Source organism: Pseudoalteromonas sp. Angola-30, assembly GCF_028599215.1.
Classification (GTDB): domain Bacteria; phylum Pseudomonadota; class Gammaproteobacteria; order Enterobacterales; family Alteromonadaceae; genus Pseudoalteromonas; species Pseudoalteromonas atlantica.
The window spans coordinates 1-115343 of the sequence record NZ_JAQREI010000004.1; the positions used below are offsets into that span (position 1 = coordinate 1).

Consider the following 115343-nt stretch of genomic DNA (forward strand, 5'->3'; position numbering starts at 1 on the left):
GACTCTCTACCGCTGTGGGCACCATGACATTGCCAGGCTCCAAATACAAGAAAGCCCGACTAGCAATAATCGGGCTTTTTTACGTCCGCAGAAAAGTGAAAAATACATTCCAGATATTATTCGCACAGTCTCCACCACCTCCGTAGCGTGGGTTGAGTATCACGAAACCCGCGGATAAGGCTCACCTCACCAATAACAATCCATTTTACATATAGCTAAGTAGCAGTTTGTTTCTGTATTTAAGCTTTAAGATGAACAATATTTATTCAACATGGCTAGATTACAAATATAATTTTGCTTTGTTACTGGCTTTGATTTAGGATCAAAATAGTTTAAAACCAAGAACTAATAGCCAGTGTATAGATTATTAATTAGTGCCATATCATTTATATTTTGTTTCTCTGTGTCGGCAGTTGAAGTAACTGATCTGTATCAAGATATATTAAAAGTCGATGATAAAAGTCGAGACACGCGTTTAGCCGCTAGCCGCAAAGCATTACTCAATGTATTAGTAAAGGTAAGCGGGGATGAATCTGCTGATCAAAATAAGCTTGCTCAACAACGCACCAAAAACATTTCAGATTACATGCTCAAGTTTGAATACGACGAAAAAGCAAATGGACAGCTTAATCTAGTTGTTAAATTTGAAGCGCGTAAAATAAATGAATTAATTAAAGAATTAAATTTACCTCTTTGGGGCGTCCAGCGCCCATTAGTTGCTATTTGGTTAGGTATTGAAGATAACTGGCGTAGAGAGCTTGTTACACAAGAAAGCTATCCTCAGTTAGAGCAGCTTATATATGACAAAGCGGGTCGACGTGGTTTACCCGTTGTAGTGCCACTATTAGATTTACAAGACAGACGTTTGGTTGGCATTCCTGAAGTATGGGGTAATTTTTCAGAGCCTGTTGAAGAGGCGTCGCGCCGTTATAGTGCAGAGCGAAGCATTACAGCAAGAATGTATCAAGAACCCGACAGTGAAACCTGGATTTTAGACTGGCGTTTTACTAATGACGATTTATTTGATTCAAACCGCCTTGAAGGTGATAAACAACAAATAGTAGGCCAGATGATAGACAGCTTAGCGTTGGGATTAGCCAATGAATACGCTATCGACCCTAACGCGTATTATGAACAGGCTGCGGCTACGCTCACCTTAAAAGGCACTCAAAGCTTTGTCGATATTGAACTTGCAAAGCGTCGTCTACAAAGTTTGAGTGTAGTGACGCAAGCAACAATAATGCGCAAAACCCCAGAATTTGTTGAGTTTAAGCTTAACCACACCGGCAGTGTGGGCGATCTTAAAAAAGGCCTTGGCCTTGATAGTGCCTTTAGAGATTATGTTGACCCTCGCGCATTTTACCATGTTGTAGACAAAAACAGTCTTGAGTATCAGTGGGTCGGTGAGTAATGCTAAGTGCTGAGCCTATGCAAATGGCACTGCCAGTCACCTTACCTGATGATGAAACATTTGCTTCTTATTTTGGTGGGGAAGACTCTTTAGAGGTAAACCACCTTAAAGCGGGCTTTTCAAAGCTTGCCAACAAATTTCAGTACACTTATTTGTGCGGCTTAGGCGATTCTGGCAAATCTCACTTATTGTACGCAACCTGCATACAAGCCCAAGAGCGTGGCTTGTCAAACATGCTGTTGTCTATGCGTGAAGTTATCGACTTTGGCCCTATGGTTTTAGATGGTTTAGAAGCACTTGATGTATTATGTATTGATGATGTGCACTTAGTCGCTGGCAATGACGCATGGGAAAAAGCTCTTTTTAACTTTTTCAATCGCTTTAACGAGCCCGGAAAAATGTTAGTGGTTACGGCCGATTTGCTCCCTGACATGCTTAATATCACCTTGCCCGACTTAGAGTCTCGGCTAAAGTGGGGAACCACCTTTCAAATTCGATCAATGAGTGATGATGATAAAGCACAAGCACTGGTTAAGCGAGCGCATATGCGTGGGCTTGAACTAAGCGATGAATGCGCGCGCTTTTTATTAACTCGCTTGAGTCGTGATATGCGTGCTTTATTAGACGTATTAGACAAATTAGATCACGCATCAATGGCCGCACAACGAAAATTAACAATTCCCTTCATAAAATCAACGTTAAAGCTGTAGTAGGTCTAGAATCTAGACCCTGCTTTCAGTTATCATTAGTCAACAAAATTGTAATCACCTTCTGTGAAAGATCAGGTATCGAATGAACTTAGAAAATATTTTAGCGCAAGCACTTGAGGCAGTTGCCAGTGCCAGTGAAATCGCGCAACTAGAAGAGATCAGGGTTAATTACCTTGGTAAAAAAGGCGAAATCACAAGCTTACTTAAAACACTGGGTAAAATTGCTCCTGAAGAACGCAAAGAAGCAGGCCAAGTAATTAACCAAGCTAAGCAAGATGTACAAGCTGCCATTAACGAAAAGCGTGAGCTTTTAGCAAGTAAAGCGCTTGAAGAAAAGCTAGCAGCTGAAACAATTGATGTAACTTTACCAGGGCGCGTAATGCCTACAGGTGGCCTTCATCCGGTAACACGCACAATCGAGCGTATAGAAAGCTTTTTTGGCGAGCTAGGTTTTGAAGTTAAATCAGGCCCAGAAGTAGAAGATGATTTTCATAACTTTGATGCGCTAAATATTCCTGAGCATCACCCAGCGCGTGCTGATCACGATACCTTTTATTTTAATCCTAAGTTAGTACTGCGTACCCAAACAAGTGGTGTGCAAATTCGTACTATGGAAACAGAGCAACCGCCACTGCGAATTATTTCGCCAGGTCGAGTATATCGTAACGACTACGACCAAACGCATACTCCGATGTTTCATCAGGTAGAAGGTTTAATGGTTGATACTGATGTAAGCTTCACAGAGCTTAAGGGTATTTTACACGACTTCTTACGTAACTTTTTTGAAGAAGACATGGAAATTCGTTTCCGTCCTTCATTCTTCCCATTTACAGAGCCTTCAGCTGAAGTAGATGTTATGGGTAAAGACGGTAAATGGCTTGAAGTATTAGGTTGTGGCATGGTTCACCCTAACGTACTTAAGTCAGTAGGTATTGACCCAGAAAAATACACCGGTTTTGCTTTTGGTATGGGCGTAGAGCGCTTAACCATGCTGCGCTATGGCGTAAATGACTTACGTGCATTTTTTGAAAATGACTTAAAATTCCTAAACCAGTTCCGTTAAGAGTGAAAATATAAAATGAAATTTAGTGAAAAGTGGTTAAGAGAGTGGGTAAATCCTGCTATTGATACGCAAGCTCTTTCGGAACAGCTTTCTATGGCTGGCCTTGAGGTTGATGCAGTTGAGAGCGCGGCAGCGGATTTTAACGGCGTAGTGGTTGGTGAAGTTGTGGAATGCGCACAGCACCCAGATGCAGATAAACTTCGCGTGACTAAAATCAATGTAGGTGGCGATGAGCTACTTGATATTGTGTGTGGCGCGCCAAACTGTCGCCAAGGCATTAAAGTAGCTGTTGCAACAGTGGGCGCTGTTTTACCGGGCGACTTTAAAATTAAAAAAGCCAAATTACGCGGTCAGCCATCACACGGTATGCTGTGTGCCTTTGTTGAGCTAGGTATTAGCGAAGAAGGCGACGGCATCATGGAATTGCCAAGCGATGCGCCAATTGGTACAGACCTGCGCGAATACTTAGGCCTTGATGACAACATAATTGATGTTGACTTAACGCCAAACCGTGGTGATTGCTTGGGTATAAAAGGCCTTGCACGCGAAGTAGGTGTATTAAACAGCGTTGATGTAAACGAGCTACAAATTCCAGCTGTTAGCGGCACTATTGACGATGAAGTATCTATTGAACTTCTCAATTCTGACGCGTGTCCGCGTTACTTAGGGCGTGTAATCAAAGGCATTAGCCTTGATGCAGAAACACCGCTTTGGATGGTTGAAAAGCTTCGCCGTAGTGGTATTCGCTCAATTGACCCTGTTGTTGATGTTACTAACTATGTATTACTAGAACTTGGCCACCCAATGCATGCATTTGATTTAAATGCAATTGAAGGCGGCATTAAGGTTCGCAGTGCCAATGCAGGCGAAGAGTTAGTATTGCTTGATGGTAATACTGCAAAACTGAACGAATCAACACTTGTGATAGCCGATCATAATAAAGCCCTTGCGATTGCCGGTATTTTTGGCGGCGAGCAATCAGGTGTAACAGAAAAAACGTCTGATATTTTATTAGAAAGCGCGTTTTTTAACCCAGTCGCAATTGCAGGTCAAGCTCGTAGTTACGGCTTACATACCGATGCATCACACCGCTATGAGCGTGGCGTAGATTTTACCCTGCAACACGATGCAATGGAGCGTGCAACCGCTTTATTACTTGATATTGTTGGCGGTGAAGCAGGCCCTGTTGTAGAAGCTGTAGCTGCTGATAAACTGCCAAAAGTGACAGAAGTACGCCTACGTCGTGCGCGTTTAGACCGTGTAATTGGTCATCATATTGACGATGCGAAAGTGACTGATATTCTGACTCGTTTAGGCTTAGACGTTAAGTTTGAAAACGACAGCTGGAGCGCTGATATTCCAAGTTACCGCTTCGATATTCGTATTGAAGAAGACTTAATTGAAGAAGTTGCTCGTGTTTATGGTTACAACAGTATTCCAAATGTTGCGCCAACCGCAAAATTAAAAATGACAAAACATGACGAGTCAACAATTGCGCTAAGTAAGTTTCGCAATACGTTAGTGACACGTGGCTACCAAGAAGCAATTACGTACAGCTTTGTAGACCCTAAAGCACAAGCTATTATACACCCACAAAGTAATCCGCTTATACTGCCGCACCCAATTTCAATTGAAATGTCGGCTATGCGTGTAAGCTTAATGCCAGGGCTTTTAGCATCGGTTGCGTATAATCAAAACCGTCAACAACCACGTATTCGTTTATTTGAGCATGGTCTTAAATTTATCAGCGACGACAGTGCAGAAAATGGACTGCAGCAAGTCCCTGTCATTGGCGGTGTGATCACTGGCCTTGCACACGGCGAGCATTGGGTTGAGCAAAAACGCAACGTTGATTTTTACGACCTAAAAGGTGATGTTGAAGCCTTATTAGCAATCACCAACGATACAAGCCGTTTTGAAATTAAAGCAGAGCAGTCAGACGGTTTACACCCAGGCCAATCAGCAGTTATTTATGTTGAAGGTAAAAAGGTAGGATTTTTTGGTGCTCTTCATCCTCAAGTGCAAAAATCGTTAGATATCAATAACGCAACTTTTGTATTTGAAATAGAAATGTCTGCAATAGAAAAAAGAAATTTACCGCAAGCTGTAGGGGTTTCAAAATTCCCTTCAAATCGCCGCGACATCGCGATTTTAGTGGCTGACAGCGTTAATTCAGGTGATATTTTAAGCACAATAGAAAAAGTTGGCGGAAATCAATTGGTTGACCTAAACTTATTCGATGTGTATAAGGGCAAAGGTATTGAGCCAAATTATAAGAGTTTGGCGATTGCTCTAACACTGCAGGCGGTTGATAGAACACTCGAAGAGAAAGATATCAATCTGGTAGTTGATAACGTGGTGGCCACATTGGCCGAAAAGTTTAATGCATCGTTGAGGGACTAGATATGGCGCTTACTAAAGCCGACATAGCTGAACACCTATTTGAAAAGCTCGGGATCAATAAAAAAGATGCCAAAGATTTAGTTGAAGCGTTTTTTGAAGAAATCCGCTCAGCGCTTGAAAAAGGCGAGCAGGTTAAGCTCTCTGGATTTGGTAACTTTGATCTTCGTGATAAAAAAGAAAGACCAGGCCGTAACCCGAAAACAGGAGAAGACATTCCTATTTCGGCGCGCCGCGTGGTGACCTTTAGACCAGGTCAAAAGCTTAAAACCCGTGTAGAAGTGGGCACAAGCAAAGCAAAATAAAAAAGGGCAGCGTAAGCTGCCTTTTTTATTTAAAAAACCATCTGGCATCATGTTTTAAAACACATTTATTGCCAGGGGGTTTTGCTTACCTAAAATTCTCGCGGCGATACAAACTCACCGTTTTGTATTTGTTCATACGTTTGTTGAGCAAGGGCATCGAGCGCATCTAAATTTTTACCATCGCTCATCAGTTGGTGCTCAATGGGTAGTAAATCTATATTCTCAATGCCAGCGCTTTGCGCCACTTTCGAAAAAATGTAAGCGTGCTTATATTTATCATGTTTATAAAATAAGCTGATTAACGAGGTATACACTTCAGGGTTTGGCTGTTGGCCTTGTTTATTTAGCTCAAGCGTTTTATATAGCAAATCAATTGTTTTTTCGTCATCAAACTTAATGTAATAAGAGGCTAGATAAAACTGCATTTCTGCACTATTGGTTACGCTTTCATCATTTTCCATTGCAAGTAAACGAGTCAGCGCACTTTGCTCATTGTTACGTGACCAATGATAGTAAAGCAAACCTGGGTGGTTAGTGTTTTTTGTGTCTTGATAAAGTCGGGTCATCTCTTTAATGCTAGTAAGCTGACCTTCAATACGCGATGTTGTTTTAGACTTTAGTTTAATATGTTCTATTTTTGCGGCTAAAGTAATACATTGATTATACGACTCAAATCCCTTAAGCAATTGGTATTTGTTTTCATCTGTGGGTTTTTTATATTCTATATAGCGTTTTAAAATAACCTCTGAGCGCTCATTTTTACAATGGCTATCTTTATTTAAATCACTACAAAAGCCAGGTGTTTCTTTACATACCTGAGCGAGAGTCAGTGGTTCTTCGCATCCTGTTAACGCTAGCATTGTTAGTATTGCGCTTGCTCTTAAAACCATCCCTTAACCTCAAATGAATATATACATTACTATTCTAGCGCAATCATTTGTGCGCTAACAGTAGAGAATAACTTTAGATTAACTTAGAATAGCTCTGCCTGAAGTGCATTACTCTCAAAATCTAATGCATTTTTAAAGGCTATCCGTTCAAAATGATTAAATTAGGTAAATAAAATGACCTCATCTCACGAATTAGAATATACAAATAGTTGGCAAGAACGCCAAGATTACGCTGAAAGCATGCAACCTATCATTGGTAAGCTTTATCGTAACCGTGGTATAGAAATCGCTGTATATGGCCGTCCTCTCGTTAATGCCAGTACTATCGATATTATCAAATCACACAAAACTGTAGCGCAATTTGAAGGCACTAAATTACGTTTACGCGAAAGCTTTCCGTTTTTAGAAGCCATTAGTAAAATGGAGCTAAACTCAGCACGTATTGATATTGGTAAACTTGCTTATAGCTATTTGTACAGCGATGCTGCTAATGGCCGCACAGTTGATGAATTTGTTAAAGACGAATTAGCCGAAATTGCAGACTCACCAGCCAAAGAGCCGCGGGATGTTGTATTGTATGGCTTTGGTCGTATAGGGCGTTTGTTAGCACGTTTACTAATCGAAAAATCAGGCCCTTATGCCGACTTACGTTTACGCGCAATTGTGGTACGTGGCGGTAAAGAAGGCGACCTTGAGAAACGTGCAAGCTTACTGCGTCGTGATTCAATTCATGGTCCATTTAATGGCTCAATCACAATTGATACGCAGCGTAATGCAATTAAAGCGAATGGCAGCTACATCCAAGTGATTTATGCTAACTCGCCAAGTGAAGTTGATTACACCGCTTACGGTATCGAAAATGCGCTCGTAGTTGATAACACTGGTATTTGGAAAGACGAAGCAGGCCTTGGTCAGCATTTAGAGTCTAAAGGGGCTGCAAAAGTACTATTAACAGCACCGGCTAAAGGCAACATTAAAAACATTGTTTATGGTGTAAATAACCAAGACATTAAGCCTGAAGATAAAATCGTGTGTGCAGCAAGCTGTACCACCAATGCGATTACGCCAACGCTTAAAGCATTAAACGATAAGTTTGGTATTAATAACGGCCACGTAGAAACCGTACACTCTTACACAAACGATCAAAACCTTATTGATAACTACCACAAAGCAGAGCGTCGTGGACGTGCTGCTGCACTTAATATGGTAATTACCGAAACAGGCGCAGCTAAAGCGGTATCTAAAGCGCTTCCTGAGCTTGAAGGTAAGCTAACAGGTAATGCGATTCGTGTGCCTACACCTAATGTGTCGCTTGCTATATTAAACTTAAACCTTAATAGCAGCACGTCTGTTGAAGAGCTAAATGCGTTTTTACGCGAAACAGCACTGCATTCAGAGCTGCGCGACCAAATTGACTACACCGCATCAACCGAAATCGTATCTACCGATTTAGTCGGTAGCCGCTATGCAGGTGTTGTAGACTCGCAAGCAACAATTGTTGAAGGTAACCGCGTTGTTTTATACGTATGGTACGACAATGAATTTGGCTACAGCTGCCAAGTAGTTCGTTGTATGCGTGATATGGCTGAAGTTGCTTTCCCAAGCTTACCTCGCTAATTTAAACGCAATTATACTAAGCCAGCTTTTTTGCTGGCTTTTTTAGTCGCGTTATATTTTTAAAGTGTACCCTGTGTGGTAGGCTTTAATTATTGAAATGCTTATTTGATTTCATTCAATAATGCATTTTACTATTTAACCTGCATTCTGCTTGAGATAACTTAATTATCCACAGTACAGGTTTTTAAATAGTGTCAGTTCTGCACTTTTAGGCCGCTCTTTTTTGTAATTTAGTGACCAAAAATAGAGTCAATTTAATCCAAAATATCAACGTGCCTAACAAAGCAGATAAACTTATTCTACCTTAAGGTTTTTTCATGAAAATCAGCAGCAATTTTGATAGTGGTAACATAAAGGTTATCGAAGCCAACGATCCGTTAAATATTCAATTAGAGATAAACAACGATCACCAGTCTGAATTTTACCAGTGGTTTCACTTTCGTCTAGAAACAACGCCTTATCAACTGCATAAGTTAAACATTAATAACTTAGAAAACTCAGCCTACCCAGATGGATGGGAAGGCTACCAAGCTGTTGCCTCATACGACCGTCAAACATGGTTCCGTGTGCCTTCAAATTACGAAAATGGCACGCTTACCTTTGAACTAGAGCCTGAATGCCCCAGTGTATATTTTGCTTACTTTGCGCCATATAGCTACGACCGTCATTTAGATTTATTAGCCTGGGCGCAAAGCGAAGAGCTTTGCCAATTACAAACATTAGGTGAAACACTTGATGGCCGTGATATGAGCGTGCTTAAAATTGGTCAGCCTAGTGAAGATAAAAAAACAATCTGGATCACAGCGCGCCAACACCCAGGCGAAACTATGGCAGAATGGTTTGTAGAAGGGCTATTACACAAACTACTAGATGATGAAGACCCGCATGCCGCTGCTCTTTTATCAAAAGCTGTATTTTATGTAGTACCAAACATGAACCCAGATGGCAGCGTACGTGGTCACCTTCGTACTAACGCAAAAGGCGTTAACTTAAATCGTGAATGGCAAACGCCTAGCATGGAAAATAGCCCAGAAGTGTATTTAGTCCTGAATAAAATGCGCGAAACTGGCCTCGATATGCATTTAGATATACACGGTGATGAAGCTATTCCTTATAACTTTGTGGCAGGCAGTGAAGGTATTCCAAGCTACGATGACCGCTTAAAAGACTTAGAAGATAGCTTTAAAGCAGCGCTACTTACTATAACGCCAGAGTTTCAAGATGAGCACGGTTACGATAAAGACGAGCCGGGCAAAGCTAATTTAACAGTTGGCTCATCTGCAACGGCAGAAGAATTTAAAGCACTTACTTACACAATTGAGATGCCTTTTAAAGACAATAACGACTTACCAGACCCAGATTACGGCTGGTCAGACCGCCGCTCGTATCAATTTGGTCAAGATACTTTAGCGGCAATCGTAAATGTCGTTGATAAATTAAGATAAATTAGTATAAGGTAAGGGCAACATTAAAATGTTGCCCTTTTTTATTACAAAATTAACAAATAATAAAAGTGCGCAATAGCTTAGTTATCGTATTACCTAGCTCTGAGTAAGTAATAAACAATCAACAGTCTCAAATAAAATAATAAGAGGTATTTAGCGTGGATGCATTCGGACAACTTTTAGATAGCCTAGATGGCATGTTAGGGGGCGCAGTTTGGTTTCCCTATGTGCTGCTAGGAGTCGGTCTATTTTTTACTATTTATTTAAAGTTCCCACAAATTCGTTATTTCAAACATGCGTGTAAAGTAGTTACAGGCAAATTTGATAAAAAAGGCACTGAGGGTGACACAACTCATTTTCAAGCACTGGCTACTGCGCTCTCTGGTACGGTAGGTACAGGTAACATTGGTGGTGTAGCCTTGGCTATTTCTATTGGTGGCCCCGCGGCATTATTTTGGATGTGGATGACGGCATTTTTTGGTATGACCACCAAATTTGTAGAAGTTACGCTTTCACATAAATACCGCGAAAAAACCCAAGATGGCACCATGGCCGGTGGCCCTATGTATTACATGGATAAACGCCTAAACATGAAGTGGCTTGCTATTTTATTTGCCGTTGCCACTGTAATTAGCTCTTTTGGTACGGGCAGTTTGCCACAAATAAATAACATAGCGCAGGGTATGGAAGCCACATTTGGTTTTGCACCTATGGCAACCGGCGCGGTGTTATCTATTTTACTTGCGTTGGTTATTTTAGGTGGTATTCGTCGTATTGCTGCTATTACATCACGCGTTGTGCCCATTATGGCCGTGATTTATATCATAGGTGCGTTAGGTGTTATTTTTTATAACATTGAAAACATCGGCCCTTCGTTTGCGTCAATATTTGTTGATGCATTTACAGGCTCTGCTGCAGCCGGTGGCTTTTTAGGTGCCTCTTTTGCGTATGCATTTAACAGAGGTGTTAACCGTGGCTTGTTCTCAAATGAGGCCGGTCAAGGTTCTGCACCCATTGCCCACGCATCGGCAAAAGCTGATGAACCCGTGTCTGAAGGAATGGTTTCAATTTTAGAGCCGTTTATCGATACCATTATTATTTGTACATTAACAGGCTTAGTTATTTTATCGTCGGGTGTGTGGAATGAAAAATTCGAAACACATTTTGAACGATCGTCAATGAGCATTATTAAAGGTGACTACTCAGAAACCAACGAAGCGCAGCGCCAAGAGCTATACAATTACCTAAACGGTAATGATAGCAAGGTAGAGCTATTCAACGGCAACATTGATGTAGTTAATGGCGAGCCAACAAGTAATGGCTTTACCGTATTACATTCACGCTCAATTGGTGAAGACATACGTTTTGGTATTACCGACAAACATAAGTACACAGGGATTGTTGAAGTTAAAAACGGTATGCCAACCGACGACAGCATTAGTTTAATTGGTAAATCGTTAGTGCACTCAGCAGAGCTGACAACCAAAGCGTTTACCCGAGGCTTTTTTGGTGATAGCGGCCAATACATAGTATCGATAGGCTTATTGCTATTCGCGTTTTCTACTGCCATTGCGTGGTCGTACTACGGCGACCGTGCCATGATTTACTTACTTGGTAATCGCTCAGTTATGCCGTATCGCGTATTTTATGTTGCTGCGTTCTTTTGGGCTTCGTTTGCCGATACCACTTTAGTATGGAAATTAGCAGCCGTTGCAATTGTCGTTATGACCTTGCCTAACTTATTTGGCATTATGTTATTGCGCAAAGAAATGAAACAATCCGTAGATGACTACTGGGTTAAATTCAAAAAAGACAACGAGCAATAAAACAAGTACAATAAAAGGCGCCGCAAGGCGCTTTTTTTATGCGTAGTATGGAGAGTAGTATGGCGATTATTCATTGCCCCAAATGTGCAAAATCAATTTCAGATAAACATCAGCAGTGTCCGCATTGCAATAGTAACATTGGCGCGCTTAACTCTGAGCAGGTACAACAGCTTCAGCGCGAACAGCGAATTAAAAAACAGCAAATGTTTATGAACCATTCTTTCTTGGCGCTCATACTATTTTTAGGTGGCTTTTTTTGCTTATACTTTTTACAACCCGCAAAAGAAACCCTGCAATGGTACGCGTATACAGTAGCGATTGGTGTTGGCTGTATTTGGTACTTAGTAAACCGCGTTATTTTAGTGACTCTAAAAAAGAAAAGATGACATGAATATTGACAACCTTGTACAAAATATAACCCCAGAATTATTTGAGCGTTTACAGTACGGTGCTTCAACCGGTAAATGGCCCGATGGCACGCCGCTCTCTGATGAGCAAAAGCAACAAACGGTGCAACTTGTTATGCTTTACCAAGCTAAAATAGCGCAATCGAACGAGCAATTTACCATTGGCGCTAATGGCGAAATGATCCAAAAGACAAAAGCACAACTACAAAAAGAATTTAAATCAGAAAACGAAATAGCTAGGTTTAGTGAACATGATCTTTAAACACCTTTTTACACCTAAGTGGAAACACCCAAAGCAGCAAGTTCGTCTAGACGCAATCGAAAAACTTGATGTAGAGCGCGACGCATCAATTTTAAGCACATTAGCGCTGGAAGATAACTCAGCCGAAATACGCCGCAAAGCATTACAAAAAGTAAATAACTTACCACTGTGGTGGAAAGCCTATAAACAAGATCACGCGCTAAAAGATGTAGCCGAAATACAAATTTCAAACGCAGTGTTAAACAACGAAAGCGCACTGAGCACGCAAATTAAAAGTGAGTATATAGACCGTTTTGCACCGGTTAAAACACTAGAAAAACTCGCCTTTGCAGAGAAAGAACTGCAAGTACGCGTTAAACTTTTAAAGCGCTTAGCTAATCCTAAATTAATTGAAAAAGCGTTTAAAGAGGGCAGCGAAGAGCTTCAAAGCCAACTTGTAGAGCTCGTTATAACGCATCAACTTATTAAGCCATTAGTAAAGCACGCTAAAGGCGATGCTAAGCAGCAGCTTGAGCAACACATTGAAAACGAACGCTTAGCGATTGAAATGCCCGCTCAGGTAGAGAGCGCAACACGCGTTATTTTAGCAAAGCTAAATGCCCTGCGAGATAAAAACGATTACGCCATAGTAAACCCACAAGCCGGCGAATTAATGGCGCAGTGGCAAGCACTTGAACTTAAATGGTTAAGCGAAGAGCACGTTAAAGAGCTAGATAAAAAATACATCAGCATTACTGATAAGCTCGATGCGCATATTGCTACGTTAAAAGCTCAGCACGAGCAACAACAGCAGCGTTTAGCCGAGCAACAACGCCAATTATTAGCTCTGGCAACACTTGAGGCATTGAGCGAAGAAATAGAAAACGCGTTGCAATTAGGCTTAGAAACCCCAGAGCAAATTCAGCAAGATTGGTTAGAGGCTAAAGTAGCGCAAGCTAAGCAAACGTTAACCGATGCCCAACACGGCGATAACGCACAAACTAAGCAAGTTATTACAAAGCTTGAAAAACTATTCAATCAGGTGGCTAAACTACCAGAGCTTAGTAGCGCAATTGCACAGTATAAAATTGCTTTTGAACAGCTTAAAGCAATTGAACCTGCGCAGCAGCTAGCTGATTACGATGATGTTTTAACTCGTTTTAATAACGCATTTAAACAAACTCGTAGCCATTTAAATGTGGTTGATGGGGCATTGCAGCAAAACTTTAAATCGCAATTAAATACGCATAAAAAGCAGTTTTTAGCGCAAATGAGTGAGCTGACAAAACCGCTTGAAAAAAATCAAAGCACAGCCAAACGTAAAGCACGCGATGTAAAACGCCTTATTGAGCAAGGCCGCTTTAATGTTGCTTTTGGTGTATTTAAAGGCTTTGAAGAGTTGTTTGATAAGTTAACACCGCAATTTCAGCAGCCACTCGTAAACTTAAAAGCCGATTTAGAAGCACAACTTGCAGAAGCAAAAGATTGGCAAAAGTACGCAGCCGCGCCAAAACGCGAAGCCTTACTTGAAGAAGTGGCAGGGTTAGTCGACCAGCCGTGTGACGACCCACAACAGCGTGCTGAGCAAGTTAAAGCGTTTCGTAAGCGTTGGAACGAGCTTGGCCGTTTAGATACAGAGCAAGAAAAACAACAAGGTGAGCAGTTTGATAGCAACATAGAGCTGTTGTTTGCACCGTGTCGTAGTTACTTTGCCGAGCAAGAAGTGGCGCGCGAAGCTGCAAAAGCCCAGCGTGAAGTACTGATAAACGATATGCAAGCACTAAGCGAGCAAGACACCGCTATTGAAAGCTTTGATTGGAAGCAGTTTGAAAGCCAATACAACCGTTTAAATAAAGCGTGGCGTAGCGTGGGTAAAGTTGACCCTAAAACATACCGCGTATTAAACGAAAGCTTTAAAACACAGCAGCAGAGCGTACTTGCTATATTAAATGCATACCATAAAGGTAACGCAGCACAAAAAAATGCCTTAGTGGAGCGCGCCTCAGCGCTTTCGCAAAGTGAAGATTTAGCTGCAGCATGCCAAGAGTTAAAGCAATTACAACAGCAATGGCAAAGTATAGGTTTTGCAGGTTTAAAAGCCGAAAATGCGCTGTGGCAAAAGTTTCGCCAGTATAACGATGAAACCTTTAGCAAACGTAGCAGTGAGTTTGAGCAGCAAAAGCTGGCTCAAAACGAAACAGATAAACAAGCTGCAATAGAACTGGCTGAGCTAGAAAGTGCCCTTGAGCAAGTTAATCAAAAAGCCCAATTGCACGACCTAGAAACCAAAGTAAAAGGCTACGCACAATATAAATCGCTTGCGTCAAAAGTGGCGGCATTATTAAGTGCTATTGACGAAAAGCTAGCTTTACTAACAAGCCAAGCGCAGCATGCGCAATTTGAAGCGCTGATCACTGCACTTGAAAACAACGATGTAGTGCCAAGCCAATTTCAAGCTCCGTTAGCGACGTCGCTTAGTAGTGAACAGCTTATTACAAGAATGGAAATTCTTGCCAATGTAAGCTCGCAAAATGCAGCGCTTAGAATGGCAGAGCAAGTAGCCATGCTTGATGATAAACACCGTGGTGAGCATGCTGACTTAAACTATTATTTAAAGCAGCTATTAGCGCTCAGTAAGGGTTCAGTTGAGCCTGACACACTAGCTAAAATTAAAGCTATTTTTACAGCATAATATGTAATTAACTTGTATGAACTACAGGTATTGCATAATAAAAGCCGCTGTTTAAGCGGCTTTTTTATAATTACAACGAGGATAAAGGTTAGCATGAGAATTTTATTACTGTTTTTAACCACACTATTTTTAAGCGCATGTAATTCTACACAAGGCGTGTCTGTTTACTCATTTACCAGCTCAGAAGTAGAAAGTGTGCTAGGTAAACAGTTGCCTAAGTTAAGCGAAAAGGTGAGCTTAATGGGGCTGCCAGTGCAGTTTGATGTAAACGATTTAAGTGTAAATATTGGTCCAGATAACCGTGATGTAGTAGTACTTGGTGCAGACTCAAGTGCAGAAATAAATGCATTTGCATTAAAATACCCAGTACGCTTAAAGCTGCAAATTGAAGGCAGCCCGTTTTACGACAGTGAAAAAAAAGCCGTATTTTTACGCAATGTTAAACTACTAGATTCGAGTGTGGATGCTGGTGGCTTTAAAGGTAATTTAGCGGCGCTTGATAATGAAGCGATGGAAGTAATTAATGCTTTTTTAGCCCTCAACCCTGTTTATACGTTAAATATGGATGACCCTAAAATGATGCTGCTAAGCAAATTACCCCTTGATATGAAAGTGGTTGAAGGGGCAATTAAATTAGTACCGCGCCTTTAATGTACAGCAGACCGCTTGAGATAGTTTTATTACCCAAACGTTTGGTTAATTAGATCGAGCCCAGTAAAATGTACGTATTAATTAGCCTGTTTCTCAGGCTAATTAGGTTTTTACAATGGCAGCTTCGCGCAGCATACCTACCTCAAGACTCTCTCGATTTGCAAAGCTTGGCTCCTTAGCCGGTGGTGTTGCAACCAACATGCTTATAGATGGCACTAAAAGTGCGCTCTCGGGTAATGGTTGGAATAATAAAGCTTTACTCTTACAACCTAAAAACATAGAAAAACTAGCTGTTCAGCTTGCACACCTTCGTGGTGCTGCCATGAAACTAGGGCAATTACTGTCTATGGATGCTGGCGAGCTATTAAGTCCTGAACTTACTCAATTACTCGCATTGCTTCGCGCAGATGCAAACCCAATGCCGCAGAATCAATTAGTTAAGGTACTTAAAAGTGAATGGGGTGAAGACTGGCTTAATCGTTTTTCGCATATTGAACTTAGGCCATTTGCAGCGGCGTCTATTGGCCAAGTGCACTTAGCTTATCAAGAAAATGGTGAAAAGCTGGCGGTAAAAATTCAATACCCAGGTATAGCGCAAAGTGTACATAGCGATGTAGACAATGTTATTGCACTATTAAACATTGCGCGGTTAATCCCTAAAGAGCTTGATATACAGCCACTCATAAATGAGGCTAAAGCGCAGCTACTTGCCGAGGCTGATTATGAACGCGAAGCACACTACCTTAAAAGATACCGTGAGTTGCTAAGCCAGCACGTTAATTTTAAAGTGCCTAAAGTATATGGCGTTCACAACACTAAACGCATTTTGGCAATGGAGTATGTGCAAGCAACGCCTATAGAAGCGCTTAGTAATTTACCTCAAGGTGAGCAAAATAACATTGCAGCTAGGCTCATAGATTTATTTTTTAAAGAAATGTTTGAGTTTAAGCTAATTCAAACCGATCCTAACTTTGCTAATTTTCATTATCAGACCCAGAGTAAGCAAATTGTGTTATTTGACTTTGGGGCAACCCGAGAGATCTCGAGTAAATTGAGCAAGGCTTACCTGTCACTATTTATTGCAGGCACTGAAAACAATAGGGCGGGCGTGTTAAGCGCAGCACGAGAAATAGGTTATTTTAAAGATACCCTACTAGATTCTTACAAAAGCCATGTTATTGATTTGTTTTTAATGGCGTGTGAGCCGCTAAGAACCACTGGCGAGTTTGATTTTAAAAACAGCCCCTTAGCAACGAATATTAAAAATGCAGGGCTAGAGCTAAGCGTACAGTCGCAGCAATGGCATACACCGCCCGTTGATGCGTTGTTTATTCATCGTAAGCTAGCTGGGCTTTATTTAATTGCGGCAAAGTTAAATGCAAAAATAGATATTAACGCTTTATTTAAGCCTTATATTAAAGGCCACTTTATTTAACTGTTTAGCGCGTGACTTTATGGCATAATGATCGTGATATTTCGCGAGGATGATGCAATGATAAAACAATTTTTAAATGACCCCAAACTTTTACTTAATGCAGTAGGAGAGGGCATTTACGGCTTTGATTTATCGGGCAATGCGGTGTTTGTTAATCCAGCCGCTGAACGTATGACCGGCTGGAAAGCCCAAGAATTGTTGGGCAAAAAAATACACCAGTATCATCATCACAGCCACGCCGACGGCTCTCCTTATCCAGCCGATGAATGCCAAATATATTGCACCATGTTTGATGGCAAACGCCGCGAGGTTAAAAACGAAGTATTCTGGCGTAAAGACGGCACCTCGTTTGCAGTAGAATACACATCAACCCCCGTTTACAGGCAAGGTGAGCTTATTGGTGCGGTCGCGGTATTTCGCGATATATCGGCGCAGCAGCAAACCCAAAACGAGCTTAAGCAAGCGCTTGAGCAGGTTAAGCATTTAAGTGAGCAGCTGCAAGATGAAAATAACTACCTAATTGCAGAGCTTAACGAAGACTGGCAAGACTCAGGTTTAGTTGGCCAAAGCCATGTTTTTCAAGCTATGTTGGCGCAAATTAAACTTGTTAGCGAAACCGACAGCACAGTATTAATTTTAGGTGAAAATGGAACCGGCAAAGAGCTGGTGGCGCGTAACTTACACCGGTTAAGTAAACGCAGTAATCAAGCTTTTATAAAAGTGAACTGCGCAGCGTTTACGCCAAGCTTGTTAGAGTCTGAATTATTTGGCCACGAGCGCGGTGCGTTTACCGGTGCAAACGAGCGACGTAAAGGTCGCTTTGAGCTGGCCGACAAAGGCACACTGTTTTTAGACGAAGTTGCTGAGCTGCCATTAGAAGCGCAAAGTAAATTGCTACGGGTATTACAAGAGCAAGAGTTTGAACGGGTTGGCGGCAGCACTACGCTTAAGGTAAATATTAGAGTATTGGCAGCAACCAATCGCGATTTATGGCAAATGGTGCAAAAAGGCACCTTTCGAATTGATTTATATTACCGCCTTAATGTTTTTCCTATTAAAGTGCCAGCGCTTAAAGAGCGCAAAGAAGACATTCCTTATTTATGCACCAATTTAATTACTCAACTAAATAAACGCTTAGCAAAGCAAATAAAAGGGGTGAGTAAAAAAGCAATTAGCCAACTACAAGCTTATGATTGGCCTGGTAATATTCGCGAGTTACAAAACGTACTAGAGCGCGAAGCTATTTTAACTAAACATACTGTCCTTAAACTGAGTCAGCCATTGCATGGCGATGCAAGCACAGCTGTAAATACATCACTTACGCTTGCAGAGGCGCAAAAACAGCACATTATTGCGGTGCTTGAATTATCACAGTGGCAAATATCTGGCGATAAAGGCGCTGCTTGCAAATTAGGCTTGCCCGAGAGTACTTTGCGCTCAAAAATGCGTAAACTAGGAATAAGCAAAAATACGTGATATATCGCGCTATTCGTTAAATATCGCGAATCATCTTTCTTGTTAATTTATAAATGTATTTAATATCAATTGGTTAGTTAAACTTTCAGCTTGGTCTGAAAGTTGCAAAAGTAGCATTAATACCGTCACTATTAAGTAGCTACTATGAAGTTTGATATTAAAGAAGAAGATATGATCATCAAGCCCTATAACACACCAGGGCCTATTTATATTCGTGAGCAAAAAGGCTTTTACCAACAAATACGCCGTAACCTTGGTTGGTTACTTATGCTTATGTTTATTGCCATTCCTTGGATTCAATACAAAGGTGAGCAAGCCGTACTACTTGATGTAGCCACGCAAAAGTTTACTATTTTTGGTTTAACCTTACTGCCGCAAGACTTTATGATTTTAGCGCTGCTATTTATGGTAGGCGCGTTTGCTTTGTTTTTTGTCACGAATTGGCTTGGCCGTGTGTGGTGTGGTTATACCTGCCCCCAAACAATCTGGATGTTAATGTTTAGTTGGGTTGAGCAACGTATAGAAGGTACTCGTAATCAGCGTATAAAGTTAGATAAATCGCCATGGAGTACATTAAAGTGGCGTAAAAAAATAACAAAACACGCTGCGTGGCTTATTATATCGCTGCTTACTGCAACGTCGTTTATGGCGTATTTTATTCCCGCTAAAAGTTTATACCTTGAAATGTTTACCCTACAGTGGTCGGGCATTACCAGCTTTTGGGTGTTTTTATTTGCATTTTGTACTTATGGAAATGCCGGCTTTTTACGCGAAAAAATGTGTAACGTGGCGTGTCCGTATTCTCGCTTTCAATCGGTGATGTTTGATAAAGATACATTGGTAGTGAGCTACGATGCAAAGCGCGGTGAAAACCGAGGCCCTCGCAAACGCAAAGCTGATCCTAAAGCCCTTAATTTAGGCGACTGCGTTGATTGTAATTTATGTGTAGAGGTATGCCCCGCGGGCATAGATATTCGTAACGGTTTGCAATACGAGTGTATAAATTGTGGCTTATGTATTGATGCCTGTGACGACACTATGGATAAATTTGGCTATCAAAAAGGGTTAATTAAATACGCCAGCGAAAAACAGCTAGAAGGTAAAAAAACCAATCCATTTAGGCTTAAATTAGTGGGGTATGGTGTATTAACAGGGGTATTACTTATTTCTATGATTGCGTGGGTATTGCAACGTACGCCAATAGAGGCATCGGTACTGCGTGACAGAAACGCATTATACCGTGTAAATTATGAAGGCTTGGTAGAAAACCCATACACACTCACTATTATCAATAAAACCCAGCAGCCATTGCACTACGGCGTAGCCATTGAAGGCCTACCTGTGGCCACACTTAGTGCGCCAAGCTCTATTTTGGTATTGCCTGGAGTGATGAAAAAAATTCCGGTTACAGTCACCGCCGATGGCTACGACATAGCAACAAAAGTGACCCCAGTTAGCTTTGTGATTACCGCCGTAGAAAACCCTGACATAGCGATTACTAAAACAAGTCAGTTTTATAAAAACTAGCAATGGCTTGGGCTAAAGTTAGCTCACGCCATTATTTAATTGCGATGAAATAAAACGTTTTGCAGCATCTAGGTTATCAAATAAACATTGGTTAAAATCTACATCGCGTTTAGCGTTTTGCATTATTCGCTGCATTTGGCTTATAGCAATAGGGGAGGTGAGGACAAATGCACTTATCAAGCAGTTAGTATGCTGCATATGTGTGCTTATGGCGACCATTTCTTGCTCTGCATCGGGCGTAGCTGCAAGTACACACGATGAGTCGCTTATGTAACCCCATTGCTTACCTTCAAATTCAGCCACTTTATCAAAAAGGGCAGTTTTAAAGTTGGCCAATAGCTCTAGGTCTAAATTTCCGCTAAATTGGGCAATAATTATATTGCCCTCAACGGATAAAGTTACCTCGGCATGCTTATTTTTATACTTCATCGTAGGTTCCTAATTTAAATTAGTTTATAACTTATACCAATTTGCTTAATTAAGTTAGCTATTTTGAGGCTAGAAAAACGTGTTGATAGCTTGTCAAAAAATTCGCTATTTAGTTGTTCTAGGTAATTGCTCCTGCATTGCTCTACCTTCTGCATCCATACAGTCGTAAATGAGCATTTTGTAACGAAGGTAGCGACACGTTTAGCCCCGCAAAATGATTAAGTATTATTGCACATGGGTATTAAAAGCCACTAAAGTGACTTTAAATAATCTAACGCGCCGGTAATAACAGCAACTTGCGCTTGAGTACACTGCTCATCTGAGGCACTTGGGCTATCTGGGTATACTTCGGTTGTAGTTACATAAGGGGCATTAGTAAAGCCCATGCATAAGCCCAATTCGCGAGCGGCGTAATTTATAACGCCAAATTGCTCCTGTGGTACACCAATTAATTGATTGTTTTCGTCACTGGGGGCAATGTGCGTCACCTTCTCAACACTATTTAAAATGGCTTTTTGAAAATCAGGTGCTGGTTTTTTGCTATCAGCCACTAAATAAAAACCATCTGGTATGTTCCAGTTGGTGTTAATTTTACCATCGCGCGCCGCCAAAGCGGGTCTAAATTCACTGTTGTCTGTGTCTGTGGTTTCGTGCAGATCAATATGCGCAACTAACTCAGTGTTAAGCGAGGCTACATATTTCATTATAGCTGCAGATTCTTGGGCAGGGCTGTTATCGTAAAAAGAGCGATTTGGATCAATAGCTTCTGGGTTCCAGCGGTTTATGGTTTCAAAACCCCACGGGCTAATACAAGGCGCAATAATAAAGTTAAAACGCGTTGTATAAGGTGCAACAGCGGTTTGAGCAAATGCCAGCGCACCCATAACGCCACTTGCTTCGTAGCCGTGCACACCCCCAGTAATTAATACGGTAGGGCGATCACTTTGCCAATTTTTACTTTTAAATAAATAAAGTGCAAAGCTAAGTGGCGAATAATTTAGCTCGCCGTACTGCTCTACATCTAAAAACTCATTAGGCTGGGTAATTTTACTGACTACGAGCTGGTTATAATCGCGCTTTTTTTGTTGAAGTTGTAACCATGCAGCTTTATCACTGTCGTTCCATGGTTTATTAGGGGTACCAATTGGGTATAAAGTGTCGCTCATTGTGTGCCTTTAACTTGTCGCTTTATAAAGGCGTTAGCTTATCGCTGCAATTAACAGCCTGCAACTAGAAATGCTCAGTTACACCAGCCGTGTTTTCGTACAAGGTGGCGTTTTCACGTTTATGTTTTTCAAATAAATACTCACGTAATGCCTCTTTACCACTTTTGATACTGATAATTTTTGCGGCATAGCCTAAATTAGTTTTACGGACTAAATCTATAAGTAGAGTGACTTTTTTCTTATTGGGTAGCTTAAACGTAATATGTTGCGCGTGGGTAAGGCTATAGCGATGATCGCGCGGCTTTAATAGCACGCCACTGCTAGAGAGCGAAAGGACATAAAAGCGCTCGCTTTGTAAATGCAGGTCTGAATAACGCCAGCTTCTGTCTACACCTTCGGTATCTATTACCTCAGGCGCACTCAGTACGGGGTTTAAGTAGCCGTCATCGTTGAGCTTAAACTCAAGCGGAAACCACAACTGATAATGGCCCACCTCAGCTAACATGGTTAATTTAGCGTGAGACAACAAACCTTTTAGTGTATCTGGCAAAGCCGTTTTTAAGCTAAGCTGCGAGTTATCGTTTGTATTGTCCTTGTTACTGCCTACAACAGACGAAATAAAACTTAACTCTTCCTTAGTTAAATCCATATTATTTCTCGCTTAATAAAAGCTTCACATTAAACTAATAGTGCAATTTGTTCAATATTCAAACGTAAAGTTTAAGCAAATTTAAACACTTGTTTAGAGTAAATACTTAAGACGAGTTGATTGTTTTAGGAGGAGTTTACCGCAGTTTAAACACCCAATGTACACAGCCTTTGGGCTATTTATGAGGCCTGCTTGTACATGCTTTGGTTAACCAGGCTGCCACTTTTAAGGCGCGGCGCGCCTTGGCGTTTAAACTGTGATAAAATTTATTTTTAATTTTAGTTTATTCAAGGTTTTATGGCGCAGTTTATTGCCACTCCAAGCTGGTTAGGACGTTTTTTTACGCGTATTAGCACCGTTACTATTAAGCAAAGTTCACTCGTTATACATTTTAAAAATAATACTTCACGCGCCTATTTAATTAGCGACTTTACTAATTTTACACAATTTAAAAAAGGCCTGTTTAGCGGGAAAATAACCCTCAATCATAGTACAAAAACGGTAATTAGCTTTTTAAATAAACAGCAGGCTCAAACGCTTAGTGAGCAGCTAAACAGCGTTTTTGCCAATCACCTAGAAGAAAAAGTGAATACAGCAAAAACGCTTGTAAAACGTTATGCAACAAACGAGTATCTTCGCGACTCAAACGTGCCGTTATTAAAATCGGCGGTGTTTTCACTGGCACAGCAGTACGGCGCAATACCTGCACTATGGCAGCAGCATTTATCGGCCATTAATATTAAGTTTTTAACTATTTTAAGTAGCTCACCAACAGTAGCGCATGCCACAGAGCAGCTACGTAAAAGTTATGAGCAAAAAACACTAACGGCAAGAGCCGACTTTTATAATGTGGTTGAATCAAACCCGCTCACACATGAGCAACGCCTTGCTGTTATACGCAATAACGACAAAAATTTAGTGCTAGCGGCCGCTGGCACTGGCAAAACCTCAGTAATGGTTGCAAAGGCACTGGATTTAATTGCTCATGGTGGTGTAAAACCCGAGCAAATATTGATACTTGCTTATAATAAAAATGCAGCAAACGAATTAAATCAACGCTTTAATTTAAGGGCGCAGCAAGCAAACTTAAACGTTTCGGCGCCTACTATTTTAACCTTTCATGCGCTGGGGCTTAAGTTACTGCAAAGCGCTAATAAAACACGTAGCTTATCGCCTTTTGCAAACGATGCTATGGCGCTTAATCAATGGTTTACACAGTGGCTTAGTAATACCCTAAAAACAGACTCACGTTTTTGTAAAACTTTTGTTGATACCCTGTACGAACCTACTGATAGCCTCAATACCGAAACTAGAATCGCAACTAAAACCGCAATAAAAGCACAAACCTATCACACCCTATCGGGGCTAAAAGTAAGCAGTTATCAGCTCTTATTAATTGCCAACTGGCTTTATATGTATGGTATTGAACACACTTACCAAAATGATGACACCGCCGATTTTTACTTGCCACAGCACCAGGTTTACTTGGCGCATTTTGTGATAGATAGGCAAGGTAATTCAGTGCAGCACGCGGCTAACTTGCACAATAGCGAGCATATTAAATATGTTCGCGCGCACCATAAAAAACAGGGCCATGCGTTGGTGCAAACATTTCATTATAACTGGCAAGAAGGTCAGCTTGAGCAGCGTTTAAAAGCACAACTACAAAAACATAAAGTGAACATTAACCCCGTAGATAACCACGCAGTGTACGAGCGTTTATCTGCAACAGGGCTGTTAAAGCAAAATATAAATAAGTACTTAAACTGCCTAAGCGCAATACGGGGTGAGCAACTATCTAACGCTCAAATAGCAGCGCGAATAGCTAAAAGTGGCATTATGAATCATAAAAGTTATGCAACATTATTGGTGGCAATGCAGCGTGCATACTACGAAAAATTAAAAGAGCAAGATGCTATTGATTTTGACGACATGATTGCAAGCGCAGCTCAGGCGGTTAAATTGGGGGAGGTAAGTGTACCTTGGCGCCATATTTTAGTTGATGAATTTCAAGACATTTCATGCGCACGCATGGCGTTTTTAAATACTTTAATAAAGAGTGGTCCGCAACCTTGTTTTACTGCGGTTGGCGATGATTGGCAGGCTATTTATCGGTTTTCGGGCGGTAATTTGGCGCTCACCACGCAGTTTAACGATTTAATAGGCAGTCATTCACTCACGTTATTGCAAAAAACGTTTAGATATAACAACAGTATTAGTGAGGTAGCGGGGCGCTTTGTAATGCAAAACCCTGAACAATATAAAAAGCACATAACCACACATACGCAAGTAAGCACCCCTCAAGTTGTGTTACTTGACGATTTACACCAAGGTAAAAAGTCAGTAGCACTAAAAGTGCAGCAAACTATAGCCACAATTAATAAAAATAATAACACAGCCAGTATTTCTGTATTGAGCCGATATCGGTTTATGCTTAATGAAGTAGAGCAGCACTTAGCAGGTAACAACTTTGCTAACTCACTGCATTTTTGGACGCTGCATGGCTCTAAAGGACTCGAAGCCGATTACTGTATTATTATAGGTTTTGAGCAGGGCAAGTTAGGTTTTCCAAGCAATAACCCTGGTAATTTACTTGTTGAGGCATTATTGCCCGCACAAGATACCTTTAATCATTCAGAGGAGCGACGTTTATTGTACGTAGGGATCACGCGCGCTAAGCATAAAAGCTATTTAATTGCTCCGCCATCTGCGTGTTCTGAATTTATTAGCGAGCTAATAAACGATAATTACCCTATTGATATAGCCTCTAATTTGTTTGTAAAACAGAGTAAGGATAATAAGTAAGGTTAATGATTAAATGTAAGAGTATTGGCTGCGTAAAACGCACATCGCGCTTTTTTAACTAGCAGTCAAAATTGCTTTATACACTAATGCCATGTGTCGCAATCATCGAGACCCACATTTACTATTTAGCCTGCCATTACATGCTGTTAAACTTAACGCCTATTTAGATCATTTTTGAGAGCGTTATGCGTACCCGTGCTTTTTTTACTAAGCGAGTGAGCTTTATATTCGTTTTATTTACTTTATTTTCATTTAAAGGGGCTGCCCAGCAGCAAGAGCAAACCCTTATTTTAGCCGGTAGTACAATTAATAGCTGCAGTGCTAATACGGCGCAAAATTGCAATACGCAAAATAACTCAAAGTCACAAAGTGTGTTTAAAGTAACCAATGCTAACCTTGAGCAAATAAAATTAAATTGGCCTACTAACAATTCAAATAACCAAGCAAACGTTTTAAATACTTTACGTGCCCTTAGTAGCAAAAATGCAAACGCAGTCTCTAAAAGTGAGCTGCTTTGGCAATGGCGCGATATAAACAACGAGCAACTCAATAGCCTAACAAAGCAAGAGTTTAACTTTGTGTTTGATATGCTCGAACAACCTCATGCAAACACCACCCCAAAAGCTGAGCCACAAAGCAGCGGCATATTGCAATTTATAGCGGGGAGCTTAAAGGTTGCTAACCCAACACCCACCTTATTAATTATTAGCGCAGCCCAGCGCGACCCATACGCACAGGTAGAGGCGCTTAAAACGCTTTTACCAAAAGGTGTAACCAGCCAATGGTTACCGCTTACACCTGCACTTGCTAAAGCAATTACTAACAATACCTGTAGTGATTTACCGGCGCTGCGTCACTCACAAATGAACCTGTATAATCGCAGCAATGTATACCCCGAGCTCATAAAGGCTGAGCAAGCACTTTGTAATAATGGGGTTGAGGCGTTAGTTAATTTAATAAACACCAGCACCGGTGTTTTATTTAGCGACGGCACGGCTAAAAATGCTTTAAAAGCACTGTATGATGAAAATAATACTGCCTACCCTTGGACTAACGCGCTTAAAACTCGCCCAGTTATTGTAGGGCTAGGTGCAGGAAGCAAAATACAAAGCGAAAACGTCTATCTTTCACAGCACCAAAGCGAAGCGGTATTAAAAGCAAAGCTTACCCCACAGGCTACTTCACTTAACGGGTTAAACACGTTTACCTATGGCCCACTGAGCACCCGCTTTAGTGAGCAAAATCAAACGCTAAACCTAGCCAGTACATTAAATACCGTTAAGCAAAAAAACGGTGATATTAAGCACGGTTTTGGTATTGATGAAAACACAGCCCTTGTTGTTATTAAATCCAACAAAGGAAATTTAATGACCGTAATAGGGCAAAGTGGCGTTGCGCATTTAAGTACGCAGCAAAAAGCAAACAGCTATAACTACTCGTACTGGCCTGCTCGCAGTGTAATAGATATTACTAATGCCGGGTTTGAACTTAGCGAGCGCACCATTAGCCAAGCATTAGCGCCTGTTAAAATACCGCCTTTACCTGTACAGCGATTTGCCAATATTTTAAGCGATTCAAAACTACGCTCGCTTACGCAAGCTATGTGCCTAAGCCAAGAGCAAAGTGCGGTAGGGCAACAAGATGACCTTTTAATAAATTTAACTGCCACAAAAAATACGGATTATTACCGCATCAATACCCAGCCGTATGGTTGCGCATTAAGTAATTTGTCACTGAATGTAGAGCGCTTTTAACCTTAAGCGCTAGTACTAAATATACTTAATAACCCGATACAAAGGTTTATGTTTATTTTAATGGGCTATAAAATAGCGCCCAAGTAATTTATACCTATTCGCTTAATTTAGTGGTTACGTTTTGCGAATAGGCATTAACCAAGCAGATTTTACAAAGAGCAATTTATGAATAACGAGCACGACATAATCGACAACCTAGCAGAGCTAGAGAACTTTTTAGTAATGGTAGAAAACGGCGGCTTAGGCTTAAAAGGTGTATCGGGTGTAGGTATGGCTACAAGCAATAAAGACGGCAGCCATTTTGTTGCAGTATTTGACGACACACAACAGTTATTACTGGCGCGTGGCATAACAGCCGAGGTATTTGAAAACGGTAAAGACATGGTGCGTAATGGTGTAGGGCGTACACACTAATAAAAACTAAAAAGCGCCGTATGGCGCTTTTAACTGCTTAAAACTAACTCTAAAATATTTAAAGCCTGTCGACTTGTTTTGAACTAATACTGGTCACAATATTATTTTCAAAACGGATCAATACAATGTACATCCCACCAATTGAACCTTTTAGTTTATATGTAAACTCTTCTGTTTTAACTAATTTGTCGCCATTACCAGTATCAACAGCTTCATTAAGCACATCTTTATAAAGTGGTGCGCCCACTACAGCTACAATGTCAGATTTAGTTTTACCCACACTTAATAGATTTCCGTTTTTAAGTCGAAAACTACCTTGGGCAAACGCAAAGCTTGAAATAAAAAGAGATAAAAGCAGAGGAAACACAATACGTTTTTTCATAAGTCATCCTTAAACACATAGTATTTAATGCTAGGTATACAAGGTAATACAGAAAAATGACAGTGAAAAAGAAATAAAGAGGAGGTTAAATGGTCGGTATGGCAGGATTTGAACCTGCGACCCCTGACACCCCATGACAGTGCGCTACCAAGCTGCGCTACATACCGACGTTGTTTGCAATAGTACGTATATTTTATTAAAAATCAATAAGTGATTGTTTGTTTGCGTGTTTATTGTGCAAATGAGCTAAAAAACTTTAAGCTAAGGGCGTATCGCCCTTAGCAAGCATCCGGCGGCAGCGCATGTTAAGCCACCAAACAACACGACCTAATCTTTATTTAGCCATTGATTGATCGAGTCATACATTTCATCGCGTATCAGCGGTTGTGCTTCTTTATTTGGATGTAATTGATCTCTTTGCATTAAGTTTGGCTTATCTGCCACATTAAGCATAAAAAAGTTAAGTAAATGAGCATTTGTTTTTTCACTTACTTGTGTAAAACTGTCAGTGAACATTTTACTGTAACGCGGCCCGTAATTAGGGGGAATATAAATTTCCATTAACGCGACCATGGCATTTTCAGCTTGGCTTTTTTCGATTAAATCCGTTAAGTTGGCCTGCATTTTTGTTACCGGAAAACCACGTAAACCATCATTAGCACCAAGCTCAATAAGTACATGGCTTGGTTGGTATTGCGCTAGTAAGGCATCTAGCCTGCGTAAAGCTCCATCGGTAGTTTCGCCACTAATACTGGCATTAATTAGCTCTATATTACGCTGCTCTGCATCGTATTTATCTTGTAACAATTTAACCCAGCCTTGCTCTTGTTTAAGCCCATAGGCTGCACTTAAACTGTCTCCAAGTATTAAAATCGTGTTGTCGGCCGCCGCACTAAGTGGTTTGATAACTAAAAATAAAACGAATACAAAACGTAGGATTGAATGAGTCATATGTCAGCGCTTTCTCAATTAAATATTATTCAAGTAAATGGTTTGTCTAAAGTAGTTTCTACCTTCGAAGGTGAGTTGCCCATCCTCAGCGACATCAGCTTTAATGTCAAGCATGGCGAGTCAGTTGCTATTGTTGGCACCTCTGGCTCAGGAAAATCCACGTTATTAAGTTTATTAGCGGGGCTAGATACCGCCAGCAGTGGTGAAATTACCCTTGATGGCGAGCCGCTACATAAATTAGATGAAGAGCAACGCGCGGCATTGCGTGCTGAAAAAGTAGGTTTTGTATTTCAATCTTTTATGTTGGTACAAAGCTTAACCGCACTTGAAAACGTGATGCTGCCGGCAGAGCTTGCTGGCGAAAGCGATGCCAAACAGCAAGCTCTAGCCCTATTAGAAAAAGTGGGACTGAGCCATCGTATTGATCATTACCCATCGCAACTCTCTGGTGGTGAGCAGCAACGTGTAGCCATTGCCCGTGCCTTTATAGGCACACCTAAAATTTTATTTGCCGATGAGCCTTCTGCAAATTTAGACAGTAAAAACGGCAAAATGGTGGAGTCACTATTATTTGATTTAAACCAGCAGCACGGCACAACGCTAATTTTAGTAACTCACGATGAAGCACTCGCGCAAAAGTGCCAGCATATTGTACAAATTGAAGCGGGCTGCTTAGTTAAAAACTCAAAAGAGGACGTAGCGAATGTGGGCTAAGTTAGCACTTAAATTATTTGCACGTGAATTTCGCCGCGGCGAACTTACGGTAATTAGTGCCGCCATTGCGCTGGCGGTGTTAACGGTGCTTACACTGTCTATGGTCACTGAGCGAATAGCACAAAGCATAGCGCAAAAAAGTAGCGCGTTTATTGCCGCAGATAGAGTACTGGCAAGCGCCCATGAGCTAGATACGGCGTTTATTAGCAAAGCCAAACAAGAAAACTTACAAACTGCGCAAATGATCTACTTTGATACCATGTTATTTGCCAACGACGAGATGCAATTTACCTCAGTAAAAGCGGCGTCTAACGAATACCCGTTAAAAGGCGAGTTAAAAGTAAAATCATCGTTGCTTGGTGAAACACAAGTAGCGCAGAGCGGTCCGAAGCCTGGCAATGTGTGGCTAAGTGAATCGGTTTTTTACAGCTTAAATATTGATATTGGCAGCCAAGTAGAGCTAGGAGCAGAAGTATTTAATGTGGAAAAAGTGGTGGTTGAAGAGCCAGATGCGCCGTTTAATGTATTTTCGAGCAGCCGCAGAGTGCTTATAAATATTGCTGATGTTGCAAAAACTGAGGTTATTCAACCTGGCAGCCGAGTAAACTACCGCCAACTCTACGCAGGCGATGAATCAGATATAACGCGGTTTTATGAATGGTTAAAGCCGCAAATGGCGGAAAACCAACGTTGGTATGGCGTAAAAGATAGGCAATCGCCCATATCAAATAGCTTAAACCGTGCAGAAAGCTTTTTATTACTGGCCGGTTTGCTGGGTATTATTTTGGCTACGGTTGCTATTGCTGTGTCGGCAAAGCGTTATTGTGAGCGCCAATACGACCCCGTAGCAATGATGAAAACGCTTGGCGGAAGCCGTGCATTAATCCGTAAAATATATTTTATGCACTTACTCATGGTGTGTGCTTTAGCGGTTATTGTGGGATTAGCCATAGGTTACGGTTTGCAAGAAATAGCCACTGGTTATTTAGCAAAAAGCATGGATATGAGCTTACCTGCCGCCGGGTTTAAACCTTGGCTGGTGGCCATTAGCACAGGCGTTATATGTGCAGTTATGTTCTCTATTAAGCCACTGCTTGATTTATTTGATATTCCACCGCTTAGAGTATTGCGCCGTAATTTAGGCGACAGACTAGCCGTAAGCCGTGTGCACTTAGGTTTAAGCGCGCTTACGGTGTTTTTATTAATGTGGTTATTTAGTAATAACATTAAAATAACGCTTATTTTATTTGTCTCTACGCTTGCTTTGATTGCGGTTTTATTTGTTATTTCAAAATTAATATTTGGCGGTGGCCGTAAATTAGGCTTAAAACCAGGCAACAGTTGGTCGTTAGCTATTGCTTCTATACAAAAGCGTGCCAACGTAAATGCGGTGCAGCTTATTAGCTTTTCGTTGGCGATTAAATTGCTATTGTTTTTGATTGTGCTTAAAAACGACATGATCTCAGATTGGCAGTCTCAATTACCCGCCGATGCACCTAATGCATTTTTAGTTAATATTACGCAAAACGAACTAGAGCCTGTAAATAATTACCTAGCAGAGAACGATATTTTAGTTTCGGATTTTTATCCAACCATTCGTGGGCGAGTAAATGCGGTAAATGGCGAGCTTGTGGCGCGTAAAGTGTCGTTGCAAGATAACGAGAAAAAAGATGAAGAAGCGCGCTCAGGCATTGGCCGTGAGCTTAACCTAACCTGGCTTGATAATGTGCCTGCTCAAAACGAAATTGTGCAAGGCCAGTGGTTTGGCGAAGGCGCAGTGGGTGAGGCATCGGTTGAGGAGTCTATGTTGGAGCGCCTAGACGTAGAAATAGGCGACACCTTAACATTTTTAATTGGTGCGCAATCATTTGACGCCAAAATTACTAGTGTGCGTAAAGTAAACTGGGCTACGCTAAAACCTAACTTTTTTATTATTTTAAGCCCCGATGTACTAAAAGATTTTCCGGCAACGTATATTTCATCTGTGCGTATAGAGCCAGATCAAAAGAAAGCGTTTAGCCAGTTACTGCGCACTTATCCAACCATTACCGCTATCGATGTAGATAACTTTGTTAAGCAAATACAATCAACCATTGAGCAGGTGTCGTTAGCTATTGGCTTTGTGCTTGCTATTGTGGTGTTGTGTGGTGCATTAGTGCTTATATCTCAGGTGCAAGCGAGCCTTGGTGAGCGAATGCAAGAAATAGTAATACTGCGAACGTTAGGCGCCAAAGGGCGGCTAATTAAAAATGCGACGCTTTATGAGTTTTTGCTATTAGGTGGCTTAGCCGGGTTTGTAGCTGCATTATTTAGTGATGTAGCCTTGCTGATTGTTCAGCAGCAAATGTTTGACTTAGCCGGTAAGTTGCACCCAACAATTTGGCTAATAGGGCCAGTGTCGGGCGGGGTGTTTGTAGCCGCGCTTGGCTACTTTATGATTGCCCGTAAACTTAAACAAAATACCCAAGGCTTAGTACGTGCTTTAGCCTAAGCTATACTTTTAACGCTAAACGCCCGCACTAAGTTGCGGGCGTTTTTGTTTTTACTCGCCACTGGTAATTTATACAGTGCTCTGGCATTATTACCGTTATTGAAAAATAACAATAATGAGTGTGCTGTTTGGCCATTATTTTAGGGATAGACCCAGGTTCGCGTTTAACCGGTTATGGTGTGGTTGCGCATCAAGGCGCTAAATTTACCTATTTAGGAAGCGGGTGCATTAAATTAGCCGAGCATGAGTTCCCCATACGATTAAAAATGATCTACCAAGGGATCACGCAAATAATAGAGCAGTTCTCCCCCGAAACCTTTGCCATAGAAAAAGTATTTATGGCGCATAACCCGGATGCCGCGCTAAAACTTGGCCAAGCCCGAGGAGCCGCCATAGTGGGAGCCTCTATGGCCGACTTACCCGTATTTGAATACTCAGCACGGCAAATTAAACAAGCCGTGGTAGGCAATGGCGGCGCCGATAAATCGCAAGTGCAACACATGGTAAAAAATATTTTAAAATTACCTGGCACACCGCAAGCCGATGCGGCCGATGCGCTTGCCATTGCAATTTGCCATGCGCACTCAGAACAAAATTTAATAAAACTAGCGGGTAGCGCAAGCAAAACCGTTAGAGGACGTTTAAGGAAATAAATATGATTGGCCGTTTAAATGGCATTTTAGTTGAAAAGCAGCCGCCCGAAATTTTATTAGAAGTAAGCGGCGTAGGCTACGAAGTACAAATGCCCATGACCTGTTTTTACGACTTACCCAATATTGGCGAAAACGCCATAGTGTACACGCACTTTGTAGTACGCGAAGACGCACAACTATTATTTGGCTTTAATAATAAAACCGAGCGCGCGCTTTTCAGAGAACTATTAAAAGCAAATGGTGTGGGCCCTAAACTAGGCTTAGCTATTTTATCGGGCATGTCGGCGCAACAATTTGTTAGTTGCGTTAACAACGAAGATGCCACAACATTAGTTAAATTACCGGGTGTGGGTAAAAAAACCGCTGAGCGTTTAGTGCTAGAAATGAAAGACCGCTTAAAAGATTGGGGTAACGACTTATTTACGCCATATAGCGATAATGCCGTTATAGAGCCTCCTAGCGAAGCAACAATTGCCAATAATGCCGCAGACGATGCCGTATCGGCACTTGTTGCGCTTGGTTATAAATTGCCACAGGCGCAAAAAGCAGTAAAATCGGTAAGTAAACCCGATATGTCTACTGAGGTTCTTATTAAAGAATCTTTAAAATCAATGTTGTGAGTAACCCATGATTGAAGCTGATCGTTTAATTGACGCGAGCGAAAAAACCAACGAAGACACCATAGACCGCGCAATAAGGCCCAAGCTTTTAGCCGACTACAAAGGTCAGCCGCATGTTAAGCAGCAAATGGAAATATTTATAGAGGCAGCGCGAAGCCGCGGTGAAGCGCTCGATCATCTATTAATATTTGGCCCGCCGGGCTTAGGTAAAACTACACTTGCTAATATTGTTGCCAATGAGCTTAATGTAAGTATTAAAACCACCTCAGGCCCAGTACTTGAAAAAGCCGGCGACCTTGCTGCATTGCTTACCAACCTTGAAGAAGGCGATGTGCTGTTTATTGATGAAATACACAGACTCAGCCCGCAAGTTGAAGAAATACTTTACCCCGCAATGGAAGATTACCAACTCGATATTATGATTGGTGAAGGCCCCGCTGCACGCTCTATTAAATTAGACTTACCGCCGTTTACGCTTATTGGCGCGACAACACGCGCAGGCTCACTTACCTCACCACTTAGAGACCGTTTTGGTATAGTGCAGCGCTTAGAGTTTTACTCAGTAGCTGACTTATCGCATATAGTGGGGCGCTCTGCACATTACCTAGATTTACAAATGTGCGACGATGGCGCTACCGAAATTGCAAAACGCTCACGAGGCACACCGCGTATAGCTAACCGCTTATTGCGCCGTGTGCGCGATTACACGCAAGTAAAATCAGATGGTACAGTAAATGCCTCCGTTGCCGAGCTTGCCCTTGATATGATTGACGTAGATAAAAGCGGGTTTGATTACATGGACCGTAAATACTTACTTGCCATTATCGAAAAATTTATGGGTGGGCCTGTAGGGCTAGATAATTTAGCCGCCGCCATAGGCGAAGAAAAAGAAACCATTGAAGATGTGATTGAGCCGTTTTTAATTCAGCAAGGTTTTATACAGCGCACACCGCGCGGGCGAATTGTGTCAGACAATGCGTATCATCACTTTGGTTTACTCCCGAAACAAGATTAACCCCTCTTTAGCCTGTTACAGTAAATGTAGCGGGCTACTTCCTCTGCTAAATGTAATACCAATTTGCAATAACACTTAATCATTTTGCGAGGCAAACGTGTCGCTACCTGCGTTAAAAACTCTCATTTACGACTGTATGCAGAAGGTATAGCAGTGCAGGAGCAATTGCCAAGAACAACGAAATAGCGAAGTTTTTGCCTAGCTATCAACACGTTTTTCCAGCCTCAACATAGCTCACTTAATTAAGAAAATTAGTATAATTTTTTAAAACTTACTCAGCTTTCATCCACTTTGTTGCAAATGTAACCAATAAATTAAAATCGTTTTGTAATTCACTTAACGTTAAGACTGGCGTGGCTATGCTGCGTACCATTAAAACCAGTTAGCTTTAAAGCAGTAGCAACATAAGAGACTAGATGTAGCACTATTCGTGTTAATAAGTTTTACCTTGTTATAAACATGCTTTTTACTGAAAGTAGATAATTTAAAGATACGAACTGGTAAAAAAGATAGTAAATACACTGTTGGCAATTAAACAGATTGTGTAATTAAAACTTATTGCATGCCAAGTTGGCGGTAAAATTTAGGCAAAAAAAAGCCCGCATATAATGCGGGCAAACAACAAGTTGAAGGAAGTAATCCAGGGAACTACGTTTTACTTAATCAGGTTTTATCCAAAAAGAGTAAAACAATGTAATACGATTAAAAATCCTATTACTAAGAACTTGGCTTAATGAAAAATGTTTCATTCAGTGCGTAAGCTCGGTATGGGAGAATAATACGGAATAAGCATTTTTTGTTCAAACTAGAAAATTTAAAATTTCAGATAAGAAAAACTAATCTGATGAATTTTATTGTTGTTCGAAACTTGTACGTTAATTATTCGTTAACTTTATAAGTGGCTGAAAATTAATAAATAACTGGTCTGAGCTGTATTGTTACAGTATTAGTTATATTAGTACATGCAAAGTGGCGTGAATTACTTTTGCGTGCTTATGCACTTTTTATGAATAAACGGTGCGTTTTATTAAGTTTACTGCGTATATTTACGCACTTTTGTAGTATTAAGTTGTGTTTTACTAAACGCGGTAGTCGCGTTTTAGAAACAAACAAGCGATTAAGCGTATGTTTAACGTTTTTTGTTGCCAATTCATAGCAATATCGTTGTCAGTAAACCATTGACTCGATACACTAGATGCAACTTATGGCCGTTACATTGGTCTTATTTACACAAAATAACCAAATTGACGTTTTTTGAAATTATTTAGGAGTTTAACGTGGGATCAGGGCTTAATTTTTTAGATCTAATTCTAGAAGCCAGTTTGCTTGTGCAGTTAGTAATGCTAGCGCTAGTAGCAATGTCTGTTATGTCATGGGCAATTATTTTTCAGCGCAAAAAAGCAATTAGCGACGCCTTGTCTGATGCAAAAAAATTCGAACAAAAATTTTGGTCAGGTATCGACTTAAGCAAACTATACAACGAAATCTCATCACGTAGCGGTCAATCTCATGGTATTGAAGCGTTATTTACATCTGGCTTTAAAGAATTTGCACGCCATAAAAAGAACACCTTTCAAAGTGCAGGCATTGTAATGGAAGGTACGCATCGCTCTATGCGTGTGGCGCTGTCGCGTGAAATCGAAAAACTAGAATCGAGCTTATCGTTTTTAGCAACAGTGGGTTCAATTAGCCCGTATATCGGTTTGTTCGGTACGGTGTGGGGTATTATGAATGCCTTTATTGCACTTGGTGAAGTGAAGCAAGCAACATTACAAATGGTAGCGCCAGGTATTGCTGAGGCACTTATTGCAACGGCAATGGGCTTATTTGCGGCTATTCCGGCTGTTATTGCGTATAACCGCTTTGCTAATAAAGTTGAAAAACTAGAATCACACTACATCAACTTTATGGAAGAATTTGCCAATATTTTACACCGTCAAGCAGCTACCCAAATAGAGGCTAAAGCGAATGTATCAGCGTAAGAAGCGCCGTCCGGTCGCAGAAATTAATGTAGTACCTTACATTGATGTAATGTTGGTATTGCTAATTATATTTATGGCAACAGCACCGCTTATTACTCACGGTGTGAAAGTTGATTTACCAAAAATGGAAGAGTCGGATTTAGTTGATACTAAAGACACGCCACCCATTATTGCCTCAATTGACTCGGCAGGTAAGTACTATGTAAGCATAGGCACTGATCCAGAAGAGCCAATGGAAGCACTTGATGTGGCCGCGGTTATTAAGCTACAGCTAATGAAAAACCCTGATGTACCAGTAATGATTAAAGGCTCTGGTAAGGTTTCTTACCAAGAAGTATTGTTATTAATGGACTTTTTAAAGAATGCTGGCGTACCATCTGTGGGTTTAATGACAGAATCCTTTGAGGGGACACAGTAGTAACATGAATAGTTCTATAATCAAGTCAGTACTTTTACATTTAGGTTTAGGGGGCTTTTTGTGGGCAACTGCAAATATACACCCACCGGCACCTAAAGTAATGGAAGTGACTCTTAATTCGGCTATTCCTGAGCCTGATAATGCGGTTTCGGCGGTCACGGTTGATCAAAAACAAGTTGAGCAAAAAATTGCTGAGCTACAAAAAAAAGAAGATGCTAAAAAACGCGCTGAAGATAAACGCATTCGCGACTTAGAACGCAGAGCCGCCAATGCGCGTAAACAGCGTGAAGCCGAAGCGCGTAATATTAAAAAGTTAGAGCAACAGCGCAAAGCAAAAGAGAAAGAAAAAGCACAAGCTGAGGCTGAAGCTAAAAAAGCGCGCGAAATTGAACAAAAAGAGCGTGCTAAAGCAAAACAAGCTGAAAAGCAAAAGCAAGAGGCTGAAAACGCCGCTAAAGCTGCTGCAGATAAACGCAAAGCAGAAGAAGAGGCCCTGAAAAAAGCCGAAGCAGAGCGTAAAAAGCGTGAAGCAGAAGCTAAAGAACGTGCAAAAGAAGCAGAGCGTAAACGTCAGCAAGCGCTGCAAGAGCAAATGTTACAAGAACAACTTGCTAAAGAGCAGGCTGCACGTAGTAAAATACGCCAACAGCAAGTAGTGAGCGAAGTTGATAAGTACCGTGCTTTAATTATGGCGCGCATTCAGCAAAACTTACTGATTGATGAAAAAATGAAAAACCAACAGTGTCGAGTAAATATTCGTCTTGGGTTTAATGGTTTAGTAACGCAAGTTAAATCGTTAGGGGGTGATAAGCTAGTGTGTGAAGCTGCACTTAGAGCTGTGCGCATGGCCGATACATTACCTGTATCTAAAGACAAAGACGTATTCGAGCAACTTAAGAATATTAATTTAACAATCAAGCCAGAATTTTAAAGGAATGATATGTTCAGCAAAATTAAAATAGCCTTTGTAGTTATATTATTAGGGTTTCAGGGTGTAGCAAATGCGGCACTTGAAATTGTAATAACTGAAGGTGTAGACGGCGCACGTCCTATTGCCATCGTGCCTTTTAAATACAACGGTGTTGGCCCAATTCCACAAAAATTGAGCGATGTAATTGCTGCCGATTTAATGCGCAGTGGTAAATTTAAACCGGTAGATGTAGCACAAATGCCACAGCTTCCTAATAAAGACGGCGACATTGACTACGCAGCATGGGTAAACCAAGGTGTAGAAGCGGTTGTAGTAGGCGAGGTAGAGCAACAAACTGATGGGCGTTACTTAGTACGCTACGAATTAGTTGATGTTATTCGTGGGCAAATTACCGGTGGCCAAACTCAAATGATGAGCAGCGGTAAACTAGTAAAAAGCCAAGATCATATTTTAGAAGCACGCGAAAGCGTAATTGGTGAAAGTGGCTTTCGCCGTTATTCACACCGCATAAGCGATGTAGTATATGAAAAGCTAACCGGTGAAAAAGGCGCGTTTTTAACTAAAATTGCTTATGTAATCGTACGTGAAGACCAAGCTAAGCCATACCAATTAGTGGTTGCCGATTACGATGGCTTTAACGAGCAAGTATTATTGCGCTCAAAAGAGCCGTTAATGTCGCCAGCTTGGTCACCAGATGGTACTAAGCTTGCGTATGTAACGTTTGAAAACCGCCAAAGCCAAATTTACATTCAAGACCTATACTCAGGTAAGCGTGAGCTGATCACTAGTTACCGTGGTATTAACGGTGCACCGCAGTTTTCACCAGATGGCAAAAAAATGTTATTGGTGCTTTCTAAAGATAAAACAGGTGCAACCGAAGTTTACGTTTTAGATTTAGCAACCCGTAAAGAAACACGCCTTACACGCCACCGTAGTATAGATACTGAACCATCTTGGTATCCAAATGGCCAGGATATTGTGTTTACATCTGAAAGGGGTGGTAATGCCCAGATTTATAAGTTAAATTTAAGAACTGGTAGGTCACAACGATTGACCTTCGACGGCGATATGAACCTAGCGGGTTCTATAACGCCAGACAGTAAAGAATTAGTGATGGTTAACCGTACCAACGGGCAGTACCATCTTGCTAAGAAAGAGCTGGCTACAGGCGCGTTTCAAGTATTAACGCGAACTCGCCTTGATGAATCACCGAGCATAGCGCCAAACGGTTCGATGATCATTTATAGCACGCTTCATAATAATAAACAGGTACTCGCGCTGGTATCGATGGACGGTCGCTTTAAAGCACGTTTACCCGTGCTAGACGGACAAGTAAAGGCACCAGCTTGGTCGCCATATTTACAGTAATATTTGCTGGTTTACTCAAAAATAGGAATCTACTCAATGCAACTTAACAAAGTACTTAAAGGCCTGCTAATCGCTGTGCCAGTAATGACATTAGCCGCTTGTAGCTCATCTTCAGATATTGATGAAGGCGCAGCTAACCAATCAAATCAAAGTGCAGTTGAGCAATCAACAAACACGGATACAGTTGAAGTAGCAACAATTTCACCTGAACAACAAGCAGAAGAGCAACTTCGTCAAAAGTATGAAGCGCTTCGTCAAGAACAAATTATTTACTTTGACTTCGACAAAGCAACTGTTGAGAACAAGTACGCAGAATTACTTCGTGCACATGCTGAGTTTTTAGTTCAGAACCCTTCAGTAAAAGTATTAATTGAAGGTCACGCTGATGAGCGCGGTACGCCTGAGTACAACATTGCACTAGGTGAGCACCGTGGCCAAGCTGTAGAAAAATACCTACAAAGCTTAGGTGTTTCTGCTAGCCAAATGTCAGTAGTTAGCTACGGTGAAGAGAAACCAATGGTTAAATCTCGCACTGAGTCAGCTTTCGCTAAAAACCGCCGTGCGGTACTAGTTTACTAAGATAAGAGATATTATGAAGCCGAAAATTATTTTGGCAGCCATGATATTGAGCGGGAGCACCCAAGTTTTGGCTGCTCCCGCTCCTGTTTCAGAAGCTGCAAGTTCACAGTCGAGCATAGAGAAGCGTTTAGCGTCACTAGAAAACATGATGCAGTCGCGAAACTTATTACAAGTTGAATTACAGCAACAACTTAATCTACTTCAAGATGAAGTAAGCCAAATTCGCGGTGTTACTGAAGAGCAAAGTTATAAACTTGAAAAAGTACTTCAGCGCCAGCGTGAGCTTTATCAAGAAATAGAAAACCGCGTTAGCCAAGCGTATACACAACCCGCTGCTGCGCCTGCAACCGATTACACGCAATCGAGTGACGCACAAACCTATAGCAGTGACTTATCTGAAAACGAAGCGTATGAGCGTGCAGTAGCGCTAATAATGAAAGATAAACGCTACGACCAAGCTATTCCTGAGTTTCAAACATTTTTAACAACCTATCCTAATTCTGTGTATGCCTCTAATGCACATTATTGGCTTGGGCAGTTGCTGACTATTAAAAATGATGGTGTAAAAGCAAGTGAGCATTTTAAAGTTGTGGTTAATGAGTTTCCAAACTCAAATAAACGACCAGATGCCATGTTAAAGTTAGGCACGCTTTTACAAGAGCAAGGCCTGAATCAAGAGGCACAAAAAATATTGGGTGATCTAATTAACCAATATCCAAGTACAACTGCTGCAAAACTTGCAACCGAGCGTCTAGCTAATTAGGACGCATTTAAGCGGTGTATTTAAAGCTCAAACTACATAGAAATACTCGGCGAATCTTGTATTTGCATGTAGTTTGAGCACAAACGCTTTAATTTTGCTCACCTAGGCATAAAAACTGAAAAAAAGAGACATTTTCGGTTGCACTCATTTTATAAATAAGTATTATAAGCGCCCGCAGCAAACGAATGGTTACCCCACTCAAAATGCGGCAAAAAGAGCGGGTCATTAGCTCAGTTGGTAGAGCAGTGGACTTTTAATCCATTGGTCGATGGTTCAAGTCCATCATGACCCACCATTCTTTATTTAGGTAAAGATTGGTTCAATCGGCGGATTTACGCAGCTCACTTAAATAGTAAGCACACAGAGCGGGTCATTAGCTCAGTTGGTAGAGCAGTGGACTTTTAATCCATTGGTCGATGGTTCAAGTCCATCATGACCCACCATTCTTTATTAAGGTAAAGATTGGTTTAATCGGCGGATTTACGCAGCTATCTTAAACAGTAGCACACAGAGCGGGTCATTAGCTCAGTTGGTAGAGCAGTGGACTTTTAATCCATTGGTCGATGGTTCAAGTCCATCATGACCCACCATTCTTTATTAAGGTAAAGTTTGGTTTAATCGGCGGATTTACGCAGCTCACTTAATAGTAAGCACACAGAGCGGGTCATTAGCTCAGTTGGTAGAGCAGTGGACTTTTAATCCATTGGTCGATGGTTCAAGTCCATCATGACCCACCATTCTTTATTTAGGTAAAGATTGGTTCAATCGGCGGATTTATGCAGCTCACTTAAATAGTAAGCACACAGAGCGGGTCATTAGCTCAGTTGGTAGAGCAGTGGACTTTTAATCCATTGGTCGATGGTTCAAGTCCATCATGACCCACCATTCTTTATTAAAATAAAGATTGGTTCAATCGGCGGATTTACGCAGCGTGTTAATTCTACACAGAATTTAGAGCGGGTCATTAGCTCAGTTGGTAGAGCAGTGGACTTTTAATCCATTGGTCGATGGTTCAAGTCCATCATGACCCACCATTCTTTATTTAAGTAAAGATTGGTTTAATCGGCGGATTTACGCAGCATGTTAATTCTACACAGAATTTAGAGCGGGTCATTAGCTCAGTTGGTAGAGCAGTGGACTTTTAATCCATTGGTCGATGGTTCAAGTCCATCATGACCCACCACTTCTAAAAAATCTCAACTCTTCCCTTATTTTATTTAAATCAGTTTCTTATTTTTATTTATAAACAGCATGCCCAGATAGCTGTTATTTGCCCGTGTATTCTCGTATAATTTGCCGTAATTAATGCACTGTAGATGAAGTGGTCGAGAACATGAGTCTAGCTCAAACTATTATGCCTGAAGGTTATATCTTTCCTCCTAAGCCAGCGCCGTTGACTAAAGACGAGCAAGGCGAATATAAAGCACGTATTAAACAACTACTGCAAGATAAAAATGCAGTGCTGGTAGCCCATTACTACACAGATCCTGAAATTCAGGCACTTGCCGAAGAAACAGGGGGCTGTGTTGCCGACTCATTAGAAATGGCACGTTTTGGTGCACGCCACGATGCAGACATGATCATCGTTGCAGGCGTACGTTTTATGGGTGAAACCGCTAAAATTTTAACGCCAAACAAAACAGTTGTTATGCCAACGCTAGAAGCAACGTGTTCGTTAGATATTGGTTGCCCTATTGATGAGTTTTCAGCGTTTTGCGATCAGCACCCTGATCGTAAAGTTGTAGTGTATGCAAACACCTCTACAGCCGTTAAAGCCCGTGCAGATTGGATTGTAACCTCATCGTGCGCGCTTGAAATTGTAGAGCATCTAGATGAGCAAGGTGAAAAAATTATTTGGGGCCCAGATAAACACCTTGGTAGCTACATTCAAAAAAATACTGGCGCCGATATGATCATGTGGAACGGCGCATGTATCGTACACGATGAATTTAAAACAAAAGCGCTTAAAGATATGAAAGCCCTGCACCCAGACGCGGGTGTATTGGTGCACCCAGAGTCACCTGCAGAAATAGTGGCACTGGCAGATGCGGTTGGCTCAACCAGTCAACTAATAAAAGCTGCGCAAACAATGGATAACGATAAGTTTATTGTAGCGACAGACCGCGGTATTTTTTACAAAATGCAGCAGCTATGCCCAGAAAAAGAGTTTTTTGCAGCCCCAACAGCGGGTGAAGGCGCGTCATGTAAAAGTTGTGCACATTGCCCGTGGATGGCAATGAATGGCTTAAAAGCGATTGAAGAAGCCTTGATAGACCCTCGTGGTAAAGAAGTGTTTGTAGATATGGACTTACGCGAAGGCGCGCTCAAGTCACTTAATCGCATGTTAGACTTTACAGCTAGCATGGCTAAGTAATTAGCCTAATGCATAAAAAACGGTTAAACCCTAAGGTTTAGCCGTTTTTTTATGCCTAAAGTAAATTGCTGATTGATTATTAGACACTTAACAGCACAAATTTAAAAAGACCTTGCACCTGTGTAACCTATTTCATACTATAACGCGCTGTTGCTAAGCAACACCGTGGAGGAATGGCTGAGTGGCTGAAGGCGCACGCCTGGAAAGTGTGTTTAGGTTAATCCCTAACGAGGGTTCGAATCCCTCTTCCTCCACCATTATTCTTGAACCCAGTTATTGAATATCAATAACTGGGTTTTTTAATGCCTGCTGCCCAAACCTTAGTTATGCGCTAATAGGCGTGTATTTAGTGGGTCATCTCAATCTGCCCTTAAAGTCGCTCCCTTAAATACATGACATGGTATAAGTCCCGAATTTATTGGTACTCAAATAACGCGTTTTCCCATTCTTGGATGATTATTTGGCGCTTCATCTGATCGTCTATCACTAATATTTCTATGCCAAGGGGGACAGGGCGCAGCTGACCTTCTGATATATCAAGTAAATGTTTTTGCTTAATTCTTACTTCGTTATTTATAGGCTCAAAATTAGTAAAGTTGGCCATGTCAGTTTGTCCTTGTACAGACACTAAGTAATCAATAAACAGCTGTGCGCCAATTACATTTTTAGCATGTTTAGGAATAATGGCGCTGCGCATAATAACCGAGGTGTAGTCTTTAGGTTGCACCACAATAATATTAGGGTGCTGCGCCGCCCATGTGCGCGCATAAGAGCTTAATATGTTATAGCCAACAGTGAGCTCGCCCGTTGAAAGTGCCTTGAGTATGTCGGCGCTGCGTCTAAATACACGTGTGCTGTGATAGCCAAACGATTCAAGCATTCGGCCATAGCTTGAGCTTTGCTCGCGGTCATGAGCCCACAGCAAATAGCCTATGCCCACTTGAGTAATATCATAAATGCCAATGCGGCCTTTAATTTGCTCACTGCGCCTACGAATTAGCTCTAATAACTCGTTGCGGCTACTTGGTGCGACCTCTTCGCCTAAAAATTCTTTATTAAATGCAATTACCGCTGTTTCATAGGTAAAGCCAAATACTTCATTTCGCCATTTAGCCCATGCAGGAAGCTTATTTGTTTGCTCAGAGCTATAAGGCTGTGCGTAACCGTCGTTAACTAACTTTACCTGCAAGTTCATTGCTGAACTTAATAAAACGTCGGGCGGGTTTTTAACGTCGGCTAAAAATTCGCTATACACTTCGAAAGTACTCAGCTCGTAGTAGTCAATTTGTACAAAAGGGTATTTTTTTTGAAAGGCCGATAAAAAAGGGGCAATTTCCATTTTATCAGCGCCACCATATATTTTAAGCACGGATTTATTTTCGCTTTGTGCCGGAAATACTAAAGGGGTTTTTGCTGCAACGAATGGCGAGCCTACAAAGCACGTAAAAACAACGGCAATATAAATCAGCGATAAAAATTTCAATGTTCGTCCTCGGTCAGCATTAACGGAAAGTTTATTTCAAAAATAAGCCCCGATGGGCTGTTATCGAGCAGCTTAATAGCAGCGTTATGATGCTCTGCTACCTCTTTAGCAATGCTTAAGCCTAGGCCACTGCCGGCACGTGGGTCGCCTTTACTTTTGTAAAACCGCTCAAACACATGTTGTTTTTGCGCATCGGGTACACCTACGCCTTGATCAGCCACGCATAATCGGGCTATGTAACCACTGTCTGTACTGTGAAGCTCGGTAGACACATTTACTTCTTTGTTTTGCGGGCTAAATTTAATCGCGTTTTCTAAAATGTTGCGTAGCATTTGGCTAAGTGCAAACGAATCGCCATTGATCATTAAATTATCGTCACCTTGATATGTGATGATCACGCCGCGTTGAATCGCCGATACTGCAACATCTCTACACACAGACTTTACCAGCTCCGGCAACGAAAGCGTTATTAAAGGCTGGCTATGAAAGCGGTGCGCAAGAGTGGCTTGGTTTAACAGTTGCGTAACGGTGCTGTCGAGTAAATCTGTTGAATATAAAACACGATTTAACTGCTCTGTTCTTATTTTTTCATCGCTTTCTTCAATGGCATTTTGCGCCTGGCTTTTAAGGCCTGCAAGGGGCGTTCTTATTTGATGGGCCACTTCGCCGGTAAAGCGCTTTAAATGATTAAGCGAGACTTCTAATTGCGATATAAAATGGTTAATGGTTGAAATTAAATCGGCCATTTCTTTGGGAACCGACATATCAATAGGGCGTAGATCAGTGGGGGAGCGCCGACGTATTTTTTTATTTATGCTGTAAATAGGGCGCAAAATTTGATTCACTCCCAGTAATATAAGCACAATAGCTATTACAAACGTTAAAATAACCATTTGTATCACATTTAAATTCATTTCATAGGCGAGCTGATCGCGAGCTTGGGTGGTTTGGCCTATTAAAATATTTACATCAAACGATTCGCCCACTTCATAAAGCTTATCTGAGAGTAAAATAAAGCGGTAGTTTTCGCCTTTGTAGTCACCTTCCCAAAATTGTATTAGTAGGTTATCTCTTGGGTCATATTCTGCACGTTGCCACTGAGTGTCGGCTTTTTGCAAAATGTGTTGATATAAGCCATTGTAGCCGGTTAAGTGCTCCCCTTGATTTTGTGTTATTTGATACACCAATCTGTCATTTGAGGCCATCGAGAGAGTTTCGAATGTAGCGCTGGGTAAATCAACAATAATTTCGTGGTAATCAATGTGGGTATTTTCAAAAATTTGTAAAGCAGCACTGGCAAGTAGCCTATCGTATGAAATTTGGGCGGCGTTTTTACTGTAATTATTAGCCATAAAATAGGTAATAAGTGTAATTATAACCATTAAAGCAATGGTTATTGTAAGCAGCTGTCGGCGAATTGAGGGGAGGGTTTTGCTACTCATTCGGCTCTGCTAAAAGATAGCCTAAACCACGCAGTGTTTTTATATCAACACTGCTATTTACCAGCTTTTTACGAAGCCTTGCTACGTAGGTTTCTATGGCGTTGGGGCTAGGGGAGTCGTCAAACGAATATAAGTGATCGAGTAACTCATCTTTATTAAGCACTTTGCCTTGATGCGTTAAAAATATTTCTAGCAACCTAAATTCTCGTTGTTTTAAGTCAATAAGTTCTTTAGCAATAGTGACCGTGCATGATTTTCGGTCAAAATCGAGGTTGCCATAACTAATAATGTCTTTACCTAGGCCTTGGTTACGCCTAAGTAGGGCGCGGCAACGGGCTTCTAATTCGCCAAAATCAAAGGGTTTAGTGAGGTAATCGTCGGCGCCTAAGTCGAGTAATTCTATGCGGTGCTCTACTTGGGCACGTGCCGTTAAAATTAATACAGGCGTATTTGATGAGCGAGCCCTGAGCTTTTTTAATATTTGCTCACCGTTTAAATTGGGCAAGTTTAAATCAAGTAAAATAAGGTCGTACTCATGGCGTTTTAACAGCGAATTAGCCACATCACCACTGGTTACAAGGTCTATACCTTGGCCCATTTTGGTGAAACGTTGGCAAATTGCTTCTCCTAACACTTCGTCGTCTTCAACTGCTAAAATTCTCATTAAGCACACCCGCAAAGTCGCAATTAAAAAATATAATTTTAAGTTGTGCAAGACACTAAACAATTACTGCAACGTTTACAATACGCAAATGCCTTCGTTTATAGCAAGATAAGCTATAGTTTTAATTTAATAGCCAAAAAATACAATTGCCTAAAATGTAATTATCTTGTGACAGGTTTGTGACAGGTTTGCCGTGTAAATTGCAACATGAATAAACTGATACACACTACACACAACTATAAATTTAATTAAACAAGGTAGCGGAGACAACTATGGCTCAACGGTTCTCTAAAATATTTGCAGTAACAGGCGCAGTATTAACTTGTGTTTCTATTCCTTCGTACGCTTCTTTTAATGGGCTTACAGGGCAAGACGAATTTAATATTAAGCTAAGGTCAATCTACTTTGACCGCGATTACGATAACGACGCCAGCGACGACTCAACGTTTGCACAAGGCATAGAGCTCAATTATCAATCGGGCTATTTTAATGACTTAATTAGCATGGGTGTCTCTACTTATACGGTACTTAATTACAACTCAACCGGCAGCGCACAAAATAATATTTTACCCGCAGGGGATGAAAAAGGCGGCGTTGACGATAGTTTTTCTAAATTTGGTCAATATTTTATCGACGTTAAACTTGGCGACAATGGCCATGTAAAAATAGGCGGGCAAAAAACCAAAAGCATGCTGTTAAAAAGCTCAGGTAGCCGCGCAATTCCCAATACTTTTAGAGGTGTATTTGGTGACTACAAGTTTGGCAATACCAAAGTATATGGTTACGCCTACGATAAATGGAGCCGCCGCCACGATGACAAGTGGGAAGATTTTTCTACCGACCAGTCAGATAACGGCGCAATTAGTGTTATTTGGGGTGTGGGCGCAAGCTACAAAAAAGACGCGCTAAAAATAGACGCAGAGTATTTAAACTCCCATAACTACTTATCAAAGCTTGGGCTTAAAGGCAGTTACGCTATTAAGCTCGATCACAGTAAGTTAACCCTTTCAAGCGGCGTATTTACCTCACAAGACGATGGCGATTTATTTGTAACCGGTGCAGAGGGTGGTGATTTAGATGATGAAGATGCAATAGGTGCGGTTTCAGGCGTTACTAAAAGTGAAAACGATGGTTTTGCCTATTACCTAGATGCTAATTGGAAAAAAGATATTTGGACACTAGGCGCCGCATTTACCAAGGTGAACGATGCTTGGATTGAAGATAACTTTAGTGGCGATCACGGGACTAACCCGTTTCCCACGCGCTCATTAATTGGTGCCGATTTAACAAACCAAAATGAGTCAACTTGGCAGGCTCGCTTAGGTGTTGACCTAAAAGCAGTGGCACCGGGTTTAACCACAAAGTTTTATTACACCAGCGGCAGCGATGCAGAAAATTCAAGCTTAGGTAAAGCAGGTGGCACAGCCGATGAAAAATATTGGGCCATTGATACACGCTACAAAGTAGCGGCTGTAAAAGGCTTAAGCCTACGTTGGTTATTTTTAGATTACACCACAGATGAAACTGGCAGTGTTGATGGTGTAAAAGGAGACAGAGCAGATCACCGTGTATATGTAGATTACACTATTAAGTTTTAAACGCCCCTTCGATTGGCTTTTAACGCGCAGCATGAAAATGCTGCGCGTTTTTTAATTTTTAAAAGTTATTTTTTAATCAATTTTTATTTCGTGACAGGTTAGTGACAGTTTGGCTCCTTACTCTTAAAAAAAGGGCAACGTTTTGATATCGACGTTACTTGTTTTTAATTGCATTGAAAGGGCGAAACGATGAACTCAACACACGCTACACCTCAGTTAAAACCTACGCCGAGAGCCATTCACTTTCGTGCAAATAGCCACCAAACAGCCACGGCTGCTAGTGCAACAAGTAATACTAATTTTGCCCCTCAATCTTTGCAAAGTAAGCAAGAGCAAGTGCAAGAGTGCGTGGTTATTTTAAGTAATAACTAACCCGTTACTGCTCATTTAAATTGATTTAGAAGCTGGATTATTATGACTATTCAAAAAAAAATACCTTGTGTCATTATGCGCGGCGGAACGTCTCGCGGGACTTATTTTTTAGCCAACGATTTACCGAGAGAGTGGGATAAACGCAAAGAAATTTTAACTGCAGCAATGGGCTCAGGCGATCCACTGCAAGTAAACGGCGTAGGTGGAGGAAACTCACTAACCAGTAAAGCGGCCATTATTTCACGCTCAACCGACCCCGATGCAGACATTGATTACCTATTTGCGCAAGTTGCCATTGAGCAAAATGAAGTCGATATAACCCCTTCGTGTGGCAATATTTTATCTGGTGCAGCACCTCTGGCAATTGAATACGGATTGGTTACTGCAAACGACGGTGAAACAACGGTACGGGTTAAAAATGTAAATACCAATACCCTGATTGAAGTTGTGGTACAAACGCCTAACGGCTTTGTAGAGTACGAAGGCGATGCCACCATTGATGGCGTACCAGGCTCTGGGGCACCTATTTTACTTAAGTTTTTTGATGTGTGTGGCACTAAAACCGGTGAATTACTGCCTACTGGCTCTGTACGCGATACCTTTGATGGCGTAGAGGTAAGTTGTGTCGATGCTGCCATGCCAATGGTACTAATACCTGCACCATCACTGGGTGTAAAAGGCTCTGAAACTAAACAAGAGCTTGATGCAAATACAGAGTTACTGCAAAAAATAGAAAGCATTCGCCTGCAGGCGTCACTAAAAATGGGCCTTGGCGATGCAACCGGAAAAGTCATTCCTAAAGTCGGTTTACTGTCGGTGCCGCAATTTGGCGGTACGATAACTTCGCGCTACTTTGTGCCGCAAAACTGCCATACCAGCCATTCTGTTACTGGGGCAATTTGCGTGAGTGTTAGTTGCATGTTGCCAGGCAGTGTGGCGTACGACTTAATTACCCCACAAAGCTCAGAGCAGCAAAATATAGTAGTTGAACACCCCAGCGGTAAAATAGATTTACTACTTGAGGGGCGCTTTGAAAACGACACGCTAGATATAAAGTCGGCGGGGTTAATGCGCACCGCCAGAATGTTATTTAAAGGTGAAGTACACATACCTGCAAAAGTATGGGATGAAAGCAAAATAGCTTAACTTATACCAATGGGCAAAATAGCTCACTTAATTAAGCGAATTGGTGTTAAGCCTTAGTAAACCAACCGAAAATGCGATAGCAGATTGTCTGTTATCGCTTTTTTTATGCTTTATATAAATAAAATTAAGCTTATTTTTATTTAAAAACAATGCCTTATAAATAATTTTAAATTAATGGATAGTTTGGCATCGATGACAGGTAGATGACAGTTTCGGCTATTAGTCTAGCTGTTGTTAACTTCTTTTAACGAAATACTTTCATCTACGTAATAGATGCAATGACGTTATTAGGACCTATTTAAATAATTGCAGCGAATAACAGAGGTCAAATTATGAAGATTAAATTAAGTACTTTTGCACCTAATCGACTAAAAGCAATGCTTGTTGTGTTAGCAGCGAGCACTTGTATCAGCTCAGCTTATGCAAACAATAACGACGAAGTAAGCTTTGATGGTGAGCGAGTAGAGTGGGTTGTGCCTTTTAAAGAAGGTGGCGGCTCTGACACATGGGCACGTTTTTTTGGTCCGCGTTTTTCTCAGCATTTAAATGGTAAACCTGTGGTTGTGGTTAAAAACATTCCAGGTGGTGGCTCTACCAAGGGTGCTAACCGCTTTGAACGCCGCGCTAAAGCAAATGGTTTAAATGTATTTAGTACTTCTGCCTCTACACAAATCCCTTACTTACTTGGCGACTCACGCGTTAGATACGAAGTAAAACGTTGGAACGTGATTATGGCAACACCGACTGGTGCGGTGGTATATGTGCGCCCAGAGCTGGGTATTAAAAACGCATCAGAGCTTGCCAAATTGCAGGGTCAAAAACTTAAATTTGGTAGCCAACGCGCCGCGTCAATGGACCTGGTTGGGTTATTAGCCTTCGACATGCTTGATTTAGACATTCACGCCATTTTTGGTATGAAAGGCCGTGGTAGTGCGCGCTTATCGTTTGAACGTGGCGAGGTAGATATCGACTTTCAAACTACCTCTGCCTACTTAAAAAAAGTACAGCCGCTAGTTGATGAAGGTAAAGCGATTCCGCTTATGTCGTTTGGCGTACTTAATAAAGAAGGCAAAATTGTACGCGACCCAACGTTTCCTGACTTACCACACGTAGGCGAGGTATACGAAATGATCCATGGTAAAAAGCCAACAGGCGTTGAATACAACGTATGGAAAACCTTTTTTGTAGCCGGTTTTGCCGCGCAAAAAGGACTGTTTTTACCTAAAGGCACCCCAGATGACGTTATTGCAGAGTGGCGCAATGCAGCACAACGCGTCATTGATCAAGACAACTTTAAAGAAGAGTCTGAATTAGTACTTGGCCAATACCCACAACTTGTAAACGAAGATGCAGTAAACACACTGAGCTCAGCACTGACAATTTCTGAAACTGACAAACAATGGGTAAGAAATTACCTAACCGAAAACTACAACGCGCGTTTTTAAAAACCTTGTTGATTTGTTGTACACACAGTGGCTCGCATTTAGTGAGCCACTTTTTTAATCTAAGGAGAGCAGTATGTTAGATGCATTTTTAATTGCGCTACAAACTATTCTTACCCCCACACACTTAATGTATTTATGCGGCGGCGTTTTTTTAGGCTTGCTGATTGGTATTTTTCCGGGTTTAGGCGGCATAGCGGGTTTATCGTTATTACTGCCATTTTTATATGGTATGGACCCAATTTCAGCGCTTGCTATGCTTATTGGCCTAGTGGCGGTTATTCCAACCTCTGACACCTTCACCTCTGTATTAATGGGTATTCCAGGCTCCAGTGGCTCACAAGCCACAGTGCTTGACGGCTTCCCACTGTCTAAAAAGGGCCAAGCAGCGCGTGCGCTTTCAGCAGCGTTTGCTTCGTCATTATTTGGCGGCCTTTTTGGCGCCATTATTTTAACGCTGTTTGTACTGATTGCCCGCCCCGTTATTTTAGCGTTTGGCTCGGCCGAATTATTTATGCTTACTTTGCTAGGTTTAAGCATGGTGGGTGTATTAGCCGGTAATAGCCTAGTAAAAGGCTTAAGCGCATGTGGCTTAGGTTTATGTTTAGGCTCACTTGGCGGTGCTCCTGCAACCGGTGAATACCGTATGGTATTTGATAACGGTTACCTTATGGATGGTATTCCGTTAGTGGTTGTTGGTTTAGGTATATTTGCATTACCAGAAATTATCGATTTACTGCGCCAAAACCGCTCTATTTCAGAAGCTTCTGAGCTGGGTAGTGGATGGTTTGAAGGCGTAAAAGATGTTGTTAAAAATAAATGGCTAGCTACGCGCTGTGCTGCCATTGGCTGTGTTGTTGGCGCACTACCTGGCCTAGGTGGCAGCGTAGTTGATTGGATCTCTTATGGTCATGCAGTACAAACCTCTAAAGACACCGAAAACTTTGGTAAAGGCGACATACGCGGTGTTATTGCCCCTGAGTCATCAAATAATGCCAAAGAAGGCGGTGGCTTAATTCCGACCTTATTATTTGGTATTCCAGGTTCTGGCAGCATGGCTGTATTTTTAGGTGGTATGGTATTAATTGGCTTAGAGCCAGGTCCTGCGATGATCACCACTGACCTTGATGTTACTTACACCATTGTATGGTCACTGGCACTTGCTAATGTAATTGGCGCGGGCGCGTGTTTACTAATTTCTAAATGGGTAGCAAAGGTAACAACTATTCCTTACACGCTCATGGCACCATTTATGGTTATGGTGATCTTTTTTGCGGCGTTTCAGGCAACCCGTGATTTAGGTGATTTAGTCGCACTTATTGGTATTGGTATTTTAGGCATATTAATGAAGCGCTTTGGATGGCCGCGTCCGGCATTTTTAATTGGCTTTGTACTGGCAAGCGGCATGGAAACTTACCTTTATCAAGCTATTCAGTTTGACGGCATAGAGTTTTTATTAAAACCGGGTGTGATTATTATTGGTGCATTAACCGCGCTTTCTATTTTCTTTGCAGCACGCCACTCTATTAAGGCAGCTAAAAAAGAAAAAGCCAATAAAAACACGGCTAATGCTGAGGTAAAACCAACTAATCTTAAACCACAAATCGCGTTTTCTGGCTTTGTTTGTTTAGTGTTTGCATACGGTTTGTATGACTCGTTCCAACGCACATTCTTAGGTGGGGTATTTCCTGCTGTGGTGTGCTCGTTCATGTTAATACTCTCTGCGGTTGTGCTGATCAAGCTGCTGCTTAATAAAGTAGACGATGCTGTAAATTACGATAATGAGGTCTCTGCGGGGTATGTAAACGACTCAAGCGTGACTGGCCTTTGGCATTATGTATTTTGGCTGTGTGGCTTATTAGCTGGGTGTTTTTTACTGGGCTATGTGATTTCTATAGCGTTGTTTTTCATAATATTTTTACTTGTAAAAGCACGTATATCAATTGCTAGAACATTAACACTGACAGTGTGTGCGTTGGCATTTTTACTCACTTTATCGCACTTTATGGTATTAGATTTACCAAGCGGTTACCTACAAGAAGTGGCAAGCTTTACGCAGCTGTAAACGCCGCCGTGCTAAGCAAAACAAGCAGCGCTTAGCACGGTTTACATTCGCTCTAAAAGGCACTGGCTTAAGAAGGATATAATTATGATTTCACCTAAGCTTATTTTAATGCCCCTTTCTACAAGTGGGCATGTAACAGAGCGCTTAAAAGGGGGCTTAGCCGTTGCTAAGTATTTTAATGCGCACCTTGATGTTTATCACACGCACTTAGACCCAAAACGCTTTTTGCCAACAGGGCAGCTTGGCTTACCAACTAAATTGGTAAAAGAGTTAGACTCTGTAGCAGGGCGCTTTGCAACAACCGAATCGGCAAATTTAAAAACCGAATTTGTTAGTTTATGTGCCCAGCAGCAAGTTAAATACACTGACGACAGCGCAGAGCATCCCACGCACCCAAGCGCTTCATGGCATATTAATATAGGTGTGCGCAGCGAAATAATTGCAGAGCAAGGCAAAGTCGCTGATTTAATTATTATTCCGCAGTCTAAAAGTGGTAAATCAACCTCGACCTTTGAGGCATCGGTAATGCGAAGTGGTAAACCTATATTACTGGTACCACGGCAAATGACCCACTTTGATATAAAAACAGTGGTGATTGGCTGGAACGCTAGCACCGAGGTATCGCGTGCGCTCACTTACAGTTTACCGCTTCTAAAACAAGCTCAAAAGGTTGTTATTTGCACCAGCGCAAGCAGCGCCGATAAAATGCCAAACGGCCATGAAGTGGTTAAATATTTAGCCCAGCACGATATTAAAAGTGAGTTTGTAACATTTAATAATGGCAGGCAATCGACCGCTAAAGCGTTTATGTCGGTAGCGCAAATGCATAATGCAGATTTAGTGGTGATGGGCGCATTTACTCACAGGCGAATCCATGAGCAAATTTTTGGTGGTATGACTAACTACATGCTAGCAAACACCACCTTGCCAATACTTATGGCGCGATAACACTTAAAGCTTAAAAACTAAATTTTACCCAAAAGCCGATATTTACGTTCAATATCGGCTTTTTATTAAAGCTCAATGTGATAAAACTACCCATTACAATAATAAAAGTTAATGGGTAGCAGCCTATGTATACGCTTTCGCAGTGGCAATCAAACGGGCAGTTTATTGATATAAATGCCAAGCAAATTTTTACTCAAACAGCGGGGAGTGCTAATAACCCCGCGCTCCTTTTGATACACGGCTTTCCAAGTGCAAGCTGGGACTGGGAAGGTATGTGGGATGAGCTCAAAAAACACTACTTTTTAGTTACACTTGATATGCTGGGTTTTGGCCTTTCGGATAAACCAATAAATGCGGCTTATAACATTACAGAGCAAGCTGATTTATACACGCAATTTTTAAAGCGTTTAGATATTACCAATGTACACCTATTAGCCCATGATTATGGTGATACCGTGGCTCAAGAGCTATTAGCAAGGCAAGTTGCTGCTCAAAGCGACATACGCATACACAGTGTATGCTTTTTAAATGGCGGGTTATTTCCACACATACATAAACCTTTATTTATCCAAAAGCTGCTACTTTCAAAACTTGGTTGGCTAGTACCTAAGCTAATGAGCAAACAAAAGTTTGCTAAAAATTTAATCACTATTTTTGGCAAAAACACGCCACCAGCCCCTATGGTAATTGATACCCTTTGGGCGTTGTTAATTTACAACAATGGTTTACGTGTAATGCCCAAGCTAATTAAATATATTACACAGCGAAAACAAAACGAACAGCGCTGGGTTGGGGCAATGATTAATAGCGATATACCGGTTACGTTTATTGCAGGTGAGCAAGACCCAATATCGGGTAAACACATGCTTGAGCACTATAAAAAAACAATACCTAATGCGCGCGTACAAGGGTTTGTTGAGCTTGGACACTATCCACAAATAGAAGATGCCAAGGCTATAACCGAGGCTTATTTAAATTTTAGAAAGCAGATATAAAAAACGCGGCTATTTTAGGCCGCGTTTATAAACTAAATAACGTGATGCTGGCTACTTAGTACTTTCTTTTTTTAGGGATTTTTAACTGGCTTTCAAATTCATCAGGAAAAAGCACCGTGCCGTCGTCCTCTTCGGTAGGGAACACCGCAATCAGTAAGTCGTCTTCTTCAAGGCCGGGTGTCCAGCGGCTAAACCAATCTTTAGTCGGAATGGCTTTTGGGGTACAGCCTTCCCATTCGCCCGTGGCCCAAGCTTGTGCAAAATCGCGGGTTGGCCACACTGGTACACAGTCGTCATCTTCGTTGGCAAGCATTACGCAGCCATCATCGTCGTTTAAAATCCATACTTGTTTGTACTGTTGTACGGTTTCAAACATAAAAGCGAGTCGTTTTTTTGCCCCTAGCCCTAAAATTACGGTTTGTTCTTCAGTCGCATTTGCAGTTGTCATAATTGGCTCACTCTTTATTGCTTCAAATTTGAATTTTACTGTTACAAGTATATCGAGTTATGTGACAGTGTGTTGAAAAATTATTATTTAACCTGAACTCTGGATAATAAATCTATCTCTAGCAGCTATTTTAAGCGCTAACTGCGTGGAATTTACTGAAAATCTCTGGCTAGAGAAAATAAGCTTAACCATCATCATGATAAAATATGTTAGTAAATCTCTTAACCAGAGTTCAGGTTATTTTATTTTGTAATTCAGATCTGTTTTGGTACTCCCTAAGTATATTTTGAGCGAGCATTCAAAATTGCCCTTGAATGTTGTTAAAAAGGCCGCATCTCATATGCATACTCTTAATGAAGGATTTAACAATGACCACAGATTTACTGGCACCGTATAAATTAAACGACTCACTTGAACTTAAAAATCGCGTTTTTATGGCGCCTTTAACCCGTTGTATGGCTGATGATAATTTAGTACCCACACAAGATATGGTCGAATATTATGCGCGCCGTGCCGATGCCGGTTTAATTATTAGCGAAGCCACTATTATTCGCCCAGATGCGCAGGGCTACCCAAATACACCGGGGTTATTTACCAGCGAGCAAATTCAAGGTTGGAAAAAAGTAACCGACGCGGTACACGCCAACGGCGGTAAAATGTTTGCACAGCTTTGGCATGTTGGCCGTGTTGCTCACCCTCACTTTTTTGACGGCGAAGTATTAGCGCCATCGGCAATTGGTGTTGAAGGCTCTGTACCACGTATGCGCGAGCTAACGTACATTACGCCAAAAGCGGCCACTAAAGAGGATATTAATTCACTGATAGCCGACTTTGCTAAAGCGGCCGAAAACGCCATTGAAGCTGGTTTTGATGGTGTAGAAATTCATGGCGCAAATGGTTATTTAATTGATCAGTTTTTACATTACGCTGCAAATGAGCGCACAGATGAATATGGCCAAACACCTGAAAATATGGCGCGTTTTGCAATAGAAGTGACCGATGCGGTTGTTAATGCAGTAGGTAATGAGCGTACGGCAATTAGGTTATCGCCAGGTGCTTATTTTAATATGGAAGAAGATAAGCGTGATAAAGCGGTATTTGATTATTTATTAGCGCAGCTAGATGACAAAAAACTGGCTTACATTCATGGCGGTATTTTTGATGACAGCACTCAATTTGACTCTTTAGAAGGTAAAACAACCTCGCAGTATTTGCGCGCTAACACTAAAACCAGCCTTGTAGGGGTAGGTAGCTATAGTTTTGATGATGCAAAACAAGCAATAAACAATGACCAGTTTGATTTAATTGCGATTGGTCGTCCATTTATTGCTAATCCAGATTACATTAGTAAAGTGGCTAATAATGAAGAACTTGTTGCTTATAGTGACGAGATGTTAGCTAAACTATTCTAATTAATTAGGGCGTGTTGACCTTTGGCGTTTGAATTTGCAGCAGTATGTTTGGTTTTTAGGCAAGGCAGAGCCTATGAAGTGTGGTTACTCCCCATAAATAGGCGATAACGCAGCATAAATGCCAAACATACGCTGCCCTTCGGGTTCTGCCTAGGGGCGATAAACTCTTTGTTACTCGGTTTTTACTTAGCCCACTAGGTTACAAACCTCGTGCCGCGATTTAATCACCCCTAGATTGAACAAATTTCAATCCGCAAAGATCAACACGCCCTAGTATTTATATATAAATCAGCCTAGGTTTTTGTGCTTAGGCTGACTTACAAGTGACATAACAAAGCCATAAAAACCCCACATTTTTTTAACACCCCTGTAAATAAACTTCATTTTTGTTGTCATAATTCGAAATCATACTGTGCCCGCTTTCATAATTACTTTAGATAATTAAAACCAAACGGGATCACAATGTACGCTTTAACTAATAAATCGATTTTGAGCATGGCAATTGCTATGGCTGTATCAACGTCAGCTTATGCAAATGACAACGAAATAGAAGAAATAACCGTTACTGCAAAACCAACCAGTTACGCAAATAATGTGATTGAGCCTGCAATGCTTGATCAACAAACAACGGTTTCGAGTGTGTTATCGGTTATCGATAACTTACCTGGCATTAGCATAAACGAAGGCGATGCATTTGGTGGCGATGACTGGTCTACCACAATTACTATGCGTGGTTTTAGTATTGACTCGAACCAGCAGCAATTAGGGATGACCGTTGATGGTATTCCTAACGGTGGCTCAAACTATGGTGGTGGCGCTAAAGCAAACCGTTACCTAGACACTGAAAATTTAGCCACTGTAGAAGTAGGCCAAGGCACCTCAGATATTAAATCGGCATCGCTTGAGGCACTAGGCGGTACATTTAACTTTGTAAGTCAAGCGCCAAGCCTTGATAGCAGCACCACTTTTGCTTACACCTCGGGTAGTCACGATGCGACCCGCTTTTACGTTAAGCACGAAACGGGTACTTTATTTGATAATACACAAGCGTATGTAAGTTACTCGCAAACTGATACTAGCCGCTGGATTGGCTCAGGTAGCAACGGCGGAAAAGATAACCAACACGCTGAGCTTAAATTTGTAACAACGCTTGCTGATTTAACAATTACAGGGCGTTTATCTTACGATGATGTAAGTGAGACTAACTACAACAGTGTAAGTCTTGCGCAATTTGAACAAACGCCAGAGTGGGATCAGTTAACGTGGAACTGGACAGGCGTTCCACATTACGACCAAATGTTTGCTGAGGGCTGGGGTACACTGCGTGAAAATACGTTAGCGTATTTAAAGTTTGAGTATGCGCTTTCGCCAACATCGCTTATTACAGTAAGCCCTTATTATCATAAAAACTCGGGCCGTGGCGATTGGATCCCACCGTATTTAACAACTCCAGTAGATGAAAACGGCAACCCAACTACAGAGGGCGGCACTAACGCAGGCTCTTACGGTTTTGTAGATAGCGCAGGTAACGCACTGGCACCAAACGAAGGTTGTACGGCAAGTTTAAGCTGGCCGTGGGAGTCGGGGCCTGGTTTAAATCCAGCATGTTACGATGATACGGCAATACCTGTAATGTCGTATCGTCATACGCATTACAAAAAAGACCGCATAGGGGTTACTGCCAACTACCAAGCTACGTTTGGCATGCACGACATAGAAGCCGGTTTTTGGTATGAGCAAAGCGACCGTGACGAGTCTCGCGATTGGCACAAAGTAATTAATGCCAGCATTTACCACCACTTTGATAGCACGCCATACTGGACCCAGTATAAAAACACCTTTGAGACCGACACCCTTAAATGGTACGCGCAGGATTCAATGGCCCTTGGCGATTTCACGCTTAACGTAGGTGTTAAAAAGTACCTTGTAGATATTGAAAAGTACGACCATTATCAAAATGCCACAACTGCTAAAGTTAATAGTGACTCTGATGTGTTATTTAGTGGTGGTATTTTGTATCAGCTAAATAACTCAACCGAGCTATTTACCAGCTACAGCGAAAACTTTGCTGCGATTAAAGACGGTGTGCTTGAGCGCGACAGCTCTGATTTATCGGCCATTGAAGCTGAAACCGCTGAAAACATCGATTTAGGTGTACGTTATCAAAATAACGCGTTAAACCTGACCGCAACAGCGTATTCAATTGAATTTGATAACCGTATTACGTTCATTGCCCCAGGTAGTGACACCGGCGGTATTGATTACACCATAGGTACTAATGGCTCTTACTTAAATGTAGGGGGTATTGAATCGCAAGGTTTAGAGCTGTCGGCAAGTTACATGCTAAGCACACAATGGAGTGTATATAGCTCGTACACGAATAATGACTCAGAGTACAAAGGCGATGCACCCGGGTTTGAAGCTGGTGAAAAAGTAATAGACTCAGTAGATGACTTATTTGTGCTATCGACCGATTACTTTAGCGGTGATTTCCGCTTTGGTTTATCGGCTAAATACACCGGTGAGCGTGGCGAAGTTGATGGCTATACCGTGGTTGATTTAAACGCAGGTTACGCAACCGATATAAACGCAGGACCATTTAAAGCTATTGATGTTGCCTTTGTTGTTTATAACGTTACCGATAAAAGCTATTTAGCGGGTGGTACGGGCAATGGCAGCACTTACTTTATTGGTGCACCACGTACAGCAGCACTGACGTTATCGGCTACGTTTTAATAGCAATAATGTACAGTAAATAATTAAAAGCCCATCTTTGATGGGCTTTTTGTTAAAGGTACACAGTAATGATGAACTCAATTATAAAAGCCACGGTATTTAGCATCATTGTATTAATCAGCAATACCGCAAGCGCAGCGCAAAATGTAGTGCTAGTGACCCTTGATGGTGTGCGCTGGCAAGAGGTGTTTAGCGGCGCAGATAAAAACCTCATTAATAATGCCGATTTTGTCAAAAACCCAACGCAATTAAATAAGCAATTTTGGGCGCCTACCGCCAATAAGCGCCAGCAATTACTCATGCCATTTTTAACTCAGCATATGGCTAAAAAGGGCGTAATTGTAGGTGATAGAGCAAAAGGCTCTAATATGTCGGTGAGCAACCCTTGGTATTTTTCATACCCTGGGTATAACGAAATTCTCACCGGCGAAGTAGACGAAAAAATTAATAGCAACAATAAAGTATTAAACGCGAATAAAACCATTTTAGAGCGCCTAGATGAGCGTGCAGACTTTAAAGGTAAAACCGCTTTGTTTGGGAGTTGGGATGTATTTCCTTACATTGTGAATACACAGCGTAGTAACGTGTATGTGAATGCGGGTTTTATGCCCATAGAAAACGATTTATTTGCTGATGCTAAGCTTTTAAACGCATTGCAAAATGAAATTCCAAGCCCATGGGAAAACGTACGCTTAGACAGTTTTACTTACCGATTTGCCAAAGCGTATATGCAGGCAAAAACGCCGCGCTTATTAGTCATTAGCTTAGGTGAAACCGATGACTTTGCTCACGATGGCCATTACGACCAATATTTAAAATCTGCAAGGCAAAGCGATGCGTTTTTAAAAGACTTATGGAACACAATTCAAACTACACCGGGCTATAAAAACAATACAACGCTTATTGTTACCACCGACCACGGCCGCGGAAACAGTGCAAGTGACTGGCAACATCATAGCTCTAAACGTGCGTTGGCTGAGCTGCATTTAGCGGGTAATAAATTTCCTGAGGGCATTGTCGGCTCTGAGCATATTTGGCTTGCTGCCATTGGCCCTGCAATAAAAGGGCACGGCTTAATTACAACACAAAATGAGCTTAAACAGGCGCAGGTTGCAGCCACTGTTTTAAGCGCATTGGGTATAAACCCAAAACACCTAAATTCAAACATGGCATCGCCAATAAGTGAGATTTTAAAATGAAGCAGTTAGTAAAACCTATTACACACGCCGTATTAGCATTAGGGTTAGCATTTAGCACAAATACTATGGCAGCCCCTTCAAAAATTTTATTTGGCTCGTGTGGGCATCAAGATAAAGACATCCCAATATTTGACACCATTAATAAAGAGCAGGGCGATTTATTTATATTTTTAGGTGACAATATTTACGGCGACACCAACGATATGACGGTACTTGCCAATAAATACCAAAAATTAGGTGCAAAACCAGGCTTTAAAACACTAAAAGCGAATACGCCAATCATTGCGATGTGGGACGATCACGACTTTGGTCAAAACGATATTGGTAAAGACTACCCACATAAAGAGCAGTCTCGCCAAATTATGCTCGATTTTTGGGGTGAGCCTAAAAGCTCACCCAGACGCACCCGCACGGACGGCATTTACACGTCGTATATGTATGGTGAGGATGAGCAAACCGTACACGTAATAATGCCCGATTTACGCTGGAACCGTGATGCACTTAACCACGTAAGCGAGCTTGAATATTACACTAAGCGTAAGCTTAATAACCAAGGCCCGTATAGCCCAACAGAAGTGAAAGGCGCCTCTATGCTAGGTGAGGCGCAGTGGCAATGGCTTGAGCAAGAGCTTAAAAAGCCTGCGGCTATAAAGCTAATTGCCTCAAGCTTGCAGTTATTACCCGATTTTACAGGGTGGGAGTCGTGGGCTAATTTCCCAGAGGATCGTAACCGTTTATTTGCGTTAATTAAAAAGCATCAAGTGAATGGGGTTATTATCATCAGTGGCGATACGCACTGGGGCGAAATATCAAAGTATCAACAAAACCTCGATTACCCTTTAATAGAAATGACCAGCTCAGGCCTCACTGAAAAGTGGAAAGACGTAAGCCCCAATAAACACCGTGTAGGTGATTACACCCACAATGTGAATTACGGCGATTTAAGCATAGATTGGCAACAAGCAGATCCAGCCATCTCACTTAAGCTTAAAGGGATAGATGGTAAAGTGATTATGCAAAGCGCATTTAGCTTATCAAGCATTAGCCCTTATAAATAAAATGACCTGACAAATAAAACGCACAGTGATTAAAATTAACGCTGTGCGTTTAAACTCCCTGCTAACCCGCTGATTTATTAGTGCCAATTTGCTGATTGCGCTACCCCTATAAATGAAAATATCTTAAACTGGTTTTACTTCAAGTAAGGACTCCAGTTGTATGCTCAATATTATTCAATCAAACCGTATGGAAGCGCTGCAGGCTCAGTTTAATCAGCTATTAAAAGTAAACCCGCTGCAAAGCCCATTCGATAAAGAAGTGGTATTAGTGCAGTCGCCGGGTATGTCGCAGTGGCTTAAAATTGGTTTAAGCGAAAACCTAGGGTTAGCCGCGCAGGTCGATTTTCCGCTGCCATCGAGCTTTATATGGCAGTTGTATCAGCAGTTATTGCCCAATGTGCCCAAAGAGTCGGCTTTTAATAAGCCTAACCTTGCTTGGAAATTATTTGCAATACTGCCCAGCTGTATTGATGAACCGCTTTATTTGCCCTTAAAAACCTATTTAGAGGGCGACCTAGACGGGCAAAAAACCTTTGCCCTGTGTGAAAAAATTGCCGATGTGTACGACCAATATTTAATGTACCGCCCGCATTGGATTGCCACTTGGGATAGCGGCAAAGACGAACTTGACGATGTTGATGTAAGCATTGCTCCTTGGCAAAGCGATTTATGGCGAAAGCTGGTGGCGCACAGTAAAGCGCTTGGACAAAGCCAATTTCATCGTGCCAATATGCAAGGGCAGCTACTCGCCGCCCTTGAGAATATGGATAATAGCTTACTACCTAAGCGCATTAGTTTATTTGGTATATCGGCGATTGCGAGCTCGCAGCTTGAGGTGTTTGAAGCACTGAGCAAAAAAACAGAGGTGTTTTTATTCTTTTTTAATCCTAGCGAGCATTATTGGGGCGATGTGGTTGATGAAAAAACAGCAGCCAAAATAAATGCCAAATACGCCAAAATGCCGCTTTTAGAAGCGCAGCAAAAAAAACAAACTAACCCTGATGAAGAATACTACTTTATAGGTAATCCGCTTTTATCGTCATGGGGAAAACTAGGGCGCGACTATTTTGAGCAACTCGTACAACTTGATGCGCGTTGGATTGATGGCTTTATAGATGCGTTTGACGATAGCTTACTGGGCCAAATTCAAAGCGAGATTTACCAACTGGCATTTAAAGGTGAGTCACTTACCGATAACAAGCAGTGGTTTATAAATGATGAGGGCAAATTGCCCATTAGCGACACCGACACCAGCATTACTTTAAGCGATTGCCACACACCGCTTAGAGAAGTTGAGCGCTTACACGACTATTTGCTCACTTTGTTTAATCAAAACCCGTCGCTCACTCCTAAAGACATTATTGTAATGATGCCTGATGTAGGTACGTACAGCCCGTATATTGAAGCGGTATTTGGCGGCGCGCAAAACACCAGTCGCTTTATTCCTTATGCATTGGCCGATTTAGCCATAGAGCAAGAAAAACCGGTGCTGAGCTCGTTTGCCAGCTTAGCCAATTTGCCGTTTTCGCGTTTTGGTGTCTCGGATATTCTTGATTTACTGCAAGTAACACAAATTGCCGAAAAATTTGCGCTAGAGGCGCACGAGTACGAACAAATTCAATATTGGCTTGAGCGTGTAGGGGTTAAATGGGGTATAAATGCTGAGCACAAAAGTAGCTTTGATTTACCCGCAATAGATTTAAATACCTGGCAGCATGGTTTAAACCGTTTACTGCTAGGCATAGCCCAGCGCGATGAGCAATGCCCGTTTAACGGCATTTATAGTGCCGATGAAGTAGAGGGCATGGCGCTTGATACCCTTAATAAACTGGTGCATTTTATTGATGTACTGCAGCGCTTTAAAGATGAGCTAACCCCTGATGATACTCTTAGTAATAAAGCGGATATTTTATCTGAGCTAATAAATGCTATTTATTACAATGAGGGCGAAGACAGCTGGGATTTACTGGTACTGCAAAATGTTTTAGAGGAGCTTAAAAAGCACCACGATAATGGCGATTACGATAAACATGTATCGCAACGAATTGTAAGCTACCTGATAAAACAAGGCATTCAAGAAAAAGGCGTAGGGCAGCGCTTTTTAGTGGGGCAAGTTAACTTTTGTACACTAATGCCTATGCGCGCCGTGCCGTTTAAAGTGGTGTGTATGCTTGGCTTAAACGATGCCGATTATCCACGTACGGTGCAGCCAATAGGGTTTGACTTAGTGCCGTATTCTAAAAAACAAAAAGGTGACCGTTCACGTAAATTAGATGACCGTTACTTATTTTTAGAAGCCCTCCTGAGTGCCCGCGAAAATTTATACATAAGTTACATTGGCCGCTCGTGTTTTGACAATCAACCACGTATGCCCTCGACCTTAGTAAGCGAGCTTTTAGAGTACATAGGCCGCAGCTTTACGTTAGCAAATGACAGCGAAAAAACGCTGCCTGAGTGTTTAATTAATCAGCAGCACTTACAGCCTTTTAATCGTGCGTATTACACAGCAGACAGTGAAGCTGATGAACAGCTGAGTAATCACAGTTTTAATCCTATTTGGCTGCCAAGCGAGCGTATAGACGCGCAGCCGCTAACAGCCATTGATGTAACAGCGCCCGCGCAATTAGAGCTTGATGTATTTATTCGCAGTGTGTGCAACGCACAAGAGAGCTTTTACCAGCAAACATTAGGTTTACGCCTACCTGAATTTAACGAAGTAGCAAAAGATGAAGAGCCTTTTAGCCTAGATGCGCTACGCCGCTACTTTTATTTAGACGAAATACTGCAAGCCAACATTAATGAGCAACCTTTAAGTACAGAGCAAATATTGCAACGGGGAGAGCTGCCACAAGCCAATGTGGGCAATTTAGTGTATGAGAGCATGGCGCAGCGAGTAGATGCACTTGCCGGGCAAGTAAAAGAGCATATTAAAAGCGGCAAAACCGACCCGCTTGAGGTGTCTTTGCGTATAGAAAATACCACCATTGAGGGCTGGCTTAATCATATTTACCTTCAAAAACAAGTGTTTTACCGAAGTGCCAGTATAAAGGCCAAAGATTTAATTAAGGGCTTTATATATCATCTTGTTGCACAAAGTATGGAACAAAATGTTGAAACCCTATTACTGGGGCTCGATAAGGAAATTAGCTTTGCACCACTGAGTAAAAATGAGGCGGATGCCTTGCTCAGTGATTGGTTTTCGTTATACCAAGCCTTGCGCAAAGAGCCTGTGGCATTTTATCCGGTAAGTGGCTATGAATACGTTAAAAGTGGTGGCGATATTGGTAAAGCCATTAGCAAGTTTAACCCACAATACATAGGGCGCGGCGAGGGCGAAAACCCGTATATTCGTTTAACGGTGCAATCGCTCAATGACTGCCAAGAAGAATTTATTAAGTGGAGCGAAAAATTACTCTCCCCATTACATGCACATGCAAAGGAGAGTGACCATGCAAGCGCTTAACCCGCTAACAATGCCGTTAAAAGGGCAAAGTTTAATAGAAGCCAGTGCGGGTACAGGTAAAACCTACACCATTACCGGGCTTTATTTACGTTATTTATTAGGCTTGCAAATACCAGGGGAGATAAACACCCCGTTAAGCGTTGAGCAAATATTGGTGGTGACATTTACCGATGCTGCAACGCAAGAAATTAAAGACCGCGTACGCAGCCGTATTATTGCTGCGCGCGATGCCTTACTTGGCCAAAACCCAAATGATGAATTAATAGAAGGCGTAATAGCCGCAGTAGATGATAAACACCGCGCCTTTGATTTACTCGATGCCGCCGCTAAATCTATGGACGAGGCCGCTATATTTACCATTCATGGTTTTTGCCAACGCATGTTAAAGCAGCATGCGTTTGAATCGGGCGTTGCTTTTAACCTTGAATTTATTTTAGATGAGCGCGACATACTGCTCGACACAATTAAGGATTTTTGGCGCGCCTTTGTATACCCACTTAATAAAGAACGCACTGATGCTATTTTAGAGGTGTTTGCAGCCCCTGAATCGCTATTTAGCCAAGTTAGTAGTGTGCTAAATAAAGCCAATGCGAACATAGTGCCGCAAATAAGCTTAGATGACGTATTTAAAGCTCGCGATGAGTACATTGCTAAAGTACCCGCTTTTAAAAAAGCAGTGCTGGAGCAAGAGTTTATAGCTGCAATAAAGGGCTCGGGTTTAAGTGGCTCTAAAACACCTGGGCGAAAAGGCAGTTTAACGGCCCTTGAAGGATTTTGTTTAGGTGATGAGTTATTTTTTGAATTTGGCACCAATAAATACTCGTTTGAGGTGTGGAGCAGCGAAAACTTAAGTGATGCCAGTAATTATAAAAAAAATCAGCCATTATTTAGCCACCCTCTGCTTAGCCTGTTTGATGAGCTCAGTGCACTTAATACTAAAATTAATCAGGGTCTTAAAATTGCCGTTGTACAAACCGCAGCTCGGTGGGTTAAACAGGCAATTGTAAAACGCAAGCAAGAGCAAAGTGTGATCACCCCAGATGATTTACTGACTAATTTACACAGTGCTTTAAATGCCGAGCAGGGCGAGGCTTTATCGCAAAAAATAGCGCAGCTATTTCCTGTTGCCATGATTGATGAGTTTCAAGATACCGATCCGATTCAGTACGGAATTTTTAGCAAAATATACGGCCAAGAAAAAACGACGCTTGCTATGATAGGCGACCCAAAACAGGCTATTTATGGCTTTAGGGGCGCTGATATTTTTACCTATATTGGCGCAAAAGAGTCGGTAGAGCCTGAGCAGCAATTTACTTTAGGTACCAATTTTCGCTCAAGCACCGATATAGTAAGCAGTGTGAACAGTTTGTTTTCTAAACATGCCAATAGCTTTATTTATAACGATGCCATACCGTTTAACGCAGTAGCAGCAAAAGGCAAAAAAGCCGATGAAACATTTACAATAGATGGCACACCTGCCACCGCGTTTGAATTTAATGTATTTGTAGATGAAGCTGCAGATGAAAAAAACAAACCCACCAGCAAAGGCGTTGGGCAAGGGCATTTGGCCAGCTATTTTGCTAATAAAATAGTGACATTACTTGAGCAAGCCGAGCAAGGGCGAGCGTGCATTGGTAAGCATAAGGTGACCGCTGCCGATATTTGTATATTAGTGCGCGACCGTGTAGAAGCGCAAATAATGAAAAAAGCACTGAGCAATGCCAATATTGCTAGCGTGTATTTATCGCGCGACAGTGTTTTTAGCCAAGAGCTTAGCCACCATTTACTTAATTTTTTAACGGCATTGCATGGGCAATACAACGAGTCGTTACTGCGCGGCGTATTAGCCGGGCCATTATTTTGTTTAAGCTACAACGAAATTTACGCCCTTGCTGATGATGAAAATAAATGGCAAGAGCACTTAAACTTTTTTGCTCAACTTAGCCATATTTGGAACAAGCAAGGCGCAATGGCGATGCTTGAGCGTTTGTTAAGTCATAATCAGCTGAGCGCTAAGTGGCAAGGGCTTGGCTATAACGTTGAGCGCTGGTTAACCGATTTTAGACACTTAGGTGAAATACTGCAGCAAAAGCAAATAGAGCTAGAAGGCACTTTGCGCTTGCTACGTTGGTTTGCACAAAAAGTAAGCCAGCAAGATGGCGAAACCGTGCAAGTACGCCTAGAGAGTGACGCCAACTTAGTTAAAATTGTGACTATGCATGCCTCAAAAGGGCTCGAGTATCCGCTGGTATTTATGCCTTTTGCCAGTGGCTATCGCGAAACTAAAGAAGCGCTTTATCATCAAAACGGCCAGCTAGTTTACGATTTAAGTAAAAACGAAGACGCCTTAGCACAAGCCGAGCAAGAACGCTTAGCTGAAGACTTACGCTTACTTTATGTTGCCCTTACCCGCGCGGTACATTTTTGTGCACTTGGGGTGTATAACATAGGGCAAGGGCAAAGTAGCCGTTTGGCTATACAAAGTAGTGCATTAGGGCATGTGTTATTTGCAGGGCTTGAGCTTACAAGTAGCCAAACGTGGCGTACCCACTTAAGTGAATTTTGCGACGCTCACACCGAAATGCACTATCAGCAATTTACGGCTGAGCAATTGGCCGAACAAGGCCAATTAACACTTAATAGCGCAGTGCAGCAAAGCCAAGCGTTAAGAGTTAATACGGTTACAGCCAACATAGAGCGAGATTGGCGAGCAACTAGCTTTAGCGCGCTGAGCTTTAAAAAGCACACCGATCATATTGAGCCTGGGCGCAGCGATGAAGATCATGAAAAAGATGAATTTGCTAACAGCCAAGATGAAATACCATCGCCTTACAGTTTCCCAAAGGGGGCAAAGCCCGGAAGCTGTTTGCATGAAATTTTTGAACAAATAGACTTTACCAGTGCGCAAGTACACCCTACAAATCCAGAGCAAAATTTAGCAGAGGTAGTTAAACATGCGCTGGATAAATACCATATTAGCGAAAGCTGGCAACACGTGACCGAGCAATGGGTGCTTGATTCGTTAACCTGCCCCTTAAACAATGAAGGATTAAGCTTAAGTCAATTAGCCCCGAGAGACTGCCTAGTCGAAATGGAATTTAATTTACCTTTAGATAGTTTGAGCGCGCCTAAATTAAACGAAATACTGGTTAAGCATTTTGGTTTTACCCAAAGCAAACTCGAGTTTGCTCATGTAAAAGGCCTGTTAAAGGGATTTATAGATTTAATTTTTTGCTATCAAGGGAAGTATTATATTTTAGATTATAAGTCTAATTACTTAGGCAATACGCCCGCTGACTATGAGAGCGACCTGCTAGAGCAAGCCATGAATAGCCATCAGTATCATTTACAGTATTTAATTTATAGCGTTGCGCTGCACCGATTACTTAAACAACGCATCAGTGATTATGCTATAGAAACCCATTTAGGCGGGGTTTATTATACTTTTTTACGCGGCATGCCGGCGGGCAAAGGAGTGTATTTTAATAAGCTTAGCGCAGAGCAAATCACACTATTAGATGGCTTATTTAGCCAAGGAGCCATGTTATGAGTGACTACCCTATGCAGCAAAGCCTGTTTGATGAGCCGCCAGCACCTGCCCAACCGTTAAATACGGTGGAGCTGCTTGACTACTTATTAGATGAAAAACGCATAAGAATGGTAGATGTAAAGCTTGCCTTAATGCTGTGCGATAACCAGCAAAACGACGTGTTTTATATAGTGTTATTGCTGTGTTTAGCACAGCAAAGCCAACATAGCTGTTTAACATTAAAAGAAGTTGACTGGCAAAACCCGTTTAATTTACGCCAAAGCGACTTTACTAAAACCGAGGGCAATGTACCAAATATTACATCGCCTTTTAATGAAGCCTTTAACTACCTCGATGCGCTTAGCTGTTTAAGTGCCCATAACAGTGTGGGCGAGGCCAAACCCTTACAGTTATTTAACGAACGGCTTTATTTTGCGCGCCTAGCTGATTATGAGCACACCTTAGCTACACGTTTACTTGCGATGAGTCAGCGCCATTTAAATATAAATACCCAGTTACTCAGCCAATTATTAAATGACTACTTTGTTGATAATTCAGCGCTTGCGATTGATTGGCAAAAAGTAGCTTGTGCTATTGCAGCAACAAAAGGCTTTAGCGTTATTACGGGCGGGCCAGGAACTGGTAAAACCACCACCGTGACTAAGCTATTAGCTATTTTACAGTCGCTTTATAAAAGTGCACCTTTAAGCATTAAACTGGTGGCGCCTACAGGTAAAGCCGCAGCTCGTTTAAGTGAATCAATTTTAGGGGCAAAAGAGCAACTTAAAAATATTCCTGAGGATATAAAGGCCTTAATTCCCGATAGCGCGCAAACTATTCACCGGCTTTTAGGGGTTAAACCCTTTACTAATAAGTTTAAGCATAACAGCACCAATCCGCTGCATTTAGATGTACTTATTATTGATGAAGCCAGCATGGTTGATTTATCGCTCATGGCTAAATTAATAGAAGCACTGCCTGCGCATGCGCGTTTAATATTGCTTGGCGATAAAGACCAACTTGCCTCGGTAGATACCGGCAGTGTAATGAGTGATTTATGCCAAGGGTTAGCATTGGGTGAAACGCCTAATTACTCGCAAGCACGATGTGATGAGCTCAATACTTTATGTTTTAAAGGAGAGGCTAAATTAGCGTCTCCTGGACATAGCGAATTTAAACTAGCCGATTGCATTGCGTTTTTACAACACAGCTACCGGTTTGATGCACAAAGTGGCATTGGCCAGCTTGCGCTGGCGGTTAATACTAACCATAACGGTATTTTAAAATACGTAGAGCAGCAAAGCACACAAGGGCAATTTAACGATGTTATTTTAGATTATGACTTTGTTGCAAAACCCATAGAAAAATTAATAAACAGTGCTGCTAAGCATTACGCTCATTATTTAAATTTAATTGCACAAGGGGCAAGTGTTGCAGATGTTCACGCGGCGTTTTCTCAATATCAATTATTAGCGGCCGTGCGTGAGGGTGATTACGGTGTAAATAGCTTAAACAGCCGCATTGAGCGCGCACTTGTGCAACAAGGGTTAATATCGGTAAGCCCAAACCAGCGCCATTACAGTGGTATGCCTATTATGGTGAGCCAAAACGATTATCAACTTAAGTTGTTTAATGGGGATATTGGTATTTTAATGCCCGATGAAAGCGGGCAGTTAAAAGCGTTATTTATTGATGAGCAAAACACGGTGCGGGCGTTTTCACCTGCGCGCCTGCCTGCTCACGATAAAGTGTATGTAATGACCATACATAAATCGCAGGGCTCGGAGTTTAGTTATACGGCTATGGTTTTACCGCCGCTTAAACACGCCAGTATGGGTGTAAATAGGCAGCTGGTGTACACAGGCATAACACGTGCTAAAAACACCTTTGAGCTGGTGGCCGATAAAAAAGTACTGCAATTGGCCATGAGCAAAAGCGTATCAAGAGCCTCAGGATTGTATGAGCGCTTAAAATACTAATACCTGTTTATATTTAAAGATTGAACTAATTACTAAAAAACCTAACGTATTTTTATGCGTTAGGTTTTTTTTGCTTTAGTACTGCCTAGTTACTAGGTATGTGTAAATAATACTAAATATTGCAATTATTTGAATTTAAATAATTGAATATACAGTCAATATAGATTTAGCAGAATTTAAATGATAATAAATTGTTGCATTTTTGAGCGTTGTTCCTAATACTGGTCAATGCATGTGCGCCTGCACATGTGTAAATGAATACCTTAAGTACATAGGCATAAAAATAAAACACTGAACACATTAAGGATTTATATGAACAACTCTAAACGAACACACACACTTAAATATCTACTTTTTGCCAGCGCTGCGTTTTTAATGAGCTTTTCTGCACTGAGTAAAGAGCACAAAATTATACTGATCCACGGCTTACAGGTATCGCAAATAACCAATAAGTCGGGCAGCGATGTAATACACGACGGTGAAACCTATTGGCAAACCTATTGGAATAACCGTGCTGATGAACGTATTGATTGGCCTGCCTATGAGCGCATTGAAGGTAAAATTGCGACCGATTGGGTATGGCCTAAATTAAAGCAAATATCGCGTTCTAACTTATGTGCTGATGGCTGTGTGTTAGTGACGCATTCAACAGGCGATTTAGTTGCTCGCCATATTATTGATAACCAAGCTAATTGGCTTGAAAATGCAGGCCTTACACCACTTAATATTGTGGCGACCTTTGATTTAGCGGGAGCAGGGGGCGGCAGCGAGCTTGCCGATATTGCTGTAAGTGCTTTAACTGGCGCAGCATGGAACTTTGCAGTGGATGCAGCACTCAAATGGTGGTTAGGCAGCGATGTGACAGAAGCGGTGGGCGTATTACACGATTTAAAAGTAAATAACGCACGCAAAATTTCGCCGTTTCCAGATGCGCGTACGCCGCGTTTACGTTTTGTAGCCGATGGTAATGAGTACCTAGGTTTAACGGGCGGGTTTTTAAAAGGGAATGATGATTCGGTGGTGGCATCGCATTCATCGTGTGGAGCAAGCGCGGCTAAATCGTTTGGCAGTTGCAGTAGCAGTATTGATACTAATGGTCAGTTAAAATCACAAGGCGATGCCGTTAATAGCTTTATGCCGCACCATTATCCAATGATGATGAGCGACAGTTACAGCCACAACGAGATCCATAATGCGCAGCGCAAAGGGAATGTCACAATTGCCATGAACAATATAAATGTAGATGGTCAAAATGTCGGCTTTAACACATTTGATAAAACAACGGGTACTTGGTTTTGGAAAAAACACTACCGCTATATTAAGGATTCAAACACACAAAGTGCCTCGGCACTTATTTATAGCGTGATCCCTTAATAAGTACCTAAATTTTATAAACGCGTTAGGTATTAAACGCTAGAGCGTGTAGTTATTTGCTGCACGCTTTGAAAGGATTGATGCAACATGAAAAAGTTTTACATTGGTGCCGCTGTAGTCAGTATTGCGATGTTTTTACTGTGGTTTACAAATAAAAATGAAGTTAAAACGCTTGAGCCTCCCGCTGCGCTGGTAATAAAAAACAAGACTGATCCAGCAAGCCCAGATAAAAACACGGTAATAACCATTGATGTGCCAAAACAAAAACAGGCAAAAAGCCCTCCCAAAATACATTATGATCAGCACTTGGCCAGTGCCGCTGAGCATGTGGCAATGCAATACCAAAGCGCACTAAAATACCCGCCTTATTCGCAGCCTTTAAGCGCACTTGATGAAGACCGTTTAAAGCCCAATCAGTTTTACCCAGTTACAAGCCCCATTGACGATGCGGGTAATGCCCTCGTTGTTAGTTTAGATAAATATCGGTTTGTATATCCGCAAGAAATAACCGTTAATATTGCTGCGCAAAACCTAGCAGAGGTAAATGTAGTGCTAAGCAATACCGATACCAAAGCGTCAATCAGTTCAAAAACCACCACAGCTCAGCAGGGTGAAGCCACGGTGAGCTTTAAAGCCAGTGAAGACTACCCGCGAAATTTACAGCTATTTGTAGAGGCAAATGTAGCAGGTAAAAAGGTGCCTACAGTTGCGCAAATACAGTATATGCCACCCAGTGCGACGCTTATTGATTTTGATAATGCCTATGCACAAAACGAAAACATGATAGCCACAGCTCATTTAAAAGTGCTTAAAAGCGGCTTATATAGAATTAGAGCTAATTTATACAGTGATACGACCCCACTTGCGCATTTGGTGACTAAAAAGAAACTTTCACAAGGCAGTCAAACGGTGGATTTAAAGGCGCATTGGTCGGTATTACCACAAGGGGTGGTTAACATGCGTTTAAGTGACTTTGTGATAGAGCGCATGTCGCCAAGCCCAGGTGAGCGTAATAGTTTTGGTAGCAGTGAGATTACTGAGTTTGAAATTACAGATTTTGCCTACGATAGTTTGCAACAGTTGCCTTATCAAGCAAACGAGCAAGAGCGAATGAGTTTAGAGTTTTTAAAAGGGTTAGCTGATAAAGGCGCTTAGCAGGATTAATGAGTATAAAAAAAGGGGCGAGTAGCCCCTTAACTGTATTTTTAAAACCGTTAGCTTAGCTTAGCTTAGCTTAGCTTAGCTTAGGTTAATAGTAACCACATCAGCTTGTTGCTGTTGGTTTTCATCTTCATCGCTGACAGGCGCGTTAGGTATATCTGGTTTATCGAGTGCTATATCGCCGCCATCAATAACGTCGCCGGTTTTTAGGTTTTCAAAGTCAAATAGTTCTGTATCGGCTAAATGCGAAGGCACCACATTTTGCATTGCAGTAAAAATACTCTCAATACGCCCAGGGTGGTCTTTATTCCACTGCGCTAGCATGTTTTTAGTGTGTTTACGTTGCAGGTTTTCTTGTGAGCCACATAAGTTACACGGAATAATAGGGTAGCCTTGGCTAAATGCGTATTTACTTATATCGGCTTCTTTACAATAAGCGAGCGGACGAATAACCATATGCTCGCCGTTGTCGCTCATTAATTTAGCCGGCATGCTTTTAAGTTTACCGCCGTAAAACATGTTTAAAAAGAGTGTTTCGATCATGTCATCGCGGTGATGGCCAAGGGCAATTTTAGTTGCGCCCATCTCTTTGGCTGTACGGTACAAAATACCACGACGTAGGCGAGAGCAAAGCGAACACGTGGTTTTGCCCTCAGGGATGATATCGGTAACAATGCTGTAGGTGTCTTCTTCTACAATTTTGTATTCAATATCTTGTTTATCAAGGTACTCAGGTAAAACGTGTTCAGGAAACCCAGGTTGTTTTTGATCGAGATTAACAACAAATAAATCAAATTTAATAGGCGCCACACGCTTTAAATGTTTAAGCATATCAAGCATGGTGTAACTGTCTTTACCACCCGATAGGCATACCATTATACGGTCGCCTTCTTCTATCATGTTAAAGTCCATGACGGCTTGGCCAGTAAGACGGCGTAAACGCTTTTGTAGCTTATTTAAGTTGTATTGAGCTTTGGCTTGAGCTGAGTGAGACACTACGCCCCCTTATAAAACAATGCGGCAAATTATTTGCTGAAAATAAAGGGGCGTATTATATACCCAAGTACTATGGGTATTAAAGCGCTAGTTAAGGCTTTGTTTAACTTTTGGCAAGCGGGCTTACGTAGCCATCAGGTTTTAATGCCAAGACATCGCAATCTAGGCTATCAATTACGTGCTCGGCAGTGTTGCCAACCAATGCGGCACTTAGCCCCGTACGCCCTACGGTGCCAATCACCACCAGTTCGCTATTTAAGCGATTTGCTACATCGGGGATCACATCCTCCGGTAGGCCTTCTTCTATAAAGCATTGCTCATTAGTTAAACTAAAAGTTTTAGCAAGCTCGTTGGTAGATTCTATATGGTGTTTTTTTACAGATTCGTTATAAAGCCCAGGGTTAAATTCTGGTATCTCTATGGCAATATTAATGGGTGTAGCAGGGTAAGCATTAACTAAGTTAAGTTTAGCGTTGGCGAGTTCACATAAAAATTGTGCATCTTTAATAATGCGTTTATTAAGGGCTACATGCTCATCGTTTTCACTAACCGCATTGACCGCGGCTAAAATATTACCTTGCTCAGGCCAAGCCATTTCTTTTACAAATAACACAGGTGTGGGGCATTTACGTACTAAGTGCCAGTCGGTAGGGGTAAAAATAACCGATTTTAGCGCACCATGCTGATGGGTACTTTTAACCACTAAATCGTATTCTTGTTCAATAACGGTATTAATAATGGCTTCAAAAGGGCGGTTATGCCAGACCACCTGGGTGGTGATATTTACATCTGGGTAGGTAGAAATTATATCCTTAAGCCATAATTCTCTATCGTTTATAACGGCTTTTCGCATTGCTTCGCGCTCTTCAAACGACAACATGGTGGTCATTTCGTAAGAAAAGTCGTAAACAGTCATAAAGGCGGTAATACTCGCGCCTGACTTTTTGGCTAAATCAATCGAGCGAGCTAAACCGTGATGGTCATCCTTAGTGGGATCAATAACGGCTAAAATACGTTTAATAGTGTTCATATGCTACTCCCTTTTTAACTTACTTTCAGTGTAACGTAAATACACAGCAGTTAAAGGGGTAGCACACAAATTGTTGTTCTAAATCAAAGTTACAATACCTATTAGCTTAACAAGGCTTAATTATTGCTGCCGTTTTGGCAAGTGCGTCGTTGTCTAAAATAGTAATAAATTTACCTTCTACCTTTATTAAGTCCGCTTTTTGAAAACGACTTAATAAGCGGCTGATGGTTTCCACGGTTAGGCCTAAGTAGTTACCTATTTCACCACGAGTCATGGTAAATCTAAACTCTTTACGCGAGAAGCCGCGCTCGCCAAAGCGCTCCGAAAGGTTATAAATAAAGCTCGCTAGGCGTTCTTCTGCCGATTTTTTATTAAGAAGTAGCAGCATTTCTTGATCGTAGGTAATTTCGCTACTCATTAAACGCATAATTTGTTGGCGAAGTTTGGGTAATTTACCTGCTAACTCATCGAGTGTATCAAACGGGATTTCGCATACCATTGATGTTTCTAGTGCTTGCGAAAAGCTCTGATGAGCCATTTTACTAATAGCATCAAAGCCGACTAAATCGCCGGCTAAGTGAAAACCGGTAATTTGCTCATCACCTTGTTCAGACAATGTATAAGATTTAAATGAGCCTGAGCGTACTGCATAAATTGCATTAAGCACAGCACCGGATTCAAACAAGTAGTCGCCTTTGTGCAGGGGCTTTTTGCGTTCAATGATTTCGTCAAGTTTATCCATTTCTTGGCCATTTAACGAAAACGGCAAACACAATTGGCTGATGCTGCAGTTGTTACAGCTAATTGCACAATTACTTTTAGCGCGACTTTGAGAGAAATCCATAATTTAATCCGTTTTAATTTTTATACACAGCAGTGAAAATAAACCAAGTGGCCTAATGCCGCTGACGATTAATGTACTAGTTTGTCGGTGGCGATGATCAACAGGTACACACCATACCAAATTATAATACTGCCTAACACAATTCGCGTCCATGGGTGGTTAATAACACTATTAAGTTTTTGGGCGGCCAGGCCTAAGGTGATCATGGCCGGAAAGGTGCCAAGCGCAAAGCAAAACATCACTAGGGCACCATCAAATGCGCTAGGGCTGGTCATTGCCCATGTGAGCGCTGAATAAACCAAACCACAGGGTAGCCACCCCCACAAAGCGCCGTAACCCAATGCTTTAGCTGTTGAATCTACTGGCATTAAATATTTATTAAGCTTAACTATATGCTGCCAAATAAGTGTTTTGCCTATTTTTTCAAGCCATTGCAAAGTGGGGCCTAAGCGCATTATATACACGCCTACCAGCAGCATAAAAATAGCCGCAATGAATGAAAGGGTTACAGAAAAAAACGTATTTTGCTTTGCAAATTGGCTACTTATACCCGCAACGAGTGCGCCAGCCAGCATGTAGCTACACGCTCGGCCAAGGTTATAAGCAAATGAATAAATAACAGATTGGCGTTTGTTACTGGCCAATTGCAATGAGCTGGCAATACCACCGCACATGGCAAGGCAATGTCCGCTACCAATTAAGCCCATTAAAAAGGCGCTGGTGTAAAGTGGGTCAATCATTACTTTTGTTGTGTTGTTCTTTATCATCTTCAAACAAAATACTATGACCTTGTTTGTTTAAATCAGAGAATTGCTCGCTTTTAACGGCCCAAAAAAACACGCCAATGGCAATAATCACAAATAATATGGCAATCGGGATTAAAATATAAATTATGCTCATAACTTTAAAAGCCTTAGTGAATTACTAATCACAATAATTGAGCTGGCAGACATACCAATAACGGCCATCCACGGGGCAACAAGCCCAAGCGCTGCAAGCGGTAAAATAGAAGCATTATACAACAAAGACAGCGTCAGGTTTTGCTTAATGATTCGCCTGGTTTGCTTAGCAACATTGAGTAGGTGCGCAATTGAGGCTAAATCACTGTTTAACAGCACTACATCGGCACTGTTTTTAGAAATGTCGGCACCGGTTTCCATAGCAATGGATAAATGGGCACTGGCAAATACTGGGCTGTCGTTAATGCCATCGCCTACCATGGCAACCACTTCGTTTTGTGATGACCATTGCTCTACGGCGGTTTGTTTATCTTTAGGCGACAGGGCGCTTTGGCTGCTGTTGAGCTTTAACTGTTTTGCTATTTTTTGTCCGGCGTCTGATGCATCGCCTGTGAGCATATGACAGCTCAAGTTTTGTGCTTGTAAGGTACTTATAAGCTCACTGGCACCGGATTTTACTTTATCTATAAAGTAAAAACGAGCAACTACGCGTTTATTTATAAATAGGCTTGCTTGGGCATTTGTTTTTTTACTGTCAAACCAGCCGCTTTTACCAATAGCGTAATGTTCATCTGCGCTTTGTGCACTAATGCCCATACCTGGGTGTACAGTAATGTTTGTAAGGGCAAGCTCGGTGGTAGCGTATTTATTAAAGGCACTGGCTATGGGGTGCTCAGAATAACGCTCTAACTGGGCTGCAATATTAAGCGCTTGCTCTTTAGAGATTGTGTCATCGAGTATATCAATGGCATCTAAGCTAAATTTACCTTGTGTGAGGGTGCCTGTTTTATCAAAGGCAAACAGCGTTAATTGCGAGAGGGTTTCGAGCACATGCGCTTGTTTAATTAGCACCCCTTTGCGGGTGAGCGTGGCTACAGCGCATGTTAATGCGGTAGGTATAGCAAGGCTAAGCGCGCAAGGGCAAGTGGCAACCAATACAGAAATAGTGATCCAAAACGCGTGCTCTGGGTCAATTTGGTACCAGCCAATGGCCGTTATAGAGGCAAAAACTAGCAAGCAGGCAATAAACCACTGGGCAACTTTATCGGTAATTTCTACCAGTTTAGGGCGCTTGGTAAGCGCAGTGTGTTGTAAGTGTATAATTTGGTTTAGTAAGGTGTTTTGGCCGATTTTATTTATTTTTATTTCTATTACGCCATCATGATTAACACACCCAGCATACACATTGTGGCCAATAAACTTATTAACGGGCTGATGCTCACCGGTCATCATCGACTCATCAACGCTTGTTTGCCCCTTGATAAGCTCTCCGTCAGCGGGAATAGTTTCGCCAGCTTTTATGAGTACAACATCATTCAGCTTAAGTTTTTTTGCAGCAATAATATGCTCTTGGCCGTTATCATCAAGGGTGCGGGCGGTTAAAGGCAGCAGCTTTTGTAAGTTGGCGGTAAACTCGCTGGCTTTTAATCGGGCTCTAAATTCGAGGTATTTACCTAATAATAATAAAAAGGTAAACATACATACCGATTCAAAATACACTTCGCCTACTTGCATAAATGTGGCATAACAGCTGGCGCTATACGCCCCAAAAATAGCCAGCGAAACGGGTAAGTCCATATTTAACTGTTTTGCTTTTAAGCCATTTATAGCATTAGTTAAAAAGGGTAATGCGCTGTATAAAATAACGGGGGAGGCAAGAACTAGGCTTATCCACCTAAAGTATTGCTCAAAGTTATTATCCATACCCGAGAACATGCCAAAGTACATGGCAAAGGCAAACATCATCACTTGCATGGTCATCAGCCCTGCAACACCTAAGCGGCGTATATAGGCTTTTGCTGTTTGTTGCTTTTGTTGGGCTTCGTCATCAGCTTGAAACGGGTAAGCTTTATAGCCAATTTTGGCTAAGGAAGTAATAATTTCGCTCAGCGGGGTTTGGGTTTTATCCCATTGGATCATGGCACGGTTAGTTGAGGTATTAACATCAACGCGCTTTACCGTTTTTAAGCTAAGTAATTGCTTTTCGATAAGCCATGCACACGCGGCGCAGGTAATGCCTTCAACACTTAAAAGTACTTGGGATAAGTTATCGGTTGTGGCTATAAACTCATCTTGTATGTCTTCGTTGTCGTAGCTTTTAATAAACGCGAGTTGCTCAGGGACTAACTGCTCTACTTTACCAGCGCGTACGGTGCGGTATTTGTAATAGTCGGTCATGCCTTGGTCAACAATGTTTTGCGCAACCGCTTGGCAGCCAATACAGCACATAGGCTGTGGCGTGTTATCTATTGTTACGGTTGCGCGAAATCCATTTGGCACACTTTCAAGGCAATGAAAGCAAGAAACGCTCATAGTGGTGGCTACTTATAATTTGGGGTAACTAACAAAGGCTGCTCTGTAGGAAGAGTAATGTTTTCTTTTAACTTCCAACTACCATCCACCGGCTCTATAAAGACAGAGTAAGCACCTGGTGTGTAGTTATCTAAAAGGGCAGTAAATTCTTTATTTGCATTAGGGGTAAGCGTTGCTTCAAAGTCATGCGCTTTGATGGTGCGATGATAAAAAGACAGCTTTAAAGCGTGTACGTTACTATAATCGCCTTTGGTAAAGGCAAAACTGGCACGCTCGTTTGTAACATTAAGCTTGCCATGTAAAAACAGTGCTTTGGCTTTTTCAAACTTAGTAAGTTCTAAGTTTATTGCTTTGCCTTTTTTATAGTAATCATCAACCACCATATCTGGGCCGTTGCCCACAGCAGTAATAATTAAGGTTATGCACCCGATAATAGCCGCTAGCGGAAAAAAGATTAAAAACCAAGGCCAAAAATTTTTATACCACGGAGTAGGTTGCATAGTTGCTCTAAAATTAGTTTAGGTAGGGCTATTTTATAGCAAATATTTGTAAAAGACTAAAAAAAAGCCTCCGACTGGAGGCTTTTTTGATCTGGATTAATCTGTTGAAATAAAAAGATTAATTAATAGTTAACTCAGTGTTTATTTATCTTGCGATAAACTGTAAACATAGGCAGTTAACAGGTGAATTTTATCTTCACCTAAAATGTCTTTCCATGCTGGCATTACACCGGCGCGGCCATGGTTAAGGGTTTCTTCAACAGCGCGTTGAGAGCCACCGTATAACCAAATGTTATCTGTAAGATTTGGTGCACCAAACGGTAAGTTATGTGCAACAGAGCCTTTACCATCTGCACCGTGACACGCGGCACACATCGCAAACTTAGCGGCACCTGCAGCGGCATCTTTTTGGTTAACAGTACGACCAGACAAGCTAAGTACGTGGGCTGTCATTTCTTTAACGCCTTGCTCACCAAGTGCTGCACTCCAAGAAGGCATTGCGGCTACACGACCATAAAGAAGTGTTTCTTTAATTTTGTCTGGTGAGCCACCGTATAACCAATCTTTATCAGTTAGGTTAGGGAAGCCAGTTGCACCACGTGCATCTGAACCATGACATTGCGCACAGTTTTGCGAGAATAAACGCTGACCAATTTCAAGTGCTAACTGGCCGTCTGTTTGTTCATGCTTTTCGCCATTTTCAAGGGCTACTTGCTGCGCTGCATCACCTTCAAATTTAGAGTTAACTAAATCTAATACTGGTACTTGTGCAAGCTTGTTAAAAATAGGACCAAAGCGCTCTTGTGCTGCTTCGTATTCTTTATCAAGCTTTACATAGCGGCCTTCTTCTTTTGCTTTAGCCGTGGCTTCTTTAGATTCCGCTAAAGAGGTAATACCTTGGTTAGAGCTTGTCCATTTACCTAAGCCTTCCCAGTTACCTAAACCTGGATAAGCTGCTAAGTAATATACCGACCAAATAAATGTTGCGAAGAACATGTACGTCCACCATTTTGGGAGTGGATTATTTAGTTCGGTAATGCCGTCATATTCATGTCCGCAGTCTTCACCTTCTTTTACGCCAGCATAGTTTTTAAGGTTCCAAACTAATAAGCTAAAAATGATGATTAAGCAGGCTAGGGTTAATACAATAACCCAAATACTCCAAAAGCTAGTCATTTTTCAGACTCCTTTTCCTCGTTAGAGAGTGTGTTGTTATGTTTTTTTTCATCTTCGAAAATGGCATTAGCAGCGTCATCAAAACGATTTTTGCTACGCTTGCTGTATGCCCATACAACAATCACAATAAACAATACTAAAATTACCAGAGTCAAAATGCCTCTGTATGTTCCGTAATCCATAATAATTACTTCAAGTGGGTGCCAAGTTGCTGTAAATACGCGATTAGGGCTTGCATTTCTGTTGCGCCTTCGCCGTTATTCATAGCGTTAACTTTATCAACATCTGCTTGTAGCTCTTCGTCGCTGCCATAACCTAAACCCGGGTGTTTAGGGTTTTCTGGGTTAATAGCAAAAGTATCACGGAAAATTTGTAGTTTTTTCAGAGTCAGGCTGGTATCAACCTTAGTCTCTGCTAACCAAGGAAAACCTGGCATGTTCGACTCAGGAACCACGGCGCGTGGGTCAACTAAGTGTGCATAATGCCAATCGTCCGAGTAACGGTTACCTACACGTGCAAGGTCAGGACCAGTACGTTTAGAACCCCATTGGAAAGGGTGATCCCATACTGATTCGCCCGCTACAGAGTAGTGACCGTAACGCTCAACTTCATCGCGAAAAGGGCGGATCATTTGTGAGTGACAGTTATAACAACCTTCACGTACATAAATGTCACGACCTTCCATTTCAAGCGCGTTAAGTGGGCGCAAACCTTCTACAGGTTTTGTTGTATCGTCTTGGAACATTAGCGGAGTAATTTCAACTAATGCACCAAAACTAATAGCAAAAACAGTCAGAATAGCCATTAGGCCAACGTTCTTTTCTACTATTTCATGTTTGTTTTGTGAATTTTTATTGCTCATCATCTCACTCCGTTATGCTAATTGTGCTTGCGCGTCTAACTTCAGTGATTCTTTCTCAGCTGAAATTGTACGCAGAACGTTGTAAGCCATAACTAACATACCTGTAACGATGAATACACCGCCTACAAAGCGCATAATATAGAAAGGATGTGATGCTTCTAAAGACTGAACAAAGCTGTACATTAATGTACCGTCAGAGTTAACTGCGCGCCACATTAGACCTTGCATAACACCTGAGATCCACATTGCAACAATGTAAAGTACAACACCTACTGTGTGTAACCAAAAGTGCGTGTTAACCAATTTAACGCTGTACATACGACCTTGTGCGAATAACGCAGGAATAAGGTGGTAAATAGCACCAATTGAAATCATCGCAACCCAACCTAGTGCACCTGAGTGTACGTGGCCGATAGTCCAATCTGTGTAGTGAGATAATGCATTTACAGATTTAATTGCCATCATTGGGCCTTCAAACGTAGACATACCGTAGAAAGACAATGAAACAACTAAGAAACGCAGTACTGGGTCGGTACGTAGCTTATGCCAAGCGCCAGAAAGCGTCATTATACCGTTAATCATACCACCCCAAGACGGTACAAATAGGATAATAGACATAACCATACCTAAACTTTGCGTCCAATCAGGAAGCGCAGTGTAGTGAAGGTGGTGAGGACCTGCCCAAATGTAAAGTGAAATAAGTGCCCAAAAGTGAACTACCGATAAACGGTAAGAATAAACTGGGCGACCTGCTTGCTTTGGTACAAAGTAGTACATCATACCTAAGAAACCAGCCGTTAGTAGGAAACCTACAGCGTTGTGACCGTACCACCACTGAACCATTGCATCTACCGCACCTGCGTAGATTGAGTATGATTTAGTTAACGACACAGGCACTGCCATGCTGTTTACAATGTGTAGCACTGCAACAGTAATAATAAAGCCAGCGTAAAACCAGTTAGCAACGTAGATGTGCGATACTTTACGTTTGATCAGCGTACCAAAAAATACCACTGCGTAAACTATCCATACTACCGCGATTAAAATATCGATTGGCCACTCAAGCTCTGCATATTCTTTAGAGCTAGTAATACCCAGTGGTAATGTAATTACGGCTAATACAATAACAAGCTGCCAACCCCAAAAAGAAAAAGCGGCGAGTTTGTCTGAGAAAAGGCGCGTTTGACAAGTACGTTGAACGACGTAATAAGACGTCGCAAAAAGTGCACTGGTACCAAATGCGAAAATTACTGCGTTCGTGTGTAACGGACGTAGTCGAGAGTATGTTAACCATGGTGTATCAAAGTTAAGTGCTGGCCAAGCTAATTGGGCAGCAATCAGAACCCCAATACTCATGCCAACGATGCCCCAAATCACTGTCATAATAGCGAATTGGCGTACAACTTTATAGTTATACTCAGTTTGTGATGCTACTGTTTGGCTCATTTTCTGGCTTCCGCTGCAATAAATGCGTTTAGAAATGAATTACCCACCGTTTAAAGTGGGGCCTACTATTTTCCCCAAGCGTATTACCTAAAACGTTCAAAGCCTGAATGCTTCAGAAAACAAACTCGAGAAACCCTTATTTTTTGCGGGTGAAATGATAAATTTTTTGGCCTAAAAAAGATAGGTCAATTACATAAAATTATGACATCAATCAAAGTTTGTGAGTTTGTTGTTTATTTTTTGATACAGATTGTACCTATATTAACCAAACATCACACTGGCTATTGTTATTTCAAAGCATGCTAATTAATATTTGTTTTTATTTAGCGCGGATTTGTTATGCATATATATAGATTATCTTTGTTTTTAATGCTGTTTTTTGTATTAACAGGCTGTGACAATGCCAATCAAAAAGATCAAAAAGCACTGTTAAAAACAAATTGCGACACGAATCAGCGCTGTATTTATAATACCGGTGTTAAAGTATGGTTAAGTGATAAAAATATTACCCCCGAAACCCCCTTTAGTATTTACCTTGATTTACCCGCCCACCTAAAAATAGATAACGCTAAGCTTGAAAGTATAACCATGTATATGGGTTTTATTCCGCAAAAGTTCACTAAAGAAGCAACTATTTATAAAAGTGACACTATGGTGGGCATATGCTCTGAGCAAAATATGCTGTGGCAACTGGTGCTTAATTTAAGCAATGTTCAAACTGGTGAGCAAATCACTCACTTTTATAATTTTTATGTAACGTATTAAGGCACCTTTTTCCTGCCAATCATTTTTTAGCTGGCGCATAACAAAAATCAGCTATTAATAAGGTATTACAATAATAAGGCACTACTATTTAGCGGTACTTCTTATATATGCAGCGCTGCAATAGTAGGTGTATAAAATTGTATTTAAAGCACTAACACACATTTAAACCTCTTTGCTGCCTTGTATGCTGTAACCTTTTTTTTCATTCTCATCTGTTTTATGTTGGTGTGCTTGCTCGTTCTTGTTATGGAGTGAATTGCCTTACGGTAATAGGGGGGCTTCGTCATGTTTATAGTAAAAGCGTATTACTTGCATTACTGGGCATGTAAAAAAGTAAATCCTGCTTACTTCCATGATAACTATTTTAATAAAGCTAAACGCCCTCAAATTAAGACCCTCTAATGATTTGCTAAATCAAATAACTCCTCCCGATCCGAGCAAACGTTGAAGTCTCGCTGAACAAAAAATATTACCAAAAAAACTAAATAAATAGCTTAATAAGACTATTTAAGCGGTAAATCTGCATATTTATGGTTATTAATTTTATTACAGCTTTACGGTTTTACTAATGCGCTGTGATTAATATGTTAATTTTTCTAAAAAGGGTATATTTATCCATTAATTACATTTGATTACAATCTGCATAACTTTGATTTCAGGTGTGTTTTAATTGCTTTTCGTTTGTCTTATCTCAATGATTTTTAATTGTTTTTTTTAGTTAACACTGCAACAAGTTATAACCTTTGTACCTTTTTTGGTTATTCTTTTTTGGTGTTGTATATATAACGATCTTCCATTAAGTTTTTGTTCAGTTAGCTCAGCCTAAGTTGCCCCCCTGACTCACAATTCTTATAAAAAGTGAGCATTACCAATCAAGGTAAATTTCCAACAAGTAGGGTTTATTCATGAAAAAATCAACTCTTGGTTTAGCTGTAATCGCAGCAATCCCAATGTTCTCAAGTATGCAAGTAGTAGCGGCCGAAGACGGCGCAAACGCTATTGAAAAAATTCAAGTAACGGGTTCTCGCATTAAGCGCGCAGATATGGAAACCGCTAGCCCAGTTACTTTAATCGGTGCAGATGACATTGCTGCAACCGGTGCAGTTTCGGTTGATGCCGTATTACAAAAAATGACTGCTACTGGTGGTGCAATGACCAACCCAGGTATCAATAATGGTTCTGGTGGTAATGCTTCTATCGATTTACGTGGTTTAGGTTCACAACGTACATTAGTACTTGTAAATGGCCGTCGTATGATCAACTCAGGCACAGGTGCTGCCTCTACTGTTGATTTAAACACTATTCCTGTTTCAATGATCAAGCACATTGAAGTACTTAAAGATGGTGCATCTGCAGTATACGGTACTGATGCGGTAGCAGGTGTTGTAAACATCATCTTAAAAGATGACTTTGAAGGTTTAGACTTAAATGTTAAATCTGCAATCACTACAGAAGGTGATGCTGATGAAACGTCTTTCGATATCACTATGGGTGGTAGCTTTGGTCGTGGTAACGTTGTAATCGGTCTTCAGTACACTGACCGTGGTGACGCATCTCAAGCAGATCGTAGCTTCTCTGATTGTCCATTAACTGAAGATGGCGACGGCAGTGCACCTTACTGTTCTGGTTCTTCATACACGCCAAATGGCCACGTATGGTCAGGTGATGAATCACTACAAGGTCAAGCAGACAACGGTTGGCATGACTTTGGTTCTGATGATGCGTACAACTACTCATCAGACAGCTACCTATACACGCCTATGCGTCGTTTAAACCTTACAGGTATCGGTAGCTTCGATTTAACAGATGACACGCGTTTATACTCAGAATTCACATACTCTAAGCGTTGGTCAGAGCAACAAATGGCACCACAGCCAGTATGGTTTGACTTTGATTACACTGAAGAAATGGGCGATTCACTAACAAGCCACAATATTAACTACGGTGATGAAGTTTCTTACGGTCGTCGTATGACAGACACAGGTACTCGTGATTTCTCACAAGTTGTTGACACTGTTCGTACTGTAGTAGGTGCTGCAGGTTACCTTGACAGTGGTTACGATTGGGATGTGTCTGTAATTTTTGGTCGTAACGATTCAGTTGACCGTTTAAGCAACCTTCACAACATGGGCTCTATCCAAGATGCAATCGAAGCGGGTGACTTTAACCCACTTATGCAATCTTCTTGGTCTGCTGAGAACTTAAGCGATTACGTTTACACTGAGCAAAACTCAGGTGGTAGCCAATTACTAATGTTCACTGCATCATTAGCTGGTGAAGTAATGGAACTTCCTGCAGGTTACGTAGGGTTTGCTGCTGGTGTTGAGCGCCGTGAAGAAAAAGCATGGTACATCCCAGATTCAATCACGTCACAAGGTCTTGCAAACGACCCACGTGTTGAGCCTACAAGCGGTCGTTTTGACGTAAACGAAGCGTACTTAGAGCTTGCAATTCCTTTAGTTAGCGATGCGTTCTTAGCGCAAAACGTTGAACTAAGCACTGCAATCCGTGCTTTCGATTACAGCACTTTTGGTTCTGACGAAACATGGAAACTTGGTTTAACTTGGCGTGTAAACGACGAAGTAATGCTACGTGGTGTTCGTTCTACAGCATTCCGTGCGCCTACAGTAGCTGAGCTATACTCAGGTAATTCACCTTCGTTTGAACAAGTTAGCTTCCCTGGTGCACAAGACCAAGCAGAAGTAACTGTTGGTGGTAATGACCAATTAACGCCTGAAGAAGCTGATACGCTAACAGCGGGTATTGTGTACGAGCCAGAGTGGTTTGAAGGTTTCTCAATGACGTTAGATTACTACGACATTGAAATTGAAAACGCAATTGCTACTGTTAACAACCAATACATTGTTGACTCTTGTTTAGCAACAGATGGTTCATTAGCTAACCAAAGTACTGCGTTATGTAGCTCTGCTGCGGTATCGTTTAACCAAAGCACTGGCCGTATTGCTTTTAATAACCAACTACAAAACGTAGGTTACGAGCAAACTAAAGGCTACGACTTAAACTTAAACTACACATTTGATGCAGCTGGTCTTGCGTGGAATACATCACTAGATGTTACTTACCTAGACGAGTACCTAGTAGATGTTGTTGAATCAAGCATTGATTACGCTGGTTTAATTACTTCTGGTATCGGTGGTTATGCAGATGTTAAAGCTAACTTTGAACTAACTGTGAAAGGCGATGCTTGGAACGCAAACTACAAAGCACGCTACATTGCAGGAATGGATAGCTACAGCTGTCAAGGTGATGAGTCATCATGTTATGCGCCTACAACGCCTTCAGTTGTATACCATGACATAAGCGGTGCTTACATCTTTAACGAGACTGTGTCAGTTACAGCAGGTGTTAACAACTTATTTGATAAGCAACCTCCTTACTACACAGGTAACAACGATTCTAACACTGACCCGTACACATACGATGTACTAGGTCGCCGTGTATTTGCTGGTGTAAACGTTAAGTTTTAATTAGCACATTAATCGTATTAAGGCTCAGTGTTTACTGGGCCTTTTTTATTGAACAAAATTAAGGAGACCAGTACACTTATACACTCAATAAAAGGAGAGTTGTTTGATAAAACAAGACGAAAATTTATCTTTTGTCATAGAACCAGAGTTATCCCCTCGCTCTGAGCAGCGTATCGACCTGTATTTTTCTATACCCAATGAAATGGGTATAAACGTGCAAACCCTCAGTGAAGAGTCTTATTTTAATAACCACTTTAAATCGCACTTAGCTTATAACGCTAAAAACATACACTTACCCTTAGTGCGTAGCCGCTTTGTTAGTAAAAACAAAGGTGAGCAACAAGATTACCGCCAAAACCTTAATTTGTACTGTTATCAGGTGCGTTTAGCGCTCGACGCTGATATTAAAGATGCATTAAAAATTCAAGAAGTGGATGCTTTTTATGCCCGTGCACAAGAGCTGTTTGAGCAAAGTGAAGGGCTGCTAAAAAAGCTGCGCAGATATACCCCCGATGATGAAAAACTGGTGCCGTTTTACACCAATGCCGATAACTATTTAAGTTGGCATGTGGAGCAGTCGTTTTTAAAGCTATTAGATGAAGGGCCGCGCAGCAGTGACTTTGCGAAAGAGCGCAACGACTTACTGCAATTTTGTAAAAACGAAAATACATATAGGTTTGAGCAAAATTACAACTCAGAAACTACGTTGCAAGATGGTAACCGCATCACGAATAAAATGCGTTTACTACAGCGCTTAATAGAGCACGGCGTTATTTTGCATCGCAATACGCGTTATTTAAATAGTTACCTAAAGCGTTTAGTAAAAGGCACGGTTACAGCTGTCATTATGGCATTTGTAATGGTGGTTATACTTAACGCGCGCTCAACCTTTACCGAAGTGACCGCTACCCTTATTTTAATATTAGGGGTTATTTACGGCTTGCGAGAAATATTTAAAGAAGACATTACGCGGGTAATTTGGCGCGCTATTGTGCGGGGGCGTCCTAAATGGCGGTTTGTATTTAAAAACAGCATCACTAAAGACCGCGTTGCAAGTCAGTTTGTGTGGCTTGAGTATATGCGTTTTAAAAAAATCCCTAGTGAAGTAAAAACAATATTTTCAAAAAGGCGTCAGCAAAACAAGCTAGCCGCGCAGTGGCTGCATTTTGCCAGTGAAACACGTGTTTCAGCTAAAGAGTTTTTACCAGGCTACGATACTCTACAGCAAAGTATGCGCTTTAATTTGGCGCCCTTTGCACGGTATTTAAAACGCGGTGAGGGCAAGCTGTATCATTTAGATGGTAATAAAATATCAAAGCAAGCGGTTGAAAGGCGCTACCAGTTAAATTTGGTGATGGTATTAAAAGACGAGGAAAGAATTTTATACCAGCGTTACAAAATAACCCTTAATCGCAGTAAAATAGTTAATATTGAACTTATTTACTCTAAAAAATAGAAAATAAAAAAGGGATAGCAACGGCTATCCCTTAGTGTCATGTAAATTTACCTAATTTAGCGCAGTATTACTGTGTTATACCGTGCTTAGAATAAATAGTTACCTTGTCTGAAACGAGTGTTATTTCAATGTTTTTAGACTCATCACCCCATACACAATTAGTATGTAGGGTTTTTTCTACGCAGTTATCAGCAGAGCCTAAAATAGCTTCTACTTCGGCTTTATCCATGCCAACTTCAATTTTTTCGTAGTTTTCTAGGCTTACTTTTGAACAAGCTGCCAGGCTTAGCGTTGCTGCGATGATCAGGAGTTTTTTCATTGTTATGTCCTATTGATTTAGTGTTTATACTTTCGTATTTGTACAATCATGCCCATACGAGGATGATCAAAGTAATGGATTTCACCACTAATTACACGTTTAAATTGTGAAAAGCGGGCCGATTCTATATCCCCATTAGGTAGTTTTTCGTTTACGTCAAAATCAGCGGTTATGTAAAGGTAGTGGCGTAAATGTATTTTAAATAAACCATCTAGCTCCCAATAGCTTAGGGGCTGCTCTGAGGTATCAAATAGCTGTGGCTTACTTTGTACTAAGCTAATAAAGTCGGGATTTGAATAATTAGGCGTAGTGTTAACGTCGCGTTTTATATGATCCCCAGAAATTAAATGTATGCTAGGCGCACGCGATTTACTTGCCCCTTCAAAGCGCCAGCCGGTATGTAGTAGCGGGGCTAAACCTTTTCTGTCTAAAGCGCGGCGCTGGGCAGTAAATTGTAATTGCTCTGGTGCGAGTAAATAGGGCTCATCCATCGTATCTTGTGCCGGTGCTAATGGCGTAACGGGCAACTCGTCGTAACTTTGCATAAAGTCGATACTGTTATCACACACACCCGATTGTGGGTTGGCATTAACTAAAGAATCGGTAAACGAGCGTTTTTGAAAGCGACTATCGCCATCTATACATGCCTGCATAGCTTGCTCTGTGTATAAAGGGGTGAGTAGCTCTAACGTATTTTTCGCCTTAATGGGCTCGTGCTTTAAGCTAAAGTCTTCTTGTAAATAGGGGGCAGGGCGCTGTTTAAATACCAGCACTTCTACTTCAAACCAACGTTCTGCAAATGCGGTGCTGCTAAATAAGCAACATAACACGATAAGCGATTTTTTTAGCAACATTAATGGCTAACCTTTTTTTCGAAATCTGCAATCATTGCAGTGACCATTTTTAAGCGTTCACGAGGGTTTACCTCATTAATCGCAAAGCGCAATTTATTTGCGCCATCCATTTTGTACACATGGGGTGCACTTTGTATCAAGCCTATGATGAAGCTAGGATTAACCTTCGTATTTTGGCTAAATTCAAAGTAGCCCCCTTTAGGGTTTGCCTCTATTTTTGTAATTCCTAAATCGCTAGCACGCATTTTTAGTTGCTGCATACTAAATAGGTTTTTAGTGGCATCAGGTAATAAACCAAAGCGGTCTATTAGCTCTACTTGTAATTCGTCCATATCGGCAAGGTTATCACAACTTGCAATGCGCTTGTACATACCTAAACGCGCATTAACATCGTGTATGTAATCATCAGGTAGTAAGGCAGGGAGTTTTAAATCAACTTCAGTTTGCTGCTGAAGCAGGTTTTCAAGCGTTGGCTCTTTACCATTTTTAAGGGCATTAACCGCTTGCTCTAGCATTTCCATATACAAGCTAAAGCCAATAGTTTGCATTTGCCCTGATTGATCGTCGCCTAATAGCTCACCCGCACCACGTATTTCTAAATCATGTGTAGCAAGGGCAAAACCTGCACCTAAATCTTCCAACGACTCGATTGCCTGTAAGCGTTTGGTGGCATCTTTAGAAAGTGCTTTAGCATCGCCTGTTAATAAATAAGCATACGCTTGGTGGTGGCTTCGCCCAACACGACCGCGTAACTGGTGTAATTGCGCAAGGCCAAGTTTATCGGCTCTGTCCATAATAATAGTATTAGCAGTAGGCACATCAATACCGGTTTCGATAATGGTGGTACATACCAGTACATTGTATTTTTGATGATAAAAGTCTGTCATTATTTGCTCAAGTTCTTGCTCGCGCATTTGCCCATGAGCAGAGGTGACACTAGCCTCTGGCACCCATTCGCTGATCTCTTGCGAGACTCGCTCAATAGTCTCAACATTGTTATGCAAAAAGTACACTTGGCCGCCGCGTTTAATTTCACGCAGTATGGCTTCGCGTATTAAGTCGCTGTCGCGTTGGCGTACAAAGGTTTTAACTGCTAAACGCTTAGCAGGTGGGGTGGCAATAATTGATAAATCACGCATGCCGCTCATCGCCATATTTAAAGTACGCGGAATAGGCGTTGCAGTAAGCGTTAATATATCTACATCAGCACGTAATGACTTTATTTTTTCTTTTTGGCGCACACCAAAGCGGTGCTCTTCATCAACAATCAGTAAACCTAAGTCGTTAAATTTAATATCTTGCTGAATTAACTTATGCGTTCCAATAACGATATCAAGTTTACCGTCGGCCATTTTTTCAAGCGTGTCTTTTTGCTCTTTAGTTGAATTAAAGCGCGACAACACTCCCACTTCGATAGGGAAATCGGCAAAGCGGTCTTTAAAGTTTTCATAATGTTGCTGAGCCAGCAGGGTGGTTGGTACTAACACGGCTACTTGTTTGTTATCGTTAACCGCTACAAACGCGGCGCGCATAGCCACTTCTGTTTTCCCAAAGCCTACATCACCACACACTAAACGGTCCATAGCAAGTTTTGATTGCATATCACCAAGTACGGCTTCAATAGCATTACGCTGATCGTCGGTTTCTTCAAATGGGAAGCTGTCGCTAAATTGGCGATAGCTTTGCCCATCGAGTGCAAATTTATTACCTGGTTTTGCTTGGCGCTGTGCGTAAATATCTAACAGCTCCGCGGCTACGTCGCGTACTTTTTCGGCGGCACGCTTTTTGGCTTTCTCCCACGCATCTGAGCCAAGTTTGTGAAGCGGGGCGCTTGATTCTTCACCGCCCGAATAACGGCTTAGCATATGCAGTGCCGATACCGGCACATACAGTTTTGCTTCACCGGCATAGGTAATGGTAACAAACTCAGTGATTACGCCTGCTGCGTCAATTGTTTGCAGGCCTTGATAGCGGCCAACACCGTGGTCAAGGTGAACAATTGGCTGGCCCTCTTTAAGCTCGGCTAAGTTGCGAATTAACGCATCTTGGCTTGCTTCGTATTTATGTTTACGGCGCCTGCGTTGCGACACCTTAATACCTAACAGCTCTTGCTCGGTAATAATAGAAAGGCTAGGTTTTGTGCCCAGTACAACACTTTGCTCAAGAGGGCTTACAATTAAGCCTACATCACTTTGGCTTTGTGTAAATTTCTGTAAGCTTTCAAATTCTTTAAACTTTAAGCCGCTTGGCTTAAGCACACTTAATAAAGACTCGCGGCGACCATCAGACTCAACACTTAATAAAATACGGCTTTTCTTCTTTTTTTGTTCTGCCACATAGTTAATAAATGCGCCGTAGGGTTCGTGTTGTTTATGATCGATTCTTACTGCGGGCAGCTCGCTCACATTTAAGTTTTTATTGCCTGCTTTAGTGGGTAATTTAGCTTGCGATAAACGTATTCGTGCAAATTCACCTAAATTAGAAAACAACTCATTAATAGGTTGATACAACTCGCTGGGCGCCAGTAGTGGACGCAGGGGATCTACTTTACGGTTTTCGTAGCGTACGTTTACATCGTGCCAAAAGGTATCTGCGGCGTGTTCTAAATCACCTAGTTGCATAACCGTAGTGGTGTTTGGCAAGTAATCAAAAATGGTGGCAAGCTTTTCAAAAAACAGCGGCATGTAGTATTCAATACCGGCAGGCCAAGTACCTTTGCTTACTTGCATGTAAACAGAGTCTTGCTCTGAGCTGGCACCAAATTTATCGCGATAATTTATTCTAAAACGCTCAACGTCTGCTTCGTTGGTTGGAAATTCATGCGCGGGAAGTAACTCAATTTTCTCTACTTTTTCATCTGAGCGCTGGGTTTCTACGTCAAATAAACGAATAGAGTCGAGTTCATCGTCAAAAAAGTCGAGCCTAAATGGGTGAACACTGCCCATTGGATACAAATCAACAATAGAGCCACGTATTGCGTATTCGCCGTGCTCCATTACCTGTTGAACGTTTAAATACCCTGCTTGTTCTAAATTACTGCGCAGGTTATGGGTGTCGAGTTTATCGCCTACTTTAAAATTAAGGGTAGAGCCATAAATAAACGAAGCAGGCGCAGTACGTAGCATTAACGTAGATACAGGCACTATAAGTACGCTTTGCTGCTCGTTTTTTAAAGTGTTTAAAGTGGCTAAGCGCGCTGAAATAATATCTTGGTGGGGAGAGAAATGGTCATACGGCAAGGTTTCCCAATCAGGAAATACCATTACCGGGTTATCTGGCAATAAGTATTCGAGCTCGGTTTCAAGTCGCAATGCGCTTGGCGTATCTGGCGTAACTATAAGCACTAAATCGTTTTGCTGTTTTACACCTTCTGCAATGGCTATACTTAGTGCACTGCCAGTTAGCTGCCCCCATTGAATTTTATCTTTTTGAGATTTTACCCACGGCAAGGCTGCCCATTGCTCAAACGCCATTTAGTGCTCCATTTTTTAGTTGGCGTTTGCTCACAAACGCCATGCAGTTATTTAGTCTCGGTAAATTTTTGTTAAGTCTTGATAGTGATCAATTCTGCGGTCACGTAAGTACGGCCATATACGTCTTACGTTTTCAGAGGCTTTTTGATCAAGTTCTACTACTAAAATTTGCTCATCAGTATTGTTCGCCTCTGAGAGCATTTCGCCTTGAGGCCCTGCAATAAACGAGTTACCCCAAAATTGTATACCTTCGCTTTGTCCGCTAGGGTCGTTTTCGTGCCCTACACGGTTACAGCTAATAACGGGTACGCCGTTCGCAACCGCATGCGCACGTTGGCTTATTACCCACGCGTCTTTTTGGCGTGTTTGCTCTGCGTTATCATCACGTGGGTCCCAGCCTATTGCGGTTGGGTAAATTAATACTTCTGCGCCAGCCATGGCCATTAAACGGGCCGCTTCAGGGAACCATTGATCCCAGCATACTAATACACCTAATTTACCTACTGAGGTTTGAATTGGCTCAAAGCCTAAATCGCCTGGGGTAAAGTAAAATTTTTCGTAAAAGCCAGGGTCATCAGGAATGTGCATTTTACGGTATTTACCCGCAATGGTGCCGTCTTTTTCAAGTACCACCGCGGTATTGTGATAAAGCCCAGTGGCACGTTTTTCAAACAGTGAAGCCACAATAACGATGCCTAGCTCTTTAGCAAGCTCGCCCAGTGTATTTGTGCTTGGGCCCGGAATTGTTTCGGCTAGGTCAAATACATCAACATCTTCTGTTTGGCAAAAATACAGACTACGATGCAGCTCTTGCAAAACCACAAGCTGTGCGCCTTGCTTAGCAGCATCACGAATGCCAGCAATCGACTTTGCCATATTTTGGCAGGCGTTATCACTGTTAGTTTGTTGCACTAAGGCAACGGTTAATTTTGCAGGGCTTGTCATTGTGCTGCTCCAGCTAAAAATCCACGAGGTAATTGCATGGTAATGCAATGTAAACTACCAAATTGTTCAATAATAGGTAGGCAATTAACGCCAATAATAGTGTGCGTTGGGTACGCTTTTTGAACTTGCGCTAGCGCCAGTGCGTCGTTGTCATCGTTATACGTCGGGACTAAAACCGTATTATTGATAATCAAGTAGTTTGCGTACGTTGCCGGTAAACGGGTGTTGTCATCATCAAACACTGGTTTTGGCCACGGCAAATCAATTAACGTATATGGGGTATTATTTTGCGTTTTAAAGCTTTGCAGCTGCTTTTCCATCGCATCTAATGCGTTAAAGTGCTCATCTTCTTTAGCATCGCACTTAACATACACAAGTGTATTATTGGGGGCAAAACGTACCAGTGTATCGATATGGCTGTCGGTATCGTCACCGGCTAGGTAGCCATGATCTACCCATAAAAAGTCAGTTGCGCCTAAATGTGTTGTTAAAATTGACTCTATATCGCCTGATGATAAATCGGGGTTGCGGTTTTTATTCAGTAAACATTCGCTGGTTGTAAGCAACACACCGTGTTCGTTAATTTCAATGCCGCCACCTTCAAGTACCACATTTAGGGCTTGGTAATCAGTGTTTGGATTACTTAGCTGGTTTACCAGTACTGCGTTAATTTTATTATCGAGGGCACTTTCGAACTTATTACCCCAGCCATTAAAGATAAAGTCGTAAATTTTAAGTTGGCGAGCGTCGTTAATATTTGCGCAGGTAATAGGGCCGTGATCGCGTGCCCAGGTATCGTTTGTTGGTGTAACAACAAAGTGCACGTGGCTTAAGTTTATATTCGCTTTTGTTAGCAAGGCAGTAATGTGGCTTTTAAGCGCCGTGTTATGGGCAACAATAACAAGCTGCTGCACGGCTGTGATATGCGTTGCAAGCTCAACATAAACAGGCTCTACGCGTTCAAGCGTATCAGCCCAGTCGGTCTGTGCATGGGGCCAGGTAAGCATAACGGCGTCTTGCTCAGCCCATTCAGGTAAAAGTCTAAAGTTCATGAAGTTTTTATACAAATTACGGTGGCGCTAGTTTAGCATTTTACATGCATATGTCAGCTATTTATCGCTGCTAGAATCATCGTCAATTTGCTCGAGTTCTTGGCGTTTTTTTAGCTGGCGTGTTTGTGCATGTAAGCTGGCTCTGACAACTAATTCTTGGTCTGTGGTTCTTATTGCAGTAAACAGTAATGTGTATTGGTAATGTTCGCTGTCTTGTTTTTCAACGGCCACAACTTCTGTATAACAGTAAACGGCTGAGGCTTCGTGGTGCAAAAATAGCTTTGTTCTAAATGCTTGGCCTATTGCGTATACATCAGGCGAAGTAAAGCGAATACCGCCTCCGCCGTAGCTATCGCACTGTATGGCGTTATCTTGAGCTTGCTCTGATGCTAAAATGTGGCTCATTATTAAATCGATTTTACGCGACTGTGCTTGTAAAAAAGCCGCCAGCTCTTGTGCTAAATCGCCTAGGTTTCTAAGGGGTCTTAAAGAGGCCTGTTCAAGCTCACTGACTTCGTTAGCTAGCTTAAATAGCGGAGGTATGTCGTCTTCAAGCGCGAGTTGAGATTGCGGCACTAACTGATTTTCTACAGCAAATAAGTTTACTCGAATGCTTTCATTTATTTGAAAGTATTCTTCAAATTCGCTTAATCTTTGACTGTTCATAATTATCTCCACTGCGTATTCATTAAATAGTAGCGTTGTGGGGAGTAAATTGCTAGCAGATAAAAATGCTAAATGGTTTGTTTATAAGCCAGTTTTTAAGAAGGTTGATTAGGGCGTGTTGAACTTTGCGGATTGAAATTTGTTCAATCTAGGGGCGTTTAAATCGCGGCGTGAGGTTTGTAACCTCGTGGGCACGATAACTGCTCCGGCGTTTCGCCTATTTATATGGAATAACTACACTTGATAGGCTCTGCCTTGCCTAAAAACCAAACACGCTGCTGCAAATTCAATTATCAAAAATCAACACGCCCTAATAAAAAAGCGGCCAATATCATCCTAACATCGGCCGCTTGGGTATTGATTAATTAGCGCTGGGAGTGCTTATTTAAGTAGAGCGGCTAATTCATGTAAATCTTTCACAACGTGGTCTGGTTTTTTTGCCAGTGGGTAAAGTGTTTTACCTGGGCGGGCGATAAAGGTTGTTTGTAACCCGGCTTCTTTAGCTCCTGCTACATCCCAACCGTGCGCCGCTACCATCATTGCTTCATTTGCTTTTACATTTAATTTTGTCAGCACCCACTCATAGGCACGTAAGTCTGGTTTATAAATTTTAATATCTTCAATGCTGTAACGCGCATCAAAGAACGACATTAATCCAGCGCTCTCAAACTGGGCTTTAACGCCTTTGTTTGAAGAATTTGTCAGACTTACTAACTTATAGCCCTGTGCTTTGAGTTTTGCCAGTCCTTCTTTCACATCTTTGTGAGGAGGTAGGGTTAAAAGCGGGGTGACAATGGCTGTTTTTGCTTGTTCATTAGTAATGGCTATGTTGTTATTTTTGGCAACCATGCGCAGCGATGCAACGCCAATTTGACCAAAATCGTGGTAATTACCACTTACAGTATCAACGAGTGAATGATGTAACATGGTCGAAAACCAAAGCGGTAATAAATCCTCACGCCCGCCAAGCGCTTTACCAATAGAGGTGCGCATGGAGGTTAAATCTAACAAGGTTTCGTTTACATCAAAAATAAGTACTTTAGGTTTCACTTGTGCCTGTGGCTCCTCAGCCATAGCGTAGCCAGAGGCAAGGCTAGTACCAACAAGTAGTGATAGGGTAAAGGTTTTTAACGATTTTAAAATAGACATTAGTGTTGCTCCGATTCAAGGGCTGCCAATACATCAGTAGGCTCTGCGCGTAGGGTATAGTCTTCGTTTAAAAAGGCATACGTAATTATGCCTTTTTGGTTAATTACATAGGTTGCTGGTAAGGGTAATGTATAACTTTTATTGCCGTAGTACTTTTCAAAATCAATACCAAACTGGCTATAAAGCGCCACAATACGTTCATCTAAAGTAAACAGTAAACCAAATTGCTCGGCTACCTTGTTATTAATATCTGAAAGCACATCGAATTCAAGGGCATTTTTTTGTGCGCTAGATAACGTCTCGTCGGGTAATTGTGGCGATATTGCAACTAACTGCGCATTGTGCGTTTTAAATTCGGGTAAGTGATCATTAAGTGCTTTTAGCTCTAAATTACAATATGGACACCAGTTACCACGGTAAAAGCTAATTATTACCGGGCCATTATTTAATAAATCAGCGAGCTCAACTTGCTCAGCGCTATGATTGTTTAAACTGAAATTGCTTACTTTAGCGCCTACCTGTAGCGCATTATCTTTTATATGCTGAGCAATGAGCTCTTCATTTGTCTGCGCCATAAGGGCTAATACATCGCTAGGTAGCTTCGCTTCTTTTTGCACGTTATAGGCATCAATCTGTGCTTTTAAACTCATTATTAAATCTCAAATATAACTGTATGGCGATTATGGGTGTTTTAGTTATTTAAATATATATTGCAAAACTGAAAGCTTCATTCGAAAATATTAAACACCAAAAACTGCCTAGCCAAATGTATGTATAATTTAAGTGACCTAGAAACATTTATTGCCGTCGTAGAAAATAAAGGGGTGCTTGCAGCTGCGCGTGAGCAACGTTTGTCGCCGGCAACAGTAAGCCACAGGCTAAGCAAGCTCGAGCGTGAGCTTTCAACCGTGTTAGTTTTTAGAGACAGCAGACGAGTAAGGTTATCGCCCGCCGGTGAGCTATTTTATCATCGCGTAGGGGCTATTATAGAAGCTCTGCACGATGCAGAGCACAGCATTGGCGCACGAAGCTCTTCGGTGAGTGGGTTATTACGTGTGACTATGCCACCGTGGGTTTTTTCAAAGTATGTTATGCCTAAGTTGACCGAGTTTGAAACCCAATACCCGCAGCTAAAGCTCGACTTTTTAATTACTGATCATTTTGTCAATGTGGTCGATGATGCACAAGATGTGGCAATTAGAGTAGGGCAATTAACCGATTCTGGCCTGCTTTCTCGCAAAATTGTCAACAACTCCCGTATTTTATGTGCAGCGCCAAGTTATATAAAAAAGCATGGTATGCCTTGTACACTAAGCGAACTGAGTACGCACTATTGGGTGTGTTTACCCTGGCAAAGGCAGTTAAAACTGTATGATGAAAATAATAAAATACACACCTTTAATGCCAAAACGCGCTTTACTATTTCTAATTCCGATAACATGACGCAAGCAGCCCTTGCCGGACATGGCATAGCCATTAAATCTAAAATTGCGATTAACGACGAGCTAAGTGCCGGAAACTTAGTAGAGGTGATGCCCAATGTAATGGCCCAAAGCGACGCGCCGGTGTGGTTTTTACGGCCTCAAAATAGCTTAACAACCCGTAAAACCGAGGTGTTTTATGAGTTTATGAAGTCTTTATTTGCCAGCTATGAATAAGCGGTAATACCCGCGCTTAATAATGAATAAGGTTACAAAGCCAATAAACTCAGCAAAAATAGCAATAATAATGGCGCTAACAAGCGCTGCTATTATGGAGTCTTTTTTTAACACTATTTGCCCTTCAAAGCGTTGCCATACTTGCTTTTTAATAGTGAGAAAGTCGCTGGTTAAAGTAAATAAATAGGGCGATTGGTGAAAGTTATTAACTGCCACTTGTAAAGAGTGCTGGCGATTATTGAGGCTTTTAATATGGGTCGCCCCTTTACCAACAATATCATCACCAATATTTTCATAGTGGGCAATTAACTTGTTTAAATCGTTGTTAAAGTAGTTTTGAGCATCTTTTTTAAACGGGGCTAGTGCGTTATTCGCTTCAATTAAATGTGCATCTAAAGCGTGCCCAAAGTCGCTTACAAAGGCTGGTATTTGTACCCCTAATAGTAAACCTGCTGCAAAAAAACTGAGCCTTATGTAATCTAATAATTTACTCATTTGATCTCCTGTTTACTCAAAACCCACCTAAACAACGCTAAATTAACATTTGCGCTTGTTTTTATGCCAAAAACTCGTAATCTATCGGTAATAAAAATAACAATAGGCCTATGTTAAGGATGACTACCAAAGTAAATATGACATCAACGTTTGTTGATATCACTAAGCAGTTAAAACGCTTTGTGTCGCGTATTGTACAGCCCGATGACGTAGAAGACATTGTGCAAGAAACCTTTATTAAAAGCTACGAAGCTGATTTAAAACAAGATATTCAGTTTAGACGCAGTTACATGCTTAAAACTGCAAAGCACTTAGCGCTTAATCATATAGCCAAGTGGGATAACAAGTTTAATGACTCGTTAGAGCACGACGCAGAATTACCCCCGCTGCTTAAATCCTCACAACTTGAGGATGAATACACCTCAAAAGAGCGTTTTTTACTTTTTTGCAGAGCAACGGATCAACTAAATTCTTCTATCCGTAAATGTTTTATATTTAAAAAAGTGTACGGTATGAGCCAAAAAGAAATCGCCCAGCACATGCAATTAAGTGAAAGCACAGTAGAAAAACACATTGCCAAAGGTTTATTACAAACCATGTTATACATGAAAGAACATGAACAAAATCATAACCAATCTGCGGCGCATAATTCTGCTTGTAATTCGGCTCTATCAATTGAGAGGGCAGCAAAATGAGTAATGTTCATCAATTTACATCAAAAGATTTAATTTTAGAAAAAGCCTGCCAATGGATCAGCGCAATTGATAGGGGCTTAAGCGAAATTGAAAAAGAGCAATTTAAGCTTTGGATGATGCAAAGCACCGCCCATCAAGATGCCGTCTACGAACTTGCGCAGCTATGGGATGAATTGTCCGTATTAAACGAGTTAAGCAGTTTATTTCCGCATAGAAGTGTAAAACAGCCCCAGAAAAAAAGATGGGCGTTTTCTAGTGCGATTGCCGCGAGCTTATTTGCAGCATTAATGGTGTGTAGTTACTTATTAATTAACCTTGAAAACGGCTACAACGAAGAGCTGGCTAAAATAAATTACACCAAAATATATACAACGAAGGTGGGCGAACAAGCCACGTATGTTTTACCCGACGGCACCATAGTGCAATTAAACACGAATAGCCTATTAGAGGTAGCTTATAGCAAAGGGCGTCGTCAGTTACTACTGAGCAAGGGTGAAGGGCGTTTTAATGTAGCAAAAGATGCATCGCGCCCATTTAGTGTGATGGCTGGCGATAAGAGCTTTACGGCACTTGGTACTGTATTTAATGTACAACGCAATACCTCTTCTGATTTAGAGCTGGTTGTAACCGAAGGTAAAGTGATGATCACCGACCCAAGTGTTGCTGTAAGTGCCAACGATTTTAAAGACTACCAACTGGCTGATAATAACGCTAAAAAAGTACGTAAAATCAATGCCAATATTGTTATCTCTGGTGAAAAAGCAATTATAGAGCAAAGTATTACTAAACCTATCACGCAGCTTTCTATGGATGACGTACAGCGTGATTTAGCGTGGCAAAATGGCATGTTAATTTTTAATGGTGAGCATTTAAGCGATGCATTAAATGAAGTGAGCCGTTACACCTCTACGCGTTTTGAGCTTTCAAGCGATGAGCTTGCCAATATAAAAGTGGCGGGTGTTTTTAAAGCTGGCGATGTTGAGGGGCTACTTGAGAGTTTACAGACTAACTTTGCAATTGAGCATGAGCGTTTAGGTGAACATATGGTGAGCCTAACACAGCAAACTAAATCATAAGAAATGTTATGCATATCAAACAAATGTTAGGTGAAGTTGCATCTTTAAATGTTATTAGTAAAAAAAAGTTTAAAAAAAAGATAAAAAACTATAGAGGAATTTTGTTTGTCAGCTGTTTATATAAATTGCGCAGTAACCAAACGCATTTATTTAGTGGTTTAAGTGTACTTGCTCCGGCTATTTTTAGCTTGAGTGTGCAAGGGGCAACACAGACCACTGGGCAAATGGTGCAATTTGATATACAAGCGCAGCGAGCAGACAAAGCCTTAATAGAATTTGCTAAACAAACAGAGCAAACCGTGGTGTTTTCTTATGAGTTGGCAAAAAATTACCAAGCAAATTCGGTTTATGGTTTTTATACCCAATTAGATGCACTGCAAGCATTATTAAGTGGGACTGAGCTCGATGCGGTTGTTGACCAAAATGGTTTACTGAGTATAAAACTCAAACAAATCAATAGGAAAGATAACAACATGATGAAGCTTTCAGGGGTTAGTGCAGCTGTATTACCAGCATTGCTTGCAGCAAATTCACACGGTGTGAATGCAGCAGAGGATGTTGCACAAGAGAAAATAGAAAAAATTGCTATTGTAGGTAGCCGCGTAGCAGGGCGCTCAGTAGAAGATTTACCCGTACCCGTTGATATTTTAAGTGCTGAAGCACTTGAAAACACAGGCCAAACCGAAGTTGGCCGTATGTTGCAATCTATTGCACCTTCATTTAACTTTTCAAGCTCGTCAATCAGTGACGGCACTGATGCCTTACGACCTGCAACACTGCGTGGTTTAGGGCCTGACCAAACACTTGTGCTTATTAATGGTAAGCGCCGCCATCAGGCAAGTATTATTCATATCAATACCTCAGTAGGGCGTGGTACCGCAGGTACCGATATGAATGCTATTCCAGCCTCAGCTATTAAACGTATAGAAGTTTTACGAGACGGCGCAGCAGCGCAATACGGCTCAGATGCAATTGCCGGTGTAATTAATATTGTACTAAAAGATGGCAGCGAAGGCGGCAAAGCAGCGGTTAATTACGGCCAATACTCAGAGGGTGATGGCGAAACAGTAAACGTTGATTTTAATAAAGGGTTTGCCCTAGGTGATAGCGGCTACTTAAATGCAACACTTAATTACCGCGACCGCTCGCCTACTAACCGCGCTGGTTTACACGGCTCGTGTCAGTTTTATGGGTGTACAGAGCTTAGCGACGGTACTTTACTGGCAGGCGATCCGCGTGAATTGACCGCCGACAGAGACACTTTTCGTATTGGCGATGCCGACTCACAACAATTTGGCTTAACCGTTAATACAGGGTATGAGTTAGGTGATGGCGAGCTGTATGGTTTTATTACTTATTCAACGCGCGATAACGAATCAGCCGCGTTTTTCCGTCATAATGCAAATGCGGGCGGTAACCCTGTTTTACAAGACAACGACGCAACTATCCCGTTAGGCTTTTTACCTAAAATCAATACTACAATTGATGATATTTCTTACAACTTTGGTTACAAAACCGACTTTGATAACGATGCAAGTTTAGATGTATCGTACACCTACGGTGAAAACAGTATTGATTACACAACAAGTGACACAATTAATGCCTCGTACGCTAACTTTTTACGATACGAGCAAGGTTTAAGTGCCGCTGATATTCGCAGTACTATTCCACGTGAAGCCTATGCCTATGGCATGGAGTTATCACTGCAAACCATTAATATAGATTTTACGCAAAACTTTGATGACTACTCGCTGGCTATGGGTGCAGAAATACGTACCGATGAATACCGTATTTTAGAGGGCAGCGAATATGCTTATCGTGATTACGACACCCTTGATGGGGTAAGTATTTATAGTGGTTTAAGTGGCGGTGTAGGCTCTGAAGATGCCTCTGGCGGTACGCAAGGTTTTGGTGGTTCTTCGCCGGCATCATCGGTTGATGAGTCACGCGATGTAATTTCGTTTTACCTTGATGCAGAAACCTACCTAATTGAAGATGTCATTTTATCAGGCGCACTGCGTTACGATAATTACAAAGGCTTTGGCGACACAGTAAACTTTAAGCTTGCGGGTAACTGGGCAATTACTGATGATGTGTCACTGCGTGGTGCATTAAGCTCAGGCTTTAGAGCGCCATCAATGCAGCAATTGTATTTTAACAATATCAGCACACAATTTGTTGTGGCTGAAGACGGCTCATTAGTTGCTGAAGAAGTAGGTACATTCAGAAACGATTCAACCCTTGCACAAAGTTTAGGTATTCCAAAACTTAAAGAAGAAAAATCGCAAAACCGCAGCTTAGGTATTGTCTACAACGTAACGGATAACATTAATGTTACTGTGGATTACTACTCAATTGATATTGACGACCGCATAGTAATTAGTAACCGTTTAGGTAAAGGGCTTTCTTCAAGCCTAGATGCTGCATTAATCAGCTCAGGTGCAGGTGCAGGGCAGTTTTTCTTAAATGGTGCAGATACCGAAACTTCGGGTATTGATTTTGTAGCTACTTGGAATACCGAGGGATTAGGTGGCACGCTTGATTTTACTTTAGCAGCTAACTTTACTGAAACTGAGGTGGTATCGTTATTTACGCCATCGGGCTCAGGGCTTGAAACCGTGCCGGTTGAAGATGTTTTCTCTGATCAAGAAATTTCAATTATTGAAGAGTGGCAACCAGAAGATCGCATCAACTTAAGTGCGCTTTACCAGCGTGGTGATTGGACTGTAAACCTTTCACTTAACCGCTTTGGTGAATACACAGTAGAAGATGGCGGACGCCAAACCTACGGTGCAGAAATTTTAACTGACGTTAAAGTTAATTACTTCGTGACTGAAGATTTATCTGTAAATATTGGTGCAAATAACTTATTTGACGTGTACCCAGATAAAAACACCATTGGTAACTCACGCTCGGGCACAATTGTAGATTCAAATGGCAATACGATTGTAAGCAGCGATGGGGTATTTGAATACTCTCGCCGTTCAGCGCCATTTGGCTTTAATGGTGCTTATTACTATGTAGGCGCAGAATACCGTTTTTAATAAATAACACTCCCTTATGTTATTTAAGTTCAAAGGGCCGTAAGGCCCTTTTTTTGTAACTTACTAATTTAGAAGTATATTGATTTTTTACTAATAATTTATTGCTTTTTATGCTTGACACGGAGTACTAAAGGATTAGAATCCGCCGTGTTCTGATTGTTTTTCGAACATGAAGAATAAAATTTATTAACATTAATTTCGGCAAATTCACTGAAAGGTGAAGACGCAAAATCTCCGGTCTAAGGGCTTAGCCTATGATAGCGGGATCGCCTCATACAATAAATTGTATGCAGTAAAGCGTCATGCCATCTCATTGGAGATCGTATGAGTATGATGAAGATCAAATTACTACTTACCCTTTTATTAATATTTTCGTTTAATATTAAAATTGTTTCAGCAGATACTGCTATAAAGTTCAATGGCGCCAACAGTTTTGCTAGTTTTGATGCTTGGCAACCTACTGGCCCGTTTAAAATAGTAGTGTGGCTTGGTGAAACTCCTAGTGACCCATCGAAGAAAACCTATCTACTTTCTAACTCTGATACAAAAGAATTTGTATTATTTAATCAGTCAAGTGTACAAATCAAGCTTGGTGATAAGTATCCCGGTATTTGGAATAAACTAAACTTCTATCAAACACGTTTTCTAGAAATTACTGTAAAAAATGGAGAGTTAATCGCTTCCGATGGGCTAAAAAGTTTTTCAGTTAAAAAAGACTTTATTGACCCTACAGATGTATCATTTAATTGGCTATTTAGAAGGTCTAATAAGTTTTCCGAAGGTTCTCTTCAGGGCCTAGGGTTGATAGATCTGAATAACTTTGAGAATAGCCGCAATTTTGGGGTAAGTGCCACAGGTGAGCCACAGTTAATTTCCGCAAAGGAAGACTCATTTTTTGAATTTCACAATATTACACCTGCTGATTTAATAAGCGGTTTAGAAGTTCCTAATCCTAACGTCTCTGATGTAGATAATATTTCAGATTTAGCGGATATGATATCTACTAAATATCCAGGTAACCCAATGATAAACAAGACATCAAATACAGGCAATGAGTATGCTTGGAATGGCTATTACTGGTTACGAACTTACCTACATTTTTACAGTGTAACTAATAAGATCGAGTATTTAGATTTGGCTATTGAACTAGCGAATAAAATGCTTAGTGATACGGATATGACTCGAAATAGAAATAGTTTCTCTCCAACAAACAGTTATAAACGGGCTCCTAAACTTTTTTTAAATGAACGAGATAAAATTGCACCAGGGTGGGAGAGGTCACTTAATGATTCAAGTATAACTGTATTAACAGATGGTATGATTTTGAATGGTATTATGCGTATAGTCGATACTATTAGATCTGAAAATTTAACAGATTACTTCACTTTTGCTGATTTTTATACATCAAGTGCCCAGAAAATTGTAGATAGTCATGAAAGCTCATACAGCATAAGTAAAAACCCAGCGATCAAAGGGAGTTTTTATTATGTAAACCTTTATAATGATAATTATGGTGATTCTGGATTGTATAGTAATCCTTTAGCACATAACCATAATCTGACCATGGCAACGGCGATGTTATACTTAGACAAATGGAGTGATAGGCCTGATTTTTATAAACCCAAAATAATGAGTATTATAGATTTTTTCACAGATAACCTAGAATACCATAATGATGGTACCTGCACTTGGAACTATAACTGGGACAGACGCGGAGAATCACATGAAAGATATGAAGATATTAATCATGGGCATATTGATGTCGGTTTTTTTGTTGTTGCAGAGCGAGAAGAGTATTTTAACAACTTAGATATCATGAAGTGCTTAGCAAAAACTGCCGTTGAACGGATTGCTATTGGCCCAGGACCTATACCACAATTTGTAACTGGCGAAGGTATAAGTCAAAAAGGTGAACAAATTGCATTTTCTTATGACTGGCGTGAATTATCTAAATTTGAGCCTTCAATTATAAGTCGTTCTAATAATATTATGAGACATGCAGTAGCTAGTCCCACTTGGTTTAGACAATACGCGGCTCTAGCTATGACCTTAGAAAATTAAATTTAAAATGGCTTAGTTACAACATAACTAAGCCATTTTGAGACCTAATGCTTTTGCATACGGCTCATTTCGGTGTGGCAGCTTTGCATCGTTAGCAAGGTTTTCGCTAAGGCTGCTTCACAGTCGGCTGGCTGTGGTTTATCCATCGCTGCTTTAATTTCTTCAAGTGTTTTATCTTCTACCTCTTCAAGCTCTTTAACGTATGTTTTATCGTTATGAGAACTAAACGAAGTGAGTAGGGCTGTGTAAGCTCTGCGTGCTTCTACAGCAAAAGAAGAGCCGTCTTCACGCTCACCTTTTTCGTTAACTGCATAAGGTTGTAAGCGCTCAACACTTACTTTTCGTGCGTCAATCATGCGTTGAAATAATGCGCCAATGGCTGGGTCTTCAACTTTCTCTTGCGCTTTTTGATAAAAATCAATGCCACTGTTCATTACTTGGATGATGTCAGTAATATGAGTTGCTTCTGTTCCTTGATGGGTATTCATAATGACCTCTCTTTACATGAATTTAAGTTTCATAGTAACTAAAGCAAAGGCCATTCCAATTCCATTTTAATTTTTAAACCATTGTAATTATTGATTATTTCTTTATTTAGCAAGCTGCAAGGCGAGTTAAAATAAAATAACCTCGCAAATTTTACATAGCTTTTGTAATAAGGTTATTTAAGCTCATCCGCCACTTCGGCTACTTTTTGGCGTAACCATATATGACTTGCATCGCGATGCAGTAAAGGGCTCCAAATCATATCTAGTTCAAAAGGCGGTATAGGAAATGGAGGCTCTAAAATTTTAAGGCCTGCATCATCTAAGTAAATATTGGCAGCCTTTGAAGGTAAGGTCGCCACTAAATTTTGCTCTTTTGCTAAATGAATGGCTACGTGGTAATTACGGGTAAACGTAGCAATATTTCGGTGTTTACCAAAATGGGCAAGTGCTTCATCTACCCAACCTAGCTTTTGTACATCTTTAGGGTCCATTCCTACGCCAACCCCAAAGCCGGTTTTACTTACCCATATGTGGCGGGCTTTTAAATAGCTGTCTAGGCTAAAGTTTTCGATAATTGGGTTGTCGGCTTTTACTAAGCAGCAAAAGCTGTCTTTCCATATACGTTTATGATGAAAAGATTGCGGAAGGTTTTCAAAGCGGTTAATTGCCATATCCACTTTACCATTTTCAACATCATGAAACGTTACATCGCTAGGCGTAAGTATATCTAAGGTTGTATCGGGCGCTTCTTCATGAAGTTTACTTAAAAGCTTTGGCGCTAATGTACTGGCTGCATAGTCACTGGCCATTATTCTAAATACACGTTTACTTTGGCTGGCTTCAAATTCGCGATTAGGTGCGAGAGTTTCTTCTAGGGTCATTAATATACCGCGAATAACCGGTTGCAGCTCTATAGCACGCTCTGTGGGGACCATACCTTCACTGGTACGTACCAAAATTGGGTCGTTAAACAAGTTTCTTAAACGCTTAAGCCCGTTACTCATAGCTGGTTGAGTAATACTTAACTGGTTAGCTGCGCGGGTTACGTTACACTCTCGTAATAGGGTGTCGAGGTAAACCAGCAAATTTAAATCTATTTTACTTATGTTCATTGTGTGTCCTTTAACGCTTACCAGTGATGAATAAAGCGTTGTGCTGTCGGGTATGGGTATATGTGACTAACATGACCCTTTTTTATATTTTGCTGAGCTTGCTTCCAAAAACTAACATCAACAAGCTCGGGGTGTGTACTGAGCAAAAACTGTTTGTACTTTGGGTTTGGCATAACAAAGGTACAAAGTTGCTCAGGAAAAACATCTTGCGGCGCAACCGAGTAGCTTTGTTCATCAGTTAAGTAATCATCATAGCTTTTGGCCTGAGGTAAGGCCCTAAAGTTCATATCTGTTAGGTATTGAACCTCATCGTAATCGTAAAAAATAATGCGCTTGTGTTTGCTTACCCCAAAGTTTTTAAGCAGCATGTCGCCTGGGAATATATTTACCGCAATCATTTCTTTAAGTGCTTGGCCGTACTCTTCTATTGCATCGGCAGCACTTTCTTCGCTGGCGTTTTCTAAAAATAAATTAAGCGGTGTCATGCGCCTTTCAATATATAAATGCTTGATAATAAGCCACGGGCCTTCAATTACCATAGATGAGCCAATGGTTTTATGTAGCTGCGCCAGTAAATTACTATCAAAGCGTGCCAAAGGAAATACGACGTTAGAGTATTCTATGGTGTCGGCCATGCGGCCAACCCGATCATGGCTTTTTACCAGTTGATAGCGTTTAAGCACGGTATCGCGGCCAAACGGTTTGCTTTCGCCAAACTTATCTTTAATGACTTTAAATACATAGCCAAAAGAGGGCAGCGTAAATACCATCATCACCATGCCTGGTGTGCCTGGCGCTATAATAAAGTTATCGTCTGAGTGAGACAAGTGATGTAAAAATTCACGGTAAAACTCTGTCTTACCTTGCTTATGAAACCCAATGGCATTATAAAGCTCAGCGAGTGTTTTATTAGGCATAAGTTGATTTAAAAATCGCACCATGGCTGAGGGCGCATGGGTTTCAACCATAAAATAAGCCCGTGCAAAGCCAAAAATAACCCGCATTTGCGATGATTTGGTTAATAGCGCATCGAGGTATAAGCCTTTATTTTCATGGTGCAGTACTGCAATAATAAAAGGCTGCACACCGCTTTGAGAGACCACACGGCCGACTATGTAAGCTGCTTTGTTACGATAAAAAGGTGCGTGCAAAATATCAAAGCGCATTTGCCAAGGCTGGTGGTGAGTGTCGGGCGCTTGTTTGTAAAATGCCTTTACGAGCAAACGTATATCGCGCTCTAAATTTACAAACGGGGCTTTAAAATCAAAATGCTCAATAATGCGCTTTATTGTGGGCTTTAAACCATCAACCACTGGAAAGTAGCTGCGGTACTCTGCCTCAACAGGAATGGCTGGGGCATCTTTTAATGTGGCTTGTACAAATATAAAGTCGTTATGAAAATAGCGTCTGTGGTACAAACGGCAAAATACTGAGTTATAAAATGTTTCGGCAAGTTCAGCTTGAGGATGAAAGCATAAAAAGCGTTGGTACAGTATTTTTACTTCAAGCCAAAGCTGCTCATCTAATTGCTCAGTTAACTGTGCTTGTTTTAATGCTTTAGTGGTCTCGTTTACTCTGTCATCGTAGTAACTAATACGCAGTTTACTAATTTCATTAATTTGCTGCCAATCGCGCTTTGCAAAGGCAAGCGGGGCTTGGGCGGTGGTTTTTTGAAACAGCTGATAATGCTTTTTAAAACCCGTTAAAATTAATTCAGCTATGTGGCGTGGCTGCATAAACACTCCTTAAAAAAGTGTATATAACGATTTTAGTACAGCATTTATAAATGTTAGTGGTGCTGTAGTGTTATACACGTTAGAGCTTTAACTCTACAGTTGTTAAGGTTATGTTATTTTAAGTTTAAAACCAAGATAAATATTCTCAGTTTTTATACTTTTAGCTTAAAGCATAATTGAGTGTGATGGCAAAAGCCAAGTTATTGGTAGGAAGCTATTTTTTTCTCTAACTTTTTAATGCGCTTTTCAATTTCGGTGGTTTGCTTTTTATGATCTTTATTTATTATTTTTAATTGCTTGGTAATATCTTTGCTAATTAACTTTTTGTCCTCGTCATCTAAAATACGGTTGAGGCGCTGTTGTTGGTTGTATTCTGCGCGGTTTTTTTTACGTTTTATAATCGCTAATTTATTAGTATTACTTCTCAGCTCAGCTTGCAGGTCAAGCACAATCCGTTCGCGCTCTAATGCGTTTAGCTCTTTTGTGTAATCTTGTGCCGGTGCAGTATTAATTCCCGATACTGTATTAATTGTGTAGGCGGTAGCGTTATCGTTACAAGGGAATTGCGAAAAGATAGTGCCGTTTTTTGTCACGCATTTATAGTAAGTTGTGGCATTTTGCGCATGCAGAGAAAGTGGGCATACCATTACTGCGCATAAAAAAAGTGTGTGTTTTTGCATTAATTTCATCCCTGAGCGTTTACTATGATTTAGTAAATATAACCTAGCTTGGTGTTATAGCAAGCTAGGTTAAGGGATAGGGCTATTGTGTGTAGGTTTTTAGCTTTTTAATACTTTGTACTAAAAACGGGATATCGAGGCTTTGCTCAATAGAAAAACCTTCAGCGGCAGATATATTTTTATAGTTGCCGTCTGAATCTATTAGCGTAATTCTATCTTTTTTGTAAGCAATAACTACGCCTTGCGAGTAATTAACGCCAGTGTCCGTTTTTTTCTTATACAGGTTTTCACCTAGCATGGTTTGTTTAACCACAGACTTACAGTTCAAGTATTGGCCTACACTGGTTGCAATAATATCACTGGGTTGAATAAGTCCATCTACCTTGGCTATTCGCTTATCTGAGCTGTATAACACCGATGATGTAACTACTTCCGAGCTATTATTAGCTAAGCTAAACGCAAAAATATGGGTGTCGTCACTGCGAGGAGACGGATTATCTTCACCTTTAATGATTTTAATTGCGCTGTTTGAATGCGCTTGATCGTTTATAAAGTTTAGCTTTTCAATTCCAGCAAGCTCTATGCTTCTGCGCTGACTTTGCCACGCGGGCAAGGTTTGCTCTGATAAAATAGCCATTTTATAAAAAGAAGGTAAGCCATACACTAAACTAAACAAGCTATCGCCATGGTGTGTTGGCTGTAAGAACTGATCAGTTTTATGTAGGTTTTTATGCTTGGCAACAAAGCGTTTTAACTGCTCGTTGGTATCAAATACAAAAATATCGACTTGCTGTGCAGTGTAATCTTCACATTTTTGCATTGGCGCAGGTATTTGGTAATTAATATTTTGGTTATTAATTCTTACATTGTGAGCTTGTTTATAGCTTTCAATGTCGAGCAAATCATTTTTTGCTAATAAGCTTTTAGCGGTCGTAGGGTACGACAGCGGTAAAACGTTATCTTGCTTCGTTATATCAAACTTTAAATTTGCATCTGCCCAAATGTGAATACTGTGGCTAAGTGCAAAACACAACACTAAAAACGAGCTGGCAAAACGGGCAAACTTAAGTTGTTTTAAACGCGCTAAGTGCTGCCATGTATAGTTACTTACAACTAACTGGAAGCCTAAAATGAGTAAAACAATCCCCCCGGCTAACAAGGTAGTAAGGGCAGGCGAGCTAGTTAGACGGTGCCACAGTAAGGAAATGATTTCCGGTAGCGCAGAAGAGCTTAAATGATAGCCCAAATTAACGTATACATACGCATCAAGCGTTAAAATAGACGCCCCAAGCGTAGCAATAACGGCAGCCATACCTCGAATATGTCGAGGGTAGGGAAACACTAAGCTTAAAGGAAATACCGTCAGCACAAATGCTAAAAAAGCGATAAAGCTCGTATGGCTTAACCACGTCACTAACATATAGGTAATACCCATAAAGCTAGTTGGCGGTGAATCTGCAAATAAAAAGCTTAGGCTAATAAAAAGCGCTAAACCAATATTTGCAAAAGTGAACCAGTGGCCCCAACTTAATAACTGACTCGCTTTTGACGAAAACTGATTGTGCTGCGATAAATTCATATAATTTATTTAACCGACTGAGCAAGTGCTTTTGCAAAGTTCTCAGTTACGGCTTGTCTTTTCCCTGCAGGTACATGCTCTTTTAGGATATGCGTGATAGAATTTCCTAAACACATAAGGCTTAAATCAACCGGCGCATTGTGTTGCGTTAGCACATCAATGAGCTGATCGACGATTTGTTCTACTTCTTCATTAGAGTATTTTGATAAGATTGGCATCAGTTGGTTCAATAAAAGAGTTATATTCTCGTATTTTAACACCAGAGGCGTGAAAAACAAAGATGACAACAGACGTTAAAAAATTAGTCGTTCATTATGTAGACAAAAAAGACGACGATACGCAAATTCACCTACGAAACGATGAAATGGTGATAAACGATAAAGTCGCTGTTTTTATCGAACAACTTCATCATGCATACAACTCAAAGCCAGGTAAAGGTTACTGTGCATTTAGTGGCGATAAAAACAGTGTTGTAGCCTCGGCAATGCAAAGCTATCGTAATGACGAGTTAGGCTTTTGGCACATGACCGAACAGGCATCCACTGTTTTAAAAGAAGAGTTAGATAAATATGCCTTTAGCGAAACAGGCTACTTAGTATTTTGTCATTATCAGTATGTGGCTACTGATTACATGCTAATAGCTATGATCAATATTAAAGAGCACTACAGCATGACCTCTGAGCTTGATTTAGCAGCGTCGCGCCACTTAGATATATCGCGCATGCAACTAGCTGCACGTATCGATTTAACCGCGTGGGATACTCAAGCTGAGGACAATCGCTATATCTCTTTTATTAAAGGGCGAGCAGGTCGAAAAGTAGCAGACTTTTTCTTAGACTTTTTAGGTTGTGAAGAGGGCATAGACCCTAAACAACAAAGCCAAGTGATGCTTAATGCCGTTGAAGACTATTTATCGGAGCAATCATTCGATAAATCAGAAAAAGACGAATTACGTAAGCAAGTATTTGACTACTGTAACGATTGCGTGACCACGGGTGAAGATGCAAGCGTTACTGAGCTCTCGGCTACGCTAACCAAAGGTGACGATAGTCCGTTTGATAACTTTTGCAAAGAGCAAAGCTACGATTTAGAAGACTCTTTCCCGGTCGATAAAAAAACGGTGACCAGTATGGTTAAGTTTTCGGGTTTAGGGGGCGGTGTTAGTGTTAGTTTTGAGCGTAAACATTTAGGTGAGCGCGTAACTTACAATGAAGCGACCGATACACTGGTTATTAAAGGCATTCCACCAAACTTAAAAGATCAGTTACAGCGCTTTATGGAAAATGAAAGCGAATAAACTCATTTGATCTAGTTAAAAGCCGATTTAAGAGCGCGATATTTTTATCGCGCTTTTTTATTACCTTTAATTTAGTTTTATTAATGCTCTAAAGCGCAGCGCCTCTAAATCTCTTCGAGGATAAATCCTTTATTACAGGCTTTGCCCGTCACGCCAACAAGTTGTGCGTCCACAAGTGAAAATAGCAACGATGCTAAAGTTAGGCTGTAGTCGCAAAGCTTGCTTGCGCGAGAAGCAGCGCAGCTGTTTATTTTTGCTAATGAAGATCTATTGCACAAAGAGAAGCGAAAGAGGGGTAAATGACAAAACATATTTCAGGACAAGACAGGTTTTAAAACAAAAAAGCCGCGCTATTTTTACATAGCGCGGCTTTTTAATGAGGCTAAGGGTTACTCAGCGCTCATTGTTTTAGTCATGTCTGAACTAGCACGACCTGCAGGTTTAATTGACCCTGCGCGTAAGCCACTATCAGGAACTAACTCACGTTTATCGTGTGCCATGGCAACTGATGTATGCTTTACGTCGCTATCAGCAACTGGTGTCGGTTGAGCCATAGGTGCGCTTGCAGCCCCTTTGCTAATAACCGTTTTTGCATTGGCATCTTTTTGCTCAGCTACTTCAGGCTCTGCTTTAACAGGCTCAGGTTTCGCTGGTTGCTCAGCTACTTCAGGCTCTGCTTTAACAGGCTCAGGTTTCGCTGGTTGCTCAACTACTTCAGGCTCTGCTTTAACAGGTTCTGGTGTTGCTGGTTGCTCAGCTACTTCAGGCTCTGCTTTTACAGGCTCTGGTATTGCTGGTTGTTCAGCTACTTCAGGCTCTGCTTTAACAGGCTCTGGTGTTGCTGGTTGTTCAGCTACTTCAGGCTCAGCTTTAACAGGCTCTGGTGTTGCTGGTTGCTCAGCTACTTCAGGCTCTGATTTCACAGGCTCAGATGTTGTTATTGGTTGCTCAGTAACAACAACTGGCTCTTCAGCTGTTTCAGGATCAACAGTTTGTACTGCATCGTCATTGGCTGTTGGTTGCTCTGCTTTAGGAGCAGCTTCAACTTTAGCTAAGTCTTCTACAGCTAACGCTTGCTCAACATTTTCTGATGCATCGTTTGAGTTTGGCTGTTCAGCTTTTGCTTTTAGCTCTGCCTCATACTCAGCGGCAGCTTGATCTGCTACTGGCACAAATGCCGGAGCTTCATCTGCTTTTTCTTCTGTAGCTTCACCTTGTTCAGGACGACGGCGACGCTGGCCCGAAGCGCGAAGGTGACGAGGAGAACGGCGTGAACGCGTACGTGTTTGCCCTTGCTCATCTTCAGAGTTTGCTTCGTCAGTTGACGCTGCAGCTACTGGCTTTTCTTCTTGCTCAGGTTGTGCCTTAGGCGCTTGCTCTTTCACAGGTGCAGGTTTTGTTTGCTCTGACTTTTGCTCATTTGCAGTTTGCTTTGCTGCTGGCGCTTGCTCTTGCGCTTTAGGCTGCTCTACTTTAGCTGTTTCAGTGCTTTGCTGCGCTTGCTCAGTCGTATCAGATGCTTTTACTTGCTCAGTATTTTCATCTTGGATACGTACTTTTTTACGAACATTACGACGTTGACGGCGAACTTTTGGCTTTTGCTCTTTAGGCTCAGTGCTTTGCTTAGCCTCAGTTTCATTCGCTTTTGCGTCTGTTTTAACTTGCTCTTTGTCAGCGGTACGATTGTCGTTATTACGGTTATCGTTACGCTTACGCGAGTTAGGATTACGACGGCGCTTATTGCGGTTCTCGTTTTTCTCTTGGCTTTCGTTCGCGGTAGATTCAGTTTTCACTTCTTCTTCAGCAGGACGTTCACCACGAGGTTTAGAGCGAGAGTTATTACGACGACGCTGGTTGTTATTGCGGCGACGGTTGTCACTGTTACCACGGCGATTGTTATTACGTGTTTGCTGTTGCTTTTCTTGCTCAGCTTTTTCTTTTGCTTGCTTTTCTTCTTCGCTTTCACCAGCAAATAACGACTTAAACCAATTACCAATAGCAGCCAATAGGCCACCTTCAACCTTAGGTACAGCAACAGGCGCTGCTGGTTTGTCTACTTTA

At 41.3% G+C, this 115343-nt stretch carries 92 protein-coding genes, 9 tRNA genes and 1 riboswitch (1 of these 102 running past the window's edge); of the genes, 63 read left to right on the plus strand and 38 right to left on the minus strand.

The genetic code is table 11. The annotated features are described in order from the left end of the window. Window positions 1-355 precede the first annotated feature (355 nt). The 5 genes from PSH54_RS07135 (at window position 356) to ihfA (ending at window position 5889) form a co-directional block, all read left to right on the plus strand. On the plus strand, window positions 356-1411 hold the full coding sequence (locus tag PSH54_RS07135; protein WP_024032198.1) for a DUF2066 domain-containing protein: 1056 nt from the start codon (window positions 356-358) through the stop codon (window positions 1409-1411). After that, entirely contained in the window at window positions 1411-2121 is a 711-nt protein-coding gene (gene hda / locus PSH54_RS07140; RefSeq protein ID WP_273605799.1) for a DnaA regulatory inactivator Hda, read from the plus strand. Before PSH54_RS07135 ends, hda begins: the two co-directional genes overlap by 1 nt. Before the next feature lie 82 nt (window positions 2122-2203). Further along, window positions 2204-3184 (plus strand): phenylalanine--tRNA ligase subunit alpha, encoded by a 981-nt coding sequence (pheS, locus tag PSH54_RS07145; RefSeq protein ID WP_004587232.1) that lies wholly within the window; start codon window positions 2204-2206, stop codon window positions 3182-3184. A gap of 15 nt (window positions 3185-3199) precedes the next feature. Then, on the plus strand, window positions 3200-5587 hold the full coding sequence (pheT, locus tag PSH54_RS07150; protein ID WP_273605801.1) for a phenylalanine--tRNA ligase subunit beta: 2388 nt from the start codon (window positions 3200-3202) through the stop codon (window positions 5585-5587). 2 nt (window positions 5588-5589) lie between these two features. Next, the gene (gene ihfA, locus PSH54_RS07155) at window positions 5590-5889 is read left to right on the plus strand and encodes an integration host factor subunit alpha (protein ID WP_002960690.1); all 300 of its coding nucleotides are present in this window, start codon (window positions 5590-5592) and stop codon (window positions 5887-5889) included. An 89-nt stretch (window positions 5890-5978) separates the two neighbouring features. Here ihfA and PSH54_RS07160 read toward each other — a convergent pair whose 3' ends face one another. Next, window positions 5979-6779 (minus strand): DUF2989 domain-containing protein, encoded by an 801-nt coding sequence (locus PSH54_RS07160; RefSeq protein WP_004587234.1) that lies wholly within the window; start codon window positions 6777-6779, stop codon window positions 5979-5981. Window positions 6780-6953: 174 nt separating this feature from the next. Between PSH54_RS07160 and PSH54_RS07165 the strand changes: the two genes are divergently transcribed. The 10 genes from PSH54_RS07165 to ccoG all read left to right on the plus strand — a co-directional run bounded on the left by PSH54_RS07165 (window position 6954) and on the right by ccoG (window position 20096). Beyond that, window positions 6954-8396, plus strand: a complete 1443-nt coding sequence (locus PSH54_RS07165) for a glyceraldehyde-3-phosphate dehydrogenase (RefSeq protein ID WP_004587235.1) — start codon at window positions 6954-6956, stop codon at window positions 8394-8396. A 317-nt stretch (window positions 8397-8713) separates the two neighbouring features. Beyond that, a complete protein-coding gene (locus PSH54_RS07170) occupies window positions 8714-9841 on the plus strand; it encodes a M14 family metallopeptidase (protein ID WP_004587236.1) in 1128 nt (375 codons plus the stop codon). Window positions 9842-9999: 158 nt separating this feature from the next. Continuing rightward, entirely contained in the window at window positions 10000-11667 is a 1668-nt protein-coding gene (locus PSH54_RS07175) for an alanine/glycine:cation symporter family protein (protein ID WP_004587237.1), read from the plus strand. Between the two features lie 59 nt (window positions 11668-11726). Further along, window positions 11727-12053: a hypothetical protein gene (locus PSH54_RS07180; RefSeq protein WP_004587238.1), complete on the plus strand. Its 327-nt coding sequence runs from the start codon at window positions 11727-11729 to the stop codon at window positions 12051-12053. A 1-nt stretch (window position 12054) separates the two neighbouring features. Then, entirely contained in the window at window positions 12055-12336 is a 282-nt protein-coding gene (locus PSH54_RS07185) for a YeaC family protein (protein ID WP_004587239.1), read from the plus strand. Continuing rightward, window positions 12326-15007: a DUF349 domain-containing protein gene (locus tag PSH54_RS07190; RefSeq protein WP_273605803.1), complete on the plus strand. Its 2682-nt coding sequence runs from the start codon at window positions 12326-12328 to the stop codon at window positions 15005-15007. The genes PSH54_RS07185 and PSH54_RS07190 overlap by 11 nt, the downstream gene beginning before the upstream one ends. A 93-nt stretch (window positions 15008-15100) precedes the next feature. Further along, window positions 15101-15658 (plus strand): DUF1439 domain-containing protein, encoded by a 558-nt coding sequence (locus tag PSH54_RS07195; RefSeq protein ID WP_004587241.1) that lies wholly within the window; start codon window positions 15101-15103, stop codon window positions 15656-15658. A 115-nt stretch (window positions 15659-15773) separates the two neighbouring features. Next, window positions 15774-17093, plus strand: coding sequence for an ABC1 kinase family protein (locus tag PSH54_RS07200; protein ID WP_273605805.1), 1320 nt, complete (start codon window positions 15774-15776; stop codon window positions 17091-17093). Window positions 17094-17150: 57 nt separating this feature from the next. Continuing rightward, window positions 17151-18569 (plus strand): sigma-54 interaction domain-containing protein, encoded by a 1419-nt coding sequence (locus PSH54_RS07205; protein ID WP_024032193.1) that lies wholly within the window; start codon window positions 17151-17153, stop codon window positions 18567-18569. 144 nt (window positions 18570-18713) lie between these two features. Further along, the gene (ccoG, locus tag PSH54_RS07210) at window positions 18714-20096 is read left to right on the plus strand and encodes a cytochrome c oxidase accessory protein CcoG (RefSeq protein ID WP_273605808.1); all 1383 of its coding nucleotides are present in this window, start codon (window positions 18714-18716) and stop codon (window positions 20094-20096) included. Between the two features lie 18 nt (window positions 20097-20114). Here the strand turns inward: ccoG and PSH54_RS07215 are convergent, their stop codons facing one another. The 3 genes from PSH54_RS07215 to PSH54_RS07225 form a co-directional block, all read right to left on the minus strand. Beyond that, window positions 20115-20525: a hypothetical protein gene (locus PSH54_RS07215; protein WP_064386531.1), complete on the minus strand. Its 411-nt coding sequence runs from the start codon at window positions 20523-20525 to the stop codon at window positions 20115-20117. A gap of 251 nt (window positions 20526-20776) precedes the next feature. Then, window positions 20777-21691, minus strand: coding sequence for a M14 family metallopeptidase (locus tag PSH54_RS07220; protein ID WP_273605810.1), 915 nt, complete (start codon window positions 21689-21691; stop codon window positions 20777-20779). 64 nt (window positions 21692-21755) lie between these two features. Then, window positions 21756-22340 carry a hypothetical protein gene (locus PSH54_RS07225; RefSeq protein WP_096041935.1) on the minus strand — a complete coding sequence of 195 codons (585 nt, stop codon included), beginning with the start codon at window positions 22338-22340 and terminating at the stop codon, window positions 21756-21758. A 297-nt stretch (window positions 22341-22637) separates the two neighbouring features. Here PSH54_RS07225 and PSH54_RS07230 point away from each other — a divergent pair, with 297 nt between their 5' ends. The 3 genes from PSH54_RS07230 (at window position 22638) to PSH54_RS07240 (ending at window position 27313) form a co-directional block, all read left to right on the plus strand. Beyond that, window positions 22638-25145 (plus strand): UvrD-helicase domain-containing protein, encoded by a 2508-nt coding sequence (locus PSH54_RS07230; protein ID WP_273605812.1) that lies wholly within the window; start codon window positions 22638-22640, stop codon window positions 25143-25145. 185 nt (window positions 25146-25330) lie between these two features. After that, window positions 25331-26899: a cyanophycinase gene (locus PSH54_RS07235; RefSeq protein ID WP_273605814.1), complete on the plus strand. Its 1569-nt coding sequence runs from the start codon at window positions 25331-25333 to the stop codon at window positions 26897-26899. Between the two features lie 165 nt (window positions 26900-27064). After that, window positions 27065-27313: a hypothetical protein gene (locus PSH54_RS07240; protein ID WP_273605816.1), complete on the plus strand. Its 249-nt coding sequence runs from the start codon at window positions 27065-27067 to the stop codon at window positions 27311-27313. Window positions 27314-27371: 58 nt separating this feature from the next. Here PSH54_RS07240 and PSH54_RS07245 read toward each other — a convergent pair whose 3' ends face one another. The 3 genes from PSH54_RS07245 to PSH54_RS07255 form a co-directional block, all read right to left on the minus strand. After that, a complete protein-coding gene (locus PSH54_RS07245) occupies window positions 27372-27695 on the minus strand; it encodes a hypothetical protein (RefSeq protein ID WP_273605818.1) in 324 nt (107 codons plus the stop codon). A 90-nt stretch (window positions 27696-27785) separates the two neighbouring features. Next, window positions 27786-27862, minus strand: a tRNA-Pro gene (locus tag PSH54_RS07250). A gap of 160 nt (window positions 27863-28022) precedes the next feature. Beyond that, complete coding sequence (locus tag PSH54_RS07255; RefSeq protein ID WP_273605820.1) at window positions 28023-28646, minus strand: arylesterase; 624 nt, start codon at window positions 28644-28646, stop codon at window positions 28023-28025. Here PSH54_RS07255 and PSH54_RS07260 point away from each other — a divergent pair, their 5' ends adjacent. The 20 genes from PSH54_RS07260 to PSH54_RS07355 all read left to right on the plus strand — a co-directional run bounded on the left by PSH54_RS07260 (window position 28647) and on the right by PSH54_RS07355 (window position 42811). Next, window positions 28647-29360, plus strand: a complete 714-nt coding sequence (locus PSH54_RS07260; RefSeq protein WP_273605945.1) for an ABC transporter ATP-binding protein — start codon at window positions 28647-28649, stop codon at window positions 29358-29360. It begins immediately after the preceding gene. Next, a complete protein-coding gene (locus PSH54_RS07265; RefSeq protein ID WP_273605822.1) occupies window positions 29350-31851 on the plus strand; it encodes an ABC transporter permease in 2502 nt (833 codons plus the stop codon). The genes PSH54_RS07260 and PSH54_RS07265 overlap by 11 nt, the downstream gene beginning before the upstream one ends. A gap of 128 nt (window positions 31852-31979) precedes the next feature. Next, on the plus strand, window positions 31980-32504 hold the full coding sequence (ruvC, locus tag PSH54_RS07270; RefSeq protein ID WP_004587270.1) for a crossover junction endodeoxyribonuclease RuvC: 525 nt from the start codon (window positions 31980-31982) through the stop codon (window positions 32502-32504). Between the two features lie 2 nt (window positions 32505-32506). Continuing rightward, the gene (ruvA, locus tag PSH54_RS07275; RefSeq protein WP_273605824.1) at window positions 32507-33124 is read left to right on the plus strand and encodes a Holliday junction branch migration protein RuvA; all 618 of its coding nucleotides are present in this window, start codon (window positions 32507-32509) and stop codon (window positions 33122-33124) included. A 7-nt stretch (window positions 33125-33131) separates the two neighbouring features. Further along, window positions 33132-34139, plus strand: coding sequence for a Holliday junction branch migration DNA helicase RuvB (gene ruvB / locus PSH54_RS07280; RefSeq protein WP_004587272.1), 1008 nt, complete (start codon window positions 33132-33134; stop codon window positions 34137-34139). A 1277-nt stretch (window positions 34140-35416) separates the two neighbouring features. Next, window positions 35417-36121, plus strand: coding sequence for a protein TolQ (tolQ, locus tag PSH54_RS07285; RefSeq protein WP_004587273.1), 705 nt, complete (start codon window positions 35417-35419; stop codon window positions 36119-36121). Further along, entirely contained in the window at window positions 36108-36539 is a 432-nt protein-coding gene (gene tolR, locus PSH54_RS07290; protein ID WP_004587274.1) for a protein TolR, read from the plus strand. The genes tolQ and tolR overlap by 14 nt, the downstream gene beginning before the upstream one ends. A 4-nt stretch (window positions 36540-36543) precedes the next feature. Continuing rightward, on the plus strand, window positions 36544-37470 hold the full coding sequence (gene tolA / locus PSH54_RS07295; protein ID WP_024032176.1) for a cell envelope integrity protein TolA: 927 nt from the start codon (window positions 36544-36546) through the stop codon (window positions 37468-37470). A gap of 9 nt (window positions 37471-37479) precedes the next feature. Further along, window positions 37480-38838: a Tol-Pal system beta propeller repeat protein TolB gene (gene tolB, locus PSH54_RS07300; protein ID WP_004587276.1), complete on the plus strand. Its 1359-nt coding sequence runs from the start codon at window positions 37480-37482 to the stop codon at window positions 38836-38838. Window positions 38839-38874: 36 nt separating this feature from the next. Then, complete coding sequence (gene pal, locus PSH54_RS07305) at window positions 38875-39417, plus strand: peptidoglycan-associated lipoprotein Pal (RefSeq protein ID WP_004587277.1); 543 nt, start codon at window positions 38875-38877, stop codon at window positions 39415-39417. Window positions 39418-39430: 13 nt separating this feature from the next. After that, entirely contained in the window at window positions 39431-40180 is a 750-nt protein-coding gene (ybgF, locus tag PSH54_RS07310) for a tol-pal system protein YbgF (protein ID WP_004587278.1), read from the plus strand. Window positions 40181-40399: 219 nt separating this feature from the next. Next, window positions 40400-40475, plus strand: a tRNA-Lys gene (locus PSH54_RS07315). Between the two features lie 72 nt (window positions 40476-40547). Continuing rightward, window positions 40548-40623, plus strand: a tRNA-Lys gene (locus tag PSH54_RS07320). 71 nt (window positions 40624-40694) lie between these two features. Beyond that, window positions 40695-40770 (plus strand) — tRNA-Lys (locus PSH54_RS07325). 71 nt (window positions 40771-40841) lie between these two features. Beyond that, window positions 40842-40917: transfer RNA gene (locus PSH54_RS07330), tRNA-Lys, on the plus strand. Window positions 40918-40989: 72 nt separating this feature from the next. Next, a tRNA-Lys gene (locus PSH54_RS07335) sits at window positions 40990-41065 on the plus strand. Window positions 41066-41138: 73 nt separating this feature from the next. Next, a tRNA-Lys gene (locus tag PSH54_RS07340) sits at window positions 41139-41214 on the plus strand. Window positions 41215-41287: 73 nt separating this feature from the next. After that, window positions 41288-41363, plus strand: a tRNA-Lys gene (locus tag PSH54_RS07345). A 150-nt stretch (window positions 41364-41513) separates the two neighbouring features. After that, window positions 41514-42554, plus strand: a complete 1041-nt coding sequence (nadA, locus tag PSH54_RS07350) for a quinolinate synthase NadA (protein WP_004589501.1) — start codon at window positions 41514-41516, stop codon at window positions 42552-42554. Between the two features lie 167 nt (window positions 42555-42721). After that, window positions 42722-42811, plus strand: a tRNA-Ser gene (locus PSH54_RS07355). Between the two features lie 158 nt (window positions 42812-42969). Here the strand turns inward: PSH54_RS07355 and PSH54_RS07360 are convergent. The 3 genes from PSH54_RS07360 to PSH54_RS07370 are packed head-to-tail and all read right to left on the minus strand — an operon-like array spanning window position 42970 to window position 46143. Then, entirely contained in the window at window positions 42970-44037 is a 1068-nt protein-coding gene (locus tag PSH54_RS07360) for an ABC transporter substrate-binding protein (RefSeq protein WP_054983678.1), read from the minus strand. Beyond that, window positions 44034-45479, minus strand: coding sequence for a sensor histidine kinase (locus tag PSH54_RS07365; protein WP_029774041.1), 1446 nt, complete (start codon window positions 45477-45479; stop codon window positions 44034-44036). The genes PSH54_RS07360 and PSH54_RS07365 overlap by 4 nt, the downstream gene beginning before the upstream one ends. Continuing rightward, window positions 45472-46143 carry a response regulator transcription factor gene (locus PSH54_RS07370; RefSeq protein ID WP_029774040.1) on the minus strand — a complete coding sequence of 224 codons (672 nt, stop codon included), beginning with the start codon at window positions 46141-46143 and terminating at the stop codon, window positions 45472-45474. Before PSH54_RS07370 ends, PSH54_RS07365 begins: the two co-directional genes overlap by 8 nt. 272 nt (window positions 46144-46415) lie before the next feature. Between PSH54_RS07370 and PSH54_RS07375 the strand changes: the two genes are divergently transcribed. The 7 genes from PSH54_RS07375 to PSH54_RS07405 all read left to right on the plus strand — a co-directional run bounded on the left by PSH54_RS07375 (window position 46416) and on the right by PSH54_RS07405 (window position 54709). Then, on the plus strand, window positions 46416-47741 hold the full coding sequence (locus PSH54_RS07375; protein ID WP_273605826.1) for an OprD family outer membrane porin: 1326 nt from the start codon (window positions 46416-46418) through the stop codon (window positions 47739-47741). A gap of 189 nt (window positions 47742-47930) precedes the next feature. Further along, a complete protein-coding gene (locus PSH54_RS07380; RefSeq protein ID WP_024032566.1) occupies window positions 47931-48113 on the plus strand; it encodes a hypothetical protein in 183 nt (60 codons plus the stop codon). Window positions 48114-48155: 42 nt separating this feature from the next. After that, window positions 48156-49259, plus strand: a complete 1104-nt coding sequence (locus PSH54_RS07385) for a 4-oxalomesaconate tautomerase (RefSeq protein WP_031289665.1) — start codon at window positions 48156-48158, stop codon at window positions 49257-49259. A 332-nt stretch (window positions 49260-49591) separates the two neighbouring features. Next, window positions 49592-50704: a Bug family tripartite tricarboxylate transporter substrate binding protein gene (locus PSH54_RS07390; protein ID WP_024032569.1), complete on the plus strand. Its 1113-nt coding sequence runs from the start codon at window positions 49592-49594 to the stop codon at window positions 50702-50704. Window positions 50705-50777: 73 nt separating this feature from the next. Then, the gene (locus PSH54_RS07395; RefSeq protein ID WP_055255331.1) at window positions 50778-52766 is read left to right on the plus strand and encodes a tripartite tricarboxylate transporter permease; all 1989 of its coding nucleotides are present in this window, start codon (window positions 50778-50780) and stop codon (window positions 52764-52766) included. Between the two features lie 84 nt (window positions 52767-52850). Continuing rightward, window positions 52851-53714: a universal stress protein gene (locus tag PSH54_RS07400; protein ID WP_096739791.1), complete on the plus strand. Its 864-nt coding sequence runs from the start codon at window positions 52851-52853 to the stop codon at window positions 53712-53714. 125 nt (window positions 53715-53839) lie between these two features. Further along, window positions 53840-54709 (plus strand): alpha/beta fold hydrolase, encoded by an 870-nt coding sequence (locus PSH54_RS07405; protein WP_273605827.1) that lies wholly within the window; start codon window positions 53840-53842, stop codon window positions 54707-54709. A gap of 55 nt (window positions 54710-54764) precedes the next feature. On the opposite strand, the gene PSH54_RS07410 is transcribed toward PSH54_RS07405, so the two are convergent. After that, entirely contained in the window at window positions 54765-55157 is a 393-nt protein-coding gene (locus PSH54_RS07410) for a DUF2750 domain-containing protein (protein WP_004588808.1), read from the minus strand. Between the two features lie 368 nt (window positions 55158-55525). On the opposite strand from PSH54_RS07410, the gene PSH54_RS07415 reads away from it, so the two are divergent. The 9 genes from PSH54_RS07415 to PSH54_RS07455 all read left to right on the plus strand — a co-directional run bounded on the left by PSH54_RS07415 (window position 55526) and on the right by PSH54_RS07455 (window position 73062). Beyond that, a complete protein-coding gene (locus PSH54_RS07415) occupies window positions 55526-56569 on the plus strand; it encodes an alkene reductase (RefSeq protein WP_121637301.1) in 1044 nt (347 codons plus the stop codon). A 462-nt stretch (window positions 56570-57031) separates the two neighbouring features. Beyond that, the gene (locus PSH54_RS07420; RefSeq protein ID WP_273605828.1) at window positions 57032-59305 is read left to right on the plus strand and encodes a TonB-dependent receptor domain-containing protein; all 2274 of its coding nucleotides are present in this window, start codon (window positions 57032-57034) and stop codon (window positions 59303-59305) included. A gap of 71 nt (window positions 59306-59376) precedes the next feature. After that, window positions 59377-60504, plus strand: coding sequence for an alkaline phosphatase family protein (locus PSH54_RS07425; protein ID WP_273605946.1), 1128 nt, complete (start codon window positions 59377-59379; stop codon window positions 60502-60504). Continuing rightward, entirely contained in the window at window positions 60501-61562 is a 1062-nt protein-coding gene (locus PSH54_RS07430; protein ID WP_273605829.1) for an alkaline phosphatase D family protein, read from the plus strand. The genes PSH54_RS07425 and PSH54_RS07430 overlap by 4 nt, the downstream gene beginning before the upstream one ends. A 160-nt stretch (window positions 61563-61722) precedes the next feature. Then, window positions 61723-65025: an exodeoxyribonuclease V subunit gamma gene (recC, locus tag PSH54_RS07435; RefSeq protein WP_273605830.1), complete on the plus strand. Its 3303-nt coding sequence runs from the start codon at window positions 61723-61725 to the stop codon at window positions 65023-65025. Continuing rightward, entirely contained in the window at window positions 65012-68575 is a 3564-nt protein-coding gene (recB, locus tag PSH54_RS07440; protein ID WP_273605831.1) for an exodeoxyribonuclease V subunit beta, read from the plus strand. Before recC ends, recB begins: the two co-directional genes overlap by 14 nt. Next, a complete protein-coding gene (recD, locus tag PSH54_RS07445) occupies window positions 68572-70533 on the plus strand; it encodes an exodeoxyribonuclease V subunit alpha (protein ID WP_273605832.1) in 1962 nt (653 codons plus the stop codon). The genes recB and recD overlap by 4 nt, the downstream gene beginning before the upstream one ends. Before the next feature lie 312 nt (window positions 70534-70845). Further along, on the plus strand, window positions 70846-71907 hold the full coding sequence (locus tag PSH54_RS07450; protein WP_273605833.1) for a hypothetical protein: 1062 nt from the start codon (window positions 70846-70848) through the stop codon (window positions 71905-71907). An 87-nt stretch (window positions 71908-71994) separates the two neighbouring features. After that, the gene (locus PSH54_RS07455; RefSeq protein ID WP_273605834.1) at window positions 71995-73062 is read left to right on the plus strand and encodes a hypothetical protein; all 1068 of its coding nucleotides are present in this window, start codon (window positions 71995-71997) and stop codon (window positions 73060-73062) included. 84 nt (window positions 73063-73146) lie between these two features. Here PSH54_RS07455 and ttcA read toward each other — a convergent pair whose 3' ends face one another. The 11 genes from ttcA to ccoN form a co-directional block, all read right to left on the minus strand. Continuing rightward, entirely contained in the window at window positions 73147-74064 is a 918-nt protein-coding gene (gene ttcA / locus PSH54_RS07460) for a tRNA 2-thiocytidine(32) synthetase TtcA (RefSeq protein ID WP_029774533.1), read from the minus strand. Between the two features lie 103 nt (window positions 74065-74167). After that, on the minus strand, window positions 74168-75094 hold the full coding sequence (gene uspE / locus PSH54_RS07465) for a universal stress protein UspE (protein ID WP_024032584.1): 927 nt from the start codon (window positions 75092-75094) through the stop codon (window positions 74168-74170). A 106-nt stretch (window positions 75095-75200) separates the two neighbouring features. After that, the gene (locus tag PSH54_RS07470) at window positions 75201-75938 is read right to left on the minus strand and encodes an FNR family transcription factor (RefSeq protein ID WP_273605835.1); all 738 of its coding nucleotides are present in this window, start codon (window positions 75936-75938) and stop codon (window positions 75201-75203) included. Between the two features lie 68 nt (window positions 75939-76006). Continuing rightward, window positions 76007-76678 (minus strand): sulfite exporter TauE/SafE family protein, encoded by a 672-nt coding sequence (locus PSH54_RS07475; protein WP_273605836.1) that lies wholly within the window; start codon window positions 76676-76678, stop codon window positions 76007-76009. Then, window positions 76671-76838, minus strand: a complete 168-nt coding sequence (ccoS, locus tag PSH54_RS07480) for a cbb3-type cytochrome oxidase assembly protein CcoS (RefSeq protein WP_002963071.1) — start codon at window positions 76836-76838, stop codon at window positions 76671-76673. The genes PSH54_RS07475 and ccoS overlap by 8 nt, the downstream gene beginning before the upstream one ends. Further along, window positions 76835-79210 (minus strand): heavy metal translocating P-type ATPase, encoded by a 2376-nt coding sequence (locus PSH54_RS07485; protein ID WP_273605837.1) that lies wholly within the window; start codon window positions 79208-79210, stop codon window positions 76835-76837. The genes ccoS and PSH54_RS07485 overlap by 4 nt, the downstream gene beginning before the upstream one ends. A gap of 8 nt (window positions 79211-79218) precedes the next feature. After that, a complete protein-coding gene (locus PSH54_RS07490; RefSeq protein ID WP_004588822.1) occupies window positions 79219-79710 on the minus strand; it encodes a FixH family protein in 492 nt (163 codons plus the stop codon). Between the two features lie 141 nt (window positions 79711-79851). After that, entirely contained in the window at window positions 79852-80886 is a 1035-nt protein-coding gene (gene ccoP, locus PSH54_RS07495; protein WP_054982343.1) for a cytochrome-c oxidase, cbb3-type subunit III, read from the minus strand. Further along, complete coding sequence (locus tag PSH54_RS07500) at window positions 80883-81068, minus strand: CcoQ/FixQ family Cbb3-type cytochrome c oxidase assembly chaperone (protein ID WP_004588824.1); 186 nt, start codon at window positions 81066-81068, stop codon at window positions 80883-80885. Before PSH54_RS07500 ends, ccoP begins: the two co-directional genes overlap by 4 nt. Before the next feature lie 5 nt (window positions 81069-81073). Continuing rightward, complete coding sequence (ccoO, locus tag PSH54_RS07505) at window positions 81074-81748, minus strand: cytochrome-c oxidase, cbb3-type subunit II (protein ID WP_004588825.1); 675 nt, start codon at window positions 81746-81748, stop codon at window positions 81074-81076. Window positions 81749-81760: 12 nt separating this feature from the next. Beyond that, window positions 81761-83194, minus strand: a complete 1434-nt coding sequence (gene ccoN, locus PSH54_RS07510; protein ID WP_004588826.1) for a cytochrome-c oxidase, cbb3-type subunit I — start codon at window positions 83192-83194, stop codon at window positions 81761-81763. 339 nt (window positions 83195-83533) lie between these two features. On the opposite strand from ccoN, the gene PSH54_RS07515 reads away from it, so the two are divergent. The 3 genes from PSH54_RS07515 to PSH54_RS07525 all read left to right on the plus strand — a co-directional run bounded on the left by PSH54_RS07515 (window position 83534) and on the right by PSH54_RS07525 (window position 88903). Then, on the plus strand, window positions 83534-83959 hold the full coding sequence (locus PSH54_RS07515) for a hypothetical protein (protein ID WP_273605838.1): 426 nt from the start codon (window positions 83534-83536) through the stop codon (window positions 83957-83959). A gap of 905 nt (window positions 83960-84864) precedes the next feature. Beyond that, window positions 84865-87447 carry a TonB-dependent receptor gene (locus PSH54_RS07520; protein WP_029774528.1) on the plus strand — a complete coding sequence of 861 codons (2583 nt, stop codon included), beginning with the start codon at window positions 84865-84867 and terminating at the stop codon, window positions 87445-87447. A gap of 103 nt (window positions 87448-87550) precedes the next feature. Further along, window positions 87551-88903, plus strand: coding sequence for a hypothetical protein (locus PSH54_RS07525; RefSeq protein WP_273605839.1), 1353 nt, complete (start codon window positions 87551-87553; stop codon window positions 88901-88903). Between the two features lie 67 nt (window positions 88904-88970). On the opposite strand, the gene PSH54_RS07530 is transcribed toward PSH54_RS07525, so the two are convergent. The 8 genes from PSH54_RS07530 to PSH54_RS07565 form a co-directional block, all read right to left on the minus strand. Beyond that, a complete protein-coding gene (locus PSH54_RS07530) occupies window positions 88971-89222 on the minus strand; it encodes a hypothetical protein (protein ID WP_004588905.1) in 252 nt (83 codons plus the stop codon). A gap of 17 nt (window positions 89223-89239) precedes the next feature. After that, the gene (locus tag PSH54_RS07535; RefSeq protein WP_248461313.1) at window positions 89240-90076 is read right to left on the minus strand and encodes a peptidoglycan binding protein CsiV; all 837 of its coding nucleotides are present in this window, start codon (window positions 90074-90076) and stop codon (window positions 89240-89242) included. Then, window positions 90076-93549 (minus strand): transcription-repair coupling factor, encoded by a 3474-nt coding sequence (gene mfd / locus PSH54_RS07540; RefSeq protein ID WP_096739776.1) that lies wholly within the window; start codon window positions 93547-93549, stop codon window positions 90076-90078. The genes PSH54_RS07535 and mfd overlap by 1 nt, the downstream gene beginning before the upstream one ends. 51 nt (window positions 93550-93600) lie before the next feature. Continuing rightward, entirely contained in the window at window positions 93601-94494 is an 894-nt protein-coding gene (locus PSH54_RS07545) for a carbon-nitrogen hydrolase (protein WP_004588908.1), read from the minus strand. Next, window positions 94491-95546 carry an agmatine deiminase family protein gene (locus PSH54_RS07550; protein ID WP_096041897.1) on the minus strand — a complete coding sequence of 352 codons (1056 nt, stop codon included), beginning with the start codon at window positions 95544-95546 and terminating at the stop codon, window positions 94491-94493. Before PSH54_RS07550 ends, PSH54_RS07545 begins: the two co-directional genes overlap by 4 nt. A gap of 57 nt (window positions 95547-95603) precedes the next feature. Continuing rightward, complete coding sequence (locus tag PSH54_RS07555; RefSeq protein ID WP_024032596.1) at window positions 95604-96212, minus strand: PilZ domain-containing protein; 609 nt, start codon at window positions 96210-96212, stop codon at window positions 95604-95606. A gap of 381 nt (window positions 96213-96593) precedes the next feature. Further along, window positions 96594-97361 (minus strand): haloacid dehalogenase type II, encoded by a 768-nt coding sequence (locus PSH54_RS07560; RefSeq protein WP_264390913.1) that lies wholly within the window; start codon window positions 97359-97361, stop codon window positions 96594-96596. Beyond that, window positions 97361-98011 carry a peroxiredoxin-like family protein gene (locus tag PSH54_RS07565; protein WP_273605840.1) on the minus strand — a complete coding sequence of 217 codons (651 nt, stop codon included), beginning with the start codon at window positions 98009-98011 and terminating at the stop codon, window positions 97361-97363. The genes PSH54_RS07560 and PSH54_RS07565 overlap by 1 nt, the downstream gene beginning before the upstream one ends. Before the next feature lie 120 nt (window positions 98012-98131). On the opposite strand from PSH54_RS07565, the gene PSH54_RS07570 reads away from it, so the two are divergent. Next, complete coding sequence (locus PSH54_RS07570; RefSeq protein WP_024032599.1) at window positions 98132-99019, plus strand: LysR family transcriptional regulator; 888 nt, start codon at window positions 98132-98134, stop codon at window positions 99017-99019. Here the strand turns inward: PSH54_RS07570 and PSH54_RS07575 are convergent. After that, complete coding sequence (locus tag PSH54_RS07575) at window positions 98999-99514, minus strand: DUF2937 family protein (RefSeq protein WP_273605841.1); 516 nt, start codon at window positions 99512-99514, stop codon at window positions 98999-99001. The two genes, PSH54_RS07570 and PSH54_RS07575, sit on opposite strands and share 21 nt — an antisense overlap. Before the next feature lie 119 nt (window positions 99515-99633). On the opposite strand from PSH54_RS07575, the gene PSH54_RS07580 reads away from it, so the two are divergent. The 4 genes from PSH54_RS07580 (at window position 99634) to PSH54_RS07595 (ending at window position 106390) form a co-directional block, all read left to right on the plus strand. Then, entirely contained in the window at window positions 99634-100209 is a 576-nt protein-coding gene (locus PSH54_RS07580; protein ID WP_004588915.1) for an RNA polymerase sigma factor, read from the plus strand. Further along, window positions 100206-101285 (plus strand): FecR family protein, encoded by a 1080-nt coding sequence (locus PSH54_RS07585; RefSeq protein ID WP_054982353.1) that lies wholly within the window; start codon window positions 100206-100208, stop codon window positions 101283-101285. The genes PSH54_RS07580 and PSH54_RS07585 overlap by 4 nt, the downstream gene beginning before the upstream one ends. Before the next feature lie 8 nt (window positions 101286-101293). Further along, complete coding sequence (locus PSH54_RS07590; protein ID WP_054982354.1) at window positions 101294-104329, plus strand: TonB-dependent receptor plug domain-containing protein; 3036 nt, start codon at window positions 101294-101296, stop codon at window positions 104327-104329. 190 nt (window positions 104330-104519) lie between these two features. Continuing rightward, a riboswitch (cyclic di-GMP riboswitch) is annotated at window positions 104520-104603 on the plus strand. A 50-nt stretch (window positions 104604-104653) separates the two neighbouring features. Then, window positions 104654-106390, plus strand: a complete 1737-nt coding sequence (locus tag PSH54_RS07595; protein ID WP_273605842.1) for a hypothetical protein — start codon at window positions 104654-104656, stop codon at window positions 106388-106390. Between the two features lie 44 nt (window positions 106391-106434). Here PSH54_RS07595 and PSH54_RS07600 read toward each other — a convergent pair whose 3' ends face one another. The 6 genes from PSH54_RS07600 to PSH54_RS07625 form a co-directional block, all read right to left on the minus strand. Continuing rightward, entirely contained in the window at window positions 106435-106878 is a 444-nt protein-coding gene (locus PSH54_RS07600; protein WP_004588918.1) for a ferritin-like domain-containing protein, read from the minus strand. A 173-nt stretch (window positions 106879-107051) separates the two neighbouring features. Further along, complete coding sequence (locus PSH54_RS07605) at window positions 107052-107990, minus strand: LysR family transcriptional regulator (RefSeq protein ID WP_024032602.1); 939 nt, start codon at window positions 107988-107990, stop codon at window positions 107052-107054. A 17-nt stretch (window positions 107991-108007) separates the two neighbouring features. After that, on the minus strand, window positions 108008-109726 hold the full coding sequence (gene aceK, locus PSH54_RS07610; RefSeq protein ID WP_273605843.1) for a bifunctional isocitrate dehydrogenase kinase/phosphatase: 1719 nt from the start codon (window positions 109724-109726) through the stop codon (window positions 108008-108010). A 200-nt stretch (window positions 109727-109926) separates the two neighbouring features. Continuing rightward, window positions 109927-110406 (minus strand): DUF4124 domain-containing protein, encoded by a 480-nt coding sequence (locus PSH54_RS07615; RefSeq protein WP_273605844.1) that lies wholly within the window; start codon window positions 110404-110406, stop codon window positions 109927-109929. 82 nt (window positions 110407-110488) lie between these two features. Continuing rightward, complete coding sequence (locus PSH54_RS07620) at window positions 110489-111985, minus strand: DUF3413 domain-containing protein (RefSeq protein ID WP_004588922.1); 1497 nt, start codon at window positions 111983-111985, stop codon at window positions 110489-110491. 5 nt (window positions 111986-111990) lie between these two features. After that, on the minus strand, window positions 111991-112203 hold the full coding sequence (locus PSH54_RS07625; protein ID WP_004588923.1) for a DUF1414 domain-containing protein: 213 nt from the start codon (window positions 112201-112203) through the stop codon (window positions 111991-111993). A gap of 62 nt (window positions 112204-112265) precedes the next feature. Between PSH54_RS07625 and yejK the strand changes: the two genes are divergently transcribed. Continuing rightward, complete coding sequence (yejK, locus tag PSH54_RS07630) at window positions 112266-113282, plus strand: nucleoid-associated protein YejK (RefSeq protein ID WP_004588924.1); 1017 nt, start codon at window positions 112266-112268, stop codon at window positions 113280-113282. Between the two features lie 389 nt (window positions 113283-113671). Here yejK and rne read toward each other — a convergent pair whose 3' ends face one another. Continuing rightward, on the minus strand, window positions 113672-115343 hold the 3' portion of the coding sequence (rne, locus tag PSH54_RS07635) for a ribonuclease E (protein WP_273605845.1). 1613 nt of this gene lie beyond the right edge of the window; 1672 of the gene's 3285 nt are visible here — the last part of the coding sequence; its start codon lies beyond the right edge, outside the window; it ends in the stop codon at window positions 113672-113674.

Bases quoted from the DNA above. Each gene is read 5' to 3' on its own strand.
- pheS (WP_004587232.1), top strand. From the start codon at position 2,204: ATGAACTTAGAAAATATTTTAGCGCAAGCACTTGAGGCAGTTGCCAGT.
- pheT (WP_273605801.1), top strand. From the start codon at position 3,200: ATGAAATTTAGTGAAAAGTGGTTAAGAGAGTGGGTAAATCCTGCTATT.
- PSH54_RS07260 (WP_273605945.1), top strand. From the start codon at position 28,647: ATGTCAGCGCTTTCTCAATTAAATATTATTCAAGTAAATGGTTTGTCT.
- ruvB (WP_004587272.1), top strand. From the start codon at position 33,132: ATGATTGAAGCTGATCGTTTAATTGACGCGAGCGAAAAAACCAACGAA.
- PSH54_RS07195 (WP_004587241.1), top strand. From the start codon at position 15,101: ATGAGAATTTTATTACTGTTTTTAACCACACTATTTTTAAGCGCATGT.
- PSH54_RS07395 (WP_055255331.1), top strand. From the start codon at position 50,778: ATGTTAGATGCATTTTTAATTGCGCTACAAACTATTCTTACCCCCACA.
- PSH54_RS07605 (WP_024032602.1), bottom strand. From the start codon at position 107,990: ATGAACATAAGTAAAATAGATTTAAATTTGCTGGTTTACCTCGACACC.
- PSH54_RS07415 (WP_121637301.1), top strand. From the start codon at position 55,526: ATGACCACAGATTTACTGGCACCGTATAAATTAAACGACTCACTTGAA.
- PSH54_RS07400 (WP_096739791.1), top strand. From the start codon at position 52,851: ATGATTTCACCTAAGCTTATTTTAATGCCCCTTTCTACAAGTGGGCAT.
- PSH54_RS07405 (WP_273605827.1), top strand. From the start codon at position 53,840: ATGTATACGCTTTCGCAGTGGCAATCAAACGGGCAGTTTATTGATATA.
- PSH54_RS07190 (WP_273605803.1), top strand. From the start codon at position 12,326: ATGATCTTTAAACACCTTTTTACACCTAAGTGGAAACACCCAAAGCAG.
- PSH54_RS07160 (WP_004587234.1), bottom strand. From the start codon at position 6,779: ATGGTTTTAAGAGCAAGCGCAATACTAACAATGCTAGCGTTAACAGGA.
- PSH54_RS07255 (WP_273605820.1), bottom strand. From the start codon at position 28,646: ATGACTCATTCAATCCTACGTTTTGTATTCGTTTTATTTTTAGTTATC.
- PSH54_RS07555 (WP_024032596.1), bottom strand. From the start codon at position 96,212: ATGAACAGTCAAAGATTAAGCGAATTTGAAGAATACTTTCAAATAAAT.
- PSH54_RS07450 (WP_273605833.1), top strand. From the start codon at position 70,846: ATGAACAACTCTAAACGAACACACACACTTAAATATCTACTTTTTGCC.
- tolR (WP_004587274.1), top strand. From the start codon at position 36,108: ATGTATCAGCGTAAGAAGCGCCGTCCGGTCGCAGAAATTAATGTAGTA.
- tolB (WP_004587276.1), top strand. From the start codon at position 37,480: ATGTTCAGCAAAATTAAAATAGCCTTTGTAGTTATATTATTAGGGTTT.
- PSH54_RS07220 (WP_273605810.1), bottom strand. From the start codon at position 21,691: ATGAGCGACACTTTATACCCAATTGGTACCCCTAATAAACCATGGAAC.
- ccoO (WP_004588825.1), bottom strand. From the start codon at position 81,748: ATGAGCAATAAAAATTCACAAAACAAACATGAAATAGTAGAAAAGAAC.
- PSH54_RS07425 (WP_273605946.1), top strand. From the start codon at position 59,377: ATGAACTCAATTATAAAAGCCACGGTATTTAGCATCATTGTATTAATC.
- PSH54_RS07500 (WP_004588824.1), bottom strand. From the start codon at position 81,068: ATGGATTACGGAACATACAGAGGCATTTTGACTCTGGTAATTTTAGTA.
- PSH54_RS07560 (WP_264390913.1), bottom strand. From the start codon at position 97,361: ATGTCTATTTTAAAATCGTTAAAAACCTTTACCCTATCACTACTTGTT.
- PSH54_RS07265 (WP_273605822.1), top strand. From the start codon at position 29,350: ATGTGGGCTAAGTTAGCACTTAAATTATTTGCACGTGAATTTCGCCGC.
- PSH54_RS07235 (WP_273605814.1), top strand. From the start codon at position 25,331: ATGCGTACCCGTGCTTTTTTTACTAAGCGAGTGAGCTTTATATTCGTT.
- PSH54_RS07380 (WP_024032566.1), top strand. From the start codon at position 47,931: ATGAACTCAACACACGCTACACCTCAGTTAAAACCTACGCCGAGAGCC.
- recC (WP_273605830.1), top strand. From the start codon at position 61,723: ATGCTCAATATTATTCAATCAAACCGTATGGAAGCGCTGCAGGCTCAG.
- PSH54_RS07590 (WP_054982354.1), top strand. From the start codon at position 101,294: ATGCATATCAAACAAATGTTAGGTGAAGTTGCATCTTTAAATGTTATT.
- PSH54_RS07170 (WP_004587236.1), top strand. From the start codon at position 8,714: ATGAAAATCAGCAGCAATTTTGATAGTGGTAACATAAAGGTTATCGAA.
- PSH54_RS07390 (WP_024032569.1), top strand. From the start codon at position 49,592: ATGAAGATTAAATTAAGTACTTTTGCACCTAATCGACTAAAAGCAATG.
- PSH54_RS07180 (WP_004587238.1), top strand. From the start codon at position 11,727: ATGGCGATTATTCATTGCCCCAAATGTGCAAAATCAATTTCAGATAAA.
- PSH54_RS07600 (WP_004588918.1), bottom strand. From the start codon at position 106,878: ATGAATACCCATCAAGGAACAGAAGCAACTCATATTACTGACATCATC.
- PSH54_RS07245 (WP_273605818.1), bottom strand. From the start codon at position 27,695: ATGAAAAAACGTATTGTGTTTCCTCTGCTTTTATCTCTTTTTATTTCA.
- PSH54_RS07595 (WP_273605842.1), top strand. From the start codon at position 104,654: ATGAGTATGATGAAGATCAAATTACTACTTACCCTTTTATTAATATTT.
- PSH54_RS07230 (WP_273605812.1), top strand. From the start codon at position 22,638: ATGGCGCAGTTTATTGCCACTCCAAGCTGGTTAGGACGTTTTTTTACG.
- yejK (WP_004588924.1), top strand. From the start codon at position 112,266: ATGACAACAGACGTTAAAAAATTAGTCGTTCATTATGTAGACAAAAAA.
- PSH54_RS07420 (WP_273605828.1), top strand. From the start codon at position 57,032: ATGTACGCTTTAACTAATAAATCGATTTTGAGCATGGCAATTGCTATG.
- PSH54_RS07410 (WP_004588808.1), bottom strand. From the start codon at position 55,157: ATGACAACTGCAAATGCGACTGAAGAACAAACCGTAATTTTAGGGCTA.
- ccoG (WP_273605808.1), top strand. From the start codon at position 18,714: ATGAAGTTTGATATTAAAGAAGAAGATATGATCATCAAGCCCTATAAC.
- PSH54_RS07550 (WP_096041897.1), bottom strand. From the start codon at position 95,546: ATGAACTTTAGACTTTTACCTGAATGGGCTGAGCAAGACGCCGTTATG.
- ccoS (WP_002963071.1), bottom strand. From the start codon at position 76,838: ATGAGCATAATTTATATTTTAATCCCGATTGCCATATTATTTGTGATT.
- mfd (WP_096739776.1), bottom strand. From the start codon at position 93,549: ATGGCGTTTGAGCAATGGGCAGCCTTGCCGTGGGTAAAATCTCAAAAA.
- PSH54_RS07575 (WP_273605841.1), bottom strand. From the start codon at position 99,514: ATGAGTAAATTATTAGATTACATAAGGCTCAGTTTTTTTGCAGCAGGT.
- PSH54_RS07205 (WP_024032193.1), top strand. From the start codon at position 17,151: ATGATAAAACAATTTTTAAATGACCCCAAACTTTTACTTAATGCAGTA.
- PSH54_RS07580 (WP_004588915.1), top strand. From the start codon at position 99,634: ATGACTACCAAAGTAAATATGACATCAACGTTTGTTGATATCACTAAG.
- PSH54_RS07470 (WP_273605835.1), bottom strand. From the start codon at position 75,938: ATGGATTTCTCTCAAAGTCGCGCTAAAAGTAATTGTGCAATTAGCTGT.
- PSH54_RS07565 (WP_273605840.1), bottom strand. From the start codon at position 98,011: ATGAGTTTAAAAGCACAGATTGATGCCTATAACGTGCAAAAAGAAGCG.
- PSH54_RS07385 (WP_031289665.1), top strand. From the start codon at position 48,156: ATGACTATTCAAAAAAAAATACCTTGTGTCATTATGCGCGGCGGAACG.
- ccoN (WP_004588826.1), bottom strand. From the start codon at position 83,194: ATGAGCCAAACAGTAGCATCACAAACTGAGTATAACTATAAAGTTGTA.
- PSH54_RS07365 (WP_029774041.1), bottom strand. From the start codon at position 45,479: ATGAGTAGCAAAACCCTCCCCTCAATTCGCCGACAGCTGCTTACAATA.
- PSH54_RS07375 (WP_273605826.1), top strand. From the start codon at position 46,416: ATGGCTCAACGGTTCTCTAAAATATTTGCAGTAACAGGCGCAGTATTA.
- PSH54_RS07530 (WP_004588905.1), bottom strand. From the start codon at position 89,222: ATGAAAAAACTCCTGATCATCGCAGCAACGCTAAGCCTGGCAGCTTGT.
- PSH54_RS07520 (WP_029774528.1), top strand. From the start codon at position 84,865: ATGAAAAAATCAACTCTTGGTTTAGCTGTAATCGCAGCAATCCCAATG.
- hda (WP_273605799.1), top strand. From the start codon at position 1,411: ATGCTAAGTGCTGAGCCTATGCAAATGGCACTGCCAGTCACCTTACCT.
- PSH54_RS07620 (WP_004588922.1), bottom strand. From the start codon at position 111,985: ATGAATTTATCGCAGCACAATCAGTTTTCGTCAAAAGCGAGTCAGTTA.
- ihfA (WP_002960690.1), top strand. From the start codon at position 5,590: ATGGCGCTTACTAAAGCCGACATAGCTGAACACCTATTTGAAAAGCTC.
- PSH54_RS07585 (WP_054982353.1), top strand. From the start codon at position 100,206: ATGAGTAATGTTCATCAATTTACATCAAAAGATTTAATTTTAGAAAAA.
- uspE (WP_024032584.1), bottom strand. From the start codon at position 75,094: ATGAACACTATTAAACGTATTTTAGCCGTTATTGATCCCACTAAGGAT.
- PSH54_RS07485 (WP_273605837.1), bottom strand. From the start codon at position 79,210: ATGAGCGTTTCTTGCTTTCATTGCCTTGAAAGTGTGCCAAATGGATTT.
- PSH54_RS07165 (WP_004587235.1), top strand. From the start codon at position 6,954: ATGACCTCATCTCACGAATTAGAATATACAAATAGTTGGCAAGAACGC.
- tolA (WP_024032176.1), top strand. From the start codon at position 36,544: ATGAATAGTTCTATAATCAAGTCAGTACTTTTACATTTAGGTTTAGGG.
- PSH54_RS07535 (WP_248461313.1), bottom strand. From the start codon at position 90,076: ATGTTGCTAAAAAAATCGCTTATCGTGTTATGTTGCTTATTTAGCAGC.
- recB (WP_273605831.1), top strand. From the start codon at position 65,012: ATGCAAGCGCTTAACCCGCTAACAATGCCGTTAAAAGGGCAAAGTTTA.
- ccoP (WP_054982343.1), bottom strand. From the start codon at position 80,886: ATGACTAGCTTTTGGAGTATTTGGGTTATTGTATTAACCCTAGCCTGC.
- PSH54_RS07625 (WP_004588923.1), bottom strand. From the start codon at position 112,203: ATGCCAATCTTATCAAAATACTCTAATGAAGAAGTAGAACAAATCGTC.
- ybgF (WP_004587278.1), top strand. From the start codon at position 39,431: ATGAAGCCGAAAATTATTTTGGCAGCCATGATATTGAGCGGGAGCACC.
- PSH54_RS07615 (WP_273605844.1), bottom strand. From the start codon at position 110,406: ATGCAAAAACACACACTTTTTTTATGCGCAGTAATGGTATGCCCACTT.
- PSH54_RS07570 (WP_024032599.1), top strand. From the start codon at position 98,132: ATGTATAATTTAAGTGACCTAGAAACATTTATTGCCGTCGTAGAAAAT.
- PSH54_RS07545 (WP_004588908.1), bottom strand. From the start codon at position 94,494: ATGACAAGCCCTGCAAAATTAACCGTTGCCTTAGTGCAACAAACTAAC.
- PSH54_RS07430 (WP_273605829.1), top strand. From the start codon at position 60,501: ATGAAGCAGTTAGTAAAACCTATTACACACGCCGTATTAGCATTAGGG.
- PSH54_RS07370 (WP_029774040.1), bottom strand. From the start codon at position 46,143: ATGAGAATTTTAGCAGTTGAAGACGACGAAGTGTTAGGAGAAGCAATT.
- PSH54_RS07185 (WP_004587239.1), top strand. From the start codon at position 12,055: ATGAATATTGACAACCTTGTACAAAATATAACCCCAGAATTATTTGAG.
- ruvA (WP_273605824.1), top strand. From the start codon at position 32,507: ATGATTGGCCGTTTAAATGGCATTTTAGTTGAAAAGCAGCCGCCCGAA.
- PSH54_RS07455 (WP_273605834.1), top strand. From the start codon at position 71,995: ATGAAAAAGTTTTACATTGGTGCCGCTGTAGTCAGTATTGCGATGTTT.
- PSH54_RS07225 (WP_096041935.1), bottom strand. From the start codon at position 22,340: ATGGATTTAACTAAGGAAGAGTTAAGTTTTATTTCGTCTGTTGTAGGC.
- PSH54_RS07240 (WP_273605816.1), top strand. From the start codon at position 27,065: ATGAATAACGAGCACGACATAATCGACAACCTAGCAGAGCTAGAGAAC.
- recD (WP_273605832.1), top strand. From the start codon at position 68,572: ATGAGTGACTACCCTATGCAGCAAAGCCTGTTTGATGAGCCGCCAGCA.
- PSH54_RS07490 (WP_004588822.1), bottom strand. From the start codon at position 79,710: ATGCAACCTACTCCGTGGTATAAAAATTTTTGGCCTTGGTTTTTAATC.
- nadA (WP_004589501.1), top strand. From the start codon at position 41,514: ATGAGTCTAGCTCAAACTATTATGCCTGAAGGTTATATCTTTCCTCCT.
- PSH54_RS07200 (WP_273605805.1), top strand. From the start codon at position 15,774: ATGGCAGCTTCGCGCAGCATACCTACCTCAAGACTCTCTCGATTTGCA.
- PSH54_RS07475 (WP_273605836.1), bottom strand. From the start codon at position 76,678: ATGATTGACCCACTTTACACCAGCGCCTTTTTAATGGGCTTAATTGGT.
- pal (WP_004587277.1), top strand. From the start codon at position 38,875: ATGCAACTTAACAAAGTACTTAAAGGCCTGCTAATCGCTGTGCCAGTA.
- PSH54_RS07515 (WP_273605838.1), top strand. From the start codon at position 83,534: ATGCATATATATAGATTATCTTTGTTTTTAATGCTGTTTTTTGTATTA.
- PSH54_RS07215 (WP_064386531.1), bottom strand. From the start codon at position 20,525: ATGAAGTATAAAAATAAGCATGCCGAGGTAACTTTATCCGTTGAGGGC.
- aceK (WP_273605843.1), bottom strand. From the start codon at position 109,726: ATGCAGCCACGCCACATAGCTGAATTAATTTTAACGGGTTTTAAAAAG.